The sequence below is a fragment of the Vibrio sp. Makdt genome, assembly GCF_027587015.1.
GTDB lineage: Bacteria > Pseudomonadota > Gammaproteobacteria > Enterobacterales > Vibrionaceae > Vibrio > Vibrio chagasii_B.
In genome coordinates, this window is sequence record NZ_JAPPTH010000011.1 from 1 (window position 1) to 115,343 (window position 115,343).

At 44.2% G+C, this 115,343-nt stretch carries 103 protein-coding genes and 2 pseudogenes (1 of these 105 running past the window's edge); 60 read left to right on the forward strand and 45 right to left on the reverse strand.

Annotation, left to right across the window (positions count from 1 at the left end):
• Positions 1 to 12: 12 nt before the first annotated feature.
• The 3 genes from OH460_RS14620 to OH460_RS14630 form a co-directional block, all read right to left on the reverse strand.
• Positions 13 to 660, reverse strand: coding sequence for a YdcF family protein (locus tag OH460_RS14620; protein ID WP_008223556.1), 648 nt, complete (start codon positions 658 to 660; stop codon positions 13 to 15).
• Positions 653 to 1,507: an NAD(P)H-binding protein gene (locus OH460_RS14625; protein WP_269998190.1), complete on the reverse strand. Its 855-nt coding sequence runs from the start codon at positions 1,505 to 1,507 to the stop codon at positions 653 to 655. The genes OH460_RS14620 and OH460_RS14625 overlap by 8 nt, the downstream gene beginning before the upstream one ends.
• Positions 1,508 to 1,619: 112 nt before the next feature.
• Positions 1,620 to 1,850, reverse strand: a complete 231-nt coding sequence (locus tag OH460_RS14630; protein ID WP_008223560.1) for a TIGR02647 family protein — start codon at positions 1,848 to 1,850, stop codon at positions 1,620 to 1,622.
• Between the two features lie 260 nt (positions 1,851 to 2,110).
• Here OH460_RS14630 and OH460_RS14635 point away from each other — a divergent pair, with 260 nt between their 5' ends.
• Both OH460_RS14635 and focA read left to right on the forward strand, forming a co-directional pair.
• Positions 2,111 to 3,418 (forward strand): ATPase, encoded by a 1,308-nt coding sequence (locus OH460_RS14635; RefSeq protein ID WP_239937495.1) that lies wholly within the window; start codon positions 2,111 to 2,113, stop codon positions 3,416 to 3,418.
• A gap of 362 nt (positions 3,419 to 3,780) precedes the next feature.
• Entirely contained in the window at positions 3,781 to 4,623 is an 843-nt protein-coding gene (gene focA, locus OH460_RS14640) for a formate transporter FocA (RefSeq protein WP_008222626.1), read from the forward strand.
• 340 nt (positions 4,624 to 4,963) lie between these two features.
• On the opposite strand, the gene OH460_RS14645 is transcribed toward focA, so the two are convergent.
• Positions 4,964 to 5,758 carry an ABC transporter permease gene (locus tag OH460_RS14645; RefSeq protein ID WP_269998194.1) on the reverse strand — a complete coding sequence of 265 codons (795 nt, stop codon included), beginning with the start codon at positions 5,756 to 5,758 and terminating at the stop codon, positions 4,964 to 4,966.
• 437 nt (positions 5,759 to 6,195) lie between these two features.
• Here OH460_RS14645 and torE point away from each other — a divergent pair, with 437 nt between their 5' ends.
• Genes torE through torA form a run of 3 tightly spaced genes read left to right on the forward strand, consistent with a single transcriptional unit; the run spans position 6,196 to position 10,097 of the window.
• Positions 6,196 to 6,378, forward strand: a complete 183-nt coding sequence (gene torE, locus OH460_RS14650; RefSeq protein ID WP_008222628.1) for a trimethylamine N-oxide reductase system protein TorE — start codon at positions 6,196 to 6,198, stop codon at positions 6,376 to 6,378.
• Positions 6,379 to 6,428: 50 nt separating this feature from the next.
• Positions 6,429 to 7,610 carry a pentaheme c-type cytochrome TorC gene (gene torC, locus OH460_RS14655; protein ID WP_061031748.1) on the forward strand — a complete coding sequence of 394 codons (1,182 nt, stop codon included), beginning with the start codon at positions 6,429 to 6,431 and terminating at the stop codon, positions 7,608 to 7,610.
• A gap of 24 nt (positions 7,611 to 7,634) precedes the next feature.
• A complete protein-coding gene (gene torA, locus OH460_RS14660) occupies positions 7,635 to 10,097 on the forward strand; it encodes a trimethylamine-N-oxide reductase TorA (RefSeq protein ID WP_269998198.1) in 2,463 nt (820 codons plus the stop codon).
• Positions 10,098 to 10,376: 279 nt separating this feature from the next.
• Here the strand turns inward: torA and OH460_RS14665 are convergent, their stop codons facing one another.
• Entirely contained in the window at positions 10,377 to 11,591 is a 1,215-nt protein-coding gene (locus tag OH460_RS14665) for a putative manganese transporter (RefSeq protein ID WP_269998200.1), read from the reverse strand.
• A 201-nt stretch (positions 11,592 to 11,792) separates the two neighbouring features.
• Here OH460_RS14665 and OH460_RS14670 point away from each other — a divergent pair, with 201 nt between their 5' ends.
• The gene (locus OH460_RS14670) at positions 11,793 to 12,698 is read left to right on the forward strand and encodes a manganese-dependent inorganic pyrophosphatase (protein WP_269998202.1); all 906 of its coding nucleotides are present in this window, start codon (positions 11,793 to 11,795) and stop codon (positions 12,696 to 12,698) included.
• 150 nt (positions 12,699 to 12,848) lie between these two features.
• Positions 12,849 to 13,238, forward strand: a complete 390-nt coding sequence (locus OH460_RS14675; protein ID WP_004742050.1) for a DUF2750 domain-containing protein — start codon at positions 12,849 to 12,851, stop codon at positions 13,236 to 13,238.
• A gap of 98 nt (positions 13,239 to 13,336) precedes the next feature.
• Here the strand turns inward: OH460_RS14675 and OH460_RS14680 are convergent, their stop codons facing one another.
• From OH460_RS14680 to pspF, 7 genes are all read right to left on the reverse strand, one after another.
• Positions 13,337 to 14,116: a DUF2927 domain-containing protein gene (locus tag OH460_RS14680; RefSeq protein ID WP_269998205.1), complete on the reverse strand. Its 780-nt coding sequence runs from the start codon at positions 14,114 to 14,116 to the stop codon at positions 13,337 to 13,339.
• A gap of 35 nt (positions 14,117 to 14,151) precedes the next feature.
• A complete protein-coding gene (locus tag OH460_RS14685; RefSeq protein ID WP_008222635.1) occupies positions 14,152 to 14,934 on the reverse strand; it encodes a peptide ABC transporter ATP-binding protein in 783 nt (260 codons plus the stop codon).
• Positions 14,931 to 15,932, reverse strand: a complete 1,002-nt coding sequence (locus OH460_RS14690) for a peptide ABC transporter ATP-binding protein (protein WP_061031743.1) — start codon at positions 15,930 to 15,932, stop codon at positions 14,931 to 14,933. The genes OH460_RS14685 and OH460_RS14690 overlap by 4 nt, the downstream gene beginning before the upstream one ends.
• Complete coding sequence (gene sapC / locus OH460_RS14695) at positions 15,932 to 16,819, reverse strand: putrescine export ABC transporter permease SapC (protein WP_061031742.1); 888 nt, start codon at positions 16,817 to 16,819, stop codon at positions 15,932 to 15,934. Before sapC ends, OH460_RS14690 begins: the two co-directional genes overlap by 1 nt.
• Complete coding sequence (locus OH460_RS14700) at positions 16,806 to 17,768, reverse strand: ABC transporter permease (RefSeq protein ID WP_105059281.1); 963 nt, start codon at positions 17,766 to 17,768, stop codon at positions 16,806 to 16,808. Before OH460_RS14700 ends, sapC begins: the two co-directional genes overlap by 14 nt.
• The gene (gene sapA, locus OH460_RS14705) at positions 17,768 to 19,390 is read right to left on the reverse strand and encodes an ABC transporter substrate-binding protein SapA (protein ID WP_004742060.1); all 1,623 of its coding nucleotides are present in this window, start codon (positions 19,388 to 19,390) and stop codon (positions 17,768 to 17,770) included. The genes OH460_RS14700 and sapA overlap by 1 nt, the downstream gene beginning before the upstream one ends.
• Before the next feature lie 102 nt (positions 19,391 to 19,492).
• A complete protein-coding gene (pspF, locus tag OH460_RS14710; RefSeq protein ID WP_269998212.1) occupies positions 19,493 to 20,515 on the reverse strand; it encodes a phage shock protein operon transcriptional activator in 1,023 nt (340 codons plus the stop codon).
• A gap of 272 nt (positions 20,516 to 20,787) precedes the next feature.
• Here pspF and pspA point away from each other — a divergent pair, with 272 nt between their 5' ends.
• The 9 genes from pspA (at position 20,788) to OH460_RS14755 (ending at position 29,655) form a co-directional block, all read left to right on the forward strand.
• Positions 20,788 to 21,459 (forward strand): phage shock protein PspA, encoded by a 672-nt coding sequence (gene pspA / locus OH460_RS14715; protein WP_010440091.1) that lies wholly within the window; start codon positions 20,788 to 20,790, stop codon positions 21,457 to 21,459.
• Positions 21,460 to 21,473: 14 nt separating this feature from the next.
• Positions 21,474 to 21,707 carry an envelope stress response membrane protein PspB gene (pspB, locus tag OH460_RS14720; RefSeq protein WP_004742066.1) on the forward strand — a complete coding sequence of 78 codons (234 nt, stop codon included), beginning with the start codon at positions 21,474 to 21,476 and terminating at the stop codon, positions 21,705 to 21,707.
• Positions 21,700 to 22,086 (forward strand): envelope stress response membrane protein PspC, encoded by a 387-nt coding sequence (pspC, locus tag OH460_RS14725; RefSeq protein WP_061031739.1) that lies wholly within the window; start codon positions 21,700 to 21,702, stop codon positions 22,084 to 22,086. Before pspB ends, pspC begins: the two co-directional genes overlap by 8 nt.
• Before the next feature lie 158 nt (positions 22,087 to 22,244).
• Positions 22,245 to 23,279 (forward strand): efflux RND transporter periplasmic adaptor subunit, encoded by a 1,035-nt coding sequence (locus OH460_RS14730; protein ID WP_061031738.1) that lies wholly within the window; start codon positions 22,245 to 22,247, stop codon positions 23,277 to 23,279.
• Between the two features lies 1 nt (position 23,280).
• Positions 23,281 to 24,366 carry an efflux RND transporter periplasmic adaptor subunit gene (locus tag OH460_RS14735; RefSeq protein WP_269998216.1) on the forward strand — a complete coding sequence of 362 codons (1,086 nt, stop codon included), beginning with the start codon at positions 23,281 to 23,283 and terminating at the stop codon, positions 24,364 to 24,366.
• Positions 24,359 to 27,469: an efflux RND transporter permease subunit gene (locus tag OH460_RS14740; RefSeq protein ID WP_269998218.1), complete on the forward strand. Its 3,111-nt coding sequence runs from the start codon at positions 24,359 to 24,361 to the stop codon at positions 27,467 to 27,469. The genes OH460_RS14735 and OH460_RS14740 overlap by 8 nt, the downstream gene beginning before the upstream one ends.
• Positions 27,470 to 27,546: 77 nt before the next feature.
• Entirely contained in the window at positions 27,547 to 28,113 is a 567-nt protein-coding gene (locus OH460_RS14745; protein WP_269998419.1) for a DNA-3-methyladenine glycosylase I, read from the forward strand.
• A 109-nt stretch (positions 28,114 to 28,222) separates the two neighbouring features.
• Positions 28,223 to 29,194 (forward strand): winged helix-turn-helix domain-containing protein, encoded by a 972-nt coding sequence (locus OH460_RS14750; RefSeq protein ID WP_269998219.1) that lies wholly within the window; start codon positions 28,223 to 28,225, stop codon positions 29,192 to 29,194.
• Entirely contained in the window at positions 29,185 to 29,655 is a 471-nt protein-coding gene (locus tag OH460_RS14755; RefSeq protein ID WP_269998221.1) for a hypothetical protein, read from the forward strand. Before OH460_RS14750 ends, OH460_RS14755 begins: the two co-directional genes overlap by 10 nt.
• Before the next feature lie 101 nt (positions 29,656 to 29,756).
• Here the strand turns inward: OH460_RS14755 and OH460_RS14760 are convergent, their stop codons facing one another.
• Positions 29,757 to 30,941, reverse strand: a complete 1,185-nt coding sequence (locus OH460_RS14760) for a cystathionine beta-lyase (RefSeq protein ID WP_269998223.1) — start codon at positions 30,939 to 30,941, stop codon at positions 29,757 to 29,759.
• 182 nt (positions 30,942 to 31,123) lie between these two features.
• Complete coding sequence (gene cls, locus OH460_RS14765; protein WP_061031734.1) at positions 31,124 to 32,578, reverse strand: cardiolipin synthase; 1,455 nt, start codon at positions 32,576 to 32,578, stop codon at positions 31,124 to 31,126.
• Positions 32,579 to 32,945: 367 nt separating this feature from the next.
• On the opposite strand from cls, the gene OH460_RS14770 reads away from it, so the two are divergent.
• From OH460_RS14770 to OH460_RS14785, 4 genes are all read left to right on the forward strand, one after another.
• The gene (locus tag OH460_RS14770) at positions 32,946 to 34,379 is read left to right on the forward strand and encodes a sodium-dependent transporter (protein WP_269998225.1); all 1,434 of its coding nucleotides are present in this window, start codon (positions 32,946 to 32,948) and stop codon (positions 34,377 to 34,379) included.
• 189 nt (positions 34,380 to 34,568) lie between these two features.
• The gene (locus OH460_RS14775; protein ID WP_269998227.1) at positions 34,569 to 36,185 is read left to right on the forward strand and encodes a methyl-accepting chemotaxis protein; all 1,617 of its coding nucleotides are present in this window, start codon (positions 34,569 to 34,571) and stop codon (positions 36,183 to 36,185) included.
• Between the two features lie 156 nt (positions 36,186 to 36,341).
• A complete protein-coding gene (locus OH460_RS14780) occupies positions 36,342 to 37,040 on the forward strand; it encodes a TIGR01621 family pseudouridine synthase (RefSeq protein ID WP_269998229.1) in 699 nt (232 codons plus the stop codon).
• A gap of 8 nt (positions 37,041 to 37,048) precedes the next feature.
• Positions 37,049 to 38,002 carry a class I SAM-dependent methyltransferase gene (locus OH460_RS14785; protein WP_102425365.1) on the forward strand — a complete coding sequence of 318 codons (954 nt, stop codon included), beginning with the start codon at positions 37,049 to 37,051 and terminating at the stop codon, positions 38,000 to 38,002.
• Positions 38,003 to 38,079: 77 nt separating this feature from the next.
• On the opposite strand, the gene OH460_RS14790 is transcribed toward OH460_RS14785, so the two are convergent.
• The 5 genes from OH460_RS14790 to OH460_RS14810 form a co-directional block, all read right to left on the reverse strand.
• Positions 38,080 to 38,700, reverse strand: a complete 621-nt coding sequence (locus tag OH460_RS14790; RefSeq protein WP_269998232.1) for a CDP-alcohol phosphatidyltransferase family protein — start codon at positions 38,698 to 38,700, stop codon at positions 38,080 to 38,082.
• Positions 38,690 to 39,340 (reverse strand): ATP-binding cassette domain-containing protein, encoded by a 651-nt coding sequence (locus OH460_RS14795; RefSeq protein ID WP_269998234.1) that lies wholly within the window; start codon positions 39,338 to 39,340, stop codon positions 38,690 to 38,692. The genes OH460_RS14790 and OH460_RS14795 overlap by 11 nt, the downstream gene beginning before the upstream one ends.
• Complete coding sequence (locus OH460_RS14800) at positions 39,306 to 41,006, reverse strand: ABC transporter permease (protein WP_269998236.1); 1,701 nt, start codon at positions 41,004 to 41,006, stop codon at positions 39,306 to 39,308. The genes OH460_RS14795 and OH460_RS14800 overlap by 35 nt, the downstream gene beginning before the upstream one ends.
• 5 nt (positions 41,007 to 41,011) lie before the next feature.
• Positions 41,012 to 42,178, reverse strand: coding sequence for an ABC transporter substrate-binding protein (locus tag OH460_RS14805; protein ID WP_269998238.1), 1,167 nt, complete (start codon positions 42,176 to 42,178; stop codon positions 41,012 to 41,014).
• Between the two features lie 424 nt (positions 42,179 to 42,602).
• Positions 42,603 to 43,049 (reverse strand): META domain-containing protein, encoded by a 447-nt coding sequence (locus tag OH460_RS14810; RefSeq protein WP_061031726.1) that lies wholly within the window; start codon positions 43,047 to 43,049, stop codon positions 42,603 to 42,605.
• 188 nt (positions 43,050 to 43,237) lie between these two features.
• On the opposite strand from OH460_RS14810, the gene OH460_RS14815 reads away from it, so the two are divergent.
• Both OH460_RS14815 and OH460_RS14820 read left to right on the forward strand, forming a co-directional pair.
• A complete protein-coding gene (locus OH460_RS14815) occupies positions 43,238 to 43,501 on the forward strand; it encodes a DUF1289 domain-containing protein (protein WP_081090307.1) in 264 nt (87 codons plus the stop codon).
• Between the two features lie 108 nt (positions 43,502 to 43,609).
• Complete coding sequence (locus tag OH460_RS14820) at positions 43,610 to 43,777, forward strand: hypothetical protein (RefSeq protein WP_162884289.1); 168 nt, start codon at positions 43,610 to 43,612, stop codon at positions 43,775 to 43,777.
• Positions 43,778 to 43,817: 40 nt separating this feature from the next.
• Here the strand turns inward: OH460_RS14820 and OH460_RS14825 are convergent, their stop codons facing one another.
• From OH460_RS14825 to OH460_RS14835, 3 genes are all read right to left on the reverse strand, one after another.
• The gene (locus OH460_RS14825; protein ID WP_032498668.1) at positions 43,818 to 44,120 is read right to left on the reverse strand and encodes a thiamine-binding protein; all 303 of its coding nucleotides are present in this window, start codon (positions 44,118 to 44,120) and stop codon (positions 43,818 to 43,820) included.
• A gap of 127 nt (positions 44,121 to 44,247) precedes the next feature.
• Positions 44,248 to 44,469 carry a hypothetical protein gene (locus tag OH460_RS14830; protein WP_269998240.1) on the reverse strand — a complete coding sequence of 74 codons (222 nt, stop codon included), beginning with the start codon at positions 44,467 to 44,469 and terminating at the stop codon, positions 44,248 to 44,250.
• Positions 44,470 to 44,754: 285 nt separating this feature from the next.
• The gene (locus OH460_RS14835) at positions 44,755 to 46,029 is read right to left on the reverse strand and encodes a DEAD/DEAH box helicase (RefSeq protein WP_269998241.1); all 1,275 of its coding nucleotides are present in this window, start codon (positions 46,027 to 46,029) and stop codon (positions 44,755 to 44,757) included.
• Between the two features lie 209 nt (positions 46,030 to 46,238).
• On the opposite strand from OH460_RS14835, the gene OH460_RS14840 reads away from it, so the two are divergent.
• Together OH460_RS14840 and OH460_RS14845 are read left to right on the forward strand one after the other, a co-directional pair.
• Positions 46,239 to 46,865 (forward strand): LysE family translocator, encoded by a 627-nt coding sequence (locus OH460_RS14840; RefSeq protein WP_171730169.1) that lies wholly within the window; start codon positions 46,239 to 46,241, stop codon positions 46,863 to 46,865.
• A 270-nt stretch (positions 46,866 to 47,135) separates the two neighbouring features.
• A complete protein-coding gene (locus OH460_RS14845; protein ID WP_102425573.1) occupies positions 47,136 to 47,492 on the forward strand; it encodes a PilZ domain-containing protein in 357 nt (118 codons plus the stop codon).
• Positions 47,493 to 47,676: 184 nt separating this feature from the next.
• Here the strand turns inward: OH460_RS14845 and OH460_RS14850 are convergent, their stop codons facing one another.
• Together OH460_RS14850 and OH460_RS14855 are read right to left on the reverse strand one after the other, a co-directional pair.
• Positions 47,677 to 48,801, reverse strand: coding sequence for a M14 family metallopeptidase (locus OH460_RS14850; RefSeq protein WP_269998242.1), 1,125 nt, complete (start codon positions 48,799 to 48,801; stop codon positions 47,677 to 47,679).
• Between the two features lie 135 nt (positions 48,802 to 48,936).
• Positions 48,937 to 49,212 carry a nitrogenase-stabilizing/protective protein NifW gene (locus tag OH460_RS14855; RefSeq protein ID WP_269998243.1) on the reverse strand — a complete coding sequence of 92 codons (276 nt, stop codon included), beginning with the start codon at positions 49,210 to 49,212 and terminating at the stop codon, positions 48,937 to 48,939.
• A gap of 306 nt (positions 49,213 to 49,518) precedes the next feature.
• Here OH460_RS14855 and OH460_RS14860 point away from each other — a divergent pair, with 306 nt between their 5' ends.
• The 3 genes from OH460_RS14860 to OH460_RS14870 all read left to right on the forward strand — a co-directional run bounded on the left by OH460_RS14860 (position 49,519) and on the right by OH460_RS14870 (position 53,437).
• Positions 49,519 to 50,613, forward strand: a complete 1,095-nt coding sequence (locus tag OH460_RS14860) for a NapC/NirT family cytochrome c (protein ID WP_269998244.1) — start codon at positions 49,519 to 49,521, stop codon at positions 50,611 to 50,613.
• Positions 50,614 to 50,629: 16 nt separating this feature from the next.
• Positions 50,630 to 53,083, forward strand: coding sequence for a molybdopterin guanine dinucleotide-containing S/N-oxide reductase (locus tag OH460_RS14865; RefSeq protein ID WP_269998245.1), 2,454 nt, complete (start codon positions 50,630 to 50,632; stop codon positions 53,081 to 53,083).
• Between the two features lie 141 nt (positions 53,084 to 53,224).
• Positions 53,225 to 53,437, forward strand: a complete 213-nt coding sequence (locus tag OH460_RS14870) for a TIGR02450 family Trp-rich protein (protein ID WP_017068050.1) — start codon at positions 53,225 to 53,227, stop codon at positions 53,435 to 53,437.
• 39 nt (positions 53,438 to 53,476) lie between these two features.
• Here OH460_RS14870 and OH460_RS14875 read toward each other — a convergent pair whose 3' ends face one another.
• A complete protein-coding gene (locus OH460_RS14875; protein ID WP_269998246.1) occupies positions 53,477 to 54,214 on the reverse strand; it encodes an HAD-IIB family hydrolase in 738 nt (245 codons plus the stop codon).
• A 641-nt stretch (positions 54,215 to 54,855) separates the two neighbouring features.
• Between OH460_RS14875 and proV the strand changes: the two genes are divergently transcribed.
• From proV to proX, 3 genes are read left to right on the forward strand one after another with little or no spacing between them, the layout of a single operon-like run.
• Positions 54,856 to 56,043 carry a glycine betaine/L-proline ABC transporter ATP-binding protein ProV gene (gene proV / locus OH460_RS14880; RefSeq protein ID WP_269998247.1) on the forward strand — a complete coding sequence of 396 codons (1,188 nt, stop codon included), beginning with the start codon at positions 54,856 to 54,858 and terminating at the stop codon, positions 56,041 to 56,043.
• Between the two features lie 3 nt (positions 56,044 to 56,046).
• The gene (gene proW / locus OH460_RS14885) at positions 56,047 to 57,141 is read left to right on the forward strand and encodes a glycine betaine/L-proline ABC transporter permease ProW (protein WP_269998248.1); all 1,095 of its coding nucleotides are present in this window, start codon (positions 56,047 to 56,049) and stop codon (positions 57,139 to 57,141) included.
• Positions 57,134 to 58,141 carry a glycine betaine/L-proline ABC transporter substrate-binding protein ProX gene (gene proX, locus OH460_RS14890; RefSeq protein WP_269998249.1) on the forward strand — a complete coding sequence of 336 codons (1,008 nt, stop codon included), beginning with the start codon at positions 57,134 to 57,136 and terminating at the stop codon, positions 58,139 to 58,141. The genes proW and proX overlap by 8 nt, the downstream gene beginning before the upstream one ends.
• A gap of 203 nt (positions 58,142 to 58,344) precedes the next feature.
• Here the strand turns inward: proX and OH460_RS14895 are convergent, their stop codons facing one another.
• Positions 58,345 to 58,719 carry a YybH family protein gene (locus tag OH460_RS14895; RefSeq protein WP_269998250.1) on the reverse strand — a complete coding sequence of 125 codons (375 nt, stop codon included), beginning with the start codon at positions 58,717 to 58,719 and terminating at the stop codon, positions 58,345 to 58,347.
• A gap of 141 nt (positions 58,720 to 58,860) precedes the next feature.
• Here OH460_RS14895 and OH460_RS14900 point away from each other — a divergent pair, with 141 nt between their 5' ends.
• From OH460_RS14900 to OH460_RS14920, 5 genes are all read left to right on the forward strand, one after another.
• Positions 58,861 to 59,727: a LysR family transcriptional regulator gene (locus OH460_RS14900; RefSeq protein WP_269998251.1), complete on the forward strand. Its 867-nt coding sequence runs from the start codon at positions 58,861 to 58,863 to the stop codon at positions 59,725 to 59,727.
• A gap of 215 nt (positions 59,728 to 59,942) precedes the next feature.
• Entirely contained in the window at positions 59,943 to 61,337 is a 1,395-nt protein-coding gene (locus OH460_RS14905) for a polysaccharide lyase family 7 protein (RefSeq protein WP_269998252.1), read from the forward strand.
• A 228-nt stretch (positions 61,338 to 61,565) separates the two neighbouring features.
• Positions 61,566 to 62,813, forward strand: coding sequence for a paraquat-inducible protein A (locus OH460_RS14910; RefSeq protein WP_269998253.1), 1,248 nt, complete (start codon positions 61,566 to 61,568; stop codon positions 62,811 to 62,813).
• Between the two features lie 24 nt (positions 62,814 to 62,837).
• On the forward strand, positions 62,838 to 64,463 hold the full coding sequence (gene pqiB / locus OH460_RS14915; protein ID WP_269998254.1) for an intermembrane transport protein PqiB: 1,626 nt from the start codon (positions 62,838 to 62,840) through the stop codon (positions 64,461 to 64,463).
• Positions 64,463 to 64,966, forward strand: a complete 504-nt coding sequence (locus OH460_RS14920) for a PqiC family protein (protein ID WP_269998255.1) — start codon at positions 64,463 to 64,465, stop codon at positions 64,964 to 64,966. Before pqiB ends, OH460_RS14920 begins: the two co-directional genes overlap by 1 nt.
• 183 nt (positions 64,967 to 65,149) lie before the next feature.
• Here OH460_RS14920 and OH460_RS14925 read toward each other — a convergent pair whose 3' ends face one another.
• Complete coding sequence (locus tag OH460_RS14925; RefSeq protein ID WP_269998256.1) at positions 65,150 to 65,773, reverse strand: HD-GYP domain-containing protein; 624 nt, start codon at positions 65,771 to 65,773, stop codon at positions 65,150 to 65,152.
• A gap of 273 nt (positions 65,774 to 66,046) precedes the next feature.
• Between OH460_RS14925 and OH460_RS14930 the strand changes: the two genes are divergently transcribed.
• Positions 66,047 to 68,392, forward strand: coding sequence for a hypothetical protein (locus OH460_RS14930; RefSeq protein ID WP_269998258.1), 2,346 nt, complete (start codon positions 66,047 to 66,049; stop codon positions 68,390 to 68,392).
• 8 nt (positions 68,393 to 68,400) lie between these two features.
• Positions 68,401 to 70,746 carry an Ig-like domain-containing protein gene (locus OH460_RS14935; protein ID WP_269998260.1) on the forward strand — a complete coding sequence of 782 codons (2,346 nt, stop codon included), beginning with the start codon at positions 68,401 to 68,403 and terminating at the stop codon, positions 70,744 to 70,746.
• A gap of 121 nt (positions 70,747 to 70,867) precedes the next feature.
• Here OH460_RS14935 and OH460_RS14940 read toward each other — a convergent pair whose 3' ends face one another.
• On the reverse strand, positions 70,868 to 72,727 hold the full coding sequence (locus tag OH460_RS14940; RefSeq protein WP_269998262.1) for a helix-turn-helix domain-containing protein: 1,860 nt from the start codon (positions 72,725 to 72,727) through the stop codon (positions 70,868 to 70,870).
• Positions 72,728 to 73,034: 307 nt separating this feature from the next.
• Between OH460_RS14940 and OH460_RS14945 the strand changes: the two genes are divergently transcribed.
• The 3 genes from OH460_RS14945 (at position 73,035) to OH460_RS14955 (ending at position 87,992) form a co-directional block, all read left to right on the forward strand.
• Positions 73,035 to 83,426: a hypothetical protein gene (locus OH460_RS14945; protein ID WP_269998422.1), complete on the forward strand. Its 10,392-nt coding sequence runs from the start codon at positions 73,035 to 73,037 to the stop codon at positions 83,424 to 83,426.
• A 27-nt stretch (positions 83,427 to 83,453) separates the two neighbouring features.
• A complete protein-coding gene (locus tag OH460_RS14950) occupies positions 83,454 to 86,969 on the forward strand; it encodes a hypothetical protein (RefSeq protein ID WP_269998263.1) in 3,516 nt (1,171 codons plus the stop codon).
• A gap of 72 nt (positions 86,970 to 87,041) precedes the next feature.
• Positions 87,042 to 87,992: an OmpA family protein gene (locus tag OH460_RS14955; protein WP_269998265.1), complete on the forward strand. Its 951-nt coding sequence runs from the start codon at positions 87,042 to 87,044 to the stop codon at positions 87,990 to 87,992.
• A 98-nt stretch (positions 87,993 to 88,090) separates the two neighbouring features.
• Here the strand turns inward: OH460_RS14955 and OH460_RS14960 are convergent, their stop codons facing one another.
• From OH460_RS14960 to OH460_RS15000, 9 genes are all read right to left on the reverse strand, one after another.
• A complete protein-coding gene (locus tag OH460_RS14960) occupies positions 88,091 to 88,465 on the reverse strand; it encodes a hypothetical protein (protein ID WP_269998267.1) in 375 nt (124 codons plus the stop codon).
• Positions 88,466 to 88,532: 67 nt separating this feature from the next.
• On the reverse strand, positions 88,533 to 88,958 hold the full coding sequence (locus OH460_RS14965) for a hypothetical protein (protein WP_269998269.1): 426 nt from the start codon (positions 88,956 to 88,958) through the stop codon (positions 88,533 to 88,535).
• Between the two features lie 7 nt (positions 88,959 to 88,965).
• Positions 88,966 to 89,505 (reverse strand): winged helix-turn-helix domain-containing protein, encoded by a 540-nt coding sequence (locus tag OH460_RS14970; RefSeq protein WP_269998271.1) that lies wholly within the window; start codon positions 89,503 to 89,505, stop codon positions 88,966 to 88,968.
• 15 nt (positions 89,506 to 89,520) lie between these two features.
• Positions 89,521 to 90,324: an outer membrane beta-barrel protein gene (locus OH460_RS14975; protein ID WP_269998273.1), complete on the reverse strand. Its 804-nt coding sequence runs from the start codon at positions 90,322 to 90,324 to the stop codon at positions 89,521 to 89,523.
• Positions 90,324 to 91,364, reverse strand: a complete 1,041-nt coding sequence (locus OH460_RS14980; protein WP_269998274.1) for a hypothetical protein — start codon at positions 91,362 to 91,364, stop codon at positions 90,324 to 90,326. The genes OH460_RS14975 and OH460_RS14980 overlap by 1 nt, the downstream gene beginning before the upstream one ends.
• Positions 91,364 to 92,062 carry a hypothetical protein gene (locus OH460_RS14985; protein WP_269998276.1) on the reverse strand — a complete coding sequence of 233 codons (699 nt, stop codon included), beginning with the start codon at positions 92,060 to 92,062 and terminating at the stop codon, positions 91,364 to 91,366. Before OH460_RS14985 ends, OH460_RS14980 begins: the two co-directional genes overlap by 1 nt.
• A 2-nt stretch (positions 92,063 to 92,064) precedes the next feature.
• On the reverse strand, positions 92,065 to 94,848 hold the full coding sequence (locus OH460_RS14990) for a CS1-pili formation C-terminal domain-containing protein (protein ID WP_269998278.1): 2,784 nt from the start codon (positions 94,846 to 94,848) through the stop codon (positions 92,065 to 92,067).
• On the reverse strand, positions 94,845 to 95,363 hold the full coding sequence (locus OH460_RS14995; RefSeq protein ID WP_269998280.1) for a hypothetical protein: 519 nt from the start codon (positions 95,361 to 95,363) through the stop codon (positions 94,845 to 94,847). Before OH460_RS14995 ends, OH460_RS14990 begins: the two co-directional genes overlap by 4 nt.
• Before the next feature lie 17 nt (positions 95,364 to 95,380).
• The gene (locus tag OH460_RS15000) at positions 95,381 to 95,899 is read right to left on the reverse strand and encodes a hypothetical protein (RefSeq protein WP_269998282.1); all 519 of its coding nucleotides are present in this window, start codon (positions 95,897 to 95,899) and stop codon (positions 95,381 to 95,383) included.
• A gap of 253 nt (positions 95,900 to 96,152) precedes the next feature.
• Between OH460_RS15000 and OH460_RS15005 the strand changes: the two genes are divergently transcribed.
• The 3 genes from OH460_RS15005 (at position 96,153) to OH460_RS15015 (ending at position 97,676) form a co-directional block, all read left to right on the forward strand.
• A complete protein-coding gene (locus OH460_RS15005; RefSeq protein WP_269998283.1) occupies positions 96,153 to 96,770 on the forward strand; it encodes a winged helix-turn-helix domain-containing protein in 618 nt (205 codons plus the stop codon).
• A 64-nt stretch (positions 96,771 to 96,834) separates the two neighbouring features.
• A complete protein-coding gene (locus OH460_RS15010; protein WP_269998285.1) occupies positions 96,835 to 97,212 on the forward strand; it encodes a hypothetical protein in 378 nt (125 codons plus the stop codon).
• Positions 97,203 to 97,676, forward strand: a complete 474-nt coding sequence (locus tag OH460_RS15015) for a hypothetical protein (protein WP_269998287.1) — start codon at positions 97,203 to 97,205, stop codon at positions 97,674 to 97,676. Before OH460_RS15010 ends, OH460_RS15015 begins: the two co-directional genes overlap by 10 nt.
• A 148-nt stretch (positions 97,677 to 97,824) precedes the next feature.
• Here the strand turns inward: OH460_RS15015 and OH460_RS15020 are convergent, their stop codons facing one another.
• Positions 97,825 to 98,244: a BLUF domain-containing protein gene (locus OH460_RS15020; protein WP_269998289.1), complete on the reverse strand. Its 420-nt coding sequence runs from the start codon at positions 98,242 to 98,244 to the stop codon at positions 97,825 to 97,827.
• Between the two features lie 231 nt (positions 98,245 to 98,475).
• Complete coding sequence (locus tag OH460_RS15025) at positions 98,476 to 98,667, reverse strand: hypothetical protein (protein ID WP_061031707.1); 192 nt, start codon at positions 98,665 to 98,667, stop codon at positions 98,476 to 98,478.
• 516 nt (positions 98,668 to 99,183) lie between these two features.
• Here OH460_RS15025 and OH460_RS15030 point away from each other — a divergent pair.
• From OH460_RS15030 to OH460_RS15070, 9 genes and pseudogenes are all read left to right on the forward strand, one after another.
• Positions 99,184 to 99,612: a hypothetical protein gene (locus tag OH460_RS15030; protein WP_269998292.1), complete on the forward strand. Its 429-nt coding sequence runs from the start codon at positions 99,184 to 99,186 to the stop codon at positions 99,610 to 99,612.
• Positions 99,613 to 99,769: 157 nt separating this feature from the next.
• The gene (locus tag OH460_RS15035) at positions 99,770 to 100,291 is read left to right on the forward strand and encodes a GNAT family N-acetyltransferase (protein WP_269998293.1); all 522 of its coding nucleotides are present in this window, start codon (positions 99,770 to 99,772) and stop codon (positions 100,289 to 100,291) included.
• A gap of 111 nt (positions 100,292 to 100,402) precedes the next feature.
• Positions 100,403 to 100,654 (forward strand): TIGR03643 family protein, encoded by a 252-nt coding sequence (locus tag OH460_RS15040; RefSeq protein ID WP_269998295.1) that lies wholly within the window; start codon positions 100,403 to 100,405, stop codon positions 100,652 to 100,654.
• A gap of 63 nt (positions 100,655 to 100,717) precedes the next feature.
• Positions 100,718 to 101,206 carry a hypothetical protein gene (locus tag OH460_RS15045; RefSeq protein WP_269998297.1) on the forward strand — a complete coding sequence of 163 codons (489 nt, stop codon included), beginning with the start codon at positions 100,718 to 100,720 and terminating at the stop codon, positions 101,204 to 101,206.
• Between the two features lie 187 nt (positions 101,207 to 101,393).
• Complete coding sequence (locus OH460_RS15050; RefSeq protein WP_269998299.1) at positions 101,394 to 102,023, forward strand: LysE family transporter; 630 nt, start codon at positions 101,394 to 101,396, stop codon at positions 102,021 to 102,023.
• A 60-nt stretch (positions 102,024 to 102,083) separates the two neighbouring features.
• Positions 102,084 to 102,731 carry an HAD-IA family hydrolase gene (locus OH460_RS15055; RefSeq protein ID WP_269998301.1) on the forward strand — a complete coding sequence of 216 codons (648 nt, stop codon included), beginning with the start codon at positions 102,084 to 102,086 and terminating at the stop codon, positions 102,729 to 102,731.
• A 39-nt stretch (positions 102,732 to 102,770) separates the two neighbouring features.
• Entirely contained in the window at positions 102,771 to 103,289 is a 519-nt protein-coding gene (locus OH460_RS15060) for a GNAT family N-acetyltransferase (protein WP_269998303.1), read from the forward strand.
• Between the two features lie 38 nt (positions 103,290 to 103,327).
• Positions 103,328 to 103,877 (forward strand): annotated as a pseudogene (locus tag OH460_RS15065) (GNAT family N-acetyltransferase).
• Positions 103,867 to 104,400, forward strand: a pseudogene (locus OH460_RS15070) (GNAT family N-acetyltransferase). Before OH460_RS15065 ends, OH460_RS15070 begins: the two co-directional pseudogenes overlap by 11 nt.
• An 82-nt stretch (positions 104,401 to 104,482) precedes the next feature.
• Here the strand turns inward: OH460_RS15070 and OH460_RS15075 are convergent.
• The gene (locus OH460_RS15075; RefSeq protein ID WP_269998305.1) at positions 104,483 to 105,004 is read right to left on the reverse strand and encodes a prepilin-type N-terminal cleavage/methylation domain-containing protein; all 522 of its coding nucleotides are present in this window, start codon (positions 105,002 to 105,004) and stop codon (positions 104,483 to 104,485) included.
• Between the two features lie 205 nt (positions 105,005 to 105,209).
• On the opposite strand from OH460_RS15075, the gene OH460_RS15080 reads away from it, so the two are divergent.
• The 5 genes from OH460_RS15080 (at position 105,210) to OH460_RS15100 (ending at position 108,566) form a co-directional block, all read left to right on the forward strand.
• Positions 105,210 to 105,872, forward strand: a complete 663-nt coding sequence (locus OH460_RS15080) for a DNA alkylation repair protein (protein WP_269998307.1) — start codon at positions 105,210 to 105,212, stop codon at positions 105,870 to 105,872.
• A gap of 106 nt (positions 105,873 to 105,978) precedes the next feature.
• On the forward strand, positions 105,979 to 106,743 hold the full coding sequence (locus OH460_RS15085) for a carbon-nitrogen hydrolase family protein (protein ID WP_269998309.1): 765 nt from the start codon (positions 105,979 to 105,981) through the stop codon (positions 106,741 to 106,743).
• A complete protein-coding gene (locus tag OH460_RS15090; protein WP_269998311.1) occupies positions 106,727 to 107,482 on the forward strand; it encodes a nucleotidyltransferase domain-containing protein in 756 nt (251 codons plus the stop codon). The genes OH460_RS15085 and OH460_RS15090 overlap by 17 nt, the downstream gene beginning before the upstream one ends.
• A gap of 151 nt (positions 107,483 to 107,633) precedes the next feature.
• Positions 107,634 to 108,143, forward strand: a complete 510-nt coding sequence (locus OH460_RS15095) for an RDD family protein (RefSeq protein WP_061031696.1) — start codon at positions 107,634 to 107,636, stop codon at positions 108,141 to 108,143.
• Between the two features lie 30 nt (positions 108,144 to 108,173).
• A complete protein-coding gene (locus OH460_RS15100) occupies positions 108,174 to 108,566 on the forward strand; it encodes an NUDIX hydrolase (protein ID WP_269998314.1) in 393 nt (130 codons plus the stop codon).
• Between the two features lie 168 nt (positions 108,567 to 108,734).
• On the opposite strand, the gene rplY is transcribed toward OH460_RS15100, so the two are convergent.
• Positions 108,735 to 109,013, reverse strand: coding sequence for a 50S ribosomal protein L25 (gene rplY, locus OH460_RS15105; RefSeq protein ID WP_008222501.1), 279 nt, complete (start codon positions 109,011 to 109,013; stop codon positions 108,735 to 108,737).
• A 369-nt stretch (positions 109,014 to 109,382) separates the two neighbouring features.
• Between rplY and OH460_RS15110 the strand changes: the two genes are divergently transcribed.
• The 3 genes from OH460_RS15110 to OH460_RS15120 all read left to right on the forward strand — a co-directional run bounded on the left by OH460_RS15110 (position 109,383) and on the right by OH460_RS15120 (position 112,005).
• Positions 109,383 to 110,111 carry a glycosyltransferase family 2 protein gene (locus OH460_RS15110; protein ID WP_269998318.1) on the forward strand — a complete coding sequence of 243 codons (729 nt, stop codon included), beginning with the start codon at positions 109,383 to 109,385 and terminating at the stop codon, positions 110,109 to 110,111.
• A gap of 14 nt (positions 110,112 to 110,125) precedes the next feature.
• A complete protein-coding gene (locus tag OH460_RS15115) occupies positions 110,126 to 111,433 on the forward strand; it encodes an LssY C-terminal domain-containing protein (protein WP_269998320.1) in 1,308 nt (435 codons plus the stop codon).
• Between the two features lie 191 nt (positions 111,434 to 111,624).
• Positions 111,625 to 112,005, forward strand: a complete 381-nt coding sequence (locus OH460_RS15120) for a VOC family protein (protein ID WP_061031669.1) — start codon at positions 111,625 to 111,627, stop codon at positions 112,003 to 112,005.
• A gap of 103 nt (positions 112,006 to 112,108) precedes the next feature.
• Here OH460_RS15120 and OH460_RS15125 read toward each other — a convergent pair whose 3' ends face one another.
• The 4 genes from OH460_RS15125 to OH460_RS15140 form a co-directional block, all read right to left on the reverse strand.
• On the reverse strand, positions 112,109 to 113,458 hold the full coding sequence (locus tag OH460_RS15125) for an ATP-binding protein (RefSeq protein ID WP_269998322.1): 1,350 nt from the start codon (positions 113,456 to 113,458) through the stop codon (positions 112,109 to 112,111).
• A gap of 127 nt (positions 113,459 to 113,585) precedes the next feature.
• Positions 113,586 to 114,245, reverse strand: a complete 660-nt coding sequence (locus OH460_RS15130; protein ID WP_004741316.1) for a response regulator transcription factor — start codon at positions 114,243 to 114,245, stop codon at positions 113,586 to 113,588.
• 61 nt (positions 114,246 to 114,306) lie between these two features.
• Entirely contained in the window at positions 114,307 to 114,705 is a 399-nt protein-coding gene (locus OH460_RS15135; protein ID WP_132763695.1) for a PepSY domain-containing protein, read from the reverse strand.
• 168 nt (positions 114,706 to 114,873) lie between these two features.
• Positions 114,874 to 115,343: the 3' end of a DEAD/DEAH box helicase gene (locus OH460_RS15140; RefSeq protein ID WP_269998326.1), read on the reverse strand. Its footprint extends 1,273 nt past the window's final position; only the last 470 of its 1,743 coding nucleotides appear in the window; the start codon falls outside the window, past its right edge; its stop codon occupies positions 114,874 to 114,876.

Genomic DNA, 115,343 nt, shown 5'->3' on the forward strand with positions numbered 1-115,343 from the left:
GGTTATCGCTATCTATTCAAAGCCGAGTTTCTTAATCGCTTGATAGGCGTGATCCACTTCCTCTGGGATAGGCATTTCAATCTGAAAACCTTTAGCGGGGTACGATTTGATGCGTTCAAAATCCGCCACCAATGCGCCTAACACCATATCTAATGGCAACTCTTCATTAAAGTAATCGACCCAGTCCTGCCATTTGGAGGTTACGGTTATTTCCGTTGTCTCTTCAGGCCATTGTTTACTGAAGGTGGCGTAGGTTCGTTTCTCCATAAAAGGCTTCTGCACTAAGGTCAGTTTTTTCGGGGATAAGCCACACTCAGTAAGCAATTCGTATGTGAAGCGGACATTTTCACCAGTATTAGTCGCCTGTTTTTCAATGATAATGTCAGATTCCGGTACACCACTGTCTCGCGCAATCGCCGCAAAGGTTTCGGCCTCTGAACGGTCAAAATTGCCTTCAGTGAAGCGTCCAACACCACCGGAAAAAACGATGTAGGGCGCTATTTTTTGGTGATAAAGTTCGGCCGCATATTCCGCGACTCTTGTATCGTTGCTGCATAACACAAAAATACAGTCTGAAGGCTCAACTTTATGACCCATAGACATAAAATTCCAAAGCGTATCGATCGAACGGTGCAGCTTATTTAATGGTTGTTTAGTCATGAAGAGCGTCCAATGTGGATTCAAACTTAAACGAATAACCTAAGTCGAGAATCTTTTTTGAAGAGATCAGTTTGTCTGGGTCATTAACAATAGGTGGAAGTGGCTCGTTACTATTCGCGCTCTTTAAGGCTGCAGCATAGAACTCCGCTTTGCTTACTGTGTTTGGCGTTGTTACATTCGCGACTTCGTTATGTAGGTGGCTAATCGCAAAATCAACCGCACCAATCGCATCATCAAGGTGCAGCATATTCGCTGGGGCTTGGTTGCTCACTTGCTTTAGTTTACTAGCAAATCTTGATGGGTGACGATTTGGGCCAATCAATCCACTAAAACGAAGGATGGTGTAATCGATATCAGAATCTATTACTGATTGTTCAGCTTGAAGCATGATTCGTGCGTTATCGGAAAATGAGTTAGCCTGATCGCTGTCAGCGAGTGCAAGCGCAAGTGATGCGTCATCTTCATAAAGAATACCCGGTTTAGTTGGGTATACCGTCGTTGAACTGACCATGATGAGCTTTTTAATATTGGCTTTTTGACAGGCGCTAATAAGTAACTGCCAATAGTCGGCATACTCTTTTCCTGCGCCTTTTCTAAAGCCGGGAGGGAAGCTACCAATTACTATCTCGGAGTTGTTTTCGAGCAGTAAAGAGTAGAGTTGTCCCACGGCTTGATCAGGGTTTGACGAGTCAAAGCTGAATACTTCGCAGGGAATACGTTTACTACTGAGCGTGTCTGCACCTGCTTGGGTCGTTTTCGTGACGACGACGCGATTGCCATGTCTTTCTAGGTGTTCAGATAAAGGTGCGCCTACCCATCCAGCACCAACAATAAATATAGAAGCCATCTTTTCCTCACAACGACAAGCTAGGGATTTAATAAGCCTAACAAACCTTTGGCCAAAAATGAAAAAACTCCACGGCCGAAGCGAGTGGAGTTTTTACTATAACAGTAGCGCTTTATTTAAGTACGCGAAGTAGCTTGTCTGCACGCTCTGCCATCTCAATACCTTCATCGGTTAGGTAACCACCGTCTGGTTGAGTACAAAGGTTTTTTTCGAATAGGCGCTTAACGGCGTCTTGAGTCTCTTGGCTAGCCTCTTGATGAACTTTAATGCCGGTAGCAGCGCTACTTACATCAAATTGAAGAAGGAGGTTTAAATCAGCAATATGTTCAGCGTTGTACTTCATAATTAACCTATAAATTCATAACGTTCTCTACCTTCACCTTAGTGCGCATTCTCGGCTCAAGCAACAGCAAATAAATAGATTTGATAACTGATACCAAATTGAATGATTAATCGTCGCATGGTGAAGTTATTTTGGTTGGATTGAGTGATTTGTGCCCACTTAAATGGCGAATGATGTTTATTGCTAAATGGTTGTAATATATTGTTGGACTAGAAATATATTGCATTCAGCTAATATTGTACAAAAAAGGAAATGCATCAGTGAGAGCAAACAAAGTAGCATTAGTTCTTAGCATGCTATTTGCAATCTCAGGTTGTCAAAGCACACCCTCAGAGCAGACAGACGCAAATCAAACCACAAATAACAACAATGAATCTGCAGCAGAGGTCCGTTCTTTTCATTCAGTACAGGTTGTTTACGCAGAGTGGCAATCCAAGCTTGAAAGTCATGCTCAATTGTCTCTCTATGCTCCTGAGAATTACAATGAGTTGCTAGACGCATGGGAAGACGCTGAAAGTATTTATGCCGATTTACTAAAAGACGAAACGCGTCTGACTAAAAGTTATTCTATTTTTTCGAGCTTAACTTACGCTGAAGCCTTCGACGAGAAAATCGCACTAATCAAATCAAACTATGACGCAATCCTAGTGCTTAAGAAAAAAGCCGATAGAGTACTTGCTGATTCGATCGTGCAAATGGATTACCTAAAATACCTTGGTGCTGACACCATGTTTGCTTCGAGTTATAAGCGTTTGTATTCAGAATACAGTGAACTATTTGAGTATGTATTAGTTGATGAGCTAGAAGACGCTCAAGAAGCTCAAGTTGAATTCCTCAACAATGCTCGGCTGTTGGAAGTGAAAGTCGCACATAAGAAATACATCGAACCGTTAAAAGACGAATTAGAGTATTTAGAAGATGAAGATTTTGATGACGTTGTGCCATTGACTTTTGCTAAGGCCTCTGCACAAATCGCGCTAGCTGAGAATCAGGTCAAAGCGAGCCCTCGTGAAAAGTCTATCATTGAAGATGCTGTTAGGGCTGCGGAGTTTGAGTTAGACCACGTACGAAGTGTCGCTCATGAAGTTAAAGTACTTGCGAGCGTAAAAGGGGACAAGTTCGAGCAATCGGTGTTGAATGCTGAAAATCAGCTATTAAGCATTTCACAAGTGATCAATGATGAAGATTACCGTGACGTTGTGCTACGTCTTCAGTCTCAAAAAATTGTTGCTAGCATTAAAGCGCTTAAAAGCTCAGACATGACAGCTTTGCTGAAATCTGAAATCGAGTCTCTAACTGAACAAGTTGCGACATTAGAAAACGCAAACCAGCAGCAGGCGCAGCAGTTGTCAGAAGCAACAAAACGTAGTCAACTTCTCGACGAACAGATAACCAAGAGTGATGCACATATTAAGAGCTTAGAAGAACTAGTGGACAGCCTAAAGACGCTTGGTGGTAAAGTTGCTAACGAAAGCGATCCTGATCTAGCACTCCCTAGCCCGGAACCAGACCTTACGGATGCTGCTTTAGAATCTGTGTCTGAAGAAGTGATTGAACCGTCGGTTTAAGACAACGAATCTCTTGAACTGTGATTGAGTTAAAAGCGCCTGAGGGCGCTTTTTTACGTTCTGTTGATCTATGTCAAAATCTAGAAATAAAAGCCTTAAAAACACGGTTTTAGTGTACGCCATTTCTTAGGTTTTAACGTAACTTGTTGATATTTATAGATGTGTTGTTTTTATCATTGGTAAAATTTCATTCACCAGACTTTTCTTTTTACTACTAAAGTCGTATGAAATTTCAATATCATTCCAGGTTTGGCGTGTTCTTGGTTGGTGAGGAGAATTAAGGCTTAAAATAGCTCTTGAATTAAGAAATGAAAGAGAGGATTATCGCGCTCCCGACGACATGTTTCAAAATGTAAATCATCATGAATCTAAACCAATTTGACTCATTATTACCGCCACAAATGGCCGAGCGCGCTGCAGATATTGGCGTAGGTAAAGCAACCAAAGATCCAATCAAATCTTTTCTTCTAGCGATTTCTGCTGGTATCCATATCGGTATTGCGTTTGTGTTCTACACCATCGTAACGACTGGTGCTGGCGATCTGCCATGGGGTATTACTCGCTTGTTGGGCGGCCTAGCATTTAGCTTAGGCTTAATTCTTGTTGTAGTTACTGGCGGTGAACTGTTTACCAGTTCGGTACTAACCTTGGTGGCTCGTGCAAGTGGCAAGATCACTTGGCACACCTTAGTGAAAAACTGGGCGACGGTTTACATTGGAAACCTGATTGGTGCGTTATTGCTGGTGGCTTGTATGCTGCTGACGAAGCAATACATGTTTGATCATGGTCAGGTTGGCTTAAACGCGATGGCGATTTCTCAACACAAAATGCACCATGACTTCATTCAAGCGGTCGCGCTAGGCATCATGTGTAATGTGCTGGTGTGTATCGCGGTATGGATGACATTCAGCGGACGCACACTCACTGATAAGATCGCAGTGATGATCCTGCCAGTGGCGATGTTTGTATCAGCAGGCTTTGAGCACTGTATTGCAAACATGTTCCAAGTTCCGCTTGCTATCGGTATTAAGACATTTGCTCCTGCTGAGTTCTGGACCATGACAGGTGCTAACCCTGCCGATTATGTCGACTTAAACATGATCGACTTTCTGATGAATAATCTATTGCCTGTGACATTAGGTAACATCATCGGCGGTGGTATCTTTGTCGGTATGTGGTACTGGTTAATCTACCTGCGTGACTAAGACATAGCGCCACTAGTTATCAGTGAGTAGCCTGAGCGTTGATGAAGCTCACTTAAACACTCAACTTACTTACGACATTAAAAAGACGGTCTGCATTGCAGGCCGTTTTTTATTTGTGGAAAACCATGTCGTTCATGTCCTCAATTACTAAGAAAAGACTCAACAGCAATGATCGACACATGTGCATATGTCATTGAAAGTAAGTAAAGATCAATGTGAATGATCTTTTGAAAGGGCGAAGTGGACAAAAAAAGATCTATATTGATTTGGTTATCCACAGATTCTGTGGATAACCTGTCTCAAATTCAGTGAGTAACCAGATCTCAAAAGAGGTGAGAGGTTATTTAGAAGGTTGGATTTGAGCGAGAACTCGCCCCTCTTTAGTGAGTGATGTCTGTAAAGATAGGTGTAATGCGAGGGCCAAAGAGCAGCTCATCATCACGAAAATAGCCAACATGATCATCAGTTGATATTTAATTGCGATCATTGGCGAAGCCCCTCCAAGAATTTGTCCTGTCATCATTCCTGGTAGCGTTACTAAGCCGGTCGTAGCCATAGACGCCATAATCGGAGACATCGCTTTCTGGATCGCTGTACGTACAAAAGGTGCAGCAGCGTAGCTTGGTGCGGCTCCTAGGGCGATTGCTGCTTCATATTCTGACCTTTGGGTTTCAAAAGCACCAAACAAGTTCTGCAGTGCCACGATATTACTGCTTAAGCTATTGCCTAATAACATCCCCGCAATGGGAATAAGGTACTGCGCATTAAATAGCGGCGTCGGTTTAATAATGAGAAAGCAGATGAATAGAACAATAGGTACACAGGTCACTGCAAGGCTAACGGCTACCGGGGCTAGCAGTAGCTTTCGGGGCAGTTTGGACTTTTCAACAATTGAGCTCGCACCCACTATTATCATGGCGAACAACCACAATAAGTTGACCCATAAGCTATTCAAAGTGAACAGGTACTCCAAGTAAACACCAACTAGAAATAGCTGAATAGCCATGCGAACAATGCTAATCGTGGCCTCTTTACCCAGACCTAATTTCAGCTTGTGATTAATTGCAATGGGCAGGATAAGAAGTGAGCTAAAAAACAGCAACTGCCACCAAGATATGTCTATAACGTCTTGCATAGTGCTTCCTTTTAATTGGATACACATCATATCTGAAAGTGCCAAATGATGCATTTCAGCTCTTCAACAGTGAATTCAAAAAGTACTCAATAAATTAACAATGCGAGTACAAATTATTGGTCGTTTAAGGCATTTTTAGCTACTACTTAGTAGGTAAAACGTTAAAAACAGTTACAATGCAGTTGCAAAGATGTTGGTTTTTAACATCTTTGAAATATACTTAATTCTTCACATTTGTTAATACTTTTTAATATGTTTCTTTAACTGAAAACAACTCTGGATGAGCTCAAAAAAGTATTGATTAGCAAGGGTTATAACGGGAGATTTCATTGAACCCTACTTTGCGTATGGTTTAAAATTTGTTGTTAGATACTCAAGAACTTTAGCCCCCTAGAATGGGCTACTCGAAATTACTAAATACAAAATAGGCAAAATGTATGAGTGATGTTAACAAAATTGAAACTGGCGAAAAACGCTCGCTGGAGTGGAAATCTTTCCTCTTCATTGCAGTGGTTCTCTTTCCAATATTAAGTGTTGCTTTTGTAGGTGGTTACGGCTTCCTAGTTTGGGCATTACAAGTGTTTGTATTCGGACCTCCTGGTGCTCACGGCGGCATGTAATGCCCTCTAGTAACAACAATTTTTAAAATCAATATTTAAGAGAGCTAAACATGAAATCATTTTTAGTTAAATTATGGCGCACTATGACTCGCCCAGCAGTACACATCAGTTTGGGTGTACTAACTATGGGTGGCTTTATCGCCGGTGTTATTTTCTGGGGCGGTTTCAATACAGCGCTAGAACACACAAATACAGAAGAGTTCTGTGTAAGCTGTCACACCATGCGTGACAACGTATACGTAGAGCTACAAGAAACGGTTCACTGGAAAAACACATCTGGTGTACGTGCTACTTGTCCTGACTGTCACGTTCCACATGAATGGACAGCAAAAATCGCTCGTAAGATGCAAGCATCTAAAGAAGTATTCGCTCAAGTATTTGGTGATCTAGACACGCCAGAGAAATTCGAAGCTCGTCGTATTGAATTGGCTAAACACGAATGGGACCGTTTCTCTTCGAACAAGTCTCTAGAGTGTAAAAACTGCCACAACTACGATTCAATGGATTTCGAGAACATGCGCCCAACAGCGCGTATTCAAATGAAGAACGCAGCAGAGCGTGATCAAAGCTGTGTTGACTGTCACAAAGGTATTGCTCACAACCTTCCATTAGATATGGAATCGGCTAGTGGTATCGTTGGTGAGCTTGAGCAAGTTGCTAGCAGCACTTCTTACTCTAACGGTTCAGACGTGATTTCAATTCGTCACCTTCCAATGTACACGGATGAGACTGCAACCGTTGAAGCGGGCCTACTAAGCCCTGCAAGTAAAGTTGCTGTGATCGATGAGAAAGGCGACATGATCAAGATTCAAATCGACGGTTGGCGTAAAGCGAAAGGCTTCGGACGTGTAATCCAAGAAGACTTCGGTATGAACATCTCAACGGCGATCTTGACGAAAGAAGTATCTCAAAGTGACGTAATCACTGTTGGCGAGAAGAAAGAAGATGAGCTAACTGGCCTTCCATGGGAAGAAGTTAATCTAGCACTTTGGATGAAGAAAGAGTCTATGGTTGATAACTTCGATCCAATCTGGAACGCAGCTGGTCAAGCGTACCAATCTAACTGTTCAACTTGTCACTCACAACCAGATGAAGCGCACTTCAGTGCTAACGGTTGGGTAGGCATGCTAGATGGTATGATTGCATTCGTTAACTTCGATACAGATACAGAAGCATTGGTTCTTAAGTATCTACAGAAGCACTCATCAGATTTTTCTGAAGGCCATCACTAATAAGACGTCAATTGGAGTAACACAATGGCAATTACAAGAAGAAGTTTTCTGAAAGGTGTCGCAACGACGAGTGCGGCATCGGTTATCGGTCCAAGCTTATTGGCGTCGGCTTCAGCAACTGCTGCAGAAACAGACGGCACATGGAAAGTCTCTGGTTCTCACTGGGGTGCATTCCGAGCTCGCGTTTACGCGGGTAAAGTACAAGAAATTAAACCTTTAGAAATCGATCAACACCCAACAGAGATGTTGAAAGGTATTAAAGGTATTATCTACAGCCCATCACGTGTGCGTTACCCAATGGTTCGCCTAGATTGGTTGAAGAAGCACAAATACAGCGCTGACACGCGTGGTAACAACCGCTTTATTCGTGTGACTTGGGATGAGGCACTAGATCTTGTTTACCGGGAGCTAGAGCGCGTACAGAAAGATTACGGTCCATGGGCGCTTCACACTGGTCAAACTGGTTGGAGACAAACAGGTCAGTTCCACAGCTGTACTAACCACATGCAACGTGCAATGGCACTTCACGGTTACTCTGTGAAGAAAATCGGTGACTACTCAACAGGTGCTGGTCAAACGATCATGCCTTACGTGCTGGGTTCTACTGAAGTTTACGCACAAGGTACATCTTGGGAACTTATCCTAGAAAACAGTGACAACATTGTTCTTTGGGGTAACGATCCAGTTAAAAACCTTCAAGTAGGTTGGACATGTGAGACTCACGAGTCTTTCGCATACCTAGAACAGCTGAAAGAGAAAGTTGCTAAGAAAGAAATCAACGTTGTTTCTGTTGACCCTGTTAAGAACAAAACAGGTCGTTACTTAGAAAACGAGCAGTTCTACATCAACCCACAAACTGACGTGGCGTTCATGCTTGGTGTTGCTCACGTACTTTACAATGAAGGTCTATACGACAAGAAGTTCATCGAAACTTACTGTCTAGGTTTTGAAGACTTCATCAAGTACGTTCAAGGTGAAACGAAAGATAAAGTTGAGAAGACTCCAGAGTGGGCTTCTGCTATCTGTGGCGCTAGCGCGGATTCTATCCGTGGCTTCGCTAAGATGCTGGTTAACGGTCGTACACAAATTCTTGTTGGTTGGAGTATCCAGCGTCAACAACATGGTGAGCAGCCTTACTGGATGTGTGCAGTTATCGCAGCAATGGTTGGTCAAATTGGTCTACCTGGCGGTGGTATCTCTTACGGTCACCACTACTCTGGTATCGGTGTATCTTCAACTGGTTTCGCTGCTCCGGGTTCTTTCCCGCTGAACATCGACCAAGGTCAGAAACCTAAGTACACAAACACAGATTACAACGGTTACAGCCGCGTAATCCCAGTTGCTCGTTGGGTTGATAGCTTGCTAGAGCCTGGTAAGAAGATCAAAGCGAATGGCGCAACGGTAACACTGCCTGATATCAAGATGATGGTATTCAGTGGTAACAACCCGTGGCACCACCACCAAGATCGCAACAAGATGCGTAAAGCATTCAAGAGCCTACAAACTGTAGTTGCTGTTGATTTTGCTTGGACTGCAACTTGTCGTCACTCTGACATCGTACTTCCTGCATGTACTCAGTGGGAACGTAACGATATCGATGGTTACGGCGCATACTCTGGCCGTGGTTTGATCGCGATGCATAAACTAGTGGATCCTCTGTTCCAGTCTAAGACTGACTTCGAGATCATGTCTAGCCTAACTAAACGTTGGGGTCGTTACGACGATTACACGCGTGGTATGGACGAAATGCAGTGGGTTAAATCTCTGTACGACGAATGTCGCGCAGCAAACGAAGGCAGCTTCGAAATGCCTGAGTTCGCTGAGTTCTGGGAAAAAGGTTTCCTAGACTTCGGTAAAGGTAAGCCATGGACTCGTCACGCTTCATTCCGTGAAGATCCAGAGATCAATGCTCTAGGTACACCTTCTGGTTTCATCGAAATCACAAGCCGTACTGTTGGCAACATGGGTTACGAGCACTGTCAGGAACACCCAATGTGGTTCGAGAAATCTGAACGTTCACACGGTGGTCCAGGCTCTGACAAACACCCGTACTGGCTACAATCTTGTCACCCAGACAAGCGTCTTCACTCTCAGATGTGTGAATCTGAAGAGTGGCGTGCGACTTACGCGGTACAAGGCCGTGAGCCAATCTACATCAACCCAGTTGATGCTAAGAAGAAAGGCATCAAAGACGGCGACGTAGTACGTGTGTTCAACGACCGTGGTCAACTACTAGCAGGTGCTGTTCTAATGGATAGCTACGCTCCTGGTGTTGTACGTATCGAAGAAGGCGCTTGGTACGGTCCGATCAACGAGAAAGTGGGCGCGCTAGATACATACGGCGATCCAAATACACTGACTCAAGACATCGGTACTTCTGAGCTAGCTCAAGCGACGTCAGCAAACACATGTTTGGTAGACTTCGAGAAGTTCCAAGGCAAACTGCCTCCAGTAACTTCATTCGGTGGCCCAATCGAAGTTTCTTAAGCATCTCGCTTAAAAGCTAAGATTAAAGCTTGAATTAAAGCCCCTGTAAGCACTCTTACAGGGGCTTTTTGTATTTTATCTACCGAGCCTTGTATTTACGGTAAAGCAATGGTGTAGAGCGTTTAGAAGCGTATTGAGGGGGAGCTAGTAACTGTATAGGTTAGAGGGCGTTTACAAATAAGAGCGGTGGAGGGTAGTGATTAGAGTGACAAAGGGTTAGAAAGCAAAAAGGTCGATAGCAAGTACCGACCTAAATAGAGACCTATCGTGCTGTGAGATTTAAACCTCGAAGATGAACCAATAACCGTATGCACAGATTAAAGCGGGTACACTTGAGTACAAGGTCGCAACCAGTGCGGCTTTAGGCGCCATCGCGATGGCAGGGAACAGTGCATCGCCATCATTTGAAATTGCATTGCCTACCTGAGCTGAAAGGGGAAGTGCACCTGACAGGTAAAGACTAGTTACCAATAATTGTGGTCCACAGCCCGGTAGCAAACCCATCAGGACCCCAGCCAGGGGGAGCATAATTCCCCAGCTTGAGAATAGCGTCGCAAAATCAACATTTGCTATTACAGATCCGAATTCAAAGAAGAGGAAAGCGACCACAACCCAGGCTGTAACGAAATTCGTGTCCTGCGCTGTTTTTTGTAGTGGGTGAGAGCCCAAACATTTCTCGTCCTCACTTACCGCCGATTTGTAATCTTCAATCTCGCGAGTTAGCCCCCAAAGAAACATTGAGCTAATCAACAGAATAGCGCCGACCCATTCCATAGACATCTCGGGTAAGGCGAGCAGTTCGTTGACATCAACTTGAAAAGAGCCAAGAAGGGCAACCGCTGCTCCAGGAATAATTAGAACCGACCAAAGGTAGCCTTGCAGGTTAATCGCTTTTTTAGACACCGCTTCTTTGGTCTGAGATTGAGACGAACAGTTAGCGGCAGATACATTTGTCTCAGCTTGTTTTGGACGTAAGAAATCATCGGCATGGAATAGGTTAATGATTCGGCCTGACGCAGTACCGACAATGACCCCCATCGCCATCATAGCAAATCCCGTTTTTGGTTCGCTGGCGATGAGTAGAAAGGCAGCATCACCCATAGTGGATACGAGCACGGCGACGACAGCGCCAAACCCGAGCTTACCTGAAATAAACTGAGTGGTTACTACGATTGCGCCACCACAGCCGGGTAAGGCGCCCATTAAGGCGGCAAACACAACTTGGTTAGAACGAGACTGATGAACCAGCTTGCTGAATACGTTGTCTTTGTTGATGTAAAGGCTCAACCAGTGGTAGACCGCTAGGGTTAAAGCGACATAACAAGATACCGCCCAGAAGGCGTCTGATAATGTGGTTACGGTCAATTCACGCGTTGCAGGTGCCGCGACCAAAGCTGCTAATGAAATAGGTAACAGTAGGCGCTTGAATGAGAGTGAAAACTGAGTTGTTTTCGAAGCGCGACTGCTTGGTAATAAAGAGATTAGTCGGTCCATAGGTGTTACTCAAAATAGATGTCTTAGGATTAATATATACGAATGATAATAATTATCAATTGCATCTTTGGTTTTTTTATCTATTCTGGATGTGGGAGAAACCGACGAAACATGACCAATCTAAAAAAATAGGGTAAAGTATGCCTAATAAAGAGAGGCTCTATAGGTAGAGTCGTAATTGTTAGTGTAATAGGAAGAAACATGATTTTAGTTGTTGGTCACAAAAACCCTGATAGTGACAGTATTTGTAGTGCGTTAGTTGCAACTGAGCTTCTTAAAGCTCGTGGCGAGGAAGCGACACCAATTCGCCAAGGCGAGATCAACCGCGAAACTCAACACATTCTTGAAGTTGCTGGTGCACACATGCCAGAACTTCGTACTTCTGTTGCTGGTGAGAAAATCTGGCTAGTAGACTACTCAGATCTAGCACAAGCACCAGATGATGTTGCTGATGCAGAGATCCTAGGTATTGTCGATCACCACCGTCTAGGCGATGTGATGACAGTAAACCCTATGGAAGCTTGGATCTGGCCTGTTGGTTGTACAAACACAGTACTTTTCAACATGTTCAAGATTGAAGGTCACGCTATCTCTCAACAAATCGCTAAGCTAATGATGTCTGCAATTCTTTCAGACACTGTTGGTTTCGCATCTCCAACTTGTACTCAAAAAGACAAAGACGCGGTTGCTGAACTTGCTGAAATCGCTGGCGTAGAAGACGTTGATGCGTTCATAAAAGCACTTCTAATCGCTAAAACAAACATCGAAGGCCTATCTGCTGCACAACTAGTAGAAAAAGATCTTAAAGGCTACCCATTCAACGGTCGCGATGTTGTTGTTGGTCAAGTTGAGCTTGCGACTCTTGAGCAAGTTGACGGCATGATCGAAGCGCTTGAAGCGGATCTTGAAGAGCGTTGTGAGAAAGACGGTCTAGCATTCGCAGCCGTAATGCTAACTGACATCACTACTGCTCAAACTCGCCTTCTTTACAAAGGTGAATGGGCTGAGAAATTGGTTAAGCACGAAAAAGACGGCATGCTAATGATGGAAAACACATTGAGCCGTAAGAAGCAAGGCTGGCCTTGGCTACAAGGTGAGCTTGTTTAATCAAGTCACTTAATAATAAACGCCTGCTAAATTTAGCAGGCGTTTTTCTTTGAAGTGAGCACTTTTCTTCATCGATAATATTTGCAGTTAAAAACACTCTGCATAAAATAACTTTAAGCGCAAAGTTACTGACTAAAGTAGGAAATTAAGATGACTACACAGCTAGACGATAAAAGAATCGCAGAAATCAATAAGTATACGGGTGAGCAACGCCTAAAGTACTGTGTGAAAGAAATCGTAGCAAACCGTGAAGTATGGATCTTAACCGATGAGCACGGTTGTGTAATGCTAAACACAGAAGACGAAGATTGCGTACCTGTATGGCCAAACCAAGAGTTTGCTGAGTCATGGGCGACAGGTGACTGGGCTGAGTGTAAGGCTGAGTCTATCTCATTAAACAAATGGCACAGCCGCTGGACAAATGGCTTAGAAGACGACGAACTTGCTGTGGTCGTATTCCCTAATGAGCAAGAAGAAGGCGTTATCCTGTTCCCTGATGAGTTCGACTTCGAGCTGAAGAAACAGGCTGCTAAGCGCTAGTTCTTTCGTCATACAGTAACATCGTAAGTCAGCGCTGCCTTTCTTAGGTAGCGCTATCATTCAATTATCCCATCTAAGTTGCTTCCAACTTATATTCGTCAATATCCAATCAACTGATACAAGGGTGCTTGCTGTGCGGCTTTAGAAGCTTGTTGAAGCACACCTGTTTTGCTGTATCTCCTGAGTATCTTTCGAACGATAGGTTTTACTTCAGATTTTGTCATTCCAGCTTTTAGTTCTGGTTCGTACAATAGTTGCAGTAGCACTACATCTAACGGCGATAATAAGTCTTCTGGCGTGTGGTCGTTGAAAATAGAAGGGTAGGCTTTATCTGAATCATTGGGCAGGCCTAGAACCTGAGTGATCTCTTCCACGATACAGGCGACGAGCTTGCCTCGAGATCTTGCCTGATCTACGGGAATTACAATTCCGGCGTAAACAATCTCACCTTGAGAATTGGTTCGATAACCCGCCGTACAGATGGCGCTATTTAAATGCTGAGTTGATTTGAGCTTGAGTACAGATTTCGCCTCAGACATCCACTGACTCTGCCTCGTGTATATCCACTTAACGTTCGCTTCAGACTCTTTACTGACGAGTGAGATGGGGTGTTGGGTCACTTGAGCTAAGTGCTGGATATGCAGTTCGGTGAGTTCTTGATGAAGTTCTTTATCGCCGACACTATGGTCAATCCAAATTTTGATCGGTTGCTGCCATTTGGCGAGTGGTTTCGTTCCTGAGGAGTATTCGTGTTGCAGTGCGACGTTGTAGAAGGCCGTTTCGACAAACGACTTGTCTAACCAAGTGAGTGGTGTACTTACGGCATTAAAAGTAACAGCAGCAAGTAAAAGGGGAAGCAGTGAAGCGGTTCTTAACATACTTTCCCTCTTACCGAATATAGCCTTGTACCAACTTAGTGGTTTGGTGCTTTGGAGAAATGGCTCTCAACCAGTCTTTGAGTGATTTGGTGAGTTGGGTTGGTCAGCACTTCATCGGTATCCCCACTCTCAACCACATCACCTTCGTGCATCACGATGATCTTGTCAGTGATGTGCTTAACAATGCCGAGATGCTGAGATACGTAAACGAATGACACGCCCATCTCTTCCTGCAGTTCCAAGAACAGATTGATTATCTGAGAACGCATTGCCATATCAAGACCATTCAGAGCTTCGTCAGCGACAATGATTGATGGCTGAAGTATCAAGGCACGAGCGAGACAAACTCTTTGCTTCTGGCCCGCAGCAAGCATCTGAGGGTAGAAGTAAGCATGTTCTGGTAGAAGACCTACACGTAATAGTGTGTCCTTTACACGGCGCATACGGGCTTCTGGCGGCATGTTGGTGTTTCGCTTTAGTGGACCTTCCAGAATACGGCCAATCTGAATACGCGGGTTAAGCGATGTGTTGGGATCTTGGAAGATCATGCGAATCAACTTACAGCGAGTCGAATAGTCTTTATGCTCTAGCTTTTCACCGTTTACACGAATCTCACCCGCAGTCGGTTCTACCATGCCTGCTAGCATTCTTGCTAATGTCGATTTCCCAGAGCCGTTCTGACCAATAAAGCCTATCGTTTGGCCCGCTTCAAGAGTAAAGCTTACCGGCTTAACCGCTTGATGAATCTTCTTACGGAAAAGACCAGAGCGAGTCGTAAAGTCTTTAGATAATTCACTGACTTCTAATAATGCACTCATGATTTCTTTTTCTTCTCCATATTCAGAGGGAAATGACAGTTAAACTTATGGTTTTTGATTCGTTTGGTATGTGGGATTTCCACACATTGTCTTTGCGCATAAGGGCAACGAGGTCCCAGTCGACAACCAATAGGAAGATGCTGTAGTGGAGGGATCGACCCTGGCAGCGACTGAAGCTTTTCTTTGTGTGGTATCCAGTCGTTAAAGTCTGGCATCGCTTTCAATAGAGCTACTGTGTATGGGTGCTTTGGTGCATCCAATAGCTTTTGTGTATCCGCAGATTCAACCGACTGACCACAGTACATAACGGTAATTCGAGTTGCCCATTGAGTGATGGTGGTTAAGTCATGGCCGATCAGAATGATCGTTGTGTTATTGATCTGATTCATTCGGCTCAATAAACGCAAGATCTGGGATTGGGTAATCGGGTCTAAGTCGTTGGTTGGCTCATCAGCGATCAACACTTTCGGCTTGGCTGCGATCGCCATTGCGATCATCACCTTTTGACACTCACCATCAGTAAGCTCATATGAGTAACTGTCCATTAGGCGAGAGTGATCTTTGATGCCGACTTTGTGCAAAAGGGCAATAGCTTGCTTCTTACGCCACTTAAATCGTTGCCACCATCGGCCTTCAAAGGCGTGTGAAGGGATGGCTTCGATCAGTTGATTGCCCACTTTTTCCGAAGGATCAAGACACGTTGATGGTTCTTGGAAAATCATCGCGATATCACGAGCAATAACACGTCTGCGCTCTTTCGGTGTTAGTTGAAGCAGGTCAACGTTCCCCAGTCGCATACGGTCAGCGGACACCTTCCAGTTTTCTTTACAAACACCAACGATCGCTTTAGCAACCAAGCTTTTACCTGAGCCTGATTCACCTACTAAACCACGAATTTCCCCTTCATTGAGGGTAATACTCATTCGATCTACCGCTTTAACCATCCCTTGAGGGGTCTCAATTTCAATGGTTAGATGTCGAATATCAAGTAACGGCATTATTCGATTCCTGCATTTAGCGCTTGGCGAACACCTTCACCGACGAGGTTAATCACGATCACTGTAAACATAATGGCTAGACCGGGTAGGGTTACTGTCCATGGTGCGAGATAAATCAGTTCCACTGAGTCACCGAGGATAGACCCCCATTCGGTACTTGGTGCCTGAGCGCCAAGGCCTAGGAAGCCTAGGGCAGTGATATCAAGAATTGCGACGGATAACGCCAGTGTGATTTCTAGAGCCACTACAGTAAGAATATTCGGAAGAATAGAGTTCCACAGCAGATAGAAGTCGTTCGCGCCATCAAGGCGAGAAGCAAGGATATAGTCTTTCTCAACCTCTGCATGCACGGCGATGTAGACCGAGCGAATAAAGCGTGGAATCAATGCCAAACACAAGGCTAGCAAGATATTGAACTCGCCAAAGCCAAGGAAGGCCACAAAGATGATGGCCAGTAGCAGAGACGGAATCGACATTACTGTATCAAGCAGGTGGTTTAGGGTGCTTGATAGCAAACCACGCGTCATACCGGCAAGTACGCCAATGAGGCAGCCAATGACGGCTGCGATAAAGGTAATCACGACCGCTGCGCCAAAGGTAAGCTGAGAGCCAATGATCAAGCGAGAAAGGATATCTCGACCTAAATCATCGGTACCTAAGAAGTATTCAACAGTGCCTGCTGGATCCCAAGATGGCGGTGTTAATAGATGACCCGTTTGCTCTTGCGCATCATGGGGCGCTAACCACGGAGAAGTGATCGTCACCAGAATGATAAGTATCAAACACCACAAGCCAAACATCGCAAGATTGTTAGAGCGGAAGCTACGCCAGAAGCGCTCAAACTGGGTAGGAATCTGTTCTTCCTGGTAGACGTTATTTGTTAGCATACCATTCCTTCCTTACCAGTGGGTTGACCATAGCGCCTAGCAGATCAGACAGTATATTTGCAGTCAAAACCAGAGTTGCCACCACAATTACGCCAGCTTGAATTGAAACGTAATCTTGATTCGATAAAGCGTCCAATAACCAACGACCAATGCCTGGCCAGTTAAAGATAGATTCCGTAATGATCGCAAGCGTTAACATACTTGAAAGTTGAACTCCGACCTTAGGAATAATCGGTGGAATCGCATTGCGCAATACGTGCTGAGTCACGATCTCTCTTGTTGAAAGACCTTTAATACGCGCCGCGCGAATGTAGTTTTGCGTCATCACTTCAGCCACTGATGCTCGCATGAGACGAATAACTTGAGTCGTTGGTGCTAATGCTAAAACAAGACACGGCAACGCCATGTGTTCGATAACACTTTGTAGAGCATGTGCACGGTAGCGGCCTTCAGCGAAAAAGGCATCAATCATTGCAAAGCCAGTCACGTGTTCAATCTCGTAAAGGAGGTCGTATCGACCGCCAACAGGGAACATCTCAAAATGCAGTGAGAAGACCATGATCATCAATAGTGCGACCCAGAATATAGGTGCAGAGTAACCTGCCATCGAGGTAAACGAGATAGTGGTGTCGACAAATTTACCTTGTCTCATGCCCGCGATAGTCCCAAAAGGGATACCAATTAAGAGCGCTAATACAAAGGCAAAGAAACACAGCTCTAATGTCGCTGGGAAAACTACCACAAGCTCATCAATGATTGGTGTACCGTGCTTGCTTAAGCCAAAGTTTAGTGTTGATAGCTCTGTGATATAGCTGATCCAACCGGGCCAGAAATCTTGAATCGCCCACGGTGAGGTTTGATCGAGTCGCAGCAACGAAAAGCCGACCATCGTCAGGATCGCAAGCGTGATAACGAACAGATTAATACGTCTTAATGTATACCAAAACATCAGTGCACCTCTCTTCTGACTTGATCAAAAGGTTGGGCATTGAACGGGCTCTGTTTGAAGCCAGTTAAAGAACGATCATGTACGCGGAACTGCACTCCGTGAGCCAGAGGGATCACAGGTACCTCCTCGTTGAGAATGTTTTGGGCTTGGCGATACAAGTTGACACGGTGCCTTTGTTGGTTGATCTCTAAGGCTAAATCCAGAAGAAAATCAAAGTCTGAATTACACCACATCGATACATTTAGTCCTGCGCGCTCAGAGCTACATGAGAGCAGAGGGCGCAAGAAGTTATCAGGGTCGCCGGTATTACCTATCCAGCCTGTTAGTAGCAGATCTGTTGAGGCGATTGAAGACAGTTGTGTACGGTCGAATCGATCGTCAGTGTAAAGTTTCAATTCGATGCCGATGTCCGCTAAATTAGCTTGGATAAGTTCAGCAGTCTTACGCGGGCTTGGGTTGTAAGCTCTTGGCTCTAGCGGCACCCACATTGAAAGCTCCAATCCCGGCTCTACGCCAGCTTCTTTGAGAAGGGCTATCGCATAGTTTCGGTCATAACGCACTTGAACGTTGTCTTTCTGATGAGCCCAAGATGTCGGAGGCAGCAGTGTATAAGCCTTGGTACCTGTACCGTAGTACACCGAATCAAGAATATTCTGGCGGTTGATAGCCAAGTTCAGCGCTTTACGTACGCGAGAGTCGCGTAGGGCTGGGTGCTCAGTATTAAGGGCGATGAAAGAGACATTCACCGCTGGTGTCGCGGATATCTGCAGCTCTTCATGTGCTTGAATGATTGGGATCTGGCTAGAAATCGGCGAGTTCAACACATCACATTCATTGCGCAGTAACTTAGCGAGTGTGCCAGTTCCGCGTTGTGAGGTATCGAAAACCACTTGGTCCATTTGCACATCACCTTTCCAGTAATGCTTGTTCTTTTTAAGGCGCACCAAGTCATTGATTTGATATTCATCCAGATAGAATGGACCAGTACCAACCGGCTTCGAGTCGATTTCATTCTTCTCATCAGCAGCCACGAGTTGGTTCGCGTATTCCTTAGAGTGGATCACCGCGTAACTGGTCGCGATGTTATTTAGAAAAGAATTATCTGGGCGACTCAATTGGAATTTAACCGTTAAGTCGTCCACTGCCGTGATATCGACAATCAAATTCTTGAAGTCGATGCCCGCAAACCATGGGTATAGACCACCACCCACATAGTGGAATGGGTTTGAGCTATCAATGATACGTTCGAAACTAAAAACCACATCTTGCGCGTTCATAGAACGGGTTGGCGTAAACCAATCTGTGGTCTGGAACGCGACGTTAGGGCGCAGTTTGAAAGTGTATTCTGTACCTGATTTATCGACAGACCAGCTTGTTGCCAGGTTCTGTTGTGGTCGATAGGTCATAGGATCGAGTGTGAGCAGCGTGTCGAAGATTTGCGGGCTCAGCGATTCAGCTGTAATTCCGCTATCAACCAGTTGAGGGTTGAAGGTACTAGGATTGCCTTGGCCACAATAAATGAAGCCTTTTTCACGAATTTGCTCGTGATTCACACTCTCACCACATCCGGCTAAAAAGCTCAGCGTGCAGATGCTCAGTGATAGTCTTATTAGTGCTTTCATAAAAAGAAATACTTTTCGAAACGAGGCGTTAGAGGTGCCTCAAGATCCGGACAATTTAACATTTTATTTATTCGGCTCCAAATAATAATCCTATGAGTGTGGCTATTTCTCACTGCCTTGTCCGACAATCGCGTACTTCCTCACCATTCCCCTTAATTGGTTGTAGGTGAGCCCGAGTAATTCGGCGGCTTGTTTTTGGTTGTACTTGCTCTGTTTCAACGCTTGATTGAGCAGCTTGATGTCTTGCTGCTCTTGCCATGCTTTGTAATCAAGGGGCAAAGAAAATGAACCTTCAGAAGAAGTATGGCTGTTGGATGGATCATTGCCAGTTTCTTGAGAGGATTCTTGATTCGTGTTCCATGCTGGCTTGAACGGGTTAAATACCAAAGATTCAATAGGATATGGATTCTTGCCATGTTGGTAGATGGCACGCTCGATGACGTTCTTGAGCTCTCTGACATTACCTGGCCAAGAGTATGCCAATAAGGATTCAATGGCCGATGGTGCAAAGCCAACAAACAAATCAAGCTCTAACTCTCGACACATCTTAATGGCGTAGTATTCAGCCAGTAATGTGATGTCTTCTTTACGTTCACGAAGCGGCGGGATAGTAATTACATCAAACGCTAATCTATCGAGTAAATCGGCTCTGAATTCGCCCTTAGATGCCATCTCTGGTAGGTCTGCATTGGTCGCACATACCAGCCTTACATTTGCACTTAGCGCTTTTTGCCCACCAACACGTTCGTATTGTCCGTATTCAATAACACGCAATAGTTTCTCTTGAACTGCAAGGGGCGTTGTCGCGAGTTCGTCAAGAAACAGTGTGCCGCCTTCTGCCCTTTCAAATCGGCCATGGTGACGACCTTTTGAACCGGTAAAGGAGCCTGACTCATGACCAAACAGCTCTGAATCAATCAAGCCTTCGCTCAGTGTCGAACAGTTTAGCGAGATCAAGGGCTGGTCCCAACGCTTTGAGAGGTAATGCAGCCTTTGTGCAATCAGCTCTTTACCTGTGCCACGCTCGCCAATGATCAGAATAGGTCTCTCTATTGGAGCCAGTTGAGAAACTTTGTCTAAAACAGAGAGAAAGCTAGGTGATTCACCAATAAGATTCTGCTGCATAGCGGGTCCTTTTAGTAGCTGGGCGCTGGTGGAGGTCATATAAAGGCTGTAGTGGTGAAAAATACCAATACTTGGTTAAATTCATCATAGCATGGTTCGGGTTAATCGCCATTACATTGTAAGTGACTGATAATTAATGTTATAAAAGTTGGCACGCTACTTGGATTACTTATGGTAGGTTTAACAAAAAATGTAAATTAGCGAGCAAGTGGTGATGAGTCGCACAACGATTTAAAACGCATTTGCCTTCAATTGTAATTAAGGAGTTCCTCATGGGTATTTTTTCTCGCTTTGCAGACATCGTAAATTCAAACATCAGCGCACTATTAGATAAGGCTGAAGATCCTGAAAAAATGATTCGCCTGATTATCCAAGAGATGGAGGACACGCTAGTTGAAGTGCGCACTAACTCAGCAAAAGCGATAGCAGACAAGAAAGAGCTAGCACGAAAAGTTGAAGCAATCGAAACTCAAATTCTTGATTGGCAGAATAAAGCGACACTGGCACTGACTAAGCAACGCGAAGATTTAGCGAGAGCAGCGCTGATCGAAAAGCAAAAGCTGGAAGACATCATCAAGAGTCTACACACAGAGCAAACGTTAGTGCATGAAACGATTGAAAAACTGACCAGTGAGATTGGCAAGCTTGAAACTAAGATTGCTGAGACTCGTGCCAAGCAACAAGCACTGATGATCCGCAACAATGCAGCGAGCAACCGTCGTGATGTTCAAAAACACCTGCACTCAAGCAAAACTAATGAAGCGATGGCGAAGTTTGAGCAATTCTCGCGTAAAGTGGATGAATTAGAAGCTGAAGCGGATGTTTACGCGAAGACAGGCAATGCAAAATCGTTAGACCAAGAATTTGCAGAACTGCAGGCTCAAGATGAAATTGAAAAAGAGCTAGCGAAGCTGAAGCAACAAGTTGAAAACCGCGATAAATAATTCAGGAGTTGTCTATGTCCACATTTCTAATTGCAGGTCCACTGATTGTCTTTTTGATCTTCGTGGCACCGCTATGGTTATTCCTACATTACCGCAGCAAGAAGAAATCCAGTAATGGGCTATCGGAAACGGATCTTCAACGTCTGCATAAGCTTTCAGCACAGGCAGAATCGATGCAAGACCGCGTAACAACGCTAGAAAAAATACTGGATGCGGAGTCACCTAACTGGAGACGAAACTATGAGTAGAGATCTGTATCGCGATCCAATTAACGGTAAGTTGTCTGGCGTGTGTGCAGGGTTGGCGAACTATTTCGGCCTTGAAGTCTGGTTGGTTCGCATCATGGTTATCTCTGCTGCACTGCTTGGCGGTAGTTTTTTGGTGTTATTAGCGTATTTAGCTTTGACATTTATGCTTGAAAAACAACCACCTCAGTATGTTGACCAAATGAAGGCCAAACAAGAGCATACGCTCAAGCAGAAGCCTTGGGAAAAAGGGCAAACTGCAGAGTCTCTGTTGAACACTTTAGAGGGTGATTTCCAGAAGTTAGAGACCAGTGTCCGCAACATGGAAGCTTATGTCACCTCAGACACGTTTAAAGTGAATCGTGAATTTAAGAACATGTAGCGGTTAAACTTAAAAAAGATTAGATAACGGTTTAGGAAAATTTATTCCAAGCCGTTATTTTTTTTAATAATTTTCTCTAAATAAATCTTACGCTGACTGGTAAGTTACATGCGATTAATCTATGTTATAAAAATATTTATAGATATGGATGATCACCAATGTATAGAGCCTCCCTTGTCCTATTGACGGCCTTAGCTGGGTTGTCTGGGTGTGGTAAGGAGCTTCCTCCCGTGCCTGAACCTGAGTCCAGACCCGCCAAACTCTTCACTGTCTCCGTTGGTAATAACGCCTTTGAGCGTAATTTCCCTGCGACAACTGAAGCTGGTGACAGAGCGGTACTCGCCTTCCGTGTTCCTGGGTTATTGCAAAGCATCGATGTGACCGCTGGGCAGCATGTGTCTAAAGGCGATGAGCTTGCTAAGTTAAACCCCGATGAATACCAACTACTCGAGAAGCAAGCAAAAGCGAATTTTCAGCTAGCCGATGTTCAATATCAACGTGCGATCAAACTTCGTAAAGATCGAGTGGTATCAGAGCAAGATTTCGACCAAGCGAAAGCGAATCACAATTCAGCTCGAGCGGTGCTTAATCAAGCCAATGCGAATCTTCGTTACACCACATTGGTTGCTCCGTATGATGGCACCATTTCCATCATTCCTGCTGAAAATCATGAGTATATTGCCGCTAAAGAAGGCGTCATGAATATTCAGACCAATCAAATTCTTAAAGTCGTTTTCTTATTACCCGACCAACTTATTACGCGCTTTTCTTCTGGGTTTGAAACCGATGCGACCATGGTATTTGATGCGTTTCCTGAAAACTCCTATGTACTGACGTTCCAAGAGGTAGATACAGAAGCTGACCCTAAAACGGGTTCATATAAAGTCACCATGGTGATGGAAAGACCAACCGATATCGGCATCTTGCCAGGCATGTCTGGTACGGTGAATCTTGTGTCAGCTCAAGCAGCTGCAACCAAAATCCCGACTTCTGCCATGATGACCGATGGCGATGACGTTTCGGTATGGCGTGTGAACAGTGACGGAATCGTTGAAAAAGTCGCGATCGTGATTGATGAAAAACGTCACATTGTCTCTGGCCTGAACGATGGCGACCGCATCGTAACTTCTGGTGTGAATGGCCTTGAATCCGGCATTAAGGTTCGAGAGTGGATCAAGGAAAGGGGGCTATAACATGAGTGCATTTAGATTAGCGACAGGACTGTCATGTTTAGCTTTGCTGACCGCTTGTGGAGAGAAACCACAAGTTGAAGTCGATAATACGCCATTAGTGAAAGCGATTGAGATTTCAGTATTAGATTTCAATGACAAACTCTATTTCCCTGCCGTTGCCAATGCAGCGGAAAAAGCACACCTAAGTTTCCGTGTCGCGGGCGAGATATATAGGCTTGATGTCAAAGAAGGCGAACGAGTTGAAGCTGGAGATGTGATTGCTGAGCTTGATCCTACGGATTATCAATTAGACGTCGATAATGCCCAAGCTCGATATACCGTAGTGAATAGCCAATACAAGCGATCTAGACCATTGGTTAAAAAGGGCTTACTGGCTAAGTCCCAGTTTGATGAAATTGCCGCTCAACGTCAGATAGCCTACGCCGAATTAGAACTGGCGAAACTACGTCTATCCTTCACGATGTTAAAAGCACCTGTTGATGGCATTATTTCCCGTGTCAGTGTCGACCAATTTGAGAACATTCAAGTGGGTCAGCAAATTGTGAACATTCACAGCGTTGAGGATGTTGAGGTGGTGATTCAGCTACCTGATCAAATCTACGTTAATCAACCTAGCGAAACCATCCTTGAAAATGTGACGGCCTTGGTGCGAGTTCCAAGCGGTAATGAGTATCCAGCAGGCATCAAAGAGTTCACAACAGAGCCCGATCCAAGCACCGGAACCTTTACCGTGACCTTGGCACTACCGATGCCCGAAGACGATCTGATTCTGGACGGTATGGCGGTCGACGTTACCTCACATGGTCGAGATATTGGTTTAGAACTTAAAGCCGGTGTTTTAGTACCTATAGAGGCGGTATTCAATGCTGACGGCGATGAACTTACTCGCAAGAACTCATTTGTTTGGGTCATTAATGACGACAATACAGTTTCAAAGCAGAAAGTGGTATTAGGTAAAGCCAACCAGAAAACGTTGCAAATAATCAAAGGATTAGAGATGGGGCAACATATAGTTGTAGCGGGCGTATCGCGATTGCGAGATGGGATGACAGTGGAAGTATTATCTCAGGAGGCGAACAATGAGTGAAGCAAATAACAAGCCCCAGAATGACGCTCAGCAGGGTGATGACCAGATCACGGGTGTAGCGGCTTACTTTATTCGCAATAAAGTCATCAGTTGGATGCTCTCCTTGATCTTCCTGATTGGTGGTGTGTCTGCCTTCTTTGGTTTGGGGCGTCTAGAAGACCCGGCCTTTACCATCAAAGATGCGATGGTTGTCACCTCTTACCCAGGTGCGACACCGCAGCAAGTGGAAGAGGAAGTAACCTATCCACTAGAGAAAGCAATCCAACAACTCACCTATGTTGATGAGGTTAACTCTATCTCCAGTCGTGGCCTGTCTCAGGTTACGGTAACGATGAAGAACAACTATGGCCCAGACGATCTGCCACAAATTTGGGATGAACTTCGTCGAAAAGTGAATGACTTGAAAGTGTCACTGCCGCCTGGTGTGAACGACCCACAAGTCATTGATGATTTTGGTGATGTTTACGGTATTTTGCTCGCGGTAACCGGTGATGGCTACAGCTACAAAGAGTTGCTGGACTATATCGATTATTTAAGGCGTGAGCTGGAACTGGTTGATGGGGTCAGTAAAGTTTCTGTTTCTGGTCAGCAGCAAGAGCAAGTATTCATCGAAATCTCGATGAAACGGATCAGCTCTTTGGGTATCTCGCCAAACACAGTATTTAATCTTTTATCGACTCAAAACATTGTTTCCAGTGCGGGTGCGGTGAGAATTGGTGACGAATACATTCGTATCCATCCTACGGGCGAGTTCCAGAACGTAGAGCAATTGGGTGATTTGATCCTAACCGAAGGTGGCGCTCAAGGCCTCATCTACCTAAAAGATGTGGCAGAGGTAACCCGTGGTTATGTTGAAGTACCAACTAACATTATCGGCTACAACGGCAAACTAGCACTTAACCTTGGTGTGTCCTTTGCGCAAGGCGTAAACGTGGTCGCGGTGGGTGAAGCGTTTGACCGCAGACTTGCTGAATTGAAATACCAACAGCCAGTTGGCATCGACATTTCAGAGGTCTATAACCAACCGAAGGAAGTAGATAAATCAGTAAGCGGCTTTGTGGTGAGCTTAGGGCAGGCGGTTGCGATCGTAATCGTGGTGCTGTTGTTCTTCATGGGTCTGCGCTCCGGTCTGTTGATTGGTTTGATACTGCTACTGACCGTGTTTGGTACCTTCATCTTCATGCAGTACTTCAAAATCGACCTCCAACGTATCTCACTAGGTGCATTGGTTATCGCACTGGGGATGCTGGTGGATAACGCCATAGTGGTGGTCGAAGGGATATTGATCGGCACGCAGAAGGGGCGAACCCGGATGCAGGCCGCCACTGATATCGTCACTCAGACTAAATGGCCATTGCTGGGTGCAACGGTTATCGCGGTAACGGCATTTGCGCCTATCGGTTTGTCTGAAGACTCGACGGGTGAGTACTGTGGCACCTTGTTCACGGTTCTACTTATCTCGCTAATGTTGAGCTGGTTTACGGCTATCTCAATTACGCCATTCTTTGCCGATATCTTCTTTAAAGGTCAGAAGGTCGATGCAGATAATGAGGGCAAAGATCCGTACAACGGGATGGTTTTTGTTATCTATAAAAACTTCCTAGAATTCTGTATGAAGCGTGCGTGGCTAACCATGATTGTTCTGGTTATAGGTCTAGGTGCGAGTGTTTACGGTTTTGGTTTCGTAAAACAAGCTTTCTTCCCATCATCGACAACACCTATGTTCCAAGTTGATGTTTGGATGCCGGAAGGAACCGATATTCGAGCAACTAACACCAAGCTTAAAGTGCTTGAAAGCTGGTTAGCAGAACAGGACGAAGTTGAACACATCACGACGACCGCAGGTAAAGGCTTGCAACGTTTTATGCTGACATACGCACCGGAGAAAAGTTATAGCGCTTACGGCGAGATAACAGTTCGCGTTAAGAGTTACGAAGTGCTTGAAGGGTTAATGAAGCGCTTCCGTGAGCATGTTAACGGTCAGTTCCCTGAGATCGACTACAAGCTAAAACAAATTGAGTTAGGTCCTGGTGGCGGTGCGAAGATAGAAGCTCGTATTGTAGGTTCTGATCCAACGGTATTACGTTCAATCGCAGCACAAGTGATGGATGTAATGCGTGCTGATAGCGGCGCATTTAACGTTCGCCACGACTGGCGTGAAAGAACTAAGGTACTAGAGCCTCAGTTCAATGAAAGCCAAGCTCGTCGTTACGGTATCACTAAGTCTGATGTTGATGATTTCCTCGCGATGTCTTTCTCTGGTAAGTCGATCGGTGTGTACCGTGATGGTACAACGCTGATGCCGATTGTGGCTCGTTTACCAGAAGATGAGCGTGTCGATATTCGTAACATCGAAGGTATGAAGATCTGGAGCCCTGCGTTAAGTGAATACATTCCACTGCAACAAGTGACTTTGGGTTATGAGTTGGAATGGGAAGATCCACTGATCATTCGTAAGAATCGTAAGCGTATGCTGACAGTCATGGCGGATCCTGACCTACTGGGCGAAGAAACCGCTTCTACGCTACAGAAGCGCCTACAGCCACAAATAGAAGCGATTGAGATGCCACCGGGTTATTCTCTTGAGTGGGGTGGTGAGTATGAGTCATCTGCGGATGCGCAGGCGTCACTATTCACAACCATGCCTCTTGGCTACTTGTTCATGTTCTTGATCACCGTGTTCCTGTTTAACTCAGTAAAAGAGCCGCTGATCGTATGGTTAACGGTACCACTGGCTTTAATCGGTGTAACGACTGGCTTGTTGGCCTTAAACACCCCGTTTGGCTTTATGGCTCTGTTAGGCTTCTTGAGTCTATCCGGGATGCTTTTGAAGAACGGTATCGTACTGCTTGACCAAATCGAGATTGAGATGAAGTCAGGTAAGGATCCTTATGTTGCTGTTGTTGATGCTGCACTAAGTCGTGTTCGCCCGGTATGTATGGCAGCGATTACGACGATTCTAGGTATGATTCCTTTGTTGCCTGATATTTTCTTCAAGCCAATGGCTGTTACCATTATGTTTGGTTTGGGTTTTGCGACGGTACTGACGCTTATCGTTGTACCGGTACTGTACCGCCTGTTCCATAAAATTGACGTAGCATAACTCTAATTTACTTTTGAAATAATGCCCCAACTTGGGGCATTATTTTTATGTACGATTACCAAAGTGAGATTATCGAAATGGAAGCGAATACCGTGGAAAGAACCTGTGCATGGGCACTCAAACATGAACTTGAAAGGGAATACCACGATACGGAGTGGGGCGTACCTGTCTATGATGATCAAGTGCTGTTTGAATTTATTACTTTGGAGGGCGCTCAAGCGGGGCTTAGCTGGATTACTATACTGAAAAAACGAGAGGGCTATCGTGCTGCGTTTGAGAACTATGATCTCAACAAGCTCGCTGCTTTCAATGAGGACAATGTACCGAGCATTATTGAAAACTTCGATGTGGTTAAGCATAAGGGCAAGATTGCCTCGGTATATAGCAATGCTCGCGCAACGCTGGAACTTCAGAAAGAGTTTGGCTCATTATCGAATGCTTTATGGCTGTTCGTTGATAACAAAGTGGTCGACAATCAGTGGACCGAGATGTCTCAAGTACCCGCTTCAACAGAGCAATCCAAAGCGATGAGCAAGTTTTTAAAGAAGAGAGGCTTTAAGTTTGTAGGAGAAACAATCTGTTACGCATTTATGCAAGCCACCGGCATGGTGAACGACCACATCGTTGGTTGTCCTTACAAATAAAAGTGTTAATTATTGTCGCGAAATAATTGTGTGAAAATTGGAAAATTCACTAGCCATTTATAAACTATTCAATATCATATGCGACCGAATTAAAACCTAGAAGACGATAGTGAAACAACAAAGCTACCAAATTTGTGATGCTAGTTATGATCCCTTGCTTAGGCAGTTTGTGCGTGAAGATGGCCACGTAGAAACTATCGCGCCGTTAGAAGGTAAGGTGTTCCTGTTCTTACTGGAGAATGCTGGTGAATGCATTGAGCGAGGCCTGATATTTGAAAGGTGTTGGGGTAACGTCATTGTCTCAGAGCAAGCTCTAACCAATGTGATATCTAAGATCAGAAAAACGCTGTCTAGAGTCACTTGTGGTTGTGCAACAATTCGTACCGTAAGTAAAACGGGCTATTCCCTTGAAATCAATGAGTCGAAAAGAACAAGCTCAAACACCCAAGCTGCGCCTCAAGTAGACCTTGATGAAGTCCAGTCGGCGTCTGTAGCGACTAAAGCAGCAAAGCCAACGATTCAAGAGGAGTCGATCGTAACAGCAGATAAAGCCTCAACGACAAGCCAAGAGCCTGTAGAGAGTTCTTCGGCTATAACTTCGGACTTTACATCTTCAAATCAAGCGCACGGTTCAGTTGCACTTGGTTTATCAAGCATAACTAACAATAAACATGCTATAAAAGCAGGCTACATAATCGCACTTATTTGTGTTCTCGTTACTGCGTTCAATCTATTCCAAACTTACTACAAGCCAACGCCTTACTTTATCGATAAGTCGGAATATAGTGATAGTTACACAGACAATACTAACCACTATTTTTTCCATATTGTTCATGGAGATTCCTATTCGCTACCAGCGATAACTGAAAAGCTGACCAGTGTGATACCTAGTCACTGTAATGTGGATGTGTTTGTGCGTATTTATCCATCTGTCGATCAGCCAGAGAGCGATGCTTTGTACATGTTAGTTCAAAGGAAGGATGGCGAGGCACTCAACTACGGAGCGACGATTTTCAATGTAGAGACGTCTTTTGACTCGTTTGCAGCTCATATGAAAAAGAGGAGCTACTTTTGCGATTAATTGGCTTATTCATTTTATTGGCAATTGCTTCGGCGAGCTTTTTTCTCGACCAAAATGCATTGGCGGGCACTCGATGGCATTGTAAAACGCTAAAAACGGATTTCTTATCTCAGGCATATCAACCTTATCAATCGCTTTATGAGCGTATGAGCATTACTTTTCAGTCTGACCAAACTTTTAGCATGAGAGAGTTTGTGACGATCACTGAGAAAGACGGCACCGAAGGCACAATGGAAAACCTTTATTCTGGCTACTATGGTTTGGAAGGGGATCATTTGTCGATGAGCATTATTGACGTGAGAACCGCCACTCCGTTTCATGATCCGATCATCAATCAGGAATACAGTGAGTACAAAGGAGTGACCATTGATTACTCGATTTTAGAGCAGGAGCAGTCCCTATATCTGTTTAATGAACACCGCTCTGAAATCTTTAATTGGACATGCTACAAGGTTCACTAATCAGCTATTAGGGCTTGCGGGTTTGTACGCTGCTGATACGCAGAACTGAAAAAGGCAGGGTAGTCCTGCCTTTTTGGTTTCGGTAAGCTTGATGCTAAAGATTAAACGAGCGCGTTGTAACGCTCCAATCCAGCCTCTAGATCTGCAATCAAATCATCAACATCTTCTAAGCCGATATGAACACGAATCAAGGTACCTTCGAAGTTAGGGTTCGCAACGGTTCTTAGGCTATCAAAGCTGCTCGGTTCGTTCGCTAGGATCAAACTCTCAAAGCCGCCCCAGGAGTAACCCATACTAAAGTGCGTCATGCCATCAAGTAGCGCTGTGGTCGCTTTTGTATTTGAGTTTTTCAGCACGAAAGAGAACAAGCCATTACCACCGGTAAAGTCTCGCTTAAAGAATTCATGGCCTGGGCAAGACTCCAGAGCTGGGTGACGAACGTGATCGACTTCTGGACGTGTTTCTAACCATTTAGCGATTTTCAAGCTACTTTCTGCGTGTTGGCGCAGTCGAACATCAAGGGTACGTATGCCGCGTAGGCCAAGGTAAGCGTCGTCTGGTGAAACACACTGACCCATCAAGTAGCTTTGCTCTCTTAGCTGATCCCAGCATTTCTCGTTCGCGACCGCTGTGCCTAGCATCACATCTGAGTGGCCAACGATGTATTTGGTTGCGGCTTGAATCGAGATATCAACGCCAAACTCAAACGGAGAGAAGTTAACGCCGGCTGCCCAAGTGTTGTCTAGCATCACGATGATGTCATGTTCGTGAGCAATACGCGCAAGCGTTGGAATGTCTTGGACTTCCATGGTGACAGAGCCCGGAGACTCGGTAAACAGTACCTTGGTGTTCGGCTTGATAAGGTCTTGGATACCTTCACCAATGGTTGGCTCGTAGTAGGTGGTTTCTACACCCATTTTCTTCATGATGGTGTCACAGAAGTCACGAGTTGGCTCGTAGCACGTGTCGACCATCAAAATATGGTCGCCTGTTTCTACAAAAGAAAGGATCGCATTCGAGATAGCTGCCGTTCCACAAGGGTAGAGTGCACAGCCTGCGCCGCCTTCCACTTCAACCATTGCATCTTGGAAAGCAAAATGAGTGTTGGTTCCACGACGTCCGTAAAAAAGGGTTTTGTTAGCGCGGTTAATCGTAGCCTTACGCTTTTCTTCTACTGAGTTAAATACGACAGTTGAAGCGCGTTGTACTGGTGGGTTAACAACACCATTGGTCCACTTCTTATCACGACCGGCAGTGATCAGTTTAGTGGTTTTGTTCTCGCACATGCTGTGAATTCCTTATCAATCGGTTATGTCCTATTTAAAACATGCCAAGAGTGTTCAAAGCAAGAGTGGATCGGGGATTTTTGCGCTTTTCTTACGATTTTTAACCTTTCACTCAGTTAACAGTGAAAGGTTAAAAATGATCGATGGGGAAACAACGAGCCATAACCGACTCATTGCTGGAACTATAGGAGTGGGTTGAACAAGTAGAACAGCCTCTCAAAGAAGCGATTACTTAGGTTTCTTTGCTCCCACTGTTCTAACTCTACAGAGTGAGATGAAGCGATATAAGATTTCTGCAGTTCAGAGAGTGTTTGAGTGAAATGCACATCGTCCACAGCGAGCGTTACTTCAAAGTTGAGCCATAAACTGCGCATGTCGATATTGACCGTTCCAATTAAGCAGAACTCTTCATCGATGACTACCGATTTGGTATGAAGAAGACCACCGTAAAACTCGTAGATCTTCACACCCGCCTCGAGTAGCTCGGTATAGAATGCACGAGAGGCCCACTTAACCATCAGCGAATCATTATTGTGTGGGATGATCAGTTCGACGTTGACACCACGTTGAGCCGTCATCTTAAGGGTTTCTAACAAGTCCGCACTCGGCACAAAGTAAGGGGTCGTAATACGCACGGTATGGTTAGCCTGATTGATCGCAATAGTTAGAACTTGCAGGATCAAATACTCCGGCATACCTGGACCCGACGGCACAACTTGTACGGGGTGATGCGTCACTGCTTCTTCTACAGAGCACTCAGGTAACTCAGGTAAAATACGCTCGCCGGTTTCTACTTCCCAGTCCCAGCCGTGGATTGCAGAGAGCACGTTAACGGTTGGGCCGGTGACGCGAACCATCACATCAATCCACTGGCCAACCCCTGAGCTCTGTTTGAAATGAGCAGGGTCGACCATATTCATCGAGCCTGTGTAGGCAATAGTCTCATCAATAACAATAATCTTACGGTGCTGCCTTAGATCAAGGCGTCGCAAGAAAATACGCCACGGGCTCACTTCCAATGCTTGTACAACATGAACACCCGCGTCTTTCATCATTGCGAGCCAATGGCTTTTGAAAAAGCGCGGGCTACCCGCTGAATCGAGCAAAACTTTAACATCTACGCCACGTTTTGCTGCGCGAATCAGCGCAGAGGCAACCGAATCGGTCAGGCCACCTGGATGCCAAATATAGAAAACCATCTTGATACTGGTTTGGGCATTTTCTATATCTTCGATAATTGCGTGTAGGATCTCGTTTGGTGAAGATTGCAGGGATAGAGTGTTTCCACTGAGCGCAGGAATGCCCATTCGATTGTTACAAAGCTCGTCAATCTTATGGATAGGGGAGCCGACTTTCCCTGGTTGGTGAAGTTGGCAATCGTTCAATTGACGGAACCAATCACCAAAGGGAGTAAACATGCGATGTGCGCGTTCAGCCCTTTTCCTGCCAAGATTTAGCTCGCCAAATAGGAAGTAACAAGCCACCCCCACAATTGGGATAATGTAGATAACCATAAGCCAGGCGAGAGAAACGCTGACAGAGCGTCGTTTTAGTACAACACGCAATGTTACACCGGCGACAAGTACCCAGTACAAAGCAACAGCGGCTAATGTTAAAAAATGGTAGAGCTTTTCCACATTGAATACTCGAAAAAAGAGATACTTAGATAGTAATGCTATTTTGTGGATATGGGAATTTAAGGAATCAACTATTTACAAAATAGAGCAAAAGCTGTAAACAGGTTATAGTTGTTAAGTTTTGGTTAACTTAAGACGAAAACGATTGTTTTGTATGAAAAGGCGGCATTTAACCGTAAAAATTTACATTGGTAACGAAATTTGTACGGTTCGGACTTCCAATTTTATTCTTAAACTGGTTTACTTGCTATATAACGAGCGTCAATCAAATCTTTTAGGTGTGTAAATTTTTTTATACACCTTATCTTTTAAAGACGCCACCCAAAGCAAAACACAACATCACATAACACAAAAGTTTGGAGTAAACGTGGCTACTAGTAATACAACCACAACACCCCGTGATACCTGGGGTTCGAAGTTAGGATTCGTAATGGCTGCAGCAGGTTCTGCTGTTGGCTTAGGTAACATTTGGAAATTCCCATACACAGCAGGCGAAAGTGGCGGCGGTGCATTCGTTGCAATTTACCTGTTTTTTGTAATCTTCATTGGTTTCAGTGTCATGCTGACTGAATTTGCGATTGGTCGTCATACGCAAAAATCAGCAGTAGGTGCATTTAAAACAACTGACCGTCGTTGGACGTTTGCTGGTGTTATCGGCGTAGTGAGTGGTCTGCTAATCATGGGTTTCTACCCAGTAGTAGGTGGCTGGTCTATCGCATACATCGGTAAAATTGCTGGTGGTCTACTAGACGCACCTGAAGCAATTGGCGATAGCTTCGGTGGCTTTATCTCAAACCCAGTTCAACCACTTATGTGGATGGGCCTATACCTACTACTTAACGTTGTAATCGTTATGAAGGGTATTTCTGGCGGTATTGAGAAAGCGGGTAAGATTTTGATGCCACTTCTTTTCATTATCCTTATCGTGGTATCTATCAAAGGCATCATGCTTCCGGGCGCGATGGCTGGTCTTGAGTTCTTATTCAGCCCTGACTTCTCTAAAGTAGACAGCGGTGTAATCCTAGCTGCACTTGGCCAAGCATTCTTCTCACTATCTCTTGGTATGGGTTGTATGTTGACATACGGTTCTTACCTGAAGAAGAAAGAGAACCTAGTTCAAACGACTGCGATGGTAACGGCGATGGATACAGGTGTTGCTATCCTAGCTGGTGTTGCAATGTTCCCAGCAATGTTCGCATTCGGTATGGAGCCTGCAGCAGGTCCTGGTCTAGTATTCGTTGTTGTACCTCAGCTATTCGCTGAAATGGGCGGCGTAGTTGGTCTTCTATTTGCTCTTATGTTCTTCGTTGGTCTAAGTGTTGCGGCTCTGACTTCTTCAGTATCTCTGCTTGAAGTTGTGGTTTCTTACCTAATTGACGAGAAGGGCATGAAGCGTGTGACTGCAGTTCTGTCTGCAAGTGTAGTGATGGCGATTCTATGTATCTTCGCTTCTCTATCTCTTGGTGGCTTCGGTCCAACACTATTCGGTACTGGTGCGTTCGATATCTTCGACCTACTAACTGATAAGATCTTCCTAGCAGTTGGCGGTATGTTGGTATGTATCTTCGCTGGTTGGAGACTAAACCGTGCTGACCTAGAGAAAGAAATCACTAACGACGGTGAAGTATCTTTCCCACTATTTGGTCTATGGTACACGCTAGTTAAGTACATCATCCCAGTAGCTATCGCAATCGTTGCATTCATGGGTATCTCTTCTGGCTTCGACAGCGGTAAAGGTGCAATCATGCTACTAGGTATTGGTATTATTGCTGGCTCTGCGCTTATCTCTAAGAAGCTATAGTTTTAAGAAGCTACAATCGCGAGCTAAAGTAAGTTAAGAAACGGGAGCCAATGGCTCCCGTTTTTTTAGTTTAAATACTTAATTCTCATCGAAAAATAAAACGCTACATTCACTAAAGTTATCCGTCACCTAGCCGATATATTGAATATCAAGGGTTTTTGATCAGTATTTAATTTAGGTAGGTGTTGTGTGAAATTGTCAGTGAGAAAGAAACTGTATGCCGGTTTTGGCTCTATATTGGCGGTGCTTGTTACGTTAGTCAGTATTGTATGGATAGAAGTTATCGGCGCGCACCAGAGTGCTGATGAAATAAGAATGGATGATGTACCAGGTACAGTTACTTACCTAGTACTGATCGATGAAGCGGGCGATGTTTACCGAGATGCGCTTGGCGCGATCATTCAGGTTGATAACGCACTCAATGATTACCGAACGAATAAAAACGAGTTTGCTCAGGCTATTGAACAGGCAAAACGTTTGGAAAGCAGAGGCTCTGAAGATTACCGTCGTGTTCAACGTATTGAAGAGTTAATGGGACGCTTTACACAAGAGTTTGAATCTAAGCTTGTACCCAAGATCAATGACCAATCAGCACTGCTATCAAACATGCAGCAGCTTCGATCTTTGTATGAAGCAAATCTTATCCCAATTGAAAACTTGTTGGATCAAGCATCGGCAAGTGAAAGGGCGGATACAGAACAGTCGCTACTCACGCTAACTGATACATTTACCACTATTGAACGCACTATTATGATTTTGTCTGCGATTGCAATCGTGTTTGGCTGTGTGATTGCGTATGTGTTGTCTAGCTCGATTACTAACCGCCTGACTCGCGTTGAACAAGTAGCACGACGTGTGGCAAATGGTGATTTAACTGCTGGTGATATTGGGGATGACTCTGGTGATGAGTTGGCAGATTTAGCGGCGTCGATCAACCAGATGCAAAAATCATTGGTCGACCTACTGGGATCTATCTCTTCTGTGACCCATGAAGTTCAATCTGTTACTGGTGAGCTATCTTCTATTAGCCAAGACATCGTAACAGGCGCTTCTGCTCAAGCTGACAAAGCGAACTTGATTGCAACGGCTGCTGAAGAGTTAAGCTTGACCATTTCAGAAGTGGCGCAGCAGGGCACGTCTACGTATGAAGAAGCACGCCGCTCTGAAACGTCTGCTGAAGATGGCCGTAACGTGATTGTCGAAATGGTGGCGAGTATTCAACAAGTGTCGACTCAAATGAGTGATATGTCACTGCAAATGAATACTTTGGGCTCTCATGGTGAGCAGATTGGTAGCGTTATCAAAGTTATCGAAGACATTGCTGAGCAAACTAACCTGTTAGCGTTGAATGCGGCGATTGAGGCGGCACGTGCGGGCGAATTCGGTCGTGGTTTTGCTGTGGTTGCCGATGAAGTACGCGCGTTGGCGGAGAGAACGACCAAAGCGACACAAGAAGTGTCTGGTATTATTCAGTCGATTCAGTCTGGCACTCAAGAGGCGGTGACTTATACCCAAGATAACTGCCGCTTGGTTGAGATTGGTGTTGAGCAAAGCTCTGGTGCGGTTTCTGCTCTAGAAGCGATTGTAAGCGGTGCAGGCAATGTACAAAGCATGGTGAACTCTATTGCGACCGCAGCAGAAGAGCAGACAGCTGTGACGAAAGAAATTGCTGCAGATATCACGGCGATCAGTGATATCTCTGAGCAATCCTTGCAACTGGCAACGCGTAGCTCAGAAAATACCTCAGGCCTGAACGGGAAGGTTGCGGAGCTAGAAGCCTTGGTCGGTAAGTTCAAGCTCGCTTAATTTTTATTTATAGGGGTTAAAACCTACCCTTAAATGCAGACAACGAGAAACAAGCCCAACGATTCAATCTTTATTGAGTGAGTTGGGCTTTTTCGTTGCTGGAATCTGGATTCAGACACGGTATACTCCACCCTCTATAACGGAGCTAGCCTTTACATGTTCGATATTCTTCTCAATCACTCTGATTTTTTACTCATCAATAAGCACCCTGGAATCAGCGTCCACAAAGACGATGGTGATACCATGCTGCTTCAAGAAGTCGCTAAGGCAATCAATGAGCCTAAGCTGTATCTCGTTCATCGTCTCGATAAAATGACTTCAGGTATTCTGTTATTAGCCAAGAGTGCAGCGGCGGCTAGTGAGCTTTCGCAACTATTTGCTAAGCGCGAAGTGGAGAAGTACTACTTGGCGATTGGCTCTAAGAAGCCGAAGAAAAAGCAGGGTTTGATTTCTGGGGATATGGAGCGTTCACGACGCTCTAGCTGGAAACTCTTAACAACCAAAGAAAACCCAGCGATAACTCAATTTCTATCAGCAGCGGCTGAACCTGGTGAGCGACTTCTTTTATGTAAACCCTTTACTGGGCGCACGCACCAGATCCGCGTGGCGATGAAGTCGATATGCTCAGCTATCGTTGGTGACCCAATTTATAATCCATCGAGTGAGGCTGACAGAGGTTATCTGCATGCCTTCGCGATTCGATTTACCTATCAATCACAAGCCTACCAATTTGTCTGTGACCCAAGGAGCCTAGACTCTTTAGGCGAGAAGTGGCACCAAGAAACCGTATCTAACGGTTTGGACGGTTGGCTTGAACCTTGGTCATTAAGTTGGCCAAAGCTAAATACTAAGTGAGTGAAATAATGGAAGCATCTGCTTTACCGGTATTTTTTGAACATATCGAACAACAGCTAAACGAAGTACCTAACGAGCTACGTCGTATTTTTCATGGTCGTGGTAAGTTTTGGCCAGGCCTAGAACAGATCACATGTGATTGGGTCGATGGTCAATTATTGGTGAATGTGTTTAAAGAGGTTGATGACGCGTTTTTGTCATCGCTTAAAGATGGCTTGTTAGCGTTGACCAGCAAAGATATCTGGCAAACCAAGCAAGGTACAAGCATCGTGCTTCAACACCGTTATGCTGACGGCGCACCTTCGGAAGTGCTATGGGGTGAGCTTAACGACTCTCCAGTAGTTGTTGAGCATGGTCTTAAGTATCAGTTAGACATTGGTCGCAACCAGAACTTTGGTCTGTTCCTAGACATGCGTAATGGTCGTCAATGGGTGCAAGACAATGCCAAGGGTAAGAACGTACTTAACTTGTTCGCATACACTTGTGGCTTCTCTGTGGCAGCCATTGCGGGTGGCGCTCGTCAATGTTTGAACGTTGATATGTCACGAGGCTCGTTGAACAAAGGCCGTGATAACCACCGTTTGAATGAGCATGACATGCGCTCGGTGAATTTCCTTGGTTACGATATCTTTAAGTCGTGGGGCAAAATCAAGAAGGGCGGTCCTTATGAGTTGGTGATTATCGATCCACCTTCGTTCCAAAAAGGCAGCTTCGCCCTAACTAAAGACTATAAAAAGATCTTACGCCGTTTGCCGGAGCTTCTAACGGAAGGCGGTGAAGTGATCGCATGTGTTAACTCACCTGCAGTGTCACCTAACTTCCTTATCGAGACGATGGCAGAAGAAGCGCCAAACGTTGAGTTCATTGAACGCCTAGACAACCCACCTGAGTTTGTGGATGTCGACCTTGATTCAAGTCTTAAGGTACTGAGATTTAAGATTAGCGCTTCTACTGACGCTTAATTGATTCTAAACATCAGTTAGAAAAACGCCGCTCATATTGAGCGGCGTTTTTGCATCTTGTTTTTGTCGTTAGATTGCTAACTCTCTTGCTGCGTCTTGAGGGTCTGGAAACCAAAATAAATTCGCATGAACGTAGTCAGCCAACACGCCGCCCCAAAGGTATAGGCAATAACCGCAAAGTGTTGCGGCCAAATACAAAAGGCAATGAAACAGGCGATAGTCTCTGTCCCTTCGGTTAGGCCAGACATGTAGTAGAGAGACTTGTGCTTGTACACTGGATTCTCAATACCTCGTTTGCCCGCCATCACCGCAAACGCCAGAAAGCTACTGCCTGTACCGATAAAAGAGAAGATTAAAAATGCACCGGCAATGGCGTTGTGTTCTGGATTGGCAATCACAAAGCCAAAAGGGATCTGCGAATAGAAAAGGAAATCTAGGCTGATATCTAGGAAGCCACCCGCATCACTGATACCTTGGATTCGGGCCAAGGCGCCATCAAGCCCATCACAAACTCTATTGAAAATGATGAAACCTAACGCCCACTCATATTGCTCAAACGCCAACGCCGGAAACGCTAAACAGCCGACCAAAAAACCAAATAGGGTGGTTTGATTAGCGGTAATACCGACTCGATTCAGTACTTTTGCAGACTGGTTTAATGGCCACTTGATGATCTTTATAGAGTACTTATCCAGCATGGTTGCTTCTCCATGGCCAAGAGAGTACTTGAGCCCCTTGAGGCACATCTGCTTCGTCGTGTGTCACCATCAGGGTAGGGATATTGGCTTTGGTTAATTGCTCAAATACCCAGTCCCGAAATTGTGCTCTGAGCTCTTGGTCTAACTTACTGAACGGTTCATCAAGTAGAGCCAACTTAGGCTTCGCCAATAACATACGAGTTAAACTGATTCTCGCTCGTTGACCACCAGAAATCTGGTCGGGAAAAGACTCTGCTAAGTGGGTCAGTTCAATGTCCTTTAACGCTGCCATAGCTTGCTGCTGGCGAGCAGAGCCTTTAATCGAGTTAGGTAGTGAGAATGCCAAGTTTTCCCATACTTTTAGGTGAGGGAACAATAGATCATCTTGAAAAAGAATACCGACCTCACGTTGATGTGATGGGAGATCATCCAGTTGAATGTCATTCAAAAAAACACTTCCAGAATACGAAAACTCTTCATTCAAGTGGCCTGCGATGGCGTCCAATAAGGTGGATTTGCCGCAACCGCTCGGGCCCATCAACGCCAGTATCTGGCCCGATTCTAATGTTACATTTAGCGCTGAGAACAGCGAATCACCACCGGTTTTATGGATGGCGAGGTCGTTGAGGTACAGACTCATTACTTAAGAAACCTTTGAAAGTAAGACGGCGATATCTGAGTTGAAGTCGGCTGACTAATATCGCTAAAGAGAAAAAGAACAGAGGCAATAAGGCCTGCCAAATGGCATAAATTGCGGTCACTCTACGATCGAAACCACTGGTTAGGGCGACAGCTTCTGTAGTGATGGTGCTAATACGACCTGCGCCTAGCATCAATGTTGGTAAGTATTGAGCCAAACTCACGCTGATACCAACGGCCCACGCAAAGGCAATGGCAGGTAATAAGATAGGCAATTTGATAGAGTACCAGCTTTGAAATGGTGATTTACCCAAGCTGAGTGATGCTTTGATGAGCCCATCGTTGAAGCTTTTCCATGGTCCATCTAAAGATAAATAGACAAATGGAAAGGCGAAAAATACGTGTGCCCAAATCACCCAGAATTCATAGGCATTGCTTCCTACATAGAGCGTGGTGACTTGCATACCAAATAATACCGATAGTTGTGGTATCAACATTGGAATAGCGATGACGAAACCAGGCACTTGCCACTTGTATTTGATTCGGTACTCATGGGCAATCAGTGCGAGGACTAGCGCAACTGAAGCTGCGATCAGACCAATCCATAAGCTTTGACCAACGGTACTCATGATGCCATCCCATTCAAATTCCCAAAAGCGCATGCTGTAGCGACTCGGAAGTAAGTCAGGGAAGCGCCAACGTTGAGCCACGCTCCAAATCATCATCAAAGGAATGATTGCGAGTGATAGTGTTGCCAAAGCTGTGAATACGGTTTTTCCTGGTAGTTTAATGCCTGTCCGCCCCGAATATTGCCAAGCTCTAAAGAACTTCAATACAGCCCATTCAATGCAGCGGGCTAAGGCGATGATCAAGGACGCTAAGCCAAACAGAACAATAGCGCCAGCCGCTGCTCTTGGCAGTAGGTTAAGATCGGGATCGTTAAACCATTGCCATACTAAAACGGCAAAAGTAGGCGGGTTAGTTGGGCCAATGATTAGTGCAATATCGACAACCGATACACTGTAGGCGAGTACCGCCAACATTGGGAAGCGAAGCTTGGTGAACCATTGTGGGAAAATGCACTTCCACCATATCTGTGAGCGACTATAACCCAATGAAGCACTCACCTTAGTAATACGCTCAACGTCAATTTGCTGAAGTATCGATATACTCATGAGCAATAAGAAAGGTACTTCTTTAAGTGCCAACATAATGATCAAGCCAAATGCATACGGATCTTTTACGAGTAACGCTAACTCGGAATTGGTCGCGGATTCACCAAGCAAATGATGCACAGCTCTCGCTCCGAGACCTGTCGGGCTAAATAGAAAAGCAAAGCCAATGGCGAAAGCCACATGTGGAATAGCCAGCATAGGTGAAAGGGTCAGTTCGATCTTTCTCCAAAACCGGTTTCCCCACGAAGCTTGGAGAATACAAAAGGTAAGAAAGCATGCGATGTAGCTGCTCGCAATCGCAGAACCAATACTCAAACCAATAGAGTGCCAAGCGCCTTCCCATTGGAATACTTGGCTAAAACCGTTGAGAGAGGGCTCCATCAACCCTAGGGGCGGGATATAACTGAGTGATGAAGCCACTACTCCCGCTACCCCAGGAATTGTTGGGATAATGCATACCACTATAACGACAAAATATAGAGCACGTAGCATCGAGCTTAGTTACCGTATCGTTTTAGCCACTCTTTCTCGAGTGCGTTTTGCCAGCTTGGGTGTGGTTCATCAATCGATTTAAATTGCTGAGTATTCTTAGCGCTACCTGTTAGGTACTTGCTGCTCAATACTGAAGGGTCACCCCAAACATTGAGGTCACCTTTGCGCGATTGTGCTTCTGGGCTTAACAAGAAGTTGATGGTCACTTGTGCGCCTGCGGTAGCATTGGCATTCCAAGGGATCGCAAGGAAGTGGATATTAGATAAAGCACCGTTTTCCAACGCATAAGCTTTGGTTGTTTCTGCTAAACGGCCGCTTGATTGCGCTGAATACACAGAGTTTGGATTGAATGTAATTGCGAGGTCGAGTTGTCCGTCATCCAAAAGCTGAATGCTTTCTGATGTGCCTGCAGGGAATTGTTTACCACCGCGCCATGCAACTTTGTGGAATTTATCTAAGTAAGCCCATAATGGTGCAGTGATTGCTTGGAAGTTCTCTTCTGAAACAGGCTTCGCGAGTTCAGGGCTGTTGTTGGTTAGCTCAATCAGTAAAGACTTAATAAAGCTAGTGCCATGAAATTCTGGTGGGCGAGGGTAGCTTAAACGGTTAGGGAATGCCTGAGCGTAGCTCAACATCTCTGAAAACGATTGTGGCGGATTGTGCAGTGTTTCTTGGTCGTGAATGAACACCAATTGCCCAACGCCCCAAGGTGCTTCTAGCCCTTCCGTTGGTTCAGAAAAGTCGACATCAATGGGTAAAGACTTATCGACGAACTTCCAGTTAGGAAGGGATTCTGTAAATGGCCCAAACAACAGTTTGTTGTCTTTCATTGAACGGAAGTTCTCACCGTTGATCCAAACGATATCGACACTGCCTTCGCTATTCTTACCTGCGGCTTTCTCCGCAAGTAGGCGAGTTGCTGTTTCAGCGATATCTGTGACTTTTACATGTTTTAACGTTACGCCATAGTCACTTTGTAACTTCTTGCCTGCCCATTGTAGGTAACGGTTGATCTCTTGGCTTCCGCCCCAAGCGTGAAAGTAGACAGTTTGTCCTTCTGCCTGCTGTTCTATTTGATTCCAGCTATCGGTGGATGTTGCTTCATCAGCATAAATGGTTGCGCTGTAGGCAACGGTTGCCATGATTCCTAACGTACTTACTATCTTGTTCATAAACTTTTCCATTTGGTAGTGAACGGGCAAGAGCATTGTGTTTTCGAACTCCCTTGGTCATGTTGACCTTTCGTGGCTAACGAAAGATCAACACGGCATAATAGTTATTCTATCTGTTTCTCAAATAAATTCTAATTCAACAGTAAATTCAATCAATTACTTGAGAAGGCGCAGGGAGTCCTCAGTTGATTTTTGTTCAATGTGTCGTTATCTATGAAACTCAACAGACTCTGGGCTTTTACCATCCTAGCAACAGACCGTTGAAGCGGTGAATTAATTACACCTAAATGAGGTTTTTTGTTATTTATTGGAGCTTGGCACGAAAAGCGGGTGTGAAGAGTGGTTTTGAGTAGATTGAACTTTGAAGCAGACAATAAAAAGGAGCCATGAAGGCTCCTTTTCGGTATTTGATGTCGATGACAGATTAGTTTACCCAGTCACGAATTGTGTACGTTAGCGTGTGTACATCGTTTTTAAGTACTAGCGTATCTTTTGTTAGGGTTACGTCGCTCCACTCACTTAGAGTAGCAGAAACTGATTGCTCGATGTCCATCGCTGAGCCGTGACACATTTTCATTGTCATGCCCATTTGCTTAATGCGGAATTGACCGTCTTTCAGCTCGCCTTGGCCAAAGAAGTTGTTACAACCAGCTACGCCGTTTGCAGTCATCTTTTCACCGATTTCTAGGCGAGGTGTCGCTTGGTGTTCGCTTTTCTCAATGTCCTTGCCATCAATTTGCGCAAGTTCCCAATTATGGTGCTGTAGATCGGTTGGTGTTACTTGCATCGCGTTATCACCTGTTGTTGTGCATGCTGCTAGCATCATAGGTAAAGCGGCTACTGCTAGTAATTTTTTTGAACTAAACTTCATATTATAAGGCTCCAAAGGAAAAAACGAAGTTACCGAAAATCTGTAACTTGATGGGTTAAAAGTATAGTTTACAAAACACTATATGTGTCAGTATAAGGTCATAGTTTAGTATGGATTTCGTAGGCGTGGCGACAACTTAATCGCTTATTTTTGAGATAGTAAGCGTAATTTTGAATGTGTAAGGAGGCATGGTGGAGCAGTTAGAGTTTTTCCAAGTTCCAAGCCCTTGCGTTGGGGTTTGCTCAAGTGATGACAAAGGCTATTGCAATGGTTGTATGCGCAAAAGAGAAGAGCGCTTTAATTGGATGTCGATGACTCCCGCAGAGCAATTGCACGTGATAAAGCTGTGTCGTCAGCGCTATAGACGAAAAATAATGAAGCAAAAAAACTTGGTTGGTAAACAGGTCGACGAAGAGGGAAATACAAGTCCCCAAAGAGATCTTTTTGGCTAAAGAGGATGTATTAAGATTTTATTTAACTCCGAAGTAACTATTACTTTACATAATGGTTGGGGTGTAATACTAAGATAGGTACCTTTGTACCAGAGGAGTGGTGTCGGTATGAATAAAAAGAACGTAAAACTCAAAACAGAGCCCGTCAAAGCACTGGACCGAAAACCGATTGGGGCGAAAGATGACCCTGAAGAGAGCCCACGAGATTGGCACTCGATGTCAGAAGAAGAGCGAATGGAAATCCTTTCTCACCTTTCAGACATGCCTTTTCAATAACACCACGGGCTCTTCAGAGCCTTGCTTTAATGGCATTTCCTCAGACAAACATATGGTTCGCTTTCGTCACACCACGATGATACGTGCAAAATGTATCATCGGCAGCGGTGGTTTTACTGTGAATCTTTATGTTTGTGATGACCTCGACGGCCCCAGCATCGTAACAAGCTTGTTCTGCTTTTTTAACGATATCGAGTAATTGGTTGAGTTCACCTTTCATCGTGGTTTCCATCGCACCGACTTGGAAAGGCACGTCGGCAGCTTTCACAACTTCAATTGCTTTATCAACCACTTCGAAGTTGTTGCCTTCTTTAACGCGAGGGATCACTTGGAAGGCAACCATCACTTCTTTTTCTCTTTTTAACTCAGACACTTTCTGCTTACTCTAGGGTAGGGAATTGTTGCAGATGATAGGTTAATGCGGAGACGAATTCTACAGCGGTTATGCTGGTTGGATTACTCTCGTTGTCCTACTTGTTTCCCCAGTGGTCACTTACCCAACCGCCTATGTGTTCGTCAAAATGATTACCACTGAATCTTTGGTTGCGTTCAACCGACGTATCACAATCTTCTTTGTTATCGATTAGGGTTTGAATGTAGTTTGCCATCGGGTCATTGGAACGTTGACGATCTCGGCGAGTTGCCACTTCCTTTATCAGTTGTAATCGATATGTAGAGCTAGCACGTTTCATTTCAATGACCTCCTGTTTTAGACACTAATAGAAAAATCTAGTTGCCAGATATAGGGGCGTCAACGTGTTCAGAAAGTATTTTTTTTGAGCGACCAAGAATCAATACCTTGCCTTCTTAATTCATAAAAATGTCATCTAACGAAGAGCATTATTGTCATATTTAGGTCTAGGAAGCGGCTATTTGAAGCGCAAAAAAGCTCAGAAAACTCTGGGCTGAATTTAATTGAAATGACAGCCTCTAAGTTTGAGCACTGAGGTTGACTCGTTGCTATCGCTCTACTTTGATCACGTTGGCTTAGTGCTGTTTGATCTTGAGCTGTGGGGGCTAGAGCTATTCGGTTTGCTCTTAAACTGTTTGACGCTTTTCTTTTTCGCCGTTCTGCGGTTTGCCATTTTGTCTTTCGGTGGGCGCTTACGAGCCGTTGATTCTGATGCTGGTTTGTCTGTGACTGGGAAACCTTCCAATGACTGTAGCGGCAATGTTTTATTGGTCAGGGTGCGAATCGCAGTGAGGTAGTCAGCTTCACTGTAGCTGACCAGCGAGATTGCACAACCAGTACTTCCTGCTCTCGCCGTTCTTCCAACGCGGTGTACATAAGTCGCTGCATGAGGAGGTAACTCAAAGTTAATGACAATAGGTAGCTGATCAATATGGATGCCACGAGCCATAACATCGGTCGCGATGAGTACACGGGTATCACCATTTTTGAAGCTGTCTAACGCCTGTGCGCGCTCTTCTTGGCTCTTGTTACCATGTAATGCACTCACGCTGATTTTGGCTTTGTTTAACCGTTTGGTTAATGCGTCTGCATTGTCTTTCGCGCCCATAAACACCAATACTTGTGGCCATGAGTTCTGATTGAGCAGTGCGATTAATGCCTGAGCTTTACTGCCTTTGTTTACTAGATACAGTGTTTCTTCAATCGTTTCGACAACGCTGTTTTCTTGATGCGTTGTGATCTTCTCTGGATTTGATAAAAGCGTTTCAGCCTGGTTGACTAACTCAGGTGGAAGCGTTGCAGAGAATAACAGTGATTGGCGTTTAGTCGGCAGAGCTGCGATGATCGCTTGAATATCTGGCCAAAAGCCCATGTCGATCAATCGGTCAGCTTCATCTAAAACCATTGATGTGCATTGAGTTAACTCCAACTCACCACTTTTAATGAGTGCAAGCAGGCGCCCTGGTGTAACGATAGCGAGCTGAGGTGTGGTTGATAATTGCTGCTGTTGTTCATCTGTATTCACACCGCCCGTGAGCGTTACTGTTTTGATACACAGGGCGGTTGCGATCGGTTGTAAAGATTCAGTCACTTGAGACGCTAGCTCGCGCGTTGGAACGATGATCAGTGCTTGCAGTTTATTCGAATCTTGGTCGATGTTGTTTAGCAAAGGTAAGCCAAAAGCCAATGTTTTTCCGCTGCCTGTTTGCGCTAATGCAAGTACATCTTTTCCGGAAACAATCTTAGGAATAGCCGCTTGTTGTATCTCAGTCGGCTTATCGAATTGAGATGGGATAGCAGCAACGGTTTTTACTTTAAGGCTTAGGTTATCAAATGACATAAATGAACCAAGTATCGAAAGGGAGATGAAGTCTAACAGGGCTAGAAATGTTAGAGAATCAGTTTTGTTTGCTTCACGATAAACGTAATTATTATATGCGCTAACTTAGCACGCTAGCCATACTAGTTAATTAAGCGTTGAGCATATTGTAATGGTATCAATTGGACGTACAATGTCTGCCCTAAAAAACTTCACTGTATGAGAACAAAATGAGTTGGGATAGTATCTGGCTGTTCATTGTTATTGTCTTTTTTATTGCCATTATTCCAGGACCCAATGCCTTGCTTGTACTAAGCACTGCGTTGACTCAAAGGAAGTTGTTCGCATTTGTGAATGTGTTGGGCGTGTCATGTGGTTTCTTTTTCCATGCTTTTATCTCTGCAAATGGTATCAGCCTGTTATTGTCGAAAACGCCAATGGCATTTGAGGGCCTGAAGTGGGCGGGTGTGTTGTATCTTATCTGGTTAGGTTACAACCATTTTCGTGCGGCACTGCGTGCTCAAGAGGGCGTGCTTTCTGTCGTGAGTGCATCCGGGAGCAAACTCTATAGCCAGTTTTTTAAAGGGCTACTTACGAATCTGCTTAACCCGAAAATCGTCCTGTTTTATCTATCGATCTTCCCTCAATTTGTGACTACAGATGCAATTGTCTCCGACAGCCTGATTCTTGGCGGGATTCAGGCAATGGTTGTTTCAATGTGGTTCTTGGTTGTGATTTTAATGGCAGATACCTTCAAACGCTTGTTGGTTCAAAAGCGCACCTCGCAGATGATGAATATTGTATGTGGCGTGCTATTTGTTGGGTTCAGTATTCAGCTGGCTTTATTTCAGCTTTAGGTTTTATGATCTTTTATGAGGTATTGAGGCTGAGATGATACGACTCATATCTCACTTTTTAGTGAATCATAAGGAATCCTTGTCTCTCTAGACAAATGCCTAAAGCAATAACACATAATGCCGATATAATAGTCAGTTATTAGTTTGGTGAATATCTAAGTTGAATTGCAAACTGGGGCGGAAGGCTGTTCGATAGTCACAAATAGTTACGAATAGTTGAAATGAACGGCCAGTTTACTACTGCGAATAAACAGAGACAGGGAGTCACAAATGAGTGAAAAGTCATTCATTCAGAAGCGCAAATATTACCGTTTGAAGTACCCACACAAGGCACGTCCGGTGATGCGAATTAAGGATGAGCTTTTTCACGTCAGTGAGGTTTCTGAAAAGGGTGTTCGCCTTATGATGCGTAATATCATCCCGGTATATCGTGGCTTCTCTATGGCAGGTACTTTGAGGCTGCACGGAAACAACAGTGTCGCTATTAGTGGTGCCGTGTTACGCCAAGAAGGCGATGAAGTGATTGTTCAGTTATCACAAGGCCCAAGTTTTAAGGATATGGTGTCTGAGCAAAGGCACATTCGAAAGAAGTACCCAGTCTTTTTTGCAAGCCTGAGAGTCGCATAACGGCGTCTAGAGCTAGGTGGCTCAATCAATCGTTAATCATAAATAAGCACTAAAAAGCCCTAGCACTTTCGCAAGTGCTAGGGCTTTGTTCTATCTATAGGCCTGCTTTTGATAGCCAAGCCCCTTGTTGCCTAGATTTTTATAGACCTAGGCTTATGAATAAAGCTAGGGCGCGCAGTTAGCTTTATAGCTTGTCTACTGTTGCCCAAACTGCCGCTAGCATGTCGTGACCAAACGCAACACTGCGCTCTGGCGACCAACCGTACAGTTCGTCAGCGTGGCTGATGTGATCTTTAAATGGCATCTCGACTGTGTAAGCCAAACACTTGAACTGCTCACCAATCCAGTTTGTGCCAACTGTCATGTTCGCTTTTCCTGGCTCGTCTTTATCGTAACCAAACTCATCTTGGAACTCTGGTGTAATCGTGAGTAGTGCTTGCTTGAAGTGATTCTCTAGTTTAGCAATGCGCTCGTTATATGAAGGCGTGCCTTCGCTACCTGCTACAAAGTTATATGGAATCGCTTCGTCGCCATGAATGTCTAGGCACAGGTCTACGCCCGTTTCTAGCATGCGCTCGCGAACAAGGAATACTTCTGGGCTACGTTCCATAGAAGGCGATTGCCATTCACGGTTCAGGTTAACGCCAATCGCATTAGTACGAAGGTGACCGCGGATACTGCCATCTGGGTTCATGTTAGGAACAACGCGGAATACTACGCTGTCTAGAAGAGAGCGACCTACCGTGTCTGTTTCGTCAAGTAGGCGCTGAAGCAGGCCTTCAATCAACCATTCAGCCATTGTCTCGCCAGGGTGTTGACGACCAATAACCCAAATGTTTTTCTTTTCTTCACTTGGCTCACCAATGGTTAGCAAAGTGATGTCATTGTTGTCTAGCGTGTGGCCCAAAGTTTCAAGCTTACAAGCTGGGTGCGTTTGCGCGCTGTGCAGAAGATCTTGGTGACGATCGTATGAGTACGGTGCAAAGTACGCGAAGTACATTGAATCGTGCTCTGGAATGATGTCGAAGCTTAATGTATCGCCATCGAACTGAGATGGGATACGAAACCACTCTTCGCGGTCATACGATGCAACCACATCGTAGTCCTTCCAGCCCTCAGGGTAAGCCGATGTTGCCAGTTGACCGATTTCAAAGTGGTGAGCTTGTTGAGCTTCACTTTCTAAACGGAAATGGAACCACTGAGAGATTTCAGTCTGGTTGTCTGCTGGGATAGTCAGTTGAATGTTTTGTGGTGAATCTGCAGAAACGACGTGAATGTTGCCGCTTTCGAAATTGCTGAAAATTTTCATTGTAGTTTTTATCTCGTAGTTGAGTTGCCGTAAGACTAGCACACTTTTTTTCGAGCAAACCACTAACTGAATCGTAATGAGATGTTATTTCAACTATCTATTTTCTAGTTCTCTATTTTGGGCTGCACTTTCTATCTATCGACGTTGGCAAGTGGTACACCCGCGGCAGGCAGAACGTGTGTGGCGATCCAACTTGCTACGTTGAACCTTACAATACGCATTTTTCAACGCTCTTCTTCCAGAAAACCAATCATCAGGTTTCGCAAGAATCAGATAACCATTAAAGCGCTTCACAAGCTCGACTCTATTTTGGTCGATGAACTTGCTATCAAACCCAATTTCGAAGTAATCAAGCGCTTGTTCAATCGAGGTGAAGCTCGCTATTTTTTGCTGGAATTCTGTCTGGTTCATGGAGTGAAGAGTTTATGAAAAGAGTTAGCCGATATTGTATTAGATTTACAATTTACTTCTTTGATTTGGGAGCGAGTTTAACGTCTTTATTGTTGGATTAATCAGTTATTGGAATTTAACGAGCGCCTTGTATTTGCTGGGTGATTGGGTTGTTCGGGCGCTAATTTTTCAAAGTGAAATTAAGCTCTCAGAAAGGTTCATTTTTTGTTCCTCAGATTGCGATTGATGATCCAAATCAAACAGATCTACCCCTAAAGTACTATTCTGATCGCAATTGTAACCAATTGTTGAAGATGATTAAAAATTATGACAATAAAAAAACGTTATATCGCACTAATAGCAGCGGTTGGTATAGGCATTGGCTGGTTAACCTTAGGGGGAACTGCAGCCGTTATGCACTATACATCGAGCACTGAGTTTTGTGTTTCTTGCCACACGATGGAAACACCCCACAAAGAATACCAAGGTTCAGTTCACTTCAGTAACGCAAAAGGCATTAGAGCTGAGTGTGCTGATTGCCATATCCCAACAGATCCGATTGACTACGTGATCACCAAAGTAAGAGCGTCTAAAGACATCTACCACGAATTCATCTCAGGCAAGATCGACACGCCTGAAAAATACGAAGCACACCGTGAAGAAATGGCTGAAACAGTATGGGCTCAATTCCGTGAAAATGATTCAGCGACGTGTCGATCTTGTCACGATTTCGATGCTATGGAAGAGTTCGAGCAATCTCGTGATGCGGCGAAAATGCACGCTTACGGGAAAGAGAATAACCAAACGTGTATCGACTGTCATAAAGGCGTCGCGCACTTTGCCCCAGAAGCTCAACTAGACAGCAAAGCCTTCGAGACCTTGATTGCCTTTACTCAAAATACGCCAGTTGATGCGAAAGTGGTTTACCCAGTAACCGACATCGCAATGGGCGAATTTGGTAACCTAAATCCAACAGCAAAACTAGAAGTGGTTAAAGCTGAAGGCGACAACCGTACTGTGACTCTGAATGCTTTCCAAATGAAAGGCGCAGAGCAAGTGCTTTACTTCGGTGAAGGTCAACGTGCAATCGTTGCGACACTAACTGATAAAGGTCAAGAAGCACTGACTACTGGTGAATACGAAGCCGATGCTTATGGTAACGAGTGGCGTTCTGTTGCGTTAACGGGTGACATTACTTCGCCAGTTGTTGATAGCCTAGACCCAATCTGGTCTTACGCAGAAGAGTTAGACAACGTCTACTGTTCGACTTGTCACGCAAAAATTCCTGGTGAGCACTTCACTGTTAACGCTTGGGGACCAGTAGCTAAAGGTATGGGAGCTCGTACAGATATCTCAGAACAAAACCTTGAACTTCTGACTAAGTACTTCCAAAACCACGCGAAAGACGTTGTTGGCCACTAATAGTAAGGAATAAAAAATGACAGATATTACACGTCGCGGATTTTTAAAAGGCACAGGTATGACTGCTGGTGCGATGGCGTTTACATCGTTCTCTCCAATGTCGGTCGCTTCGTCAAACACGCGTGGTAAAGGTGTTCTAACGGCAGGTCGTATGGGACCAATGCTGTGTGAAGTGAAAGATGGCAAGTTAGTGTCGACCACGAATGCGGTACCTCAAACCGTTTTTAACAGCCTTCAAACCACAGGCCCAGATCAAGTACACACCAAAGCACGTATTAAATACCCTATGGTGCGTAAGAGCTACTTAGATAACCCGTTAGCGCCTAAAGCAGAGCGCGGTAGCGATGAGTTTGTTCGCGTATCTTGGGACGAAGCTTACAAACTTATACACGAACAACATATGCGTATTCGTGCAAATAACACCCCAGATGCAATTTTCGCAGGTTCATACGGCTGGCGCTCAAGTGGTGTGCTTCATAAGGCACAGACTTTACTTCAGCGTTACATGGGCATGGCTGGTGGTTACTCTGGTCACATGGGCGATTACTCAACAGGTGCTGCGCAAGTTATCATGCCGCACGTTGTGGGCTCGATTGAAGTATATGAGCAACAAACAACGCACCCAATGGTGCTAGAACACAGTGATGTAGTTGTACTTTGGGGCCTAAACCCAATGAACACTTTGAAGATCGCTTGGAGTTCTACAGACTGCTCAGGCTTAGAGTTCTTCCATCAGTTGAAGAAGTCGGGCAAAACGGTTATTGCTATCGACCCAATGCGTTCTGAAACTATCGAGTTCTTTGGCGACAACGCAGAGTGGATTGCTCCACACCCAATGACTGATGTCGCGATGTTGATGGGTATTGCTCATACGTTAGTTATCAAAGGTAAACACGACCGAACGTTCATCGAAAAATACACGACTGGCTATGATGTTTTCGAAGATTACCTAATGGGTAAAGAAGACGGCGTAGTGAAAGACGCGCAGTGGGCGTCGAGCGTGTGTGGTGTGCCAGCTAAACAGCTTGAATTGCTGGCTGATATTTTTAGCAGCAACCGCACAATGTTGATGGCAGGTTGGGGTATTCAACGTCAACAGTTTGGTGAGCAACGCCACTGGATGTTAGTAACTCTTGCTGCAATGCTTGGTCAGATTGGTTTGCCAGGTGGTGGTTTCGGCTTCTCTTACCATTACTCTAATGGCGGTAACCCATCTCGCGATGCTGGCGTATTGCCTGCAATGTCTGCATCTTTAGGTGCTGTAGCGGGTAGTGATGAGCGAGGTTGGTCTGCGACAGGCAAGGTGATCAACTCGTTCCCTGTTGCTCGTATTGTAGAAGCCCTAGAAAATCCGGGCAAAGCGTACAAGCATAATGGTCATGATCGTGTATTCCCAGATATCAAAATGATCTGGTGGGCGGGCGGTGGTAACTTCACTCATCACCAAGACACCAACCGTTTGATCAAAGCGTGGCAGAAACCGGAATTGGTTGTTATTTCTGAAATCTACTGGACCGCAGCTGCGAAGCATGCAGATATTGTTTTGCCTATTACAACATCGTTTGAACGTAATGACCTGACGATGACTGGTGACTACAGTAACCAGCACCTAGTACCAATGAAGAAAGCGGTTGAGCCACAAGGTGAAGCGCGTAATGACTTTGATGTATTTGCAGACATGGCAGAGCTGTTAGCTCCAGGTGGTCATGAAGTATACACTGAAGGCAAAACAGAAATGGAATGGTTGTACCAATTCTACAAGGCTGCTCAACAAGGTGGTCGCGCTGCACGCGTGGCTATGCCGAACTTCAGCAAGTTTTGGGAAGACAATCAACTGATCGAAATGAAGTGGAACGAGAAGAACGCACAGTTCGTTCGTTACGCTGACTTCCGAGAGAATCCAATCATGAATCCACTAGGTACACCAAGTGGTAAGATTGAAATATTCTCGAAAACGATTGAAGGTTACAAGCTTGATGATTGTCCTCCACATCCAACTTGGATGGAGCCAACAGAGTACACCGGTAATGCTAAAGATGGCGAACTGCAATTGATGACAGCGCACGCGGCGCACCGTCTACATAGTCAGTTCAACTACGCGAAGATTCGCGAAGAGTACGCTATCGCAGACCGCGAGCCGATTTCAATCCACCCTGAAGACGCAAAAGCGCGTGGCATTAAAACGGGTGACTTGGTTCGCGCACACAATGGTCGTGGACAAGTATTGGTGGGTGCATTAGTGACTGATGGCATCAAACAAGGCTCTGTATGTATCCATGAAGGCGGTTGGCCAGATTTAGATAAAGACACTGGTTTATGTAAAAACGGTGGCTGTAACGTACTTACGTTGGATATTCCGACCTCTCGTTTGGCGAATGGCTGTGCTGCAAACTCTGCGCTTGTGAAGATTGAAAAATACACAGGTCCAGTTTTAGAACTCACGGCATTTGATCCACCTAAAAACGGCTAATCTTTAACGAGAAATAGCTAACCGAACGAAGCCAGCCTAATCGCTGGCTTCTTTTGATCCTTTTCTCGCGATGAAGACTATTACTCAATGTCGGCTGGACAATCCATAATAATCAATGACATCTAAGCGAGAAATAAACTCATGAATCGAATCAATCCAAAGAAACTACTTCGCAGTAAATGGACGGCTGTTAGCCCTGTAAAGAAAGAAAAACACTTTATGGTCACAGAGGTCGAGTTTGAAGAAGGGGAGGTTATTCGTTGTTTGATAGAAGCGGTGATGACCAAACGAGAGGAAGACATCAACTGGCGGGATCTCACCGACAAGGATCATTGGCTTCCCGGTTGGAAATAAGGATAGGAAGCAGGGATCAGTCGGCACCTCTACTTAATTCTAATTACCCGCTGCTGCACGCCTTTGCCAGTATTTAAGGCCTTCTAACACACCCTCAGCATGTGTTGCTCTACTCGTGTATACGTTGTCTCTATCCGATAGGTGAGCAACCTCTGGGTAATGGTTAGCAACCAGTATGGAGTTTACGCCCTCAATGGTGAGCATTGAGGTGTCGTTAGCTGAGTCACCTGCGACGCACACTTCCGCAACGCTCAAATCGTGTTGTTCGAGTAGGTGATGAATCGCCGTCGCCTTGTTAACGCCTTTTGGTGTGATATCTAAGTACCAATCATGAGAGTAAGTAAGGTGAACATCTAATCCGTGCATCTCCAAGCTAGATTCAATCAGTTCGTGTTGAGGCTCTGAAAGCTTTCCTTCAAAAGTGATCTTGTAATCGCCTTGATGGTTCTCTATCCGCTCACCCATAAAATCAAGGGGTGCGAGAGCCATCTCTACCTTTGATTTGTTCCAAGAAGCTTCCAGTTGGTTATGCCAAACATGGTCTGGTTTTTGGGAATGAACATGATGAATTTTCGTGCCCACATCGCTAATAATACTGTGTGGTTTCGGGTAGTTATCCGATTCTAAACCTATTCGAATCGAAGGTAATGTTCTTCCTGTCGCGATGATAAAGCGAATATCAGGTTGTTCTGTGAGGTAATCAAATAGCTGGTTAACACCGTGAGATGATCCCCCATCAAGCGTACCGTCAAAGTCACACACCAACATTTTTATCATTCGAATTCCTTGTCTTTTTCTCTTTTTCGGCACGGGAAAATGTTTATTTCTTTTATAAAGAATGGCTCAGCAATGAGCACTCTACAAGTTGAAGTTCAGCTTAGATAATCATCAATTGACAGTTTGCAGCAAGTATCACAGTTGGTGTGATGTATTAAAATTCTTGGTCTAAAAGGTTGATTTCAACTCGCTGACTTTAGCCGGTTGACCTTTGGTTTTTAGGTAGAGATTGAGAGCTGATCTTATCTTTTCTACCGAGCTAACTTTCGCCTCGGAAACATCATGAAAGCTTAATAATTAGTTCGTATTCGAATTATTTGTGCACGAACTAATTGTGGCTTTTTTTGGTTCATTTAGCCTATTAATTACTCTAATGTAAAATTAATATTCAATAATCTACGACTAAGTAATACATAATATCGGTCGTGCATTTGTCTAATTTATCCCTTTAATTATCAGTCATTTGTTGTATTTTTGCTTGTTTTTTGACCGCTCTGTAGCTGGTCTGGTTTCGGTCTGTCGCCTTGTTTTACCGAACGAAGCTCCTTGATTTACACGTGCTAATTACTTAGAGTGCTAATTGTTTTTCGGGTTTAAATAACCATTTTTAAGTTTAAATAACTGAGAAAGGATTAGATTACATGGATCCCATACTGGAAGTTAAGGGACTGTACAAGGTGTTTGGTGAAGACACCGACCGTGCTTTTACAATGATTAATGAAGGCGCAAATAAAGATAAAGTATTCGAAGAAACAGGACTAACGATCGGCGTTAACGATGTTTCTCTTAGTATTCAAGAAGGCGAGATTTTCGTCATAATGGGACTGTCAGGATCTGGCAAATCGACCCTAGTACGCCTTCTTAACCGCTTGATCGAACCTACCAAAGGCAATGTGCTTCTTCGAGGCAAAGACATTGCCCACATCTCAGAAGATGAACTCCGCAAAGTTCGCCGCAACAACATCTCCATGGTTTTCCAAAGTTTCGCTTTGATGCCGCATATGACGGTTATCGAGAATGCCGCGTTTGGTCTAGAGCTTGCGGGTGTTGAAGTTGAACAACGAAAGCAGTCAGCACTTGAAGCACTTGAACGTGTTGGCCTTGGCGCATATTCAGAATCTTACCCAGATGAACTATCTGGTGGTATGAAGCAGCGTGTTGGTTTGGCTCGTGCACTAGCATGTGACCCAGATATCTTGTTGATGGATGAAGCGTTCTCGGCGCTCGATCCTTTGATTCGTACTGAAATGCAAGATGAGCTTATTCGCCTTCAAAATGACGATAAACGAACCATTGTTTTTATCTCGCATGATTTGGATGAAGCGATGCGTATCGGTGACCGAATTGCGATTATGCAAAATGGCGAAGTGGTTCAAGTAGGTACTCCAGACGATATTCTTAATAACCCAGCGAACGATTATGTCGAAGCTTTCTTCCGCGGTGTGAACGTAGCAAGCGTACTTACTGTGAAAGACATTGCGCGTAAGAAGCCAGCTGCGGTATTTAAAAAATCAGAACACGATGGCCCAGCGTCCGCTCTACAAATTTTGATGGATAACGACCGCGAGTACGGCATCGTAGTTGAGAAGAGCAGCCGTTACTCCGGCATTGTCTCTATCGACTCGCTTCGTAAAGCTCACAAAGAGAACAAATCACTCGTCAGCGCGCAGCTCGATGATGGATTAACGCTGAACCCTGATTTACCAATCAATGATGTGCTTGGCCTAGTTGGTGGTGTTCCTTACTCAGTGCCTGTTGTGGATGAGCAAGGTAATTACTTTGGCGTGGTGACTAAGTCACGACTGTTACAAACATTGGATAAGGGGTAGATCATGTCATCTGAACAAACAAATAATGACCCATGGTCTCAATCTGCCCCTGCAGCTCAACCTGCAAGTGACCCTTGGGGTCAAGCAGCTGATACCTCACCATCAGCAGATTGGTTAAGCAGCGAAACAGTTGAAGCGACACCTTTTGATCCACTGAACCCTTTTGCAGAGGCTGTGCTGCCTGTCGACACTTGGGTTGAGTCTGGACTGAATTGGTTAGTTGAGCACGGACGCCCATTATTCCAGGCAATCCGTGTGCCTATCGACTTTATTCTAAGTTCATTTGAAACGGCGTTGGTGTCTACACCAGCCCCCTTCATGTTGATCATCTTGTTTCTTGTGGCGTGGCAGTTTTCAAACTTGAAGCTTGGCGTTGCAACGGCCGTGTCTTTGACTTTCATCGGCTTGATTGGCGCTTGGTCTGAAGCAATGACCACATTGTCACTGGTCATGACATCCGTATTCTTCTGTCTGTTAATTGGCTTACCCATGGGGATATGGCTTGCCCGAAGTAACACGGCGGCTAAATTCGTGCGCCCAATTTTGGATGCCATGCAAACCACACCAGCCTTCGTTTATTTAGTACCGATCGTAATGTTGTTTGGCATCGGTAACGTTCCGGGTGTAGTAGTGACCATCATATTCGCACTTCCTCCTGTTGTACGTTTGACCATCTTAGGTATTCAGCAAGTACCGGAAGAATTGATCGAAGCGGGTCACTCATTCGGTGCAAGCAAAAAACAGATGCTTTACCGAATTCAACTGCCACTTGCATTGCCAACCATCATGGCCGGCGTGAACCAAACACTGATGTTGTCGTTGTCGATGGTGGTTATCGCATCAATGATTGCGGTAGGTGGTTTAGGTCAAATGGTACTGAGAGGTATTGGCCGTTTAGATATGGGGTTGGCCGCTGTTGGTGGCTTAGGTATCGTTATCTTAGCCATCTTATTAGACCGCATCACCCAAGTACTGGGTGTCAACGCTGGTAATACAAAATTACGCTGGTATCGCATGGGACCTGTTTCCCTTGTACTGAATGTACTTAATCGCGGTAACAAATCAGAACTTCAATTAAGGAAAAGCACCAATGAATAATTCATGGAAGAGTAAACTCGCAGTAAGCATCGTTTGTACATTAGCGCTATCGACTAACGTGTGGGCAGCAAGCCTACCGGGTGAGGGTGTATCAGTTCAGCCTGTTCAATCGTCTGTAGCGGAAGAGACGTTCCAAACATTGATCGTTAACCGTGCTCTAGAAGAACTGGGTTATGACGTGAAATCAACTCAAGAAGTGGATTACAACGTAGGTTACACTTCAATTGCAAAGGGTGATGCAACGTTCCTAACAGTAGGTTGGTTCCCGCTTCATGCTGACAAATACACAATGGCTGGTGGTGATGAGAAATTCTACCGTGAAGGCCAATATGTAAGCGGCGCTGCTCAAGGTTACCTAATTGATAAGAAAACGGCTGAAAAGTACAACATCACTAACATTGGTCAATTAACCGATCCAAAAATCGCGAAGCTGTTTGATGCGGACGGTGATGGCAAAGCAGACCTAACAGGCTGTAACCCAGGTTGGGGTTGTGAGATGGTGATTGAACATCAACTTTCAGCGTTCAAACTCGACGATACGGTGACTCACAATCAAGGTAACTACGCTGCAATCATTGCAGATACGATTTCTCGTTACCAAAAGGGTGAATCAATTCTTTACTACACGTGGACACCTTACTGGGTAAGTGGTGTATTGGTGCCTAACGAAGATGTAGTTTGGTTAGAGGTTCCTTTCTCAGCACTTCCTGGCGAGCGTTCGAACGTGGATACGACGTTATCTAACGGCAAAAACTACGGCTTCGAAATGAACTCAATGCGCATCATTGCGAATAAAGAGTTTGCTAAGAACAACCCATCAGCAGCGAAGCTTTTCGAAATCATCAAACTTAACATCAATGATGTAAGTGCTCAGAACATGATGATGAGTAAAGGTAAGAACAGCTCTGCGGATATCGAAGCGCACGTAAATGGTTGGATTAAAGCGAACCAAAGCACGTTCGATGGTTGGATTACAGAAGCGAAGAAAGCTGCACTGTAACTTTGACTTGGATTTGCTCTGTCTTACCAGACATTTTGATTTGAAATGATGAGCGTGTTGAGTGATTGTGTAGAGTCACTCAATCACCTTCAAATCAAGTGAAATGGCGACAATAGTGAACATTAAAAAGCCAGCAGTCCATTTGGATTGCTGGCTTTTTGTTTTCTGTTTCATTTTTGAGCTTTTAGCTTCTAATTACAGCTCTAGCGTTCGCCTTGAACTTCGAAGTCGTCGCTGACCAAGCGAGCGCAGCCATCGGCTTCAAGTGCCCAGTGTTCACGATGTACAACGCCAAACGCTTTGTTCATTGTCCAGCTAGCGGTAAGAATGTAACCGCCTTCTAGGTGCTCTTCCCATTTAACATCGGTGTAATCAACGTCTTTGAAGCCTTGGTCGATGATGTTTTGCCAAAATGCTTGAATCGCTTCACGACCCTCAAAAGTACCAAATGGACGCGCTTCCATTACACAGCTTTCAGTATATTGATCTGCACAACCTTTTGCGTCTTGGCTGTTGAATGCTTTCTGCCACGCGTTAATGCCTTGCTTACATGCTTCTAAAGTTTGGTTGTCTAACATTGTCTTTCTCCATAACAGTATTGTGTCGAGCACTGTCTTTTTGATTTGGTATCTCGATAAGTTGAATTGAGTTTAGTCTTGGAAATTGATTTGAAAAACAGAGATAATAGAAAATACTGTTTGTAAAAAGAGAACAATAAGATGAGTAAGCTAAAGCAGATGTCGATTTTCGCTCATATCGTAGAGCAGGGTTCAGTCTCGGCTGCAGCTGAAAAGTTAGAGTTGTCTAAATCTGTCGTCAGTCAGCACCTCAAAATCTTAGAGCAAGAGCTAGGCGCTTCTCTTCTTAAGCGCACAACACGCAGGCAATCTCTTACCAGTATGGGTGAGCGTTTTTATTTGAGTTGTAAAGACATCAACGTGATCGCTGAATCGGCTTGGGATATGGCGAAAGCAGAGCTAGAAGAGCCACAAGGCCGGATTCGTATCACGGCACCTAATGCGTTGATGGATTTATTGGTAGCGCCTGTTATTGCCGATCTGATGAAGCAATATCCGAAGCTAAAGCCAGAACTGATAAGCGACGATCAACATCTAGACTTCATGGAACACGATATTGATCTTGCGGTACGAGTGGGCAGTTCTCGTGACAGTAACCTCAAACAGAAACGCTTGGGTGAATTTAAAGATGTGTTGTGTGGCGTTGAAAGCATGCGTGAACGCGAGCTTGATTCTATCCCTTATATCGCTAACTCATGGCAGGGGAAGCAGATCTCTCATTACTTTACCTCTCACACTGAAACAGACTTTGTTTACCAACAACAAGCAAGCTGTACCACCAACTCTTTCCACAGCTGCCTTGCCTTGATCAAATCTGGTGTCGGTATCGGTGTTATTCCAGATTTCTACCTCTTTCAGTTATCCAATGAAGTGGTCGACATAATGCCAAACTTCCAACTACCGACCAACACGGTTTATGCGCTAAACCCATTTGCTTCAAATACGCCTATCGCCATCAAGCTGTGTATCCAAGCGTTGGAAGAAAAGCTCAAGTGTAATTTGGTTTAAAGCTTTTCGTTATATTGCCGTCTTATTAGATGATGTGTTTGGTATAAGAATGGTTTATGTCACATAGTTATATATTTGTAATATAATAATTCATGATCGTGATGTTTGTTCAACTTGTCGTACAAATATTGTCCTATAGTGGTTCTCGTTACTTCGGTAACACCCTACAAAATATGGAATAAATAATATACGTGAAACATATCATGGAGACTTGTATGACTTTTAAACCTTGCAAACTCACTTCTTGCAAACCTCGAACTCACCAACTTAAACCTTACAAACAATTGTCGTGTGCGGTTCTTTTAGCGATGGCTACTTATGGCGTATCGGCTGAAACACTGAACATTCAATCCGCGTCAGACTGGGGTGGAGCGCACAGCTCTTACCCAGCATCGAATACGATTGATGGAAGCACTGATTGGTCATCACGTTGGGCTGCTCAGAATGCGCCCGTCAATTTAGTGCTCGACCTAGGCTCGGTACAAAATGTTCAAGACGTCGCGATTGCTTGGGGTAAAGGCGAAGAGCAAACTTATAAGTTCGAGATCAGAGCGCTCGCTGATGAAAGTTCAAGCAGCTGGGACAAGGTTTATTATGGATATAGTAGTGGTAGCACATCTGGTTTTGAAACCTACGATGTGACGGATGTTCAGGCTCGTTGGGTTCGTATCAAAGTATTTGAAAACAGTGCTGAAAGTGTTTGGACGAATATTACTGAAGTCGAAATCAGTGGCAATGATAGCCCTGACTATGGACTCGATCCAAACCTACCGCCGTCAGGCAACTTCGACTTACTGGACTGGTATGTGAGCATTCCCGTTGATGAGGGTGACGGCTACGCAACTTCTATCAAAGAGAACACGCTAGATGCAGGTTATGAAGACCAATTCTTCTATACCGGTAGCGATGGTGGCTTGGTGTTCTACACGCCAGTCGAAGGCGTGACTACATCTAGTGGAACAAAATATGTTCGGACTGAATTAAGAGAGATGCTTCGTCGCGGTGATACCTCTTACTCCACTTCGGGTAAAGACAATAACTGGGCGTTTTCGTCTATTCCATCGAGTGACCAGTCGGACTTTGGTGGTATCGACGGGACGTTAAATGCGACGTTAGCCATCAATCATGTGACGAAAACGACTTCGAACACTGAACAAGTGGGTCGAATCGTGATTGGCCAGATCCATGCTGAGAAAAACGAACCTATTCGCTTGTACTACCATAAACTACCAGGCAACGACAAAGGCGCAATCTACTTTGCTCATGAAACATCGAAATCGAATGGTGGTGATGAAACTTGGCATAACCTTTTAGGTAACATGGTGACGTCTGACGGTGACTTAAACAGCACTAGCAACCCAAGTGACGGTATTGCACTCGATGAAACCTTCTCGTATTCCATTGTTGTTGAAGGTGATAAGTTGATTACTACCATTAGTCAAAATGGCTCAGAGCTAGCGGCAAAAGAAGTGGATATGAGTAACAGCGGTTATGACGATGCGGATAACTACATGTACTTTAAAGCGGGTATCTACTTGCAAGACAACTCAAGTGACGACAGCGATTATGCGCAAGTGACTTTCTATCAGTTAGACAACAATCACAACTGATCACGCTATAAATAGTGCGTAGCTACTGCAGCGAGTTAACTCGTTGCGGTTTGTATTTGTTCAATGATTGAAAAGGGGATGGCCGGTGGGTCATCCCCTTTTACTTTCTACCTCTCATTTCTAGTATATCGTGCGCGTTTAATTCGGTGCATATTGGCAAAAAATCCAACCCTTACTTATATTTACCTAGAGTGTCTAGTTGCTTATAAAGACTAAAAGGGGACGTCATTGCCAGAGCGCTTTACCAAGTCATGCCACGAATGCGGGCTGGTTAGTCAGTTTGAAGAACTGTCTGCGGGCAGTGAAGCTTCTTGCCCGAGATGTTCTCACACCTTATCGAGCCTTGGGCATCATAAAGAGCAGGGTGTGATGGCTTATGCGTCGGCTAGCCTTATTGCTTTAATCATGAGCCTGACATTTCCGTATATGTCGTTCAGCGTTCAAGGAATTAGCCAGCAAATCACCCTGTATCAAGCTGTTGATATGATGAACCGAATGGATAACAGCCTGATTGCTATATTACTTTTTCTGGCCGTGATTCTTTTGCCTGCCTATTTTTTGGTGCTTTCTCTCTGGTTTTATCTACTGGTAGACAGAAAGAAGCACATTCATTATGCGGCTAACCGATTCACCTTTTTGGCATTGAAGTCATTAAGTTGGGCAAAGCCTTGGTTGATGGTCGATGTGTTTTTGATCGGCGTATTGGTCAGCTTAATCAAGATCGCAGCATTAGCCGATGTATCGATGGGGATATCATTTTGGGCATTTTGTATCTATGCCATGTTGGTGGTGAAGACGATTTCATTGGTTGATTTTGACTGGTTATGGGATCGCTTAGTTCCGACTAAAAACTCACAAGAACAAACGGTTGGTAGCACCTTTCAGAACAAGCAGCACCTTGCTTGCCATATTTGCGGTCAAGTGCACAGCTACAGTGAGGCTACTCATCATTGCTCTCGTTGCCACACACATTTGCATCGATTTGAACCAATAAAAAACCTGCAAATAGCGTGGGCGCTGTTGTTCACCTCTGTCGTTTTCTATATTCCAGCAAACCTATACCCAATGATGTATACGTCTGCGTTCGGGACGAGTGAAGGTTCCACCATCATGGAAGGGGTGATCTTGCTTTGGAATATGGGTTCATACCCCGTGGCACTTATCATTCTTATCGCGAGTGTTTTCATCCCAATGGCAAAGATGTTTGCCTTGGCTTATCTGTACTGGAATGCAAAAAGGGTACATGGGCTCACCAATCAAAGGGCGAGCCGCTATCTTAAGCTATACCGTATCACCGAATTTATTGGCCGTTGGTCGATGATAGATATTTTCGTCGTCGCTATATTGGTGGCATTGGTTCAATTGGATGGCGTTATGGCGATTTACCCGGGGCCTGCGGCGCTGTCGTTTGCAGCTGTCGTGATATTTACGATGTTGTCGGCGATGATTTTCGATTCTCGGATTATATGGAAGTAATCTCCCCAAAGAGGTGTGGGACATATGGAAAAGCAAACTACTTCAGATGCGAAAGTATCACAAAAAAGCGAACTGTCTCCGGTCTGGATTGTGCCGATCATTGCGGTGCTGGTGGGGTGTTGGATGCTGTTCCAATATTTCAACAATCGTGGACCTGAGATCACCCTGATCTTGCCAGATGCTTCTGGGATAGAAGCAGGAAAAACGGCGATCAAATCTAAGAACGTGCATGTTGGGACCATCACAGACGTGGCGTTAAGTGAAGACTATGAATACATCATCGCCAAAGCACAAATAGACAAGAAAGCCTCTCGCATGATCAATACTGAGACTCAATTTTGGGTGGTTGAGCCACACATTGGTACTGATGGAATCAGCGGATTGGAAACCATTTTGTCTGGCTCATACATCGAGTTGAAGCCAGGGAAATCCAGTGAATCGCAATTGAAGTTTGATGTGTTAGACACGCCACCCGTCGCAGGACCAGACACCAAAGGCATTCGTGTGGTGTTATCGCACCATAAAGCGAATCAACTGAACGTTGGCGAACCTGTGTTGCATCATGGCTTTGTTGTTGGGCGTGTCGAGAAAACAAGTTTCGATTACGAGAATAAAGTGGGTAAATACCAACTGTTTATCTTCGCCCCTTATGACGGGCTGATCTTCGAGAAAACTCAGTTTTGGTTGTCCTCTGGGATTGATGTGAAGTTTGGTGCGAATGGCCTCGACGTAAACTTCGCATCGATAGAAAGCATAATAACGGGCGGCGTGAGTTTTGATGTGGCAGAGAGTATCCAACCGGGACAGCAGATCAAAGAGAACTTACAAGAATATACACTTTACGATAATTACGACGCAGTTTTACAAGGTAAATACACCACTTCTATTGATTACGTATTGTTGTTTGAAGAATCGGTTCGAGGTCTAAAGAAGGGCGCTCCCGTGGAGTATCGTGGTGTTCGAATTGGTACCGTGGATACAGTGCCGTTGCAGATTCGCATGGACAAAGACGGCAAAGTCTCGAATCGCATTCCCATCTTAATCAAGCTGGAGATAGAACGAGTTTCAGAAGTCTTTAAGGCTGTGAATGCCAAAACCTTTGCAGAGCGCGTCAAACTGCAGATGGGAGAGGGGCTAAGAGCGACTTTGAAGACGGGCAACTTGCTTACAGGCGCATTGTTTGTCGATATAAACTTCTATGAAGACGAAGAACCTTACGAGCCAAGAGAGTTTGATGGTTATCCTGTCTTCCCTGTTGTGGCTGGTGGCCTGACCGAGATTCAAAAGCAGATCACAGACTTCCTAACCAAAATTAACGAGTTACCGCTAGACGCAACGGTAGCTAACTTAAATGGCTCGCTTGCTTCGTTAGATAGCACCTTAAAGAGTATGGATGAACTGCTGGATAGTGAGGGCGCTAAAGCGTTACCAAAGGATCTGAGTGAAACCATGAAGCAACTTGAGACGACATTAGAGAGCTACGACGATGATTCGGACGCCTATAAGCAATTGATCAGTGCATCTGAAGAGCTAGAACACGTGTTAAAAGAGCTTCGTCCACTGATTAAAGTGCTGAACGATAAACCGAATGCGCTGGTGTTTGGTAGCGAAGTAGAAGAAGACCCGATTCCAGTTAAGGGAGTGGAATAATGAGAAAGCTATTTATATCACTTATCGTGCTCTTCGGGCTTTTAGGGTGTTCAACGCCTACTGATGGCACTAACGCGTATCTCTTGCCAGAAAGTACGCTAGATAAGCCGATCTTTAAGGTTAAAACGAGAGTGGAGTTACCAGACTATCTAGACACCATCGGCATTGCGTATCGCAAGTCTGAAAATGAGCTGGTTTCTGCGCGTAAACATGTTTGGGCCGAGAACCTTGAAGGGTTACTTGAAGAGCGTATTGACTCTTCCGATGCATCAGGAGAATCGGATAAAGAGCTGCTCATTACTTTCGAGCAGTTCAATGGTTCTTACACTGGCAATGCTGAAGTAAAAGGAACTTGGGTATTGAGCGAGCACGATCAAGAGCTTGCACGTGCTGATTTCGATTCTAAGGTGCCGTTGAAAGAAGCAGGTTATGAGGCACTCGTTGAGGCGTTAGGTGAAGGGTTAGATGAGGTTTTAACTGATATTCAGGCGCAATTGCCATAGGTGTTTCGGTAACCAATGAACTCACAAGCTGACACTGGCTAGCACGTGATTAAGTCGATTGGTTTCCAAGATGGTACCCAAGCATTCGATATATCCCTGAAGAGTCCGTGTTCTCGAACACGGACTTTTTGTTTTTGTTGTTGGTTAATATTCTTCATAAGCCTCTCCGTTTGTTCCGTTCGATTAAGCCACTTCTTCAATTGATGTGTTGGCAATAAAGGCGATAAATTTGTCGACCAGAAGTGGGTTGAATTGCCCCCTAAGTCTCTCATCAAACAGGATACGAAGTGCTTTTTTTGCTGGCATTCCTGTGCGATAGGCCCTTGTTGAGGTCATTGCATCCCATGTATCTACAAGCGCAAGAACCTGTCCAATCAATGGAGTCTCTGATCCTTTTAGTCGTAACGGGTATCCATTTCCATCCCATCGTTCATGATGTAAAGCACCCAAAATAGACGCAAGTTCTAACTCAGGAACCTCACAAGTCATTGAGTAAGATTCCTCAACATGCTTATTCATAACTTGGCGCTCAACAGGTGTTAATTTGCCATTTTTATGAAGTACCGCATCCGGTGTTCCCAGTTTTCCTAAATCGTGAACAAGAGCAGAATCGAAAATCAATTCCAACTGTTCACGACCAAACTTTAGGTACAGCCCAAATGAGTATGACAGTAAGCAAACTCGCAATGTGTGCTCATAAGTTTCCATAGAATGATGGCGCATAGGCTGTAATAACCTGAGTGCATCCAATGAATGTTTGTGCTGCAGAGCCAATGTGTACACGCGGTCGATTTTGGTTTGGTTCATAACGTTTGCCGTATCAATGTAAATGAGTTGGGCAGTATGGAGACGATGAATGGAGGAGTTAACTTAATGTGATTGAATGTTTATTAAACAGTCTTTCTCAAATTTCATACCGGTGTTTAGAAAAATTTAGAAGTTTGAAAGGTAATGAATTTTGAATTAATAGCTTTAAATTTCAATGATTTAATTTTTAATAATGAATCATAGCAATTTAATGGAGTAGAAGTGAGGCAAGGTTCACAATACCTCCCAACTTCATTAATAAGAGTGCTTTTAATGTATCTATTCAGCAATGATTTGTTGAAACGGAATTCGACACTAAATGTGATTACTTCAGTAAGTTTAGCGGTATTGCTAGCAGGCTGTGGTGGTGAGTCAAACTCCGAAGGAGAGCAAGATATTGTTGTATCTCCAGTAGAATCAGCCTCTATTAGTGCGCAAGATATTCAAGATAACTCACTAGTAGAGCAAAGCTTCACTATTGACCTTACAGAGCATGTTCACACATCGAATAACCAAGATTTTGTTGTAACAAATGCTCGTGCTTTGACTGATGACACTTGCCAAGTTCAAGGTATTAGTGAAGGTAGCTTTAATGTCTATTCGTCTGACGTTAACGACTGTTTGTTTGAGTATGAAGTAGCGACTAAAACTGGCACTTCAATGGCAACTTCGTATGCTCGTGTGGCGATGGGGCAGAGCTATGCATCGACAACGCTTCCTCGTATTACAGCATCAACCATCGAATCACAGGTGATTATTGTTGATCTAGAAAGGGAGCTAGGTTCATCGTTACCCGGTGATGACTTTGTTTTGCAAGATAGTGTTATTAGCCTTGGTTCTGGTACAGTTCGTGTCTCTGGCGATCATCAAATTGAATTTACGCCAACAGCCAAAGGTCAAACTGAGGTCTATTACAACTACCAAAACGGTGAGTCGATTCAACAAGGCTCGTTGTCAATTGCGACTTCAGAAGATACCTATAACACAGCGCCTGATGTAACAGATTTTGCTCACGATGCTCTCGCGCAAGTGGGTGAGAGTGTAGTCGTGGATGTAAAAGAGCATATATCAGACATAGACCTAGATGAAGTACAGCTCGTTGGTGTACAGGACTTCAACTCGACAACATCACTTTACGACCCTGCCAATGTCACTAACACGAAGTTTGAGTTTTCGTCTACCCAACCAGGGGCGCACGATGTGGCATACACAGTAAGCGATCACATGGGCGGCTACACAACGGGTGTGGCGCGTATAGAAGTCGAACCGGATTTCTCTTTGATTCAGGATTGGGAAGATATTGTCACTCATGATCCTGTTATCAGCTCAGACATTCGCTTTTTCGCACCAATGACCAAAGTGTACGCCGATTACATCAATGCTTCTTACACCGGCACATATATCGAAAACGGTACACAAGGTTTGAAAGACTCAGAAATCGTCACTCAAACACTTAGCCAAGCTCGTCAGTACTGCAAAGTGAGAGGTGGTCGTTTGCCTCTACAGCGTGAGCTTGAAACGCTCGTTACCAACGAAACCAGCGCATTCACCAACCATAATTGGCCAACAAGTAAGAAGTATTGGACAGCAGAAAATGTCAGTGAAACAAACGCTGCCACTATTCATTTGAATGACGGGACTATCGGGGAGCAATCAAAGAACGTTGGTATGTACACAACGTGTGTTGATCTGAGTAATCCGAGTGTTAGTGATTTTTCTGCCGACGTTTCAGTGAAAGAGCGAGTATCGAACCGATATGAGTATGAAGTTCAAATTCGTGACCCCGATGGCAATGCAGCGCCTTTTGCAGACGTTGAATTGGAATCTATGAATGACCGTGGTGTCTTTTCAAATCGCGAGCCGATTACTGTAGCGAGTGTTAATGATGCTGGTTTGTTAGAGGAAGCATATTTTGATATTTCGTTTAGTGATGAAGTGGTTGCGACTAGAGTGAGCTCGCAAGATTATTTACTGCCTTTTGTTCCAGTGGATGATGCGATGAAGATTGATGTAACCCAACCATCGCTTTGGAGTAGTGAAGAATATTGGAATACGGATGTGTATTTACCTAACACCGATGGGCTGATGTTAATGCCGGTGGAAAAGAACAGTAAACAATTTCATATCTACAACCAGCCATTTGTCGGAGATTACTTTGTTATCCGATTTAGGGTGACAGGTGAATATGAAACTCCGGATAAAGGGGAGTTTGCCGTTCTTATTCAACAATTGGGAACTGACCAATCCACGTGGGAGAGTGATGGAACAATGAAAACAGAAAATACTCGGCCATATCCAGAAAACGAATCGTCTGCTTTTGGTTTGAATGTCAATTTCTATGGTTCTATACCTGTTTCGCTGTTTGAAGGAGGTGTGGTAACCAGTTCAATAGCGATGGATCTACGCAATTCAGACCGTTTTTATTGGTTCGATAAACGTGATACCACAGTTTATGTATTTACTTCGTTAACAGATCAAAGGCCAGCTGAGCCGTCAGGATCATTTGAAATAACAAGCAACGTAGATCTTTCTGAACCTTATTGGTTATCTATTGGTGGAAAAAATGCTTATGAGTCATATAACTTTCGAATCACTGAATTAGAAATGGCTGCGTATTAGAAATGATTATGAAAGTAATAAATTTGGGTGTGATAGCCCTAGGTATTTCTGCGCTGACAGCTTGTGGTGGAGGTTCTGGTGATTCTGATGTGAGTTCTCAGCCTGTTCAGCCATCCATGCCATCAGAGGTATCTATTGAAGCTGCTGTGATTCAGTCAAAAGCACTTGTCGATGTTCAATCTCAAGTCATTGTCCAAGCTGATTCTGATGTTGATTTACGTTTGACTTCAGTGACAGCAGTCAAAAATCAGCCAGCTTGCAAGGTAACCTCGCTAGAAGGTATGACGTTTTCGATCTTGTCGGATCAAGTCGGTGAGTGCCAATTTGAATATACAGTCGAACCCGTTGAGCAAAGTGAGTACATCGCACAAGCTTCATCCTTAGCAAGAGTGTCTGTTTCACAAACAGCTGAAGATAATACACTACCGAACTTGTCAGCAACGACCAACATTGAATCGCCAGTGACTATTGATTTGTCTGCAGAGCTGGAGAGTGCTTTAGATACCTCGATATATGCGGTGTCGGAAGAGGCTACCTTATTAGGTACTGGTTCAGTTGAAATTGACTCTTTCAGTAACACCATCACGTATACGCCAACGGATATCGGTGTTACTCGAATTATGTACTCAATGACTGACGGTACGACAACCAAGCTTGGAAATATTGACGTAGCGGTTTCTGATACTGGAAATACACCACCAGTCGCGAATGACTATATTCGAGAAGGCAAGCTTGCCAAAGATATGTCGGTTGAAATTGATTTAACCGACTATGTATCGGACGCTGAAGACTGCGTGATCTTAGATTCTGTGCGCGCTTACAACGCAGAAACGAAAATCACCTCAGCAACAGACCACACTTTTACGTTTCAATCACCAGAAGCGGGGCCACACGAAGTTGCTTATACGGTAACAGACGGACGCGGCGGGTATGCGGTTGGACAAGTCTATATCGAGGTGGAGCCTGATTTTAGTCTGGTTCAAGATTGGGAGGATATTACGATCTATGATCCAACGATAGGTACTGATATTACTTTTACGGCGCCTGCAAGTAAGGTGTTGGCTGACTATACAAATACTGCTTACACTAGCTCTCAAGAGCAAGATGGATTTACAGGTCCCAAGTACTCAGAAGTTGTAACAATGAATCTCGAACAAGCACAAAATTATTGTGCGTCGAGAAATGGGCGTTTACCTATTAGCCGCGAGTGGGAACTGTTACTAGCTAACAAAGGAAGTCTCTTCGAATCCAATAATTGGCCTGCAGGGACACCGTTTTGGAGTTCAGATATGGTCTCTGAAACCTCGGGTAAAACCATTAATATTGTAGATGGAAACGTTTCAGAATTAACAAAGACGAAAGGTGAAGGTTTTGCAGCCTGCATTTTATTAGATAATCCACTTATTAAGGACTTCTCTACAAACATTCAATCTGAGAATAATCTAAATGCTCATTTAGAACACTTTTTGTCTTTTTATGTATCAGACCCAGATGGAAGCCCAGCGCCTTATCAAGACCTAAGGACTGAAATTGGGGGAGCCAAGGGAGTCTTTAGCAATGGTTTGTCAAATATTACATTAGTAACTGACTCTGCAGGTGAAGCTTCAGAAACTTATCTAGATACTTCATTTAATCACGCTGTGTTGTCTACACAGGTAAGTTCAAATAGTGAAGATGCAATTGCAATAGAGGCGGCTATCGATGAGATGTTTATTGATACAACAGATGCCAGTTTATGGAATATAGCGGAAGTTTTGGGAGGAAATAGCTTCAGGTCAATTGATGAACAAGGAATCCCTCTTAACTATAAGGCTAATCAATCGTCTGAGGTTACTGCCGTTTATAAAAACGCGTTTATCGGGCGAAATGTAGTCGCTCGATATCGACTTAAGGCTAATGATGTTGCATCAATAACTAGTGGCAAATTGAACTGGGTGTTACAGCAATTCGGTAATTCACCAAATACGGTAGATTGGGGGTACTCCAACGCTTACCAAGAAGGGTTGCCACACTCTTCTGCTGTGATTAGTAATGAAATAAATTATTACTCACAAAATATTATTACTACCGTGGGTAGTAGCTATATAGGAGGTGAAGAATCATTTTTTGTTAGTTTGCCAACAAGATATGAGTACTGGTATGTTTGGATTACTATAGAAGGTGACAAACTATCTTTATATACAAATACCCATGAAGAAAGACCCGCTGCGCCAACTTTTTCAATTCAAAATGTTTGGAGAGATATTGATCCTTCGAAGCCTTACTGGGTTGGTTTTGGAGGAAACTCAGGTGATGGGGTTAGCGACGCCGTGTCAATTTACGCGAACGCTCTTTGGATGGGAACAGGAGGGTAACAACGCTAATTAGTATTTTTAAGATTGTTCAAATTAGGTCGTTATAGTGGGTTAGTTACTTGTGATAAAAGAAGCCACCATGAACAGGGTGGCTTTTTTATAAGCAGTATTGGTTGACTATCTAACCATACTTATTAATAAATGCAATAACATGCTTATTGCTAAGTAATTCAATCTTGTCGATAGTCAGTACGCAATAGCGGTAGTTTTTGTTTTTGAAGGTGATGTTCGACTTTTCTTCTGTTGGGTCTGAAAACTTCCATATTTCAAATCCGATGTTCTTCATAAGTTCCAATGCACTTGGGTTCTTGATGATCATGGAATACTTTTTAATCTTAGTGTTTCTTGCAAGAAGCTTCATATCGGAAATTAGATTCGCAATAGATTGTTCGCGCTTCTCAGAGTGACCGCTAACCACAATGTAATTTAAGTTATGGTTAGAATCTAAAGAGCAGGCTTGCTTAAGATTTAGATGCTTATTTTTGTATTGCTCGAATGCCTCTTCGTTGAAGAAAAAACCTAAGCTATGACTAACAATATCGCCATTAACATCGATCAATTTTCTGCCATGCGCCTTTTTTTCACTGAAATAGAGAAACAGGTCGATGGTATTAAGGGCTGAAGCATCCACCTTTGTATATTGCGAAATCAGCTTTATTCTATCTATTACGGCTTTATCATTCTGATCTGTCATCAATGGCATGATCTGACAGTTGCAACCTTCTTCTATCTCTCCTTTAGTGATAGATGATATTCGGCTTTGGAATGAAAAGAACCGTTCACTGAGGAAGTCTTCAAGTAGTTCAGTGTCTTCGTTATCTTCTGAATCAAAGGATTTCAATGTTTTATACAAGTCGAGACCAAGGCAGTCCAATAGCTTTAAGGCTTTGTAGTTACTTGGCTTTACTTTGCTATTCTCCCATCGATTTATCGTTACGACATCTACAGATCTGAATTCATCATCTAAGTGATTAATGTATGCCGCAAAACCCTTTTGCGTTAACTTCAATTTCTTGCGCGCTTCGCGAAGTAATTTCGAAAAATTCATCATGTTAGAATATTCATCTTTGATTAGTGATATTACGTTCCGATTCGTCAGATAGTCTATTTTATCAATCGTTAATATACAGTAGCTATAATGTTTATCTTTGAATGTGATATTACATTTTTTAACAGAAGGTTCTGAAAATTTAAACACTTCAAACCCTACGCCCTTCAAGAGCTTCATCATGTTGGGGTCTTTTACTAGAACAGAATATTTTTTAATATTTTTATTCTGAGAAAGTAACTGTATATCTGAAACTATATGCTCAATAACATGATCTTTTGTCTCTGAGTGTGAGCTTATATTAAAATAATTTATGCTTTTGCTTGAATTTAAAGAGCAGGCCATTCTGAGATCTAGCTCTTGAGTTTTTAATATCTCAAATTGATGGTCTTCAAAGAAAAAGCCTACGTTGTGACTCACAATGTCACCATCTGTATTGATGAGCTTGTGGCCATGGGCTTTTTTCTCACAGTAATAGAGATATAAATCAATTTGGTCCAGTGGCGAAATATCGACTTTTGTGAATTTAGAAAGTAGTTTGATTCTGTCGATAACGCTAGTGTCACACGGCTCGGACATTAAAGGCTGTGACTTAAAATTACGTTGGCCTTGTTTTTTATTAAGGCCTGCTAGAGCTGAAATTCGACTTTGAAATGAGCCATGGGATTCGTTAAAAAACGTTTCGATTAGTGTATCTTTTTGTTCGGACTTGAAGCTCTTTATTGTCTCAAACAAATCTCCACCAAGGTACTGTAAGATCTTGAGAGCTTTGTATGTACTAGGTTTTACCTTATTGTTTTCCCAACGATTTATCGTTACGACGTCAACCGCATTAAATTCATCGTCCAGCTGATTTAAGTAGGTTGCAAATTCTGTTTGTGTAAATTGAAGTTCCTTTCTGAAGTTACGTAACAACTGTGAAAACTCACTCATTAAAACATTAACCTTCTGATAATTAACTCAATGTCTCGATTCTAATTTAGACATCAGACTCTCTATTTAACATCCTCAGTAATTTGTTTTTTACGGATGTTAATTGTTTGGGTTGATTGATCTGTATGTTGCGCATGTCCCTAAAAAGGCGAAATGCCAAAATAGTGACGTCAAATCTATGGCATTTAGCCTGGAGACTTGTCAATCTACTGTGAAGTGCGCGTTAATGTTCAGATACAACCTTGCCTTTTTCTTATCTATTTTATTGATCCCATTCTCCGCCCAAGCTGACACTACAGGGCTAAAAATGGATCTGTCCGTAGATAGTGCATCTTATGACAATGGACAAGAGGTGGTTTACACGCTTGTTTTAACGAATGGGTCAGACAAAGCCATTAATGGCTTTGACGTTAAAGATGAGCTACTCAATATTCTGACGACAGATGACCAAGGCAAGAGTGTAAACGCGTTTACTCAGGCTACGATCCAAGCGCATTCTACGGTGCTTTCATCAGCGGGCACGTTTAATCGTTTTGGAAACCTAGAAGCAACTGACGTGCGTGTGGCCGCAGGTGGTTCGGTGACCTACACAATGTCTGCAACGGTTTCTGGTGAGGCTGCAGGAACGATTGATAACTTCGCGACGGCGAGTTCTGGGCTGTTGGATTCGGTGGACTCAAACACAGAGTCTATTCAACGAGGCCTATATGAACACGACATTACGGTGTCAGTTGATAAGACGCACTACCAACTGAATGATGAGCTGACCTATACCATCAAGGTATCTAATACCGGTGACACTGTTATTAAGGCGATTGACGTTCAAGATGCTATTGCTGATATCAAGACGCTGAATATTGAAGGAGCACTTGAACCGGCTTTTACTGCCAACGTGAATTCGGCTTCTGTTGAAGGGGACGAAAGTGACGCCGGGACATTTAGCTCATCGGGGAATTTAGTTGTTAGTGATGCGTCGATAGATATCGGCGGATCTATTACCTACACCATCGAAGCTACCGTTGCCGATAATTTAGTCGGCGATATTGTTAATGCTGATGTGACAGCTGAAACTCGTGATGCTTTGGTTTCTGCTGATGTGCTAACCACGCCGCCCACTGCGCCAAACGTCTCTCTTACCCATACCTTAAACCAATCAGACAGTTACTTGGTTGATGACAAGTTTTCTTACACGGTTAAGGTAACTAACCAAGAAAACTCCGGTATTGCTTATCACTATTCTGTTCAGCAGTTTTTGGAAGATCTCAAAACCGATTTAGGTAACGACATCGGGATCGACAAGAACGCTGATGACACAACTGGCAACCCGTATGAGTCTTGGACCAACCAAGTTATTACTCTTGGTCCAAACAGCCGCTCTGAGTTAGCGGATAGTGGCGTTGAATCTAATAAGTCGTTGGATGACGTCGTCTCAATTTATCCAGGTGAGCAAGTTCTTTACTCAGTGGAGGTTGATGTAAGCCCGGTTTCCATTGGTGCCATTCCTGAAGTTATCGCAAGGGTAGTCGATGCAGATGGCACAGCAGATTCTGGTGATGTGCTGACAAATCCTTTAGACACTAAAGAAGTCATCCACTCTTCATCGAGCCAAATTACTCGCAATAAAAAAACGACCGACACTACGTATGTGCCAGGGGTATCTGGTCAGAATGAAGTGGTTTACGACATTGTTGTTTCGAACAATGATTCTGAGTACTTCGCGAACGATATTGAAGTTGTTGATAAATTTGCTTGTATCGTGACAAAGCAAACGGATGGCAGCCTTGGTTCAGCATTCTCTGAATGGAAGTTAGAGGTGAGTGATCGTAGTGGTGACGGCACGAATTATGGTTCGTTTAACTATGGCGCGTGGACGACTGACGACATCAATTTAAAACTTGACCTCGCTCCGGAAGGTGTCGTTCATTACAAACTGACCGCAAGAGTAGCTGACACCAGCGTGGGGCAGATTGTTGATGATGGTACGGATGCGGGCTTGTGTTTGGGCGATAACCTAAGCGAGTCGGGCTCTGGTGTGCAAATGCCAAACTCGAAATTAAAAGTTCAAAAGGAAGTAGATTCTCGTTACTACTCAGCTGGTGGCACTCTAAATTATGACATCACGGTAGAGAACAATGGTGACGGCTACGCGATTGATGTGCCGGTTTATGATGATTTAGTCTCTATCATGACTCAGTCTATTAACGATACGCCGATTAAAGCGTATTTGAGCTGGGTGATTACTGCGAAATCTTACGCTTCTGATGGGTCGATCTCTACAAACAGTGATCCAGGTTTTACTGGTCAAATTGAAGGTAACCAAAGCAATCAACTTATCTTGGACGAGCAGGCTAAGTTAGCCCCACACGATAAGATTATCTATAGCATTGCAGCGGTCGTAAACCCAATTGCCGATGATGAGATTAGAAATGAAGTGACGGTAGACAGCGTGCTTTACTCCGATAGAGGTGCTTATCCACGTGATTATTACCTCACTCTGGACAAGCGTGTAGATGGGAATAATGAACAAAATGCATATACCGACACGACGACCGAAATCACCTATACGATTAAGGTGAGCAATCCGGAAGGGAATGGTTTTGCATCAAATATTAACGTTAAAGATGAAATCAGCACGATAGAGGCTGAGCTTCTTCATGAACAGGGTGAAACCAAACCGGTATTTTCATCTTGGACGATCAGCGCTCAAAAAGAGGCAGCCTCTCCTTGGGTGCTAGCCGTAACCGATCCTGGTGACTTTTCGGATAATAATGACCTTAACGCTACGGCACAAATCCCTCCCGGCGCTTCTATTACCTACACCATTGTTGGGCAGCTTGACCGAAGTGATGATACCGAAATTCTATGGGGATCGTTCAGCAATACAGCCAAAGTAACAGGCTTAGATGCCAACCTATCGGATACTGTTCGTACTCACCCAAGTGAGCCTAATCTTGTGGTTGATAAAACCGCTCAAAGCGCAGAGTTTGTGGGCGGTGAGCGAACGTCGTTTGATATCTACGTCTACAACCGAGGCGTTGGTTACGCTAATGATGCACAGGTAAAAGATAGTATTTCAGCGCTTAACTTTTTTGATAGCTGGACGATTGTCGGAACAACCAATACAGACAAACCGGGCTCGCGCTACGGTGATATCTCTGACAATGCTGATATTGATACTAACGTAGATATCACTCCTGGTGGCTGGGTGCACTATGAGGTAAGTGGTGTGGTTAGGTCTGATTATGAAGAAGACCAAGTATCAAACCGCGTTGATGTTTATGACCCGATAACAGACCGAGAACACAGCTCTTCGGCGCAAATAGATAACTCGAATAGTGCCTATGACATTAACGTTTCACTGGCCAAAACGACGGACGTAGTTCGTTATACACCGGGTGAAGATCTCACTTATACCATTGTTATTGGCAACAATAGTGATACCGAAGAAACCGATCTTATTTTTATGGATCGACTGAGCGATATCACCACAACACTGGCTAACGATAAAGATGGGGAAGCCGAAGATTTTCTCGTTCAAAATCCATTTGAGTATTGGTCGGTTGATACTGGTTCGGGCTTTGGCTCGCCAACGACTAAAGATGTCGAATTGCCGATTTCTATTCCTGCTAAAGACTTCGTGACCGTGCGTATCAAAGCGCGAGTCAAAGATAATGCGGTGTCCAGTGGTGTTGCTGATAGAGACGCTGGAATCATCCGCAACGAAGCAGTGTTGATCCACAGCAGTGATGTTGGATGTACCAATGACTGTGAGTATGCGAAACGTGCCGTGGCTGAAAACCACCAAGTTCACAACAACGGTGGGGTGGTTCGTTCAACCAATATTAATCGATACTCACCGGGCGACGAACTGACTTATACCATTAAGTACAACTCTCAAGATGGTCATGGCTACCGCAATAATGTTGACGTAAATGAACTGATTAATGGTATCTCGGTTGAGCTTCAAGACGGTACGTTTGGTAATCCGTTCTTCGATGATGCGGCGGGTACGAATAAGTTTACGGTCGTCGTTGCGAAGAGTGACCCTGCAAATGCGGGAACAACTGATGGCACAAACGACGGTGACGTTAAGAACGATACTGATATCGTGACTTCCATTGATATCGACGCAGGTGAAGACGTGACTTACACCGTTACGGGTATCGTTAGACCTGATGCGACCGGAGATATTCATTACCGAGATACCGTAGTGTTGTCCGATGATTACCACTTGGATTTCGATAAAACAACCGATGAAGTGGTTTATGAACCAGGTAAAACGGTGACTTATCATTTAGTGGTTGAGAACGACGGTAAAGGTAACGCACACGACATCCCAATCGTCGACAACTTAAAAGACATCACCGTTGATCTCGTTGATGGCTCGACCGGGCCTGCGTATTCAAGCTGGACAATTACATCCATCGCTTCAGGCACTGATTCTGATTACGTAGATGCTGGTACGGGCGCGGGTAATGTCTATACCTCAACGGACAGTAATCTCAACCTTCAAGCGGATATCCCGATGGGGGCGACACTTGAGTATCGAGTGGTTGCGACCATCAACGACAAAGCGAATGGCGGTATCGTGAATGTGTTGACTGTTGATGGCGATACGATTTCTCACAACATCCAACAAGAAGCGCGCAAAGTCGATTTTGAAAAGAACATCCTTGCTTACTACGATGCTGATGATAACCCAATGCCAGGGGCGACAAGTTATATGCCCGGGGGGTACGTTGAGTACGAAATCTTAATCGAAAATGTCTCTAGTGCCCACGTTGATGATATGAGTTTACGTGACGACATTGACCAAATTAACACACAGTACTTTGATGGTTCTCGTGGCCCGGCCTTTGATAGCTGGACAATAGAAACCTTCTCAGACGGTTCTGGAATCTCAAACCCTGATGTCGATAACTCGATTCGAGATAACCAGCCAATTGATACACATTTTGATATCTCGGCGGATAACTTTGGTCGCTCAGGGGCGCTAGCATTCGTCCGTTATGTTATTAAAGCCAAGATTAGCCCAAAAGCAGTAGGCTCGTTCACTAACAGAGCTTACATGGGCGAAGACAACGGAAATGAATTTATTGCCGTTTCTCCGCCTGCGTCAATGTCGGAACCCGAAATTGCATTCAGCAAACAAGTGTTCTCCGATTCTGGTCTATCGAACAAGAAGGAACATTACTCCCAAGCGCCTGGGGAAAGCGAGGTTTACTACCGCGTTCAGATTAAAAATACAGGTAACGGCACTGAATATGGCTCTCGTCTAGAGGATACCATTTCAGAGATTGAAACGCGTATCGCAGAAGATGTCTCATCAACAGGCAGTGACCCTGTCGGGCAGCCATTTTTGTCTGGCTGGGAAGTGGACCTAGAGAAAACTGCAGCTGCTGGCTCTATTACGGATGCGGTTGACTTTGTTTCCGGCAACAATGTCGATATTGATAACGACATTGTTATCGCGCCTCAAGAAAGCCTGACTTTTATCATTCATGGTGTCATCCGAGAGGATGCATTAGGTGAAATCCTCAATAGAGCGAGTTACGACGGTAGTGTTCGAAGCGCGAATCTATTACCGCTTGAAAACAAGATTAGTGTTTCTAAACGTGTGGTATCGGTGAATGGTAAACTGTTCTCTGATGGTGATACTTACCTGCCGGGAGACCAAGTCGAGTATGAATTTGTCGTGGCTAATCCAGAAAATGGTTGGGCTAACGATGTACACATCAAAGATGTGATGAGCAACGTTCAAGTCGAAGTTATTGGCGGGAACGTAGAATCGGCGTTTGTTTCGAGCGAAATATCTCATGAAGTAAGCAATGGTATTGATGTTAACGCTGATACTTATGTTCCGGACTACAACGCAAACCACAATCTAAATATCGAAACAGATATCGCCGCAGGTGAAGTGCTGACGTTTAAAGCAACCGGCGTGATACGTGATGACGCATTGGGCACGATCAGTGCCAACCGAGTAACGGCAGACGGTGAATCTGCTACATCTGAAAAGATCCCGCCACAAGCGGTTGAGCTCGATTACTTCAAAACCTTAGTTTATACCGATGGTGAATCTGTTGGTTGTACCGTGCCTTCGAGTGACGGAAAGGGGTGTAACTATGCGCCGCGTGGAGACGTCGAGTATCAAGTAACGCTTGCTAATACGGGTGACAGTATCGCCAATGATGTGAGTGTTATTGATGCCATTCATGCTATTAAAACGGAAGATGGTGATGATGCGTTCTCTGAGTGGTCTACGGCGATTGCGGAGGAACCAGCGGGTTCATATGACGTACAGGGTGATTACAACGGAAGTGTCCCGTTAGATGCGACGGTCGACCTTCGTCCTGGTGAGCGTATTGTGTTTGATGTGAAAGGCAAGGTCTCAACATCCGCAACAGGTACCATCACTAATACGGCACAGGTTAATAGCAATGACACTAACGACATCGTCTTGAACCCAGGTCGCTCCAACATTCTCGTTGATAAGTGGACCGATACACCAGAGTACGTGCCGGGCGGCACGATTAACTACTATATCGATATTACCAATGATGATGTAGACACTGGCTTGTTCTCAATCCGCGACATGATCAGTGGCTTTGAAGTCGAAACTGTCGATGGTTCGATGCAAACGGCACTCACGCAGTGGACGCTTGATTATGAGGTTCTTGCTAATTCTGCTCCTCTAGACCCAAATGCGAATGACTTCTCAGAGCTAGATAAATTAGTAGGGCAAAACAGCCCGGATATTAATCTGCCAGCCGAATCTCTCAAGATCTCAGGGCGCGATGACACAGGTACCGGTGGCGGTGATCAGCATACGCTTGTTCGTATTCATATCGAAGGCAAGGTTCGTGATGACGCAATAGGTCGTTTTACCAATACCGCTTATTTGCGACATGGTTTAGACGACTCAAAGATGATTCGCTTAAGAGAGGGGTACATCACTCCAAAATCGGGCAACTTGGTGCTAACCAAAGAGGCGACTCCGATAGCTGAACCTGATGCTAAGTACCAACCGGGTCAACCTATCTCATACAAGATCACCATCACGAATACAGGGGAAGGTTATCTTGTGGATCAGATCCTGACGGATCGTATCGATACCATCATGACAGAAGTGGCGAATAGCCCAGATCAAGAACAAGCACTGACTGGCAGCTGGATCATCAGTGATGAACAACTTGATGGAAGTGGCGACCCAGCACTGAACGCTCGTAAAGATGTGTCCAATAATGCTCAAGGCTACCGCGCGACTTATAGCATTCACCCTGGTGACAGCTACTCGTTTGTTGTGACTAACACCGTAAACGACAAAGCCAAAGGTGAGATCACCAATGTGGTTACAGTTGAAGGTGATGATGGTGAATACAGCGCAGATGCGACTTACATTCCAGAAGATGCGCAAGTTGAAATCACGAAAGAGGTTGATAAGGCGGAGTACCTTTCAGGAGAGACTCTGCAATATACAGTGACCGTGACAAACAACGGATTAGGCTGGGCAGAAGATGTTGCCATTGAGGATGCGCTGCAGTCTGTTGAAACCACAATTGCTGGTGGTGAGATGTCGCAAGCCTTTGAGCCTTCTTCAATCCAAATCTCGGCAGCCTCAACAACGGGTGAGACGCCAGTGCCAGCTCCAACGAGTGGCGAAGATCTTAACGAAACGTTAGATATTGCTCCTCAAGACAGCATTGTGTTCACTATACAAGTCACGACAAATGCACTTGCAACCGCTGATATCACTAATATGGCATCGGCGACTTTTGATGGCACAACCTTTGACGATACTGCGACGAGTACACCTGTGCTAGCAACGCTGTCTATCGAAAAAACAGTCGATACGCCTGCATATGAAGTGACAAAGTTAAGCCATTACGAGATCACTGTGACCAACAGCTCAGATGCTTTTGCTTCAGGTGTTCAATTGCAAGACATCATCAGCGATATTGAAGTCGACACGACGACTGAGACAAAAGAGCCTGCATTCCTTATGTGGAAAGTTAGCTTTGAAGCGAGTGATGACCGCACAGTGGTGAAACCAGATAGCTTTGAGTTGAGTGAAGACATCGACGCCAACATGGATATCGCGCCACAAAGCACCGTGACGTTCCATGTTGAAGCATTGATTCGTACAACAGCTGTTGGTGATATTAGTAATACAGCGACCATCACTTACAACGGTAGTCAGCAAGATTCTACGGTGGTAATTACACCGAAAGATTCTGAGTTTGTTGCAACGAAAACCAATGTGCAGACGGAATATGTTCCGGGTGGTGAATTAGAGTTCCTGATCACTATTCAGAATACCTCAAACAACAACATCAATGATCTCAGTGTTGTCGACGACATGAGTACGATTGAAGTGGAGTATTACGACGATACAACAGGCCCAGCTTTTGTTTCTGGCACAACTTCTATGGTGGTGGAATCAACCACAGTAGGGACGACCGCCGAACAAATTAGCCCAACAGAATACAGTGTTGATATCGCGCCACACGGCACGGTCGTTTTCCGCTCAAAAGGTACTGTGGTGGATACAGCGACGGGACGTATCGTCAACACCGCGCAAGTCGATAGTGGTGATGTGGTCAGCCCTCCAGTTCATACTGTCGCGGCCGTTGTTCAGGCAGAGCTCTTTACCGACGCACCTTATTACGTACCGGGCGAGCAGGTTGAGTATCACTTAGTGGTGCAAAATATTGGTCGTGGTATCGCGAAAGATGTGGCTCTCTATACCCAGTTTGCTGAATCAATGGGAGACCATATTGATGGCTCACACAGTAACTCGTTTGATGAAGGAACCCTAAGTGCGACATGGGAAGGAGCAGAGACGCAACCGGGTACCTTTGACGTTGATAGAGATTTGGCCACGGTCGTTGACATCGCACCGGGTGGAGAAATTGATTACACCTTCATCTTGACGGTTAACGAAGACATGCTGACCAACATCGATGTTTTTGGCTATTACCTTGATTTAACGGGTAGTTCAACGGCACGTACTCATTCGAAAAACACCAAGGAATCTGATGCATCTAAACAGATAACGGGTAATCAAGTATCGGCTTTGAACCTGCCTCCAGTCGGTGCTGATCTGGTTGTTGAAAAACGTTCTGATAAAACAGAATACACCGAAGATGACGACAGTGTTGTTTACCACTTAGCGGTCACCAATAACGGCTTGGGTAATGCTGCGAACGTTCGCCTAACGGATGAAATCAGTGAATTGAAGAACAGCGTTGGCAACGAAGTGTTTACCGACTGGACCATTGAAGGGGTAGAAGTTGATGAAACGGGTGCAGTGATTCAGCGTCATAGCTTCCCATCAAGTACAGACTTAGATACCACCGTTAACCTTAAGTCTCAAAAGCGTAACGCCTTCGCATTTGAAGTGGTGGGTACGCTAGGCAAAGGCTTGGATGATGACATCACCAACACCTTCACCGCGACGGAATCGGACGGTACCGAAACCAGCGACAGCGTCACTAATCACATTAAGAAAATTCCAGATAACTCTGGCGTACTTGAGCTAACGAAATCTGCGTTACAAGACACGGCGCAAGTCGGTGACGCGGTTGAATACGAGATCATCGTTGAAAACAACAATGAATCGTACTTCAAGAACGTGACTGTAGAGGACCGTTACCCAGGTGGTCTGAAATACATCGTGGATACTTCAGAAATCGTGTTGAGTGGTATTGATGGTGAGTTTGGAACACAAGATGACCAAGTGATCACTCAAGAGCCGTCAGACACCGGCAAGCTCATGTTCACCTCGTTGAATTTTGAACCGGGCGAGAAGCTGCGTATTCGTTACTTATTACGAGTATCGGTCGGTGCCACTTTTGGTGATTACATCAACACAGCGGTCGCTAAAGTGGATGGCTCGGCGGTATCCAATGAAGACACTGCTAAAGTGACGGTTGAACCTGACAAGGTATTCGATACTTCTTCGATCATCGGCAAGGTGTTTGAAGATCACAACAAAGATGGATTCCAAGCCGACGCTACAGCCTTTGATGTGGAGTTAACCGCGAACCTAGCAAAACAAGGCTATATCGCCGACTCAACACATATCATTCGGGATGGACAAGATATTGCTGTTAAAGATGGCGCAATAACCACAGCGCTTGAGCAAGGTTTGGAGCTGGGTGATCTTTGGGGTCACTCAGTAAATCGAACGCTGCCAGAAACCAGTAAAGTGGTGATTCAATTCAAGACTCGCACCCAGCAGAGCTTTGATTTCTATGTCACGACCGATGCGGGATCCCGTATCGAGTTTGATGCACAAGGTCAGATTCAGTTTAAGCATGAGTCCGATAAGAAGAAGGGACTGAGCGCGGAAAACCTCAACGTAACCAGAAACCTGTATCGCGATGGCGAGGATTACCTGTGGGAAATCGTTATCGAGAACAAAGGAATTTACGAAGATGGTATTCCGGGCGTTAAGTTGATGACGGTTGAGGGAATCGTTATTTACACAGACCAGTACGGTCGTTACCACGTGCCCGACCAATGGGTACTCAATAAGAAAGGTAAGAACTTCCTCGTGAAGTTGGACACTGATTCGCTCTCCACCTCCATGGAAGTGGTGAGCGAAAACCCGAAAGTGTTGCGAATTACCCCGAACAAGCTCACCAAGTTCAATTTTAGCGTGCATCGCAAAGCTCAAGAAAGTGAACAGCAGTAGGCCATTGGAACCGTATCTGGAAATTGTATGAAAGTATTTAGTAAGTCCCGTGTAGCCACCTGTGTGTTGGCGGCGATCCCTGTAATGGCAATGGCCAAAGACACGGGTAAGCTTGAAAAGCTTGGTTCTGAGACAACAGGCATTGAAGTTACTAAGCCGAACCAAGACCAAGACAGCTCGCGTATTTATCTGGAACAAGGCGCGATTTGGGCAAGCCGCGACATCACTCGCTTTGATCCGGTATTAGATGTCAGTGTCAGTGACGAGTTGGAAGTCGAACAAGGTACACTGCGCGATAGTGTAGGTTTCACCATCACTACCAACTATGGTTACTACATCAAAAAGTACCAGTTAGAGGTGTACCGTGTCGGCGATTTTGGTTTATCTGAGCCTATCGCTGTACTTGGTGGTGATAAATTGGCAAACGACTCTGACATCAATTGGGATGGTCAAACCGATGTCGACTACCAGTTTGAGGTCGGTGAGCAGCTGATGTTCCGTCTAAAAGCGTGGGACAAAGATGGCAACATGGACGTGACCACCGTTGGTGTAACGGATTTAGTGAAGCCTGACTCTGAAGTGGACATCGACCGTAACGATAACGACGATGAAGAGAGTAAAGATAAAAGCTACGGTCAAGCTAAGTTGATGCGTCATAACATCCCGACCAATGCGGGTTTAGCTAAGTTCATTGGTACCGGTTTGAAAGGCGTGGATAAGGTCATCATCGGTGAAGATGAATTTGACGTCGAAGATGGCAACTTATACGCAGAACAGTATCTACCGACAGACTCCTACATTTTTCCAACCAAGGTTGTGTTTGATAACGGTGATGAACGCCGCTACAAGCTTTACGTTCGTATCCCAGATACGTACTACGCACAAACGGGTTTGGCTGATCTTTATGTTGGTAAGAACAATGTGTCTGGCAATAACGATGCATTGAGTGTCGATGACCAGTATCAAGACGACATCTATAACCAAGGGCGTTTGGCGTACTTTGGTCAGGGTAAATTTGGCGACAAGCTTCGCGTGACCACTCACTTCGATACCCGAGAAAGTGAGATAAAAGACATGTTCAAACATCCGTTCGCATCAGACGATTCGGATGTGTTCGATATTCTCGAAGACGACGATGAGCTGTATTACGGCAACTATGGCGACAGTTCAAACATCGAAAAAGTGGTTAACACCAAGGGTAAGGTCTACCTCAATGTTGAATACGATAAATCGCAATACTTGTGGGGTAACTACAATACAGGGTTAACCGGCACTGAGAATAACGATTACAACCGTAGCCTTTATGGTTTCAAAGCCGATTACCGTACTCGCGATACCACGCAATATGGTGAAGACCGCTTGAACGTGGTCGGCTTTACGGCAGAAGCTGACTCCTTGTATGCACACGATGAGTTCTTAGGTACAGGCGGCTCTCTGTATTTCCTTCGCCATGGTGAAGCGGTACCGGGAAGTGACAAGGTTTACGTAAAAGTAAAAGATGAATCTGGTTTAGTACAAAACGAAATTCCACTTGAGCCGGGTGTCGACTATGACTTCGACCCGTACCAAGGCCGCATCATTCTTACCAAGCCACTTGATAACATCTTATCCGGTAGCTTTGGTAGTGTGATCGAAAATGGTGACGACTATGAAAACTATCTAGTTGTCGATTATGAGTATGTTCCTCAAGGTTCAGACTCGCTAGATGCGATGTCTTATGGTGGACGAGCAAAAGGTTGGGTTAACGATCATATCGGTGTAGGTGTCACTTACGCAACGCAAGAAAAAGATAACCAAGATTACGAGTCTTACGGCACCGATTTAACATTGCGTGCGACAGAGGGGACTTACATTAAGGCTGAGTTCGCGCGCAGTGAAGGTACGCAAACTGAATCGAACTTCGTCTCTACAGACGGTGGTTTAACCTTTACACCTATCGGCGATACCCTAGAAGATCGTGAGGGCGACAGCGTTCAAATTACCGCAGTGACGAGCCTCTATGACCTTGCACCAACTATCTTTGGTGCGGTAGGCAATGACTTCAAGCTTTGGTATCGAGACAAAGACGCAGGGTACAGCTACGCGAGCAGCAGCGATGACCTAGAGCAGGAAGCCTATGGCGCTGAACTTCGTTTACAAGCGACAGACCGCTTAGCTGTACTTTCTCGTTTTTCGACCAACGAAGAGCGTGATCTTGACGGTAATCTTGAAACTGATACAGAAACGATTGAGATCGAAACTCAAGTCAAAATCACTCAGCACATCAAGGTTTCAGCGGCCGGGCAACAAACCGAAGAGCTTAACCAAAACGATGAGCAAAGTGACGCGACCTTAGCGGGCGTGAGATTGGAGTACATGTGGGACAGCGATAACAGCGTCTACATCAAAGGCCAAACCACAGTCGCGCAGTCGGATGATTATGACGAAAACGATAGCGCATCGATTGGTGCGGAATTCCAAGTACTGGAAGACTTGTCTTTAGGTGGTGAATATACCGATGGTGATCGTGGGCAAGTTGCTGAAGCGACGGTGACTTACGATGTATCGGATGATCATTCCACTTACGTAACTTATGTGGATGACAACTATGAAGGCCAAAACAACGTGATTGTTGGTCAGCGAGCAGACCTCACCAGCAGTGTCGATTTCTACCAAGAGAACCAGTTCGTTGATGAAAATGATGGTCACGGTCGCATCGATTCGTATGGCTTTGGCTACGACGTGACGGAAGATGTTGAGATGGGGATTGGTTATCAGCTTGGTGAAATTGAAGATGACCAGAGCATTACCACAGAGCGTGAGTCCATCAGCTTCAATGCTTCAATTGACCTAGATGACATCACTTTAAGCCACAAATTTGAATATCGAGTGGATAAGAGTGAAGACGACCCAGAGCTCGCTCTGAGGGAGCTGCAACAAATCGTGACGACCAACCGCTACACGCACCACTTAACGGAAGAGTACACGCTGTTTGGTAAGTACAACTACTCAATCACAGAGAGTGAAACCACTGGCGAAACCATGGCGCAATTCACCGAAGCTACAGGTGGACTCGCGTATCGTCCGATCTATAACGACCGATTAAACCTACTTAGCCGTTACACCTACATTGCGGACTTCGATCAACTGGATCGTGATGTGGATTATCAAGATGAAACCAGCCAAATCATTGAAGTTGAAGCGATCTATTCGATTGACCAACACTGGGACGTCGGCACTAAATACGCGCATAAAGACAAAGAGCAAGCTTTTGAGCGTGCTTCTGGCGCGAATGAGATCGTTAAAAGCGACATCGATTTATACGGACTGAGCGCTTCTTACCGTGTGATGAAAGAGTGGGATGTAACGGGTGAATATCACTGGAAAACCGACACACTCAATGATGAATTAGAGCATGGCGCCTTAGTGTCTGTGAATAAGCACATTGGCGAGAACCTAAAAATGGGCATTGGTTATAACTTCTCTGCGTTTGATAGCGACTTAACCAACGATGATGATTATGACGCTTCAGGCGTGTTCATTAACTTAGTCGGTAAGATTTAAGCCATCCTAAATAGGGTGAAAGTAGAGAGTTAAAAGTTGAAAACGAAAAGTAAGTTTAGAACGACAAGTAAGATGAAAATAACAATTGGCCTAATCAGCGGCGTAATGAGCACTTTGCTTCTTGCTGGCTGTGCAACCGACACCTATGTGAGTCAGGAAAACAGAGACAAGTTTGCCGGCTTAGATGTGTCTAAGTTTTTGATTAGCAAATGTTTAGCGCCTGAACGTGAGGTGCATATTGCGATTGCTGAACATTTTGCATTTGATAAGTACAAACTGCGTGACCTCGATAAGATCAACCTAGATAGCTTTGTTGAAGAGGTTACAGGCTTAAAAGGGCGCATCACGATCGTTGGACACACCGATTACAAAGGTTCTCTGGAATATAATGAGCGCCTTTCCCAGCGACGCGCTAAGTCAGTGGCTGACTACCTTCAGACGCATTTGGAACCTAAGAATTACGATTGGGAAGTGAAACATCTTGGTGAGACCCAACCTCTGTTGTTGGGTAAAACTGATAAAGACCGAGCGGAGAACCGCCGTGCATTTATCGTGTTTGAAGAAGCGCAGAAATACGAAGAGATGCCTTTCTGTGAACCACCAAGGCCTGAGCGTAAGGTGTACATGGCAATGACGCCACACTTTGATTTCGATAAGTCAGTGCTAAAACTAGAAGACCTAACTCAGTTAGATGACTTTGCGGCTCAATTGAGTGATTTACAAGGTAGTATCATGGTGGCAGGACACACCGACCAAGCGGGTTCGGTTTCTTACAATGAAAAACTGGCAGAGCGCCGCGCAGAAACGGTTGTTGAATACCTCAAAACCAAACTCGACCCTAAGCTGTTCATCTGGGAAGTGAAGTCATTTGGTAAGTTGCAGCCTGCGATTAATGAACGCTCTGAAAAAGCCGATGCATTAAACCGCCGCGCATTCATTGTGTTCAAAGAATCTGATATTACCGCCGAACAGCAAGCTCTTGCTGGCAGTGAACAAGAGACGGTGAGCAGCGAGAGCGATTAGACATCAACAAAGAATAACGAATAGTTACCTCTATAATAAAACGTCAAAAAGCCCCATACGTTGGGGCTTTTTGTTGCTTGAGTTTCAAGATGAAACAATCAATGTATCTCTGGGTAACTGCCTTTTATATTAGCCAGTTGCGTTTGTACTCTTTCAAACTTGAGTTCTTCATCGAATGACATAAGAACTTCCCCTTCACTTTTTGTTTCTAATCGAATATCGAATAAGCGGTTGTTAGCATTGATAAGATCACGCCTGAGTTGTGGTGTTAAATGCTCCGATACGTGCAGATATGTCGAATCCCAAATTAGGAAGTAAAGCGTGTTGTGAGTAAAGCCAACAATCCCCGAGCTCTTTCTTGTTGTGCCATCAGATAAGGTGTTCACAAACGTGAATACGCCGTTGTTAATGTAGACATGTAAAGAACGTTCAGGGTTTGCGAGGTGACTTTCAAGCGTAAATTGATAGCCCATAAGCTTGAGCCAAGGACTGAGCAGGAGTAGGGCGGAAAGTATGAATGACACTTTCCACAGAGAAAGCCTACCAGAAGCCCAAGCTGCCCTTAAATTGAATGTCTTCGATCTTTTCATGTTCTAACCGTTTTTTCATATAAATAGTTTTTTTATCAGAGCTTAACTGCGCGACATTAATCTTTGAGAGGTGCTGTATTGAGTCAAGTTTAAGCACCTCACTGTCGTCTATGCGGTGGTTAAGAAATTCGTAATCTCTGTCTAAAGAGATCATGAATACTGTATCGTTGAGGACGGCATATATACCGTACCCTTTTCTGACCACTTCGTGTGGCAGGAACTGCACGGACGAGTACAGTCCATGATTAAACTGCAAATGGGTTTCAGCGTGCTGCTCAGTATGGCTGCCGTATATAGAGAACTCTCCCCCCGTCGCGTTGATATAAGGTAAGGCCAAAATGGCGAGAATGATGATGAGTGGTCTTTTGAAATTCATGGCAACCTCAGTTGTAAATCGAGTAATAAAGCGCAAAAGCATATATCCAGATACATGCCGTTAATATCAGGTCCTCCCAGCGAAGTCGTTGGTATTCATCATCAAAGTTGACAACGCTTGGCTGGATACGCGGTCTCTTCACCCTCGCGCTCAAAGTGCGTGACATTACAGGTTCTGGATCTAACATTTTCGGTCGTCTAGGAACCGTACTCGGTTTGATGTTGGGTAGTTCACCTTCTTCGACTAATTGAATCGCAGTCGGTATCAGCAACTTATATCCATGCGATGGCACCACGCGAATCTCTGAATCAGGAATCAGAGATTTAACCTTCTTCCTGAGATGCATGATGCACACATTAAGTGAATTTGGGCCAACTACACGATCTGGCCAACCGGCCTGTTTCAATTGCTGGCGAGTACATGGCTTATAACTGTTTTCATAAAGAACACTGAGAATATTAAACTCAATAGTACTGAGAGACACTGAATTCAAAAGAATCAGTGGCTTGCTCTCATAGAGCTCGAGTGCGTCTTGTTTTGAGTTCATGTGCAACAACATAGCTTATTCACAACGTGTGTTTGGAAGTAACACAACATCACCGGCATAGATCAGGTCGATGTCTTTGAGGTCAGCAAATTTGCGATTCAGTTGTTCAAGTTTCTCGAAACTGATCTGGTGATTGTGAGCAATTTTAATCAGCCAATCGTCTTGTTTCACAACGTAGCGAATCGGGTGACAGGTTTGAGGTTCCACTTTAGGTTCATACGTTGTCACTTTTGACGTTGAAGTCACACTGAGATCGTTGTACACAATCGGTTCAGGCTCTGAGTTATTTTGTGTCAAGAAGTGATAGCGCATGCCCAAGGTTAGAACTTGCAGATCTTTCTCAGGATCATCGCTAAAAATGAATTTATAGCCAAATTTCATGGTGAGTTGATCGTTGAACTCATACTCCACGCCAAGTTGACTGATGGGAGACCATGTATCGCTTTCCCATAGTGAACCTACACCAGCATAAAGATTGTAGTGGCGAGATAGTGGGATAGTGCCGAGTAACGAAATATCCGTGCTGTTGAATCTTTGTTCCTCAACTTCTGAATAAGGGAGGTCCGGTTCTTTCATGGTTTTGATGTGCCCGTAATAGCCAGTACTGGCCTCGACTGACCATGTTTTTGTTAGGTCGTAACCTAAAAGAATTTGACCACCAAATGCAGTATCAGGCACTTCAGAGTTAGTTTTCCCTGCGTTGGTCACATCAGCGCCAATATAAAATGGTGATGCATCAGCTAAACATAAGCTCGGCAGTACCAATGCGCCCGCAATAAAGCTTTTGGCTATTAGCGTATGATTAAACAATATTTTCATTAGTACAGTTCCTCAAACATGACGGTGAAATTTCCTGAATAAGTAGCGGTTTCCACGTCTGTCGAAGGAATATTTTGGTAGTTAACATTGAGATCGAAATTGATCACTGAGCTTGGTGATTGAATCACATAGCTGGTCTGGTTATTGTCGAGCTGATTGACGCCATTCTTAACCCAGTCTTTATCTTTACAATTCGCTTCATTGCACTGAATAGAGTAGGGGATGGATGTATTGCCTGACGCCGAGGTAAGTTCAAACTCATTGGTCAATAATGTCATCGACAAGCCAGTACTGAACTGGCCAATTGCCGTGATATTGAATGTGGTTTGAGCTGAGACGGTATGGTTAGTTGTGTCATAAACAGGGCTCAGTACACCATCACCGCTAACGTCAATACTCTCTAAGCTATTCGGTGTGTAATCGATATTCACAGTAAAAACGTCGGGCAGAATACGGTAGGTCAACGCTCCGCCTGAAGAGCGATAGTAGTATTTTATGTCAGCTGGAATTGTTGCCGTATACACACCTTTTGCCTGACCTTGAAGTGAGTTCAATAGAGACGTCGTATCTATGTTGAACGTCGGGCGATAAAAATAAAACGGTGTGACTGATTGCGAATACTCGAGTGAAAAATTGGCACTGCAGTTTTGGGTATCGCTGTCACCGAGCGTCACAATATTCCCCGATAATTGAGACTGGCTACATGTAGGCGTTACAAATTTATTATCACCGCGTGTGTATGGGTTGGATGCTGTGTTGTATTGCAATCCATTAACCGCAATCGCTGCTTGGACACTTTGGCCTGAATTGCTGGTTAATGTCATGATGTCTGGCTTGTCTGTAACAAATGCACTAGGCAAAAACTGACTCGTTGTAGTGAGGCCATTTGCGATAGACCAATCACTCAGGGTGTATTGGTTCCCACCGAGAGTGATGGCGTTTTCAAAACGTACTTGTTGCCCCTCAATATTGATATTGAGAGTGGCAGCGTAATTAGGCATAGTCGCGAACAGTAGCGACAATAAAACGAGTCGTTTCATTACTTACTCTCACTCAGGGTGACATCTTGACGGTAACTTTCATCGTGATTGACGACCGTTACTTTTAAGTTCGAGGGATCAATGTTTTTCGGTAAAGGGTAGCTACGCTCACGGCCAGCGAGAGACATGATCGTGACTTCACAGTCATCTGTGACTTCATCTGTGCATTGATCGAAGTGAGCCCGTACAAAGCTGTTGCCCGTGTTGTTGATGTGTAGCTCACCGTTGTCCAAAGACATCGAGTAATCAATATCTTGAGTTTGTGCCGGGATAACAAACAAAGGACGGTAGCCAAAGTTAATGGTTACTGCTGAGTTAAGCTTGCCTTCAGGATCGTATGGAGAGGGCTCGAAGCTCACTAGGTAGTACTGGTCTTCGGTGAAATCGCATTTGTTGCCGCACAGAGAGCGCACGCCAATTTGCTTTTGGCGATGCGGCTCTAGAATGGTTTTGTTGTGAGTCAGCGTTACACGCCAATCTTCAAAGTTATCTTCAGCGTAAGGCACACGAGTGATCTCTCCGTCTTCAACCACCAATTGCGTAATGTTGGATTGAATGAATTCGGTGATCTTATTGCTGTTCGTTAGAGTGAAGACGCCGTTTCCGTACTCGTCTCCAATTAGTAACATGGTATCGACGTTCATCGCATTAACAGAGGTTGTAAGTGCAGCAGTAAGTAAAATAGGAAGCTTTTTCATAATCAGTTACCTTCAGGTCGGTTAAGTACAAAGTTGTGCTCTCGTAGCGATTCCGAATTGGCGTAGCGAGCAACATTTTCTATGTGTTGACGTTGTTGATGACTGAGTTGAAGATCCTTATTTACAGTCAGGTAAACAAAAGAAGTACGACCTAGACGAGTGGTAATAAACTCCATCCCGCTGTCAGTCAGTGCATGCAATTGTTCGTTCAGTGTGTTGATGTCATCGAATTCACCGATGTACATCACGTTAATTTCTTTGTTGTTACTCACCAACATCATTGATTCCATTGGATTCAAGTTTGGTTGGCAGAAGTTGGTGCCAAAGTTCAGCTGTTTCGCATCATCGACAGACGGCAAGTAACATTGTTGGCCGTTACTGGTTAGTGCGAACTGTTGACCTTCTTGTACATCGACTTTGTGAATGCCAGACGTAATGCTTGATACGTTCAAACATGCCGGGCCTTCACATTCAATGTTGTGTACATTGTTGCCGAAAATGTCCTTGAATTTACTAACAAAGCTGATCACACGGCTCACGTTTGAGTTCAATTCAATGACCGACCCGGGGTGTGTGTAGCCTGTTACTGACTGTTGGCCAGTGTTGTGTAAAGCGACGCTTTCTACATCAAGCTCTATCGTTGCAGCTTGGTAGTCGTCTAGGGTAATGACTGCTCGGTCGTTGTAGATGTACTGTTTGTTCATCACCTGGTCATCGGCACGTACAACCACTAAGCCTTTTGTCTTTTTCTCGTCGGTATCAAAACGGATATTGTTTTGGGTATCGACTACCACATAAGCATCGCTTTGCGCGGTAGTGAAATTCACGCTCTCACCACCAATAATTTGGGTGCTACGCAATGTAGCGTTTAACGCTTTTTCGCCGTTGTTCGAAGCGTAGACAAAGCCGTCAGCTTGGTAATGCTCATCTCGTTTGGCGGCATACGCCGTTACATTAGTTACCGCTGCGTTAGGCGAGTTAACGTAGTAACTGTTGCTAGCAGTAAGCCGTAAATCCGTGTCTTGGTCTTTGACCAAATCTTGTGTCTCTAAGCTGTTGGTGTATTGGCTAAAGCCATTCTCTGTGATCGTGACTCCCGTATTGCCAGTCAGCTTCGATGAAAGAGGCACCGACCAATTTAGAGAGATGGAGAGCTCACCATCGTCCCAATTTGATGTCAGTTGCTCATTATTAATAGTCACATTTAGATCGAGCGTTGAATCGACGATAAACGGCGTACTCAAGCCCGAAGAGATCGACCAATTGCTGAATTGACTGTTCGATAGCGTGTTTTGTTCGATGTAATTGACCGAGCTATACCCACGAATCATGTCACCAATGGAGTAGCTGGTACTCATGCCGAGCTGTTCTTTATCGCTAACACCGTACAGATGTTGTGCGAACTGGTTTTGCTTTGGGTTATTCAGGCGCTCATAGGTAAACCCCAAAGTGCCTAGGTTCCAGTAGCCAGATAGATACCAAGCCTCACTGTCGATATTCGAAAGGAATACTTCGTAGCGGCTGTCGAAAGGTAGATAGCCTTTAAGCCCCAATTGTCCCATCGCATGATCATTAGTTAAGGTACTGCTTACGGCAACAGTTTGTGCGTCAGACCATTTGTAAGCTAAAGCGCCTTGAAGGAATGCCACGCCTTCAAATTCATTGGTTGTCGATAAACCTGACAGCTGGCTTTCATCACTCTGATACGTATCGTTATCTTGGAACTGGCCGACAGTCACAGAGTAATCAAACTCGCCTGTATTCAGAGTATCTGTGTTGGCGTTGTAAATTCGTACTGATTCCGAAGATACTACTTGGTTACCAACAGATATCTCTACGATAACGTCATAGACACCATCGGGAAGTTGCGAGTAACTGATGCTTCCCTGACCTTCTTGAACAGACTGTTGCAAGATAATTTGATCATCACGGAAGATCTTGAGTACGCCTTGTGTTTGCGCGTAGAAGTACAGTGATTGGTCTTCGTTTTTAGCGGTACGGCTTAGGTTCTTGCTCGAAGACAAATTCACGTTTACGTCATGATATTGCGTGCTGTTGAGCAAGAAAGAGGTGCTGTTTAGCGCCAAGCGATCTTGGTGGTAGCCTGCTGTTAAACGCAGGTTTTGGTACTCTAAGTTGTAGTAACCGTAATTTAGTTCAGACGCATCTTCTTGGTTGCTCAGATAGGTATCGACATGAACTGAGCCATAAGGCAGCCCCAAGATGAATTGATCACTTAAATTCACATTCAAGTTATTAGTAAAATCGCTTGATGTGTACAAACTTGCGTTGTTAATCAAGCCTGGGTTTGCGTTGTAAGTCGACGCGTAATGCTTCTTGAGTGCTTTCGGTTTGCTCTTTTCAAGCAGCTCTTTGTTAACGTATAGGTAGAGCTTGTTTGAGTGGTAATCATAAAAAGTGTCGTACGTTTTAGGAGTAAGGCTACATAAGTTCAGGTCACCCTGGCAGTCAACAGTATTCGACTGACCGCGAGAAAACCCAGCAACTATTTGCTTTGCTGAGCGCTCATTTAGGCCTGATGACATCAGTTCCTTTGCTACTGCGGTTGCATCATCAGGATTACTGAATTGCACTGAATCGTAAGTTACAGACATAGGAATCGTCATGTAACGACCATCAATGTTTTTTAACTCGACATCTCGTTCTTGTTGCGAATAAAAATCTTCAAATCCAGCTGGGATTGAAGTGTTTCCATTAGCAAAAACCAGATGTGACAAGGTCAACGAACCTAAGATCGTTGTTGTAATAAACGTGCTATTTTTCATAACGAAAGCTCCGCTAAAACAGATAACTGGCCTTGGCACAGGTTTGAGCCTGTCGGTAAAGCCCCAAAGGATAAGATGACGTCGTATTCGCCACTCTTTAGGTCGTCTGATGTGGTGTTAAAATCCATCAGAACAGGGGTTGATGACGTTAAGGGTTGTTCAGCGACAGTGACATCAACAAGATCTGCAGGCGTTGTTAGTGCCTGTTTATGAATATCGAAACACTGAGCTGTATTGCCTGTCATGAACAACTGAAATCGAGTCGACTGATCAGAACTTGGAATATCGGTCTCGACCAATAACTGTGTTGTAGCATCGCGAAAAGTGTCGGTTTTTGGATCGACCTTTAGCGATAAAGAAGAAGGGGAAAACGCGACCTCTGTGATCTGATAAGAGAAAAAGTGTTTCTTATCGATATCACTCGTTAACTGGAACGTATGAGTTTCGGCATTGGCATAAAGGCTCATAGCGCCCGAAGTCAACAGAGCGAGAAGTGGGCGAGTTAAGTAATTCACAGTTTTCCCCAAACGACTTAAAGTGAACCGTCGTAGCTAGCCGCCATTTGAACGATAACTTGTGCAGTACCTTCTACTGGGATGTCTTGGATGTCAGTTGTGTTTGCTACTGTTAACTCAACGTATGAACCTTGGTAGCTATTTGGTGCTGCAGCCGTTAGCTCTGTTCCACCATTAAAAACACTTACTTGAGCGTCTTGAGTAAGTTGACCACCAACCAATACTTGTGATGTTACGTAAGTCCAGTTGGCAAGTGGTTGTCTATCGCCTGTTGTTGAATTTGCTGAGTCAAAATCGCGTGCTTCTAGAACAACTTCTGAAGAAGTGAACGTACCTTCAGAGGTCACGTACAACTCACCTGTTTGAATATCGCCACCACCTAAACCCGTGATGATAAGGTTTGAACTTGGAACTGAGTTACCAATTGCACCAGTCCAAATTGCATCTGCTGTTGCAACGTCATCTGCCGCGTATACCGAAACAGAAGTCATTGCGAATGCTGTTGCGCCCATCACGAAAAAGTTATTAAGTTTCATGTTTCTCACCTATTGTTTAGAAATGTATGTATAAAAATAAAAGGTGCATTGGAATCGATATTTCCTGCACACTTTCGAGGTGATTGATTTGACTTCAACGGCGTATGAATTGGAAATAAAAGCAACTTAATAGTGCTTTATACGCAGTTAATAACGTTTAATTTTTAGATTTACTACAGTTAAGTGGCTGATAATTCGTGTTTTATGTTTTTTTAGTCTACTTTTAGTAGGTAGTGCGAATACAGGGAAAAGAATGTTTAAAAAACTTTCTATAGACACAGTAAGAAGAACCATCACTTTGATAAACAGCGACTCGGGACAAGAAAATCAGCCCTTAGAACTGAATCGAAGTGAATATAATTTGCTGTTGGCTTTTTGTGAGTCACACGGAGAAGTGATTGATAAACAGGTTCTGATTGAGAAAGGTTGGCCAGGAAGAGTCGTCGGGGAGAATTCTTTGGCCGTTGCCATTATGAAGTTACGAAAAAAGCTAGACAGTTTGGAGCTAGGGTTTGAAGTGAACAACTTGCCCGGAGAAGGGTATGTATTCATCAATCCGTTGAACATCGAGATTGTTCATGATGAGCCTGCCGCCAATAGTGACAATGTCGTGGAGGTTAACGAGTTAGATCTTGAAAAAGAATTAACTCAAGCGCCGACTTTACAAACTGATGAAGACCATACAGATACGTCTATTAACTCTATCCAAGAAGAACAGCCTGCAACATCTAACGTATTTCGTCGTTGGAGTAAGAAGCCTGTGGTATGGGAGATCACCATCGCATTGTTTATTGGATTGATCACTTTCTATTTTGTCTATCGTGAAGCTTTCGAATGCTTTGAATGTTTTGGGGGAGGTGTTGGTGGTTAGCCTTAAATCCCTCACTCTACGAGTTGGACTCTTTATTGCGGTGTTGTTTTTGGTGCCGTGGTTTTTGTCTTTAGGTACATACTTTTCTGGTTACGCCCATTTTGAAGACGACGAGCACGATATTATCCTGAATGCTAAGTCAGGCTTTTACAAAACCATTCACAGTTATGAAGGGCAAGTGTATCGAGTCCATCGTGGCATCTATGCTTCCTTGGGAGACTCTCTCTATTTTTTTTCATTAGATGGAGATTATGAAGAGGGCCTAACCCCTGAATTTGCAGCCAAGGTCGTGGCAAGTGACCTAGAGAATTATTTCCGAGGTTTGACTCATGTGTACGTCTCTGAGAAGAACGGAAATATGGTAGGCCTTTTACAAAAAGACGACATAAAGAAAACGTTTGACCAAGTGGTGATCCAAGGGCGGATAAAAGTATGGGATTAACGAGAAAAACAAAGATTCTGTCCATTATTTGCTTACTTGTATTGCCGCTGTTGGTGCCATGGGTGAATGCTATGTTTAGTGACTTCGAAATCAACAGTCACTTTGATGATCGTGAGGTCACTTTGATAGGCTCGCATGGGCGCTTCAAAGCCCAGGCTGCTTATCATGATGGCACGCATGCTGTGGGTACGGGGTACTATGGCACCTTCTTTGATACGATTTATCTTTTGACTGTTCGTACTGATAAAGTCGTTGAAGGTGACCCTAATAACTTAAATGCATTCCTACGTTCACACCAAACTTTGATGGTTTACAAAATTAAGAAAAACGACGATGGGCACTACATATTAAGAAGACTTGAAGAAGACCCTCGACTGGGCATGCATGAAAGTCAGGTAGAAGCCGTAGGCTTTTTTGGCCCACTGTCCTCAATACCGACACCTGAAGCGAATCAAGCACTATAAAATGTACTTGAAGGGTGCATAACCAGACGTAAGTTAAAAAGAAAGGCTAGAAGTTGATCTAGCCTTTCGTAACCTCGCTTTAATCCCAAAATTCCAGTTCAACGTTTCACACCAGAAATTGAGACATGAACCTGTGATTAAACAATACTTATTCTGATGGCAAATTCTGTTTCAATTCCAGAAGCATTTGATAAGCACTTTCTCCAGACATCTCATATGGATTGAATTGGTTGGATGTCGAAAACTGTAAGTTCACCAATTCGGTTAGGCTCGATTGAGGAATATCGCCCATTGACCAATCCCCAAACTCCCTACAATCAATCTCTTTGAAGTACAAAATCATGACGTTTTTGTGCCGCTTATCATTCAGAATATGATTATAGGTATGGTTAACCGCGTTACGTGAACCTTCAATACACTGCAGAAAATACTTGTCATTATGACTAAGAAGCCCCGTTAAATGGCTTTGTTTATTTCTATCATGTGAGATTTGAAGAATGTCATCTAAAGCCTCAGCATCGCAGCTTTCACAAAGCGTACTAACGTAGATTAATCGAGTAAGTAACATAGGCAACACGTCGATTTTTATGAAATGGTATTAACAAATATAAGCCAAGCTCATAGGATTGCTAGTTATTGATTTGGTTATCACTACTGAGTGGTTTGGAAAAGAAATAGTAAGCAACAAGCTCTATCTAGGAGTTCTATTTTCTTATCCGTGCCGCGATGAAAATAGGTAAGGCTTTAGTAGCCTTTGCTAAAAGCAATGTTGCCTGCTTGTTATCGTAATTTATTATATTTAGTCATTCAAAACCGAAATGGATTCGACATTAGAAGATGCGTCGAATCTAACATTGACCAAAACGGTTTCGCGTTCAAAGGTCACATCATCAAAATCTGTCGCGGCGATTTTAAACCCATTTTTTGCAAATAAGCTTGTTACGACCGTGCGTTGTTTCTGTTCCATAGCGTGCGTTAGTAGTTCGTCCATCGTCATCTCCATTAGGCAACAGTGTGTGTAAAGTAACCATACAGCTCCGCCCTTATGAGATCAATTGCTTAATTAATAGCTTGCACTGATATGAATAGATTGAATGATTGAGCCATTCAAATTGTTGATACCTGGCTGCTTCTATTCGGATGAATTCTATGTCAGTGAGCACTTTATGTGATGTGGCTTCAGCAAACTCTAAGCAGACTACTCTCTTGTTCAAAATGAATTGAAATAACTGGTTACAAAGTACAGATGAAGCGTGTTGATTAATGGGAGTATTCATTATGAGTAGCGGAAAGAATCAATTGATGAGTACTTTCCGCACGGTGCAAACAGCAACTAGAGTTCAATTTTATTAATTCATATTTTGAATGTTTTGTTGGTGTTGTTATAAGTGTTATTAATTTCATATCCTTGCTTTTTACATTCTCTTGATTTATAAAATAAGAATTCACCGATAACTTCATGATTATATTAGTTTTTACTAACCTTTAAATAACATGGAGAAAGGCGATGAATAAGAACCAAACACGCAATAGGTTAGCGAATTTATTGAGGCTGCGTAGAGCATACAAGGCATCTGACTTTCTAGTGAGTTCTGATGAACTTCGAGTCAAGAAGGATGTTTACAGCTTACGTAAAATCAAACAGCTAGAAATTCGCCAATTGGGCATCAAAGAAAACGCAATCAACGTCATTTCATTGGCCTTGATGCTATCTGCAGCAACTTGGGCGTTTGTGCCTCAGTTTGGGTTACCTATGCTCGCTATGACCTTTATTTTGGCTTTTGTTTCGTGGCGAAAGTACGAGCTTCGTGCAGAGTTTAAAGGATCAGACGAAACTGGTGATCACTGGGTATCTGTAGCTCGAGGTTGTTCTCGTGAAGAGTTTAAGATCTTAAAAAGCGTCGAAGTGAATTTGCGAAAACAAGTTGTAAGCTAAGTGCGACCTCGCAGTTAGCATGGTTCACCCCTAAACAAGGCTCGTCATTATTGGCGAGCTTTTTACTTTCTGAAGGGCTTAAACTCAACTACGATGAACAACCAAAGCTGAAAACTCAGGATTATTTGGACTGGGGAAAATAGGACAAGGAAAGTGAATGGACATAACGATAAGACCAGCAATGCCGAGCGAATTGGCTACCATTTATGCTTTGGTTATCTCAAATGATGAGTGGACTAAGTTTAATGGCCCTTATTTTTCGTATTCTCATCCGTCATTAGAAAGTTTTGAAGCGCATTCGTTTAAACGACTGCTCGAGGGCGATGACCTACAGCTGGTGGTTGTCGACGGTGTACCTGTTGGAACCGTGAGTTGCTACTGGGAGTGTGAAGAGACACGTTGGCTCGAAGCTGGCGTAGTCATTTATAACTCTGAATATTGGGGGAAGGGGATCGCAGCATTGGCACTACCGCTCTGGATTACTTACTTATTCGAAAACAAACAGATTGAGCGTGTTGGGCTAACGACTTGGTCAGGTAACCCGCGCATGATGTCTCTCGCTTTGAAGCTAGGTTTCCAGCAAGAGGCGAGGCTGAGAAAGGTGCGATATTACCAAGGCGAGTATTATGACTCGTTGAAGTATGGGTTGCTGCGTAGCGAGTGGCTGGAGAGAGGATAGCGACAAATATCTGTTTTTTTTGATGATTCCTTATCGACTCAGTGGTAAAACCCTGATCTAAAAAGTGAGAGTGAGCGTACTTCTACTCAGATTTTAAAGGATGAGTAGACAATGAAATTATCTAAAGAGAATGAATCAAGAATTATTGAAATGGCGTGGGAAGACCGAACGCCATTTGAGGCAATAGAACTTCAATTTGGTTTAAATGAATCACAGGTGATTCGTTTTATACGCAGCCATATGAAGCCGGGTAGCTTCAAATTGTGGCGCGCTCGGGTCGCAGGTCGTGCGACAAAACATTTAAAACTTCGTAGCTCTGAAGTGTCGAGAGGTTATTGTCCAACACAATATAAGCGGCAGTAGGTTTTCCGCCAACCATTTACCTCTTTCTATCAGTGGCTATCGTTCTAAATAGGGAGATTGAGATTGAATAGTTTGATTGGATTAGCGATAGGCTTTTTGTGTGTGATGCCTATCGCCACCTTATTGCATGAATTGGGTCATGCAATCCCTCAGCTTATTGCGGGTCACAAAGTCGAGGTGACCCTCGGGAATAGCGAAAGGACCAAGGTTGTTCAAATTGGCAATCTCACACTGTCAATTTCAAGCTTTTCAATGAATGTTGGCTTTGCCTCAATAACTCAACAGGGCAGTAAATCCTTACAAGCATGGTCTCTAGTTATGGGGCCACTTACCTCATTACTCCTGTGTCTATCGTTGTATTTTGTTAATAGCAATCAACTCCCTTACATAGCTTCTTACGTCATTAATTTTGGTGTCTATTTTTCATTGGCTCAGTTTGTGATGACAGCATTGCCTATCTATTACCCTAGTGCGTTTGGTGCCTATGAAGGGAAGCCTAGTGATGGCAGGCAACTACTGGAACTTTATGGCTTAGTAAAGTGTCGAGAGTAGGATCTTAAATTGATTGGTTGAATCTTATGGCTTGGCATTTTTTAGTTCTAAATGTGGACTCTAATGCTGAGTTGAAAGACACTCATCACACCACGTTCGAGCGCATTAACTTTGTGAATCAAGCGACGTAAAACCGTGAATGCGTGCGATATCATTACTAAAGCTTGATTGAATTGAGTAGAGACGAATGGAATATTTATTGGTTCTTCTTCACGTTGCGTTGATTTGGATGCTAGCAGTCGCAACGCCCGGCGCGAATGTACTATTGACGATCAACACAGCGCTGCACTACAACCGAAAGCTAGCAAAATATTCTGCTTTTGGTGTCAGTACGTCCATATTGCTATGGTCACTGTTTGGATGCACTGGCTTGGTTATTTTGTTCTCCCATTTCCCGGCACTGTTTAGCGTTATGAAGATCGTTGGTGGCAGTTATTTGTTGTATTTGGGTATGCGCCAGATCCTTTCAACACGAAAAGCCAAACAGCTAGATGAAGGTTTGAATACTAGCGAAGCGATGCTGCCTTCAAGTAGAAAAGTCTTTATGTCTGCGTTCATCACTAGCATCTTAAACCCTAAAACGGGGTTCTTTGTCGTGAGTTTGTTTAGTGTCTCTATGCCTGAAAATATTACTATCCCGATGGCTATCGCCATTATGCTGACTATGTCTGGTATTACCTTATGCTGGCATATGTTTCTGGCGACAGCGTTTTCACATCGAGCTGCGAAAAGTGTTTATGCACGTATCTCAAGTGTCATGGATTATGTAACCGGTGGCTTGTTTACGCTGTTTGGTATTAAAGTCATGGCGTCTTAATGTGTGTTATCTGCTCATATCAATACTGTATCAAAGTGTTTTTCATAGGTTTTAGAGTTCATGATTGAATGTAAGAAGTTTATTTTTGATGTCGATGCAACACTGGTTGATACCCAAGTGGTTATCGACAATATTTGGAAAAAATGGTGCAAGACTGTTGGTGTTCGTTTTGAAACCATGAGTGAGTATATCCACGGGCGAAAAATCGAAGAGACACTGAGCTGTATTGGCATGGAATTCTCTAATGTCACTGAGGTCAATAAAGTTAAAGCTATTGCGACCCAAGAGATGAAGCGCGCCAAGGCTATACCAAATTCTCATGATTTTTTATCAAAATTAGGCCCGGATTGCTGGTCAATCGCAACGAGTGGGCCAAGAGCCGTCGCAACAACAAGCTTAGAAGCGTCCGGTTTTACGTTACCAAAGGTCATGATTTGTGCTGAAGATGTGGTACGAGGTAAGCCAGCACCGGATCCTTTCCTCAAAGCAGCAGAAGCTTTAGGCGCAAAAACTGAAGATTGTGTTGCAGTTGAAGATTCACCATCTGGCGTACTATCTGCTAAGAAGGCAGGATGTTTCACGATCGCTCTATTAACCAGCCATACCAGAGAAGAATTGAACCAAGCGGATTTGATCGTAAATGGGTTTGATGAACTCATACTTACTCGCAGTCAAATTGGAACCTATCAGATTCACCTTGCTAATTAGAAAGCTCCTTTAATTGTGTCGTAAGAGGAATAGATAACAATGAAACTAGTATCGCCCTCAAAAGAATTTGAGTCCGCTTTTAAGGTGTATTATCAAGACTTCTTGGAGCACGACATCGATAACTCTGATTATTACAAAGACGGTGTTCTTGATTTTTCTCGTTATATTGAATGGTTAAATGATGAGGCTAGAGGCGTTAACTTACCCGATGGTTACGTGCCATGTAATCACTATTGGTTAGTGAGTGATGAAGGAGAGATACTCGGCGCCATTCGTGTTCGTCATCGCATCGATAATGAGTTTCTGTCACTTGAAGCGGGGCACATTGGCTACGATATTGCTCCCTCAAAGAGAGGTTCTGGTTACGGCAAGGCAATGCTCAAATTCGCTATTCCAAAAGCGAGCTCTCTGGGTATTAAACAAGCTTTGATTACCGCAGACGAAGACAATATAGCTTCACGAAAAGTCATTGAGGCAAATGGCGGTAAGTTTGAAAAAATAGTTTTTGGTAAAGTTTCTCCTGGTCCAGTAGCTCGTTATTGGCTTGACTGTCAGTAACGCCATACAGTTTAGGCGACAGATAAAAAGGAATTTTGATGTTCAAACTAGAAACTGACCGATTAGTTCTTCGAGATATGACGCTTGAAGATAAAAGCGCGTTTGTGGCCATGTCACAGGACGCCAAATATCAGCGTTTCTATGATGAAACTGATTGTGAGCCTAGTAAGTACCATCAACTCACCCAATTGTTTGTTGAACAGGCTGAGGAAGATCCTCGTCAGTCCTATCAATTAGCTGTGGAAAGTAAAGAGTCAGGGAAGTTTATCGGAACCGTGTGTTTACGCCTTGAAGATAACCAGCAAGCTTCAATGGGCTGCGCTTTTTGCGAGAGAAATTCAGGGGAAAGGGCTACCCATAGAAGCGGCCAAAGCTCTGGCTGGTTTTGGGTTTTCAGAGTTAGGGGTTCATCGAATTTATGCGGAAACCATTGGTGAAAATCTAGCGGCGATAAGATTGTGTAAGTCACTCGGGATGAGACAAGAAGCTTGCTTTAAAGAGCACCGATTCTTCAAAAATAAGTGGTGGGATACCGTTGTATTAGCGATGCTTCGCTCAGAGTGGGAAGGTGAGAGTAATGGAAAGTGAACGACTTAAATTAACGCCTCCTTCATTAATCCATACTGATGAAATGTTTAACGTTGTTCAAGAATGTATGGCTGAGTTGTCCGAATTCCTGCCTTGGGTTTCTGAATCGTTAACTCGGCAACAACTTGAACTCAATACTCAAGAGGCTGCCAGTAATTTCTCTAATTTTGTGGGGGAGTTTTGGTTCAGTATTATTGAAAAGAATACTGAGGCGTTCATCGGCGCCATTGGTTTTATTGTCCGAGACGACTCTATACCTTGTTTTGAAATCGGTTATTGGTTACGAACTTCGAAAACGGGATTTGGTTATGTGAGCGAGGCGATTCAACTCGTTGAAGAGTTTGCCTTTCTTGATTAAGGGGCAAAGCGTGTTGAGATAAAAATGGCAGCAACGAATGTGAAAAGTCAGGCAGTGGCGCAGCGATGTGGCTACCAGCAAGAAGCTCGTTTAGCTAATGCTAGGCGTTTACCTTCTGGAGAGTTAGACAGCACGCTGGTTTTCGCCAAAACGTGCTTGTCTTAATTTCTAGGATGGCTGAATCTTGATGCTTGGCATTCTCTAAGTTTATTTGTGTGTACCAACACGTTGAGTATTAAACTTGAGCTTAGCTGTCTGGTTCGTCATCCACGGTGACATCGCCATTCATCGAGTTGTAGTAAATAGATATCCCCGGTACGACTCGATAATGATAACGGCATTGGTCGGTGTGGATGTACTCAGCGATATAGTCAGTATCAGTCGGTGAGTTGAAACTAGAAACGCTCGGTGGATCAATCAGGAGAGCTCCCCATACCGAAATACAGTCTTCCGGATTATCCAACCTTGGAAAATCTTCTGCGTAAGGCCATTGCTGTACTGGGTATCCCCATTCATTGAAGTCAAGCTGGCCAGTGGCAGAGTCATCATAGATAGGGATGTTCGTAGATGGACCGCCACCGTTTAAGGTCAAATTTTTTGAATAGGCAAGATCGACACCTGCTTTGAAAGCAGCGCCAGTACCTTTCACGGCTGCAATATGCGAATCTGTACTCACACTCAGGAACCTGGGCGCTGCCGTAACGGCGATTATTCCAAGAATCACAATAACGACAATGAGCTCAATAATTGTAAAACCGTTCTTTTTCATTATGCACCTCTTTTGACGGCGGCAAGTATGCACCATAAGTGACTATTGCCAAAGGAAATTTCTATATTGCAGAGGTGATTTTATTAACCAATAATGAATGTTGTGATTTACATGGCTTTATTTTATAAAACCCAATCGAGAAATAACTTAAGGGCCGGATATCTCACTTCAATATTGAATTTAGATAGACAAGGAGTTTGTTTTAGTGAGTATGGTCGAAACGGTAAAGCAGCATCTTTCAGAAGTGGGTTATCCGAAAGTGGATATCAAAACAGCTCAGGTTCGTTCCATTTCGGCTCAGATTTTTAAGACTCTTGAAGACAAAGATATTTCTAGTGTGTTGTCTCTGTGTACTCAATTATTGGAGCAAAGAGACTGGGCGCTAGGAGTTATCGCGTACGATTGGGCTTTTAGAGTAAGAAAACAATATTCAAGAGACACGTTTCCTGTTTTTGAGCGTTGGTTAAAAGAGTTCGTCACAGACTGGAACGATTGTGACGACTTTTGTACTCATGCTTTTGGGGAGTTACTGTCTCAATACAATGACTTGTTCAATCTCACCACAAAATGGGTCGAGCATTCGAATTTCGCTGTACGCAGGGCCGCTGCGGTCGTTTTAATTTATCTTATCAATAAGAATCGTTGCGCTGCGTTGGATCCGTTTCGCGTGGCGGATCTATTGCTCGAAGATAAGCATGACTTAGTACAGAAAGGCTATGGTTGGATGCTTAAAGTACTCAGTCAAAAAGAGCCTCAACAGGTTATTGGTTATCTGAATGCCAAACATGCCTCAATACCAAGAGTGGCTTTTCGTTACGCGATTGAAAAGTTGGATAATGACATTAAGCGAGAGTTGATGTCGCTTTGATTAGCGTTGTTTGAAGCCAAATTATAACCACAGTCCCCCTAACGTAAACCGCATTTAGCTATGTAGATATTTGTGTAGCAATTTTTGTTTTTTGGAGAAGTTTGAAATGAGTGTCACTATCAGTTTGGCCCAAATTCCTGTCGTGAGAGGCAACTGGAGAGAAAACCTTAAGCAACATCTAAAAATGATAGAGCAATCGTCAAAGTACAATGCGGATGTGGTTGTTTTCCCCGAGCTATCATTAACCGGCTATGAGCTTGATTTGGCGGAAGAACTTGCGTTGTCTCTTGATCCATCAAATTTTGAAGAACTCTCCCGAGCTTCGGTTCAAAATGAGATGATTATTGTGGCTGGTTGTCCCCTGCGAGTTCCAGGCTTATCCCACCCCGCCATAGGCGCCGTTGTTTGCTTTCCCGATGGTAGAGTTGAGTTCTACTCTAAACAGCACCTGCATGATGGTGAGAGTGAATTCTGCTCTGCTGGCAACGTTGATTATGTATTTGATGTCAACGGGCATAAAATCGCGCTAGCAATATGTGCTGACTTCATAGAGGCGGATCACTCTCGACGAGCCAAGAATCTAGGTGCTGATGTCTATTTAGCGAGCGCTTTAATCTCCGAGAATGGCTTTGTCCCGGATTCTAAAATCTTATCTGGAATTGCGTCGGAACACGGTATACCAGTATTACTGAGTAACCATATCTCTGTGACGGGAGGTTGGGAAACGTGTGGCAAGAGCTCGGTTTGGAGTTCGCAAGGAGAGCTCGTGATCAGTGCAAACTCAAAAGAGAGTGGCATTGTTCTATGTACTATCTCGGGCTGTGAAACGGATCTTAATATAGCTGGAAAGTGGCATGCTGAATCAAACTAGAGGTCTCGACAAAGACGGATTCATCGAAAACCTATACTCTCCTAAGAACATCGTTCCCGAATTCCAAGAGGTTGTGAGTGCCGTTATTGATTTGTTGTTAACTGGCCTTCCGAATCAAATTGATGGTATCTACCTATACGGAAGTGTGCCGAGAGGAACGGCGGTTGTTGGTCACTCGGATTTGGATGTTTCTATCGTACTCAATACACCTATTGGTCAAAAAGAGAAGCGACTATTTCAGCACCTTTCTGACACCATTCCTAAAGCATATCCCCAAGTCAGTAAGCTTGATATCGACCCGGGCTCACTTTCAGAAGTTCTGCAAACACAAGAAAAATTCCATTGGCAGTTTTGGCTCAAGCACTGTTGCTGTTGTATTTGGGGTAATGATTTATCTATTGATTTTCAACGTTACAAACCTAGTCGTGAAATAGCCCAAGCGCTTAATGGTGACTCGTCTACTTTTCTTGAGCAAATGGGTCTGGCCTTTAAAACAATGACCGATGCGGATGTCGCTAAGGTTATTGGCAAGAAGTTAGTGCGGGCGGCGTACTACTTTGTCGCTGAGAAAGATGGCAGCTGGTACACCAACCTGAGCCAGTGTACTGCTGTAGCCAAGCGTTATTATCCAGACCAAAGTGGCGATATTGAATTAGCACATCAATACGCTCTCGGGCAATTAACCTCTAAAGTTGAAGCCTTGGAGTTGTATGAAAGACTAAGCAAGAACTTGTCGTGAGCGTTAGTGAGCCTGAAAATCGGTGGGGTAAATTATCGACGTATGCATACTGCTTCGCATTTGTTTTATAAATCATAGCTAGTTGAATGTATTAAAAGCTGATGTGTTGTAGGGTCTGTGCTTTATTGCCAATAGAGACCAAGGAACAAAAATGTATGCCAATAAGTATTCTAATTTCTGGAGACGCTTCTTTGCTATCTGGATAGATTCAATCGTATTTTTACCTTTGGAGTGGATAGACAACTACGTACTTTCTGGCGTGATCAGCTCGGGTGGTGTTTTTGCTTGGGGAGTGGTGAATTCACTAATTGGTGTCACTTACTACGTTGGCATGCATGCTAAATTTGGGCAAACAATCGGTAAGATGGTTACTCGAGTGAAAGTAGTGGATGTATCTGAAAGTCGAAACTTAACCCTCAAACAGTCTTGTATGAGAGATATTGTCCCAATCATGCTTATCCCCTTTAGTCTCTATGCTTACGCGCAACTGTCTTTCTACGGCCAGACTTGGGAAAGTTTAGAGCAAGGCCGAGCCTTTATTTTTGTTGGGTACGCAATGATCGGTTGGGTTCTTTTAGAGTTCATCTCCATGCTATTTAATCATAAACGCAGAGCGATTCATGATTTCATTGCAGGCTCTGTTGTCGTAAAGAAAGTCTAATTATCTAAACTTCGGCCTAAGGAAAAATCGATGGATGTCCGTGAGTGTGTCTCTTTTATCTTGATCAATGAATCACAAGTATTGTTAGAAAAGCGCAGCGATTCTAAGGACACTGATCCCGGCTTAATAACAATACCTGGTGGTCATATAGAGCAGGGTGAAAATCAAATTCAAGCATTGTTTCGAGAGCTTAACGAAGAGCTAAACGTGACTCCAACTGAATACACATTCTTATGTTCGCTCTACCACCCAACAAAAGAGTTACAGCTGATCCATTATTTTGTGGTAACCCAATGGGAAGGTGAAATCACAGCACAAGAAGCAGACAGCATCGCGTGGTACCCACTGAATTCGGCGCCTGTAGGTATCAGTGCTGATGGTGTTGCTTTGAAAGAAGTCGGGCGGGTGGGGATGTTTCTCTAAAACAGCGGTGTTAAGAGGCTGTATGACGTTTTTAAGAGCTCAAAAACGGTGAAACCCCGATGTTGGTAGCATCGGGGTTTCGAATTTTTAGATTTCTCGATTGGTAAGGTCGATTATCTTTTCTATGCAGAAGGCTGGATTAATCCAATCTTATTCCTTGGTAGGGAATTAGATGCGGATGAAGTCCATGTGCTCAACTTTTGGCTTGTAAGCGTGACGTTGAACGTCTTGTGGCTTAACCTTAACTTCTGCGCCGTCAATCAGTAGAGTGATTGCTTCGTAGAACTCAGGCTTGTCCATTTGGTTGATCACTTCGTCGTGATTAAGTTCGATAGATACAGCTGCTGCTTCACCACCGTAGATTACAGCTGGGAATTTACCAGCGTGACGTAGGCGGCGGCTCGCACCTTTACCTAGTTCAGTACGTACTACTGCTTCAAATTTCATAGTTTTACTCTCAAATTAGTAAAAATTAACTTCACACCTCAATGCGACCTTGAGTATGTGGTAATGCTTAGGCAGAAACGAGTTCATGCTTAAGCGAGCGCGGATACTAACATCACATTTGAATATGAGCAAGTAAGAAGTCTATCACAAAGTGAATTTCCTTCGATATTTGGCTCGTTTGTAGATAAAACGCTCGCTAACCCTATTTTATCGCTTTCTTTGCTCTTCTGTCTTGTTCTTTTGCCCTGTTTATATCGTCGCGAAATCATCAAGTTAATGAACGGAAAATGAATGTTCGCCTAAGGCTTGGTTAATGCTTGGTTAGGTAACCTTAGTGTTAATTAATCAGCAGAATGAATAGGTGAAAACATGGAACCAGTAAGTATTGTCGTTATTACGTTAAACGAAGAGAAACGCATTAGCCGCTTAATGGAAGAGTTGAGCGTGCAAACCCATCAAGAGTTCGAAGTGATCGTTGTCGACTCAAACAGTGAAGATAACACCCGAGAAGTCGCACAAGCCTATGAAAGTGCATTGCCAAAACTGACAGTCCACCATATGCAAGAACGCGGTGTTAGCCTTGGTCGAAACACCGGTGCTGCTTTGGCGCAATACAACAGAATCCTTTTCTTGGATGCCGACGTAAGCCTGCCTCGTAACTTCCTTGCAAAGGCGCTTTATGAGTTAGAAGAAAACAAGCTTGAAGTTGCTGGCGTATACATGAGTTCAAAAGGATTGCCACTGGTTCATAAATTCGGTTATGGGCTGTTTAATACGGGCTTATTTGCGACTCAGTTCTTTTTCCCGACCGCGATTGGCGCGTGTATTTTCTCAACCAAACGAGCGCATGAAGAGATCGGTGGTTTCGATGAAGAGATTGTCCTGTGTGAGGACTGTGATTACGTAAAACGAGCGAGCAAAACATGGCGATTTAGATTCCTAAATATGACTTTCGGTTTTGACCCACGTCGATTAGACCAAGATGGTGTTTTGAAGACGGGTTCAACTTACCTTAAAGCCAATGTAAGACGCTTCTTTAAAGGCGAAATGCGTAACAACGAAATGAACTACAAGTTTGGTCACTACAAAGAACAGTAAGCATTGAGGTTGTTATGTTTGATGGACTAGGGCTGTTTCTGGGAGCATTAGGTGATGCTCTCATTGGCCCAAACCTATTTGTACCGGGAGAGCCGTTTTTTATCGCTGCGGGCTTTCAACTGTATTCAGGTGCATGGATGGCGTTGGTGTTTGTAATGTTAGGTGGTTTCGTTGGGGATCAACTGAGTTACTTCATTGGCTTAAAGTGGGGCAGAACAGCCCAAAAGAAGCTTATTCAATTCCGACCAAAAACCAGAAGAGTGATCGCACGGTGTCGTTATCTCATTGCGAAAAAGGGCACATTCATCATAGTCGCGGCACGCCTTTTGGGTCCTATTGCTTGGGTTGTTCCTGTTATTGCAGGTTCTCATCGCGTTAAGTGGCACAGTTTTACGCTGTTGTCTTCGATAGGCTTATTGCTTGGCGGTGGGCAATTTATTGCTTGGGGTATGTTGTTGGCACATGGTGTCGAACAGTTTCCTTTATTGGGTGCGGTTAAGGTTTTCCTAAGCGAGCACCAAAGCTTACTGATTGGCTTAGTTGCAGTGACCATTTTTGTTGTTGTGGGCAACAAACTTAAATGGCGTAAGTTGACCTTAAAAACCAGCGCGTTTTTAGTGGCTTGGCTGTGTTACGCAAATTATGCCCATTTCTTCTGGAAAGCTGATGACTTTCAAAATCAACAAACATCGGCACCGATGAACTCTGTCGACTTACAACACGTGACTTACAAAGCGTTTCCTGGGCTTTCTCCAATCTATGATGCGCAAGCGATTAATGTTGTTTATGTCGGAGAATCGCCTCGTGAACTCATGAACCAGTTGGGCTGGATAGAAAATCAAACGTTCTCTCGAAATGATATTGAGTGGTCGAACTACCTTACTCTCCTAAAAGATAAAACACCGCCTGTATCTGACTTATATTGGCGAAATCAACCACAAGATATGGCCTTTCAATTGCCTGGCAACCTGATGAAGAGAAGCCATATTCGCTGGTGGAATGCGGGGTTAGACAGAAACAGCAATCAAACAAAGTGGTTAGGAGCGATCAGTTACGACGACGGTCTAAAAGTGACACCGTATTCTGGCATTGTCACCATACTCCATAAAATAGATCCGAATGTTGATGAAGAGCGCGATCGGTTGGCGCAGCAAATTAAATCCAATTACCCAAGTATCGAACTGGTCAACTTGCCTCTCGCGAATGCTGAAGTAATGAATGATCAACATGACTACTACACAGACGGAAAGATCTTGGTTATTGGTTCAACGACATACGGTGATGATTCACAAACCTTAGATGTTGCGGTGAATGATATATAAAGTGCGCCTTTAAGACGCTCTCCACCTCACCTCCCGATAAATACGAACCTTGTTTGAATATCAATCAAACAAGGTTTTGTTATTTCTGCTTGTTAAAACCGACCCTATCTTGAGCGATTCTATCGTTCTAATAGTGTCAACCTTGTCTATTCTAATTAAGGGTGAACAAGGGCGAAAGCTAAGGACAAAGTATGCAAATGAATCCGGTCGGTTGGTTTGAAATCTATGTCGACGATATGGTGAGAGCCAAATCGTTTTACGAAGCCGTGTTTAAAGTGGCGCTAGAGAAGTTAGATAATGAAACGGGCATCGATATTGAAATGTGGGTGTTTCCTAGTGATATGGACAAATACGGGGCCACAGGGGCTTTGTGTTCGATGCCTGATGTTAAGGCTGGGGGCAACAGCACTATGGTGTATTTCTCTTGTGAGGACTGTGCCACAGAAGCAAGCTTAGCGGCTGCGAATGGTGGTGTTCTACAAGTACCTAAAATGGCGATTGGGCAGCATGGCTTCATCAGCGTGGTTATTGATACCGAAGGCAATGTCATTGGTTTACATTCGATGGCTTAAATTTGCAGAGTAAAAAAGGCACAGGATCAAAAAGGAGTTTATGCGTGATGCGTAAACTCCTTATTTTTATTAAAGGTATAGCGGCTGTTCGAAAGTGGTCGTCTTAAGAGGCCTGAGATACCTTTAGAACAAGAGAGGCTTTCAAGCCGCCCATTGAGCTTTTGCTTAGCGTTAAGTTCCCGCGGTAACTGTGTGCCATTTCATTCACAATATTCAGGCCTAGACCGGTACCAGGAGTCGTTTCATCCAACCTTACGCCTCGTTTGGTCACCTGTTCGAGCTTTTCTTCAGGGATACCTTGTCCGTCGTCTTCAATAATCAATTCGACATTGCCATCGGCCAGTTCATTAGCGTGAACGCGAATAATACTGCCCGCCCACTTATAACTATTTTCGAGTAGGTTACCGACCATCTCATCTAGGTCAGTTTTTTCTACAGCGACCTCAAGTTCAGAGTCCAGCTCATTGATCATAGTGACTTCATTGGCGGCATAAACTTTATCAAACGCCATCGAGATCGCTTCAACACGTTCACAAGGCGACGACTTCACCGAAAGGATGTTCATTGCACCTGCCATACGAGCACGACCAAGGTGGTAATCTATCTGGCTTTGAATCTGCTGAATGGGTTGCTGTAACAGTTTCTTCTCGTTGTCAGGCAGCATTTCTATTTCATTTTTCATCACCGACAGAGGTGTTTTTAATGCATGAGATAGGTTACCGGCGTGGTTACGAGCACGCTCCAGTAATTCTTGGTAATGAAAGAGTAGGGCATTGAGGTCAGATACCAATGGAGAAACTTCTTTCGGGTAGTTATCGCTTAGCCCTTGCTGCTCACCCTTTCTCAGCATTACCAACTCACGCTGCATCTTACTAAGAGGTAATAGAGACCAGCTCACTTGAATACCAATTAACATCAGAACGCCGACAAACAACAACATCAGGATCAACCATACTTGGCCTGTTAGTTCTGCCAGCGTCGACTCTAAAGGATCTTCATCAATACCGATTGTGATGGTGATAGGATCGCTGAGTGAAGGAAGGTAGATATCTTGCTCGATATAAATCAGTTTCTCTTTTTCAGGCCCTTTCACGGAAGTGTGAATAGGAGAACGCTTGATGGTGAGGTCTTTGTCCCATAGAGAGCGAGAACGAATGATTTGATCTTGGGTCGAGGCACGCCAATAAATACCGCTGTAAGGTTGGTTAAACCTAGGGTCAGACAGGCGCTCCGCCATGATTAGGTTACCATTGTCATTGGTTTCAATGTTCGCGGTCAGCTCATCCATGGTTAGGGAAAGCTGCTGCTTCATATCATCGACCAAGTAGTCGTTTACCAGTTTCGGTATGCCGACACCTGCCGCTAATATCATCGCACCAAGCCAAAAAGCCGCAGCGAGGAGCAAGCGGCTTTTTAGACTGATGTTTTTAAGAGTTCGTTTTTTTAGGTTCATGCATTTCCAGCCTGCCTTTGCTCACCGTTATTTGATTGTATTTCGATGATCAGAACAGGCTGTCCATTTAATTGGCTATTACACTGAGTCTCGTTGACGATTGCTTCTAGTGTAATTAGATAGGGCGCTATTCAGCATTCAATTGGTAGCCAAGACCACGTACGGTTTTGATGATCTTCGGTGCGATTTTCTTACGGATACGACCAATGAACACCTCAACCGTGTTTGAGTCGCGGTCGAAGTCTTGTTTGTAGATGTGTTCAACCAACTCTGTACGCGAGATAACCTTGTTTTGGTTATGCATGAAATACGCGACAACCTTATATTCCAGTGCGGTTAGGCTTACGGCTTGGCCTTGCCACAGTACTTTAGAGCTGCGAGTGTCTAGGCTTAAATCGCCAATCTGAAGTACTGGTGCTGCGCTGCCTGATGCTCGGCGCAGTTGAGCACGGATACGGGCAATCAGCTCAACCATTTCGAATGGTTTAGTCAGGTAATCATCTGCGCCTGCGTTTAAGCCTTCAACACGCTGGGTTAGCGTGTCACGAGCACTTAAGATAATCACTGGCGTGTTAATGTTTTCGTCTCGAATGCCTTTTAAAACGGTCAGGCCATCAAGCTTAGGAAGTCCTAAATCGAGAACAATCGCGTCCCACTCTTCTGAGGTAGCACGGTAGAGTGCATCAATACCATCTTGAGAAAGTTCTGGAACCCAGTCGGCTCCCTCAAGTGTTTCAATAATTTGTTGGCCCAAACGAGGTTCGTCTTCAACGACTAAAATTTTCATAATTGTTCTTCTTAATTCTTGTAATGATTCTGCGTTGTGCTGGATTATTCGTCGTGCTTAATTAGTCGCCGTGTTTAATTGCGTTTTTAAAGTTGCGGCCTTCAATTTTTAGCATGTCCAACGTTTCGGCGTTGTATTCAACTTTGATGATGTTGTTTTGGAAGTTAATTTTTAGCTCATACACCCAAATATCATCATCTTCTTCTAGCTCGACTTTAATGATTCGGCCATGAAGATCGTTTTCTACTGCGGCATACATTTCAGAGAAAGGGCGAATATAGCCTTCTCGAACCGCTTCATAGACTTCGTCTTGATCTTCTTCGAATTCGATACGGGTTCCTGCTTTGTGGACGTCTTGTACTAGGTCGTGACCATTATGATGTGAGTCAGCCCATGCGCCAGCAGAAACGAATAAGCCTAAGCTTATAGAAAACAAAGAAATCATAGCTTTACTAAACATAGCGAATCCTAGAGAAGGTTGATAGCGTTCAGTATAAAAAAGTAATTCTGAACAGAAAGTGAACCTGATTAATAATGAGAATTTGATACCGAAAAAATTAACGCTTAAATGGCGAATGCTTTAATACGCCAGACTAACCACCAAGTGTTAAGAACGTAATACTTAACCTTAACGCTGCTGTAGTTCGTCTTCGAATATCTTGTCTCTCATTTTCCAAAAGCGTCCAACTTTACGTGCAATCACGAATTGTGGCGGGCGGAATCTATGTTGGTGAGCAACCACTTTCGATGGCGACGCTTCCTCAAAAGGCCTGTGCCTATCCGCAAGGTGCGGGCGAACAAACTGGTCTTTAAAGTTTTGCTTTTGCTTCTTGGTGGTCAATGACCAAAACTCATGCACTTGCGCTTGGTTTTCACCGCGATAGGTGACTTTAAGCTGCGACTTGCCTTTATCATCCTTGAGTACATTAAGGACCATTTCTAAACACTCAAATACCAAAGCATCTTTTAGATTGAGTGCCTCTTTGAGCTTTTTGTCTGGGTCTACCAAGGTAGCGTCACACTCATGACAAATACGCGCGGCAATGTCGTTGTCGGCGCCGCACTCACCACAATATTTGGCACGGAAGCGATAGTTAC

What these genes read in the sequence shown, in the direction of transcription:
- OH460_RS14620 (WP_008223556.1), bottom strand. Translation starts at nt 660, where the DNA reads ATGACTAAACAACCATTAAATAAGCTGCACCGTTCGATCGATACGCTT.
- OH460_RS14625 (WP_269998190.1), bottom strand. Translation starts at nt 1,507, where the DNA reads ATGGCTTCTATATTTATTGTTGGTGCTGGATGGGTAGGCGCACCTTTA.
- OH460_RS14630 (WP_008223560.1), bottom strand. Translation starts at nt 1,850, where the DNA reads ATGAAGTACAACGCTGAACATATTGCTGATTTAAACCTCCTTCTTCAA.
- focA (WP_008222626.1), top strand. Translation starts at nt 3,781, where the DNA reads ATGAATCTAAACCAATTTGACTCATTATTACCGCCACAAATGGCCGAG.
- OH460_RS14645 (WP_269998194.1), bottom strand. Translation starts at nt 5,758, where the DNA reads ATGCAAGACGTTATAGACATATCTTGGTGGCAGTTGCTGTTTTTTAGC.
- torE (WP_008222628.1), top strand. Translation starts at nt 6,196, where the DNA reads ATGAGTGATGTTAACAAAATTGAAACTGGCGAAAAACGCTCGCTGGAG.
- torC (WP_061031748.1), top strand. Translation starts at nt 6,429, where the DNA reads ATGAAATCATTTTTAGTTAAATTATGGCGCACTATGACTCGCCCAGCA.
- torA (WP_269998198.1), top strand. Translation starts at nt 7,635, where the DNA reads ATGGCAATTACAAGAAGAAGTTTTCTGAAAGGTGTCGCAACGACGAGT.
- OH460_RS14665 (WP_269998200.1), bottom strand. Translation starts at nt 11,591, where the DNA reads ATGGACCGACTAATCTCTTTATTACCAAGCAGTCGCGCTTCGAAAACA.
- OH460_RS14670 (WP_269998202.1), top strand. Translation starts at nt 11,793, where the DNA reads ATGATTTTAGTTGTTGGTCACAAAAACCCTGATAGTGACAGTATTTGT.
- OH460_RS14675 (WP_004742050.1), top strand. Translation starts at nt 12,849, where the DNA reads ATGACTACACAGCTAGACGATAAAAGAATCGCAGAAATCAATAAGTAT.
- OH460_RS14680 (WP_269998205.1), bottom strand. Translation starts at nt 14,116, where the DNA reads ATGTTAAGAACCGCTTCACTGCTTCCCCTTTTACTTGCTGCTGTTACT.
- OH460_RS14685 (WP_008222635.1), bottom strand. Translation starts at nt 14,934, where the DNA reads ATGAGTGCATTATTAGAAGTCAGTGAATTATCTAAAGACTTTACGACT.
- OH460_RS14690 (WP_061031743.1), bottom strand. Translation starts at nt 15,932, where the DNA reads ATGCCGTTACTTGATATTCGACATCTAACCATTGAAATTGAGACCCCT.
- sapC (WP_061031742.1), bottom strand. Translation starts at nt 16,819, where the DNA reads ATGCTAACAAATAACGTCTACCAGGAAGAACAGATTCCTACCCAGTTT.
- OH460_RS14700 (WP_105059281.1), bottom strand. Translation starts at nt 17,768, where the DNA reads ATGTTTTGGTATACATTAAGACGTATTAATCTGTTCGTTATCACGCTT.
- sapA (WP_004742060.1), bottom strand. Translation starts at nt 19,390, where the DNA reads ATGAAAGCACTAATAAGACTATCACTGAGCATCTGCACGCTGAGCTTT.
- pspF (WP_269998212.1), bottom strand. Translation starts at nt 20,515, where the DNA reads ATGCAGCAGAATCTTATTGGTGAATCACCTAGCTTTCTCTCTGTTTTA.
- pspA (WP_010440091.1), top strand. Translation starts at nt 20,788, where the DNA reads ATGGGTATTTTTTCTCGCTTTGCAGACATCGTAAATTCAAACATCAGC.
- pspB (WP_004742066.1), top strand. Translation starts at nt 21,474, where the DNA reads ATGTCCACATTTCTAATTGCAGGTCCACTGATTGTCTTTTTGATCTTC.
- pspC (WP_061031739.1), top strand. Translation starts at nt 21,700, where the DNA reads ATGAGTAGAGATCTGTATCGCGATCCAATTAACGGTAAGTTGTCTGGC.
- OH460_RS14730 (WP_061031738.1), top strand. Translation starts at nt 22,245, where the DNA reads ATGTATAGAGCCTCCCTTGTCCTATTGACGGCCTTAGCTGGGTTGTCT.
- OH460_RS14735 (WP_269998216.1), top strand. Translation starts at nt 23,281, where the DNA reads ATGAGTGCATTTAGATTAGCGACAGGACTGTCATGTTTAGCTTTGCTG.
- OH460_RS14740 (WP_269998218.1), top strand. Translation starts at nt 24,359, where the DNA reads ATGAGTGAAGCAAATAACAAGCCCCAGAATGACGCTCAGCAGGGTGAT.
- OH460_RS14745 (WP_269998419.1), top strand. Translation starts at nt 27,547, where the DNA reads ATGGAAGCGAATACCGTGGAAAGAACCTGTGCATGGGCACTCAAACAT.
- OH460_RS14760 (WP_269998223.1), bottom strand. Translation starts at nt 30,941, where the DNA reads ATGTGCGAGAACAAAACCACTAAACTGATCACTGCCGGTCGTGATAAG.
- OH460_RS14780 (WP_269998229.1), top strand. Translation starts at nt 36,342, where the DNA reads ATGTTCGATATTCTTCTCAATCACTCTGATTTTTTACTCATCAATAAG.
- OH460_RS14785 (WP_102425365.1), top strand. Translation starts at nt 37,049, where the DNA reads ATGGAAGCATCTGCTTTACCGGTATTTTTTGAACATATCGAACAACAG.
- OH460_RS14790 (WP_269998232.1), bottom strand. Translation starts at nt 38,700, where the DNA reads ATGCTGGATAAGTACTCTATAAAGATCATCAAGTGGCCATTAAACCAG.
- OH460_RS14795 (WP_269998234.1), bottom strand. Translation starts at nt 39,340, where the DNA reads ATGAGTCTGTACCTCAACGACCTCGCCATCCATAAAACCGGTGGTGAT.
- OH460_RS14800 (WP_269998236.1), bottom strand. Translation starts at nt 41,006, where the DNA reads ATGCTACGTGCTCTATATTTTGTCGTTATAGTGGTATGCATTATCCCA.
- OH460_RS14805 (WP_269998238.1), bottom strand. Translation starts at nt 42,178, where the DNA reads ATGAACAAGATAGTAAGTACGTTAGGAATCATGGCAACCGTTGCCTAC.
- OH460_RS14810 (WP_061031726.1), bottom strand. Translation starts at nt 43,049, where the DNA reads ATGAAGTTTAGTTCAAAAAAATTACTAGCAGTAGCCGCTTTACCTATG.
- OH460_RS14815 (WP_081090307.1), top strand. Translation starts at nt 43,238, where the DNA reads ATGGTGGAGCAGTTAGAGTTTTTCCAAGTTCCAAGCCCTTGCGTTGGG.
- OH460_RS14820 (WP_162884289.1), top strand. Translation starts at nt 43,610, where the DNA reads ATGAATAAAAAGAACGTAAAACTCAAAACAGAGCCCGTCAAAGCACTG.
- OH460_RS14825 (WP_032498668.1), bottom strand. Translation starts at nt 44,120, where the DNA reads ATGGTTGCCTTCCAAGTGATCCCTCGCGTTAAAGAAGGCAACAACTTC.
- OH460_RS14830 (WP_269998240.1), bottom strand. Translation starts at nt 44,469, where the DNA reads ATGAAACGTGCTAGCTCTACATATCGATTACAACTGATAAAGGAAGTG.
- OH460_RS14835 (WP_269998241.1), bottom strand. Translation starts at nt 46,029, where the DNA reads ATGTCATTTGATAACCTAAGCCTTAAAGTAAAAACCGTTGCTGCTATC.
- OH460_RS14840 (WP_171730169.1), top strand. Translation starts at nt 46,239, where the DNA reads ATGAGTTGGGATAGTATCTGGCTGTTCATTGTTATTGTCTTTTTTATT.
- OH460_RS14845 (WP_102425573.1), top strand. Translation starts at nt 47,136, where the DNA reads ATGAGTGAAAAGTCATTCATTCAGAAGCGCAAATATTACCGTTTGAAG.
- OH460_RS14850 (WP_269998242.1), bottom strand. Translation starts at nt 48,801, where the DNA reads ATGAAAATTTTCAGCAATTTCGAAAGCGGCAACATTCACGTCGTTTCT.
- OH460_RS14855 (WP_269998243.1), bottom strand. Translation starts at nt 49,212, where the DNA reads ATGAACCAGACAGAATTCCAGCAAAAAATAGCGAGCTTCACCTCGATT.
- OH460_RS14860 (WP_269998244.1), top strand. Translation starts at nt 49,519, where the DNA reads ATGACAATAAAAAAACGTTATATCGCACTAATAGCAGCGGTTGGTATA.
- OH460_RS14865 (WP_269998245.1), top strand. Translation starts at nt 50,630, where the DNA reads ATGACAGATATTACACGTCGCGGATTTTTAAAAGGCACAGGTATGACT.
- OH460_RS14870 (WP_017068050.1), top strand. Translation starts at nt 53,225, where the DNA reads ATGAATCGAATCAATCCAAAGAAACTACTTCGCAGTAAATGGACGGCT.
- OH460_RS14875 (WP_269998246.1), bottom strand. Translation starts at nt 54,214, where the DNA reads ATGATAAAAATGTTGGTGTGTGACTTTGACGGTACGCTTGATGGGGGA.
- proV (WP_269998247.1), top strand. Translation starts at nt 54,856, where the DNA reads ATGGATCCCATACTGGAAGTTAAGGGACTGTACAAGGTGTTTGGTGAA.
- proW (WP_269998248.1), top strand. Translation starts at nt 56,047, where the DNA reads ATGTCATCTGAACAAACAAATAATGACCCATGGTCTCAATCTGCCCCT.
- proX (WP_269998249.1), top strand. Translation starts at nt 57,134, where the DNA reads ATGAATAATTCATGGAAGAGTAAACTCGCAGTAAGCATCGTTTGTACA.
- OH460_RS14895 (WP_269998250.1), bottom strand. Translation starts at nt 58,719, where the DNA reads ATGTTAGACAACCAAACTTTAGAAGCATGTAAGCAAGGCATTAACGCG.
- OH460_RS14900 (WP_269998251.1), top strand. Translation starts at nt 58,861, where the DNA reads ATGAGTAAGCTAAAGCAGATGTCGATTTTCGCTCATATCGTAGAGCAG.
- OH460_RS14905 (WP_269998252.1), top strand. Translation starts at nt 59,943, where the DNA reads ATGACTTTTAAACCTTGCAAACTCACTTCTTGCAAACCTCGAACTCAC.
- pqiB (WP_269998254.1), top strand. Translation starts at nt 62,838, where the DNA reads ATGGAAAAGCAAACTACTTCAGATGCGAAAGTATCACAAAAAAGCGAA.
- OH460_RS14920 (WP_269998255.1), top strand. Translation starts at nt 64,463, where the DNA reads ATGAGAAAGCTATTTATATCACTTATCGTGCTCTTCGGGCTTTTAGGG.
- OH460_RS14925 (WP_269998256.1), bottom strand. Translation starts at nt 65,773, where the DNA reads ATGAACCAAACCAAAATCGACCGCGTGTACACATTGGCTCTGCAGCAC.
- OH460_RS14930 (WP_269998258.1), top strand. Translation starts at nt 66,047, where the DNA reads ATGTATCTATTCAGCAATGATTTGTTGAAACGGAATTCGACACTAAAT.
- OH460_RS14935 (WP_269998260.1), top strand. Translation starts at nt 68,401, where the DNA reads ATGAAAGTAATAAATTTGGGTGTGATAGCCCTAGGTATTTCTGCGCTG.
- OH460_RS14940 (WP_269998262.1), bottom strand. Translation starts at nt 72,727, where the DNA reads ATGAGTGAGTTTTCACAGTTGTTACGTAACTTCAGAAAGGAACTTCAA.
- OH460_RS14945 (WP_269998422.1), top strand. Translation starts at nt 73,035, where the DNA reads ATGGATCTGTCCGTAGATAGTGCATCTTATGACAATGGACAAGAGGTG.
- OH460_RS14950 (WP_269998263.1), top strand. Translation starts at nt 83,454, where the DNA reads ATGAAAGTATTTAGTAAGTCCCGTGTAGCCACCTGTGTGTTGGCGGCG.
- OH460_RS14955 (WP_269998265.1), top strand. Translation starts at nt 87,042, where the DNA reads ATGAAAATAACAATTGGCCTAATCAGCGGCGTAATGAGCACTTTGCTT.
- OH460_RS14960 (WP_269998267.1), bottom strand. Translation starts at nt 88,465, where the DNA reads ATGGGCTATCAATTTACGCTTGAAAGTCACCTCGCAAACCCTGAACGT.
- OH460_RS14965 (WP_269998269.1), bottom strand. Translation starts at nt 88,958, where the DNA reads ATGAATTTCAAAAGACCACTCATCATCATTCTCGCCATTTTGGCCTTA.
- OH460_RS14970 (WP_269998271.1), bottom strand. Translation starts at nt 89,505, where the DNA reads ATGAACTCAAAACAAGACGCACTCGAGCTCTATGAGAGCAAGCCACTG.
- OH460_RS14975 (WP_269998273.1), bottom strand. Translation starts at nt 90,324, where the DNA reads ATGAAAATATTGTTTAATCATACGCTAATAGCCAAAAGCTTTATTGCG.
- OH460_RS14980 (WP_269998274.1), bottom strand. Translation starts at nt 91,364, where the DNA reads ATGAAACGACTCGTTTTATTGTCGCTACTGTTCGCGACTATGCCTAAT.
- OH460_RS14985 (WP_269998276.1), bottom strand. Translation starts at nt 92,062, where the DNA reads ATGAAAAAGCTTCCTATTTTACTTACTGCTGCACTTACAACCTCTGTT.
- OH460_RS14990 (WP_269998278.1), bottom strand. Translation starts at nt 94,848, where the DNA reads ATGAAAAATAGCACGTTTATTACAACAACGATCTTAGGTTCGTTGACC.
- OH460_RS15000 (WP_269998282.1), bottom strand. Translation starts at nt 95,899, where the DNA reads ATGAAACTTAATAACTTTTTCGTGATGGGCGCAACAGCATTCGCAATG.
- OH460_RS15005 (WP_269998283.1), top strand. Translation starts at nt 96,153, where the DNA reads ATGTTTAAAAAACTTTCTATAGACACAGTAAGAAGAACCATCACTTTG.
- OH460_RS15015 (WP_269998287.1), top strand. Translation starts at nt 97,203, where the DNA reads ATGGGATTAACGAGAAAAACAAAGATTCTGTCCATTATTTGCTTACTT.
- OH460_RS15020 (WP_269998289.1), bottom strand. Translation starts at nt 98,244, where the DNA reads ATGTTACTTACTCGATTAATCTACGTTAGTACGCTTTGTGAAAGCTGC.
- OH460_RS15025 (WP_061031707.1), bottom strand. Translation starts at nt 98,667, where the DNA reads ATGGACGAACTACTAACGCACGCTATGGAACAGAAACAACGCACGGTC.
- OH460_RS15030 (WP_269998292.1), top strand. Translation starts at nt 99,184, where the DNA reads ATGAATAAGAACCAAACACGCAATAGGTTAGCGAATTTATTGAGGCTG.
- OH460_RS15035 (WP_269998293.1), top strand. Translation starts at nt 99,770, where the DNA reads ATGGACATAACGATAAGACCAGCAATGCCGAGCGAATTGGCTACCATT.
- OH460_RS15040 (WP_269998295.1), top strand. Translation starts at nt 100,403, where the DNA reads ATGAAATTATCTAAAGAGAATGAATCAAGAATTATTGAAATGGCGTGG.
- OH460_RS15050 (WP_269998299.1), top strand. Translation starts at nt 101,394, where the DNA reads ATGGAATATTTATTGGTTCTTCTTCACGTTGCGTTGATTTGGATGCTA.
- OH460_RS15055 (WP_269998301.1), top strand. Translation starts at nt 102,084, where the DNA reads ATGATTGAATGTAAGAAGTTTATTTTTGATGTCGATGCAACACTGGTT.
- OH460_RS15060 (WP_269998303.1), top strand. Translation starts at nt 102,771, where the DNA reads ATGAAACTAGTATCGCCCTCAAAAGAATTTGAGTCCGCTTTTAAGGTG.
- OH460_RS15075 (WP_269998305.1), bottom strand. Translation starts at nt 105,004, where the DNA reads ATGAAAAAGAACGGTTTTACAATTATTGAGCTCATTGTCGTTATTGTG.
- OH460_RS15085 (WP_269998309.1), top strand. Translation starts at nt 105,979, where the DNA reads ATGAGTGTCACTATCAGTTTGGCCCAAATTCCTGTCGTGAGAGGCAAC.
- OH460_RS15090 (WP_269998311.1), top strand. Translation starts at nt 106,727, where the DNA reads ATGCTGAATCAAACTAGAGGTCTCGACAAAGACGGATTCATCGAAAAC.
- OH460_RS15095 (WP_061031696.1), top strand. Translation starts at nt 107,634, where the DNA reads ATGTATGCCAATAAGTATTCTAATTTCTGGAGACGCTTCTTTGCTATC.
- OH460_RS15100 (WP_269998314.1), top strand. Translation starts at nt 108,174, where the DNA reads ATGGATGTCCGTGAGTGTGTCTCTTTTATCTTGATCAATGAATCACAA.
- rplY (WP_008222501.1), bottom strand. Translation starts at nt 109,013, where the DNA reads ATGAAATTTGAAGCAGTAGTACGTACTGAACTAGGTAAAGGTGCGAGC.
- OH460_RS15110 (WP_269998318.1), top strand. Translation starts at nt 109,383, where the DNA reads ATGGAACCAGTAAGTATTGTCGTTATTACGTTAAACGAAGAGAAACGC.
- OH460_RS15115 (WP_269998320.1), top strand. Translation starts at nt 110,126, where the DNA reads ATGTTTGATGGACTAGGGCTGTTTCTGGGAGCATTAGGTGATGCTCTC.
- OH460_RS15120 (WP_061031669.1), top strand. Translation starts at nt 111,625, where the DNA reads ATGCAAATGAATCCGGTCGGTTGGTTTGAAATCTATGTCGACGATATG.
- OH460_RS15125 (WP_269998322.1), bottom strand. Translation starts at nt 113,458, where the DNA reads ATGAACCTAAAAAAACGAACTCTTAAAAACATCAGTCTAAAAAGCCGC.
- OH460_RS15130 (WP_004741316.1), bottom strand. Translation starts at nt 114,245, where the DNA reads ATGAAAATTTTAGTCGTTGAAGACGAACCTCGTTTGGGCCAACAAATT.
- OH460_RS15135 (WP_132763695.1), bottom strand. Translation starts at nt 114,705, where the DNA reads ATGTTTAGTAAAGCTATGATTTCTTTGTTTTCTATAAGCTTAGGCTTA.